This window comes from Duganella caerulea, from assembly GCF_040362985.1.
Taxonomy (GTDB): Bacteria; Pseudomonadota; Gammaproteobacteria; order Burkholderiales; family Burkholderiaceae_D; genus Rugamonas; species Rugamonas vulcania.
On the sequence record NZ_BPWJ01000001.1, the window covers coordinates 629,965 to 743,442 of the forward strand.

Below are 113,478 nucleotides of genomic sequence, written 5' to 3' on the forward strand. Positions count from 1 at the left end.
CCCGAGACGCCCGCCGCCCCGCCGCGCGGCCCGTCGCTGTCGCTGGTGGCCGCCGCCGTGCGCGCGCCGCACGGGGCCTCGCCCGCTGAACTGAGCGCCACGCTGGCCGAAAACAAAGCCCGTCCAGCGCTGGACCCGGAGCTCAACGACGCCTACGGCTATCCCATCATGAGCGCCCGCATCGCCGGCATCGATGCCGACGCCACCAGCGCCGAGATGTCGGACTGGCTGGCGGCGAACCACCTGGCGCCCCACTTCAGCGACGAACAATGGCGCGCGCTCAGCGCCGGCGGCGAAGTGGTGGCCGAATTGAGCGCCTATCTTGGCGCCCATCCGCTGCTGGAGCTCCACGCCGGACAAGTCGCCCGCCGCGAGCCCCTGTCGCTGCCGATGCTGCAACTGCAGCCGGTATGGCAGGCGGACTGGAAGCCGGAGCACCGCCAGGCCGCCGCGCTCTGGTTCCGCCACCTGGTGATTCAATCCGGCTGGCCGGAAGACCGCATCACCGTCGCCCCCGACCGCGGCGCCCTGGACACCGAAGCCGGCGCCGCGCTGGCACGGCTGCTGTCGAACGAACCGCCGGCGCTGGCCATGCTTGTCACCTGCGGTTCGCACCTCGGCAGCGGCAGCGTCGAACAGTTGGAGAACGTCAGCGCGCTATTCAACGCCAACCAGCCGCAAGGCCAGATCCCGGGCGAAGGCGCGGCCGGGCTGCTGCTGACCGACGCCCTCCAGGCAACGCTGCTGGGGAACGGCGGCGAGCAGCCGCAATTGCTGGCCGTGAGCAGCGCACGCCTGCCGCATTCCGCCGACGCATCCAGGCGCGCCAGCGCCGAACTTTTGCAGCAGCTGAGCGCCAAGGCGCTGCAAGGCGCCGGCCGCGACGCATCGGCCATCGCCCTGATCAGCGCCGACACCGACCACCGCACCAGCCGCGTCATGGAGCTGATGGGCGTCGCGTCGGAAGCGGTCCCGCAACTCGATCCCGGCGTCGACATCTTCAGCGTTGGCGCCAGCTGCGGCAATTGCGGCGCCGTCACCTGGCTGACCGCGCTGGCCGTGGCGCGGCAGGAAGCGGAAAGCCGCAAAGCCGCCGTCCTGTGCATCAGTAACCTGGACCCGTTCCGGCGCGATGTCGCCGTCATCGGTCCTGCCGTAGCCGTACCTGTTTGATTTTCCCGATTTTTTCTAGTGCCCCAATCATGATGCAAAAAACCTGGCAATTCCTGACGACCCGCAACAGCCTGATCGTGATCGGCTGGGTGGCCTTCGCCGCCTGCTTGCTGATCGCGTCCGCCATCTTCGAATGGCCGGCCAGCGTCGCCTGGACCGTGCTGGCGATCGCGCTGCTGTTCGGCGCCATCGTCTGGCTATGGCGCCGCCGGCGCAAGCAGCGCGCCGCCGCCCAACTGGGCGACATGCTGGAACAGCAGGTCAACAAAGCCCCCGCCAAGACCGACCCGGCCCAGCGCCAGGAAACGGACGTGATCCGCAAACGCCTGCTGGACGCCATCGCCACCATCAAGGGCTCGAAAATCGGCCAGTTCTCCGGCAACGCCGCTCTGTACGAACTGCCGTGGTACATGGTCATCGGCAATCCGGCCGCCGGCAAGAGCACGGCGATCGCCAGCTCCGGCCTGCAGTTCCCGTTCGCCGACACCAAGATCGTGCAAGGCGTAGGCGGCACCCGCAACTGCGACTGGTTCTTCACCACCGACGGCATCCTGCTCGATACGGCGGGCCGCTACTCGGTCGTCGACGAGGACCGTGGCGAGTGGTTCGGCTTCCTCGACCTGCTCAAGAAGTACCGCAAGAAGGCGCCGATCAATGGCGTCATCATCGCCGTCAGCGTCGCCGAACTGACGCGCAACCGGCCCGAATTCGCCATCAACCTGGCCAAGAACCTGCGCCAGCGCGTGCAGGAACTGACCGAGCGCCTCGAGGTCCACGCGCCGGTGTACGTGGTCTTCACCAAGGCCGACCTGATCACCGGCTTCAACGAATTCTTCCAGGACGCCGAACGCGGTGAGCGCGACAAGATCTGGGGCGCCACCCTGCCCTACAGCCAGTCCACCACCAGCGAGCAGATACTCGACCAGTTCGACGCCCGCTTCGATGAACTGTACGATGGCCTGAAAGACCTGAGCCAGGCCAACATGGCCCTGCAATGGCGCGAGCGCATGCCGTCCGGCGTGTTCACCTTCCCGCTGGAATTCAGCTCGATCAAACCGTCGCTGCGCGCCTTCATCGCCACGCTGTTCGAGGAGAACCCGTTCCAGTTCAAGCCCGTCTTCCGCGGTTTCTACTTCACCAGCGCCTTGCAGGAAGGCGAATCCGTCTCCGCCTCGTCGCACCGCGTGGCGCAGCGCTTCGACCTGAAACTGCAACCGCGGGAACACGAGGAATCCCATCAGCAGCAAGGCTACTTCCTGCTTAACCTGTTCCGCAAAGTGATCTTCGCCGACAAGGATCTGGTCGCGCAGTACGCCAGCCCCGCCAAGACGCGCATGCGCTACGCCGCCTTCTTCGCCGCCACCGCCTTCGTCGGCCTGGCGCTGGCCGGCTGGAGCTGGTCCTACATGAACAACCGCCAGCTGGTCGCCAACGTGCAGGCGGACCTGGACCAGGCCATCAAGGTGCAGCAGAACCGCATGGACCTGCAATCGCGCTTCCAGGCGCTGGAGATCCTGCAGGACCGTATCGAACAGCTGGACAGCTATCGCGAACACCGCCCGCTGTCGCTGGGCCTTGGCCTGTACCAGGGCGACCTGCTCGACCGCAAGCTGCGCGAGGAATACTTCGCCGGCGTGCGCGAGGTGATGCTCAAGCCGGTGGGCCAGTCGCTGGAAGCCTTCCTCGGGGAAGTCAACAGCGGCGCGGCGCAGCTGCAGCCGATGTCCAAGCCGGTGACGGCCGCCGCAACCGGCGCGCCAGCCACCGACGCCACGGCCGCCGCGCCGGTCAACAACGGCGCCACGCAGTTCAAGGACTCGTCGCCCGCCAACGCGGAAGACGCCTACAACGCGCTGAAGACTTACCTGATGTTGAGCGACAAATCGCGCGCCGAAGCCGGCCACCTGAACGACCAGCTGACCCGCTTCTGGCGCGTCTGGCTGGACGGGAACCGTGGCGCCATGCCGCGCGAGCAGATGATACGCAGCGCCGAGCGCATGATCTCCTTCTACCTTTCGCAGATCAACGACACCTCCTGGCCGCAGATCGACGGCAAACTGGCGCTGGTCGACCAGACCCGCGACAACCTGCGCCGCGTGGTGCGCGGCATGCCGGCGCGTGAACGCGTCTACGCAGACGTCAAGGCCCGCGCCGCAACCCGCTTCCCGTCGATGACGGTCGCCCGCATCGTCGGCGAGCAGGACAAGGAACTGGTACTGGGCAGCTACGCCATCCCTGGCAGCTTCACGCGCCAGGCATGGGAAGGCTTTGTGCAGGAAGCCTTCCGCGACGCGGCCAACCGCGAAATGCAAAGCGCCGACTGGGTGCTGAAGACCTCCTCCAAGGACGACCTGACGCTGGAAGGCAGCCCGGAACAGATCCAGAAGTCGCTGGTTGAGCTCTACAAGAACGACTACGCCAAGGAATGGGAGAAATTCGTGCAGGGCGTGACCATCCGCGACCTGCAGACCTTCGAGAACGCCGCCGCCGCCATGAACCGCCTGGGCGATCCGCAAACCTCGCCGCTGAACAAGCTGGTGACGACCGTCTACGAGCAAACCTCGTGGGACAACCCATCGCTGCTGGACGCCGGCCTGCAACGCGCGCAACGCGGCGTCACCGGCTGGTTCCGCGAAACCATCCTGCGCCAGAAGCCGTCGCAGATCAACATCAACGTCGCCAGCACCAGCAGCACGCCGAACGCGCCGCTGCCGCTGGGCCCCGTCGGACGCGAGTTCTCCGGCGTGGCACGCCTGGTCGTCGCCAAGGACCGGGACACGTCGCTGATGCGTGGCTACGTCGAACAGATGTCCAAGCTGCGCACCCGCTTCAACCAGATCAAGAACCAGGGCGACCCGGGCCCCGGCGCCAAGCAGCTGATGCAGCAGACGCTCGACGGCACCGGCTCCGAACTGGCCGACGCCCTCAAATACGTCGATGAACAAATGCTGATCGGGATGACCGACGCGCAGAAAATGGCGATCCGCCCTATCCTCGTGCGTCCGCTGATGCAGACCTTCGCCGTCATCGTCAAGCCGACTGAAGCCGAAATCGACAAGGTCTGGGTCGCGCAGGTGCTGCAACCGTTCAGCAAGAACCTGGCGCTGAAGTATCCGTTCGCGACCGAATCGCGCGCGGAAGCCAGCAATGCCGAAATCGGCGAGATCTTCGGCCCGGATGGCGCCATCGCCAAATTCTTCAACACCACCATCGGCCCGCTGGTCGTGCGCCGCGGCGACTCGCTGAGCGCCAAGACCTGGGCCGACATGGGCATCAACCTTGCGCCGCCAGTGGTGGCGGCCTTCCCGAACTGGATCGCGCCGCTGTCGGCGGCCGGCGTCGCCAATACCGCCGCATCCAGCGGCGGCGAGGCACAAACCAAGTTCGACCTGCAAGCGCTGAGCGCCACCGGCGCCACCGAGTTCACCATCGAAATCGACGGCCAGTCGCTGCGCTGGCGCGGCCAGCCGCAGCCGTGGGTGCACATGGCCTGGCCGAATCCGCAGGGCGTGCCCGGCTCGAAGATCACCGCCATCACGCCGGAAGGCCGCAATGTTGTGCTGCTCAACGAGCCTGGCCATTTCGGCCTGAAGAAAATGATCGACGCCGCCAACCGCAAACGCAAGGACAACGGCGCGTTTGAACTGAGCTGGGACAACGCCGGCGTGGTCGTCACCGCCAACCTGAAAATCGTGGCCACCGAACAGGCGCCCGCACCGCAACCGGTGCAGGCCGCGCAAGGCTTCAAGCGCCTGCGCCTGCCGGAGTCGATCATCGCCACGGCGCCTGCTCCAGCACCGGCCGCGCCAAGCGCACCATCGACGCCGGCACCGGCGCCTGCCCCTGCGGGCACGGTCGCGCCCAAACCCGCGGCGCCGCCGACACGCACCGCGGCAGCGGCCACCGTGGGAGCCGCTCAATGAGCCGGGGCGTTACTCCGATCAGCGTCGGCTACTTCGGCAAGATTCCAACCCGGGGCGATTTCGTCAAGGGCAGCGACAGCCCGGCCCTGATCAAGGTGCTGGACGACTGGCTGTCGCACGCGATGGACCTGCTGAGCACAGACGCCCGCTGGAAGCTGAACTACGACGCCGCCGCACCGCTGCATTTCGCCTTCGTCGGCCCGCGCCGGCGGCACGCCATCGCCGGCCACATCGTCGCCAGCAGCGACCAGTCCAGCCGCCGCTATCCCTTCCTGATGATGGGATCGATGGAGGTCAGCGAACCCACCGCGTTCGTGGAAAACGCACCGCTGGTGCTGACGCGCATGTGGAACCGGCTCGAAGCGCTGACCGCCGGCGTGCGCGAAGCCAGCGACCCGACGCTGCCGCTGCAAAGCGCCGCCAACCACATGATCGAACTCGATCTGCGCGCGGCCGCCTACGATGCGGCCTTCGAGGACTTCCTCGAACTGCAAACCGTGGGTGCGCTCGATGCGATGCTGGGACAAACCGGCTTCAAAGGCACGGCGCGGCAGATCCTGCTGGCACTGGGCATGCTGCTGCAGCCGGTCATGGCCAGCAGCTCCAGCCGCCTGGAAAAGAGCCTGCTGCTGCCGCTGCCGACCGACCCGATGTACCGCAACCTGGTCGCCGCGTTCTGGATGCACCTGATTACGCCGTTCCTGGCGCGCGCCGATTTCGAACTGGCGCTGTTCGTCACGCGTATCGATCAGCGGCCGGCAATGATCGTGGGCTTCAGCGGCGCATCGGCTCAAACCCTGCGCGCCATCGTCGATCCGCAAGCCGGCTTCGATCATCACATCGACTTCGAACAATTGGATTGGGTGGAGGAGCAGATCGATTCCGACTACGGCATCAAGAAGCTGTCCACCTACCTGGCGCAAGCCAACCTGTCACTCAAGTCCGCGCTGGATTCCGTCGGCGCGGCGTTTATCGGAACCTGATCATGCGCTCTAACAAATTGATAGCCAACGCCCTGCTGACCGCCCTGTGCGCGCTCGGTGCCGCCAGCGCCGGTGCCCAGAACCCGGGCCTGGCGCCCGCCGCGCCGGAACCTGGCCAGGTGCTGGCCAGCGGCACCGTGCCGGACGAAGGCAGCAAGGCCGCCGTGCTGGCCAAGCTGCGCGAAGTCTACGGCGCCGACAAGGTGGTCGACCAGATCGCCATCGGCCCCGTCGCCATGCCGGCCAACTGGAACGGCTACGTGCAAAAGCTGATCACGCCGGACCTGAAGCAGATCAGCCGCGGCCAGCTCAAGATCGACGGCAGCAACGTCAGCCTGCGCGGCGAGGTCGCCAACGAAGCGCAGCGCCAGCGCATCGCCAGCAATGTCGCCACCAGCCTCAATCCGACCTACACCGTCAACAACGGCCTGCGCGTATCGGCCGCCGACCAGAGCATCCTCGATAGCACGCTGGCCAACCGCACGGTGGAATTCGAAAGCGGCAAGGCCACGCTGACGCCGGCCGGCAAGGCCATCCTGGACGAGATGCTGGCGGCGCTGCTCAAGCTCAAAGGCCGCAAGGTCGAGATCATCGGCCACACCGACAGCGCCGGCCTGCGTGCCACCAACCTTGGCCTGAGCCAGGCGCGCGCCGAGACCGTCAAAACCTATTTCGAAAGCCACGGCCTGAATGGCGACCTGCTGACCGCGAGCGGCCAGGGCCCCGACCGGCCGATCGCCAGCAATGACAGTGCGGACGGACGCGCGCGCAATCGCCGCATCGAGTTCCGCATGGCCCAATAATCAATCAGAGGACATCATGTTTTCAGCAGAGCAGTTATTAATCCCCATCAGCGACAGCCGCCCATCCGGCGAGGACCTGTCCTTCTCGTCCGACCTGGACGCCATCGCTCAAGCGCGCAAGTTCGACGACCCGTCGCTGGACCAGGGCGAATGGGTGACGGAATTGAAGGAAGCGGATTGGGAATTCGTCGTCAAGCGCTGCGCCGCGCTGTTGACGGAGAAAAGCAAGGACCTGCGGCTGGCGGTCTGGCTGACCGAGGCCGCCGCCAAGCAGCATCACCTGCGCGGCCTGGGCGAAGGCTACCGCCTGCTGGCCGGCCTGTGCGAACAGTATTGGGACATGGGCCTGTATCCCGAGGCGGACGGCGGCGACAACGAACAGCGCATCGGAAATCTGAGCTGGATCCTGGCACGCACCAAAACGCTGATCCGCGAGATGCCGCTGACGGAAGGCCGCAACACGGCCTACTCCACCATCGACTTCGAGTCCGCCCGCAAGCGCGCCAATGGCGGCGACGACCAATCCGGCTCACCGAAGCTGGCGGACATGGAGACGGCCAAACGCTCCAACTCCGCGCAGTTCTGCGCCGGCTTCACCGCCGACGCGCAGTACTGCATGGACGCCCTGCTGCAATTGGAAAAAGTATCGGACGCGAAGCTGGGCCAGGACAGCCCGGGCTTCTCCGCCGCGCGCGACGCCGTGCAATCGATGCTGCATGCGATGCCGGCCGCCGGCAAGCCCGCCGGCGCCGAGGCGCAGGCCGACGCCGGCTTCGACGAACAGGCATCGCAGGCATCGAACGGCTCGGCCGCTCCGCAACAGCGCGACGCCGTCTCCGGCCCGATCCGCAATCGCACGCAGGCCATCGCCCAGCTGCGGGCCGTGGCGCGGTTCTTCCGCGATACCGAGCCACACAGTCCGGTATCCTATTTCGCCGAGAAGGCCGCCAATGCCGGCGAACAGGACCTGCACACCTGGCTGCGCTCCGTCATCAAGGACGAAGGCTCGCTCTCCCACATCGAAGAGATGTTGGGAGTGCGGCCTCCCAACTAAGCCTTATACCGCCTTATTCGCCGACCAGCTGCACGGCTTCTACTTCCTTGTAGCCGTGTTGGACGTTGTTGGCGATAGTGATCTTGGCGCCTTTGACTTTATAAGCTGTCTTGTCGAAGGTGCGCACGAACCAGGTGCGGTTTCCGCGTTGGTCCTTCTTTACGTCGCTGATGCCGGACCAGATGGTGTTCCACTTGCCATCCGCGTCCTGCAGCTCCACCTTGCTCACCGCCTCCACGCCCTGGCCGCCGGGGAAGATCACCCGCAGCTCGGTCGCGTTGACCGGCTTGGCGTAGCCCACCTCCAGCCAATCGAAGCCCTTGTCCTGGTTGTTATTGGTCCAGCTGCGGTCATCCGATGGGCCGACGACGTTCTTGGCCACATTGACCTCCGACGGCTCCTTGCCGTTGTCGTCGCCGAAGGTCGTACTGGCCTTGGCGGTCGCCGCCCACTGTGCCTTCGGATCGTTCAGGTACTTGTCCTCCATCGTGCCGTAATCGAGCAAGGCCTGCTTCCTGGCCATCTCCTCTTGCGCCTCGGTCTGCGCGGCGGCCGGTGCCGGAGCCGCCGGCGCGGGCGCCGTCGCGGCCACCGGGGCCTCAACGGTCGGCGCGTCCGCCGGCTTGTCCTTCTTGTGGCACGCGGCCAGGGCCAGCGTGGACATCAAGATCGCTATGGTGGTTTGTCGCTTCATGGTCATTCTCCTTATTTGACGGTGTATTTGAACTGGCCCTGCTTGTTGGCGCTGACCTTGATCTTGCTGATCGCGAGGCCTTCGGCCATCTTGGTCAGCACGGATTCGGCCACTTCCGGCAGCAGCGTGCCATTGAGGATGTTGTCGACATTGCGCGCGCCGGAATCGACTTCCGTGCAGCGGGCCAGCACCGCTTCGACCAGCGCCTCGTCGTAGCTGAACTCCGCCTTGTGGTTGGCGCTGATGCGCTTCTGGATCCTGCCCAGTTTGAGCTTGATGATCTCCACCAGCACATCGTCGGGGATCGGATAGTACGGAATCACCTTCAAGCGGCCCAGGAAGGCCGGCTTGAACTGCTTCATCAGGTGCGGACGAATCAGCTCTTCCAGCGCCGCCGGATCGGGCAGCTCCTCGCTGCTCTTGTTCAGGCAAGCCTGCATCATCGCGGCCGACGCCACGTTCGACGTCAGGATGATGATGGTGTTCTTGAAGTCGATCTCGCGGCCTTCCGCGTCGTCCATCACGCCCTTGTCGAACACCTGGAAGAACAGCTCCATCACGTCCGGGTGCGCCTTCTCCACTTCATCCAGCAGCACCACGCTGTACGGATTGCGGCGCACGGCCTCGGTCAGCACCCCGCCCTCGCCATAGCCCACATAACCCGGCGGCGAACCTTTCAGGCCGGAGACGCTGTGCGCCTCCTGGTATTCGCTCATGTTGATGGTGATGAGTTTGCGCTCGCCGCCGTACAGCACATCGGCCAGCGCCAGCGCGGTCTCGGTCTTGCCGATGCCGGACGGGCCGACGAACAGGAACACGCCCTTCGGTTTGTTCGGATCGTCCAGGTTCGCGCGCGAGGTGCGCACGCGCTGCGCCACCGCCTCGATCGCGTGCGGCTGGCCCAGCACGCGCTGTTCCAGATTGGCCTTCAGGTTCAGCACCGTCTTGATCTCGTCCTTGACCATTTTGCCCAGCGGGATACCGGTCCAGCCGGCGACGATCTCCGCCACCACATGGCCGTCCACCTGCACCGGCACCATCGGCGCCTCGCCCTGCAGCGACTTCAACTCCGCCTGCAGCGCCTGCAAATCCTTGCCCTGGCTGGCGTCGCCGCCGGCTTCCAGCGTCGCGCGGCCGGCCTTGATCTGCTCCGTCAGCGCCTTCTCCTTCTCCCAGCGCTCGGACAACTCGGCATGCTGCGCGGCGGCCGCCACGCGGGCAGCCTCCAGCTCCGCCAGGCGCGCGACGTGGGCGTTGCCGCCGGTGCTCTGCTCGCGCTGCAGCGAGGTCGATTCCGCAGCGATGCGTTCCAGCTTGCGCGCCAGGTTCTCGATCAACGCCGGCGTGGCGTTCTGGCCCAGCGCGACTTTCGCGCAGGCGGTATCGAGCACGCTGATCGCCTTGTCCGGCAGCTGGCGGCCCATGATGTAGCGATGCGACAGGCGCACCGCCTCGATGATCGCCTCGTCGTACACGCGCACGCCGAAATGCTTCTCCATCAGCGGCGCCATGCCGCGCAACATGGCGCAAGCCAGTTCCTCGCTCGGCTCCTCGACCTTGACGACCTGGAAGCGGCGCGCCAGCGCGGCGTCCTTTTCAAAATACTTCTTGTACTCGCCCCAGGTGGTGGCGGCGATGGTGCGCAGCTCGCCGCGCGCCAGCGCTGGCTTGAGCAGGTTGGCCGCGTCGTTCTGGCCGGCCTGGCCGCCGGCGCCGATCATCGTATGCGCCTCGTCGATGAACAGGATGATGGCGTGCGGGCTTTTCTTCACCTCGTCGATGACGTTCTTCAGGCGGTTCTCGAATTCACCCTTGACGCTGGCGCCGGCTTGCAGCAGGCCCATGTCCAGCGTGTGGATCTCGACGCCCTTCAGCACATCCGGCACGTCGTTGAGCGCGATGCGCAGCGCCAGTCCCTCCACCACGGCGGTCTTGCCGACGCCGGCCTCGCCGGTCAGGATGGGATTGTTCTGGCGGCGGCGCATCAGGATATCGATGGCCTGGAGGATTTCCATGTCGCGGCCGATCACCGGATCGACCTTGCCGTCGCGGGCGCGCTGCGTCAGGTTGGTGGTGAACTGGTCCAGCGCGGGCGTCTTGGACGCGGCCTTGGTCGACAGGTCGCCAACCGGATCGCCGGCCAGCTCCTCATGTTCTCCGGCCGGCGCAGCCGTCACCGCCTCGTCCGAACCGGCGGTCAGCTTGTCCAGGTTATGCTTGATCTGGTCGATCTCGAACTTGGCGAACAGCTTCGAGCCGCGATAGGCCAGCTGCGCCAGCTCCGGCTCCGTCAGCAGCGCCTGCAGCAGATGACCGCTGCGTATCTGCGCCTGCTGGCCCGCCTGCAGGTCCAGCGACGCGATCAGCCACGCGTGTTCGAACAGCTTGGGCAAGCGCTCAGAGAACACCGGCGTGCGCGAATTGCCCGTCTTCAGGCGCGCGATCTCGGCCTGCAGGTCCGCCTCCAGCATGCTCACGCTGATGCCGCTCTGGCGCGCGATGACGACGAAATCGCTCTTGGGCTGCTCCAGCAGCGCCAGGAACAGGTGCTCGATATCCACCTCGTACTGTCCCAGCGAGACGCACAGGCTGGCCGCGCGGGTGGCAGCCGTGCGGCTGGTGTCGTTCAGTTTTCCGATCAGTGTTTTCAGGTTGATGCTCATGATGGTCCTTATTATTTATACTGTTTTTATACGGTATGAATCTCATAGCGCACATCGGCGCGGTCCTGCGTCTGGGCGTCGGTGACCAGGAAACTGTCCCAACCCAGGCGCCCGCCCACGCGATCGTCCTCCAGCCGCGCCCCTTGCACGTCGGCCGCCCGCAGCACCAGCTGCACCTCGTATTCCAGCGACAGGCCGGTAAACATGGTCAACATGCTTTTCAGCGCCTTTGCCGCCTTACCGCCGGGCAGGAAGGATTCGTAGCCTTCCAGGTCCAGCGGGCCCACCACCAGCCGCAATCGCAGGTCGCGCTGCCATACGCGCGAGCCGGCCATCGCACCGCCGCCCAGCATGGCGTTACCCAGGCCGAGCACCGTCTGCTGCTCCTGTGGCACGTCGTACCAGCAGCCGATGAACTGCTCGGCCTTGACCGGCTGGCCGAAATACTCCGACAGCACCTTCGCGATCTGCACCGCCGACGCCGGACGCTGGCGCATGGCGGTGGCGAAGTAGCCGATCGACTCATCGAGCACGCCGTCGCCGTTGTCGGCCAGGCGCCGCCGCAGCGACTCGTTGCCCATGCCGGCCAGCGACAGCAGCAGCGGCAGGAAGGTGTCCTTGCCGTCGACCTGATACTTCAGCTCCAGCCGGTACTTGCGCCAGGCCTCGTAGAACAGGGCCAGCGCGCGGTTGGAGAAGGTATCGAGGAAGGCGCGCGGACCGTCATCCTTTTCGTACAGCGCGTGCGCCGCGATGCGTTCCGTGTAGTGCGCAGGCAGCGTGCCGCTGCTGCCCAGGAAGCCCATGAAGGCCGGCGTGATGCGGATGTACTTCAGCTGCGCCGATTGCAGCGCATGCGCCAGCGCGCGCGGATCGGTCGGCACCTCGCGCGGCTCCGGCTGCATCGCTTCCAGCTGGCTGGCCGGGAAGTTCAGCGACGTCGAATTCTGGAAGCGCAGGTAGTTGGCCACCGCACCCTCGCCCGGCGCGCCGTGCCGCTTCAACCACAGCTCCAGCATGCGAACCGCCTGGAAGTACTCGAACCGGTACGGCTGCGCGAACAGCCGCTCGATTACAGCAGGCTCAAATCGCCGCTTCGTGGCGTGCATCGCAACAGCTCCTCTCCGGTTTTATTCGATACAATCACCAGCTGGGTGAAGCTGTTGGCGTGCACGTACAGGCCGAGGAAGCGCTCGACGATGTGGGCGAAGGCATGGATGCCGCTACCCACGAAGGCTTCCTCGTCGATGGTCAGCCGCACCTCGATGCCGCGCACCAGGCAGGCGAACGGATTCCCCGGCAGCCAGGTATTGGCCGCCTTGTGCGACACCGCCAGGATGCCGCCGATCTGCCGCTGCGACGCCGGTGAACGCGGCAGGTCGTACAGCGTCAGCATCTCGCGGAAGGCATCGAGGCCGCCGTCGGCCAGCGACAGGTGGTTCAGCGACAGGTGGGAAATCAGCCGCCAGTGCGCGCCGCGCCCCCGCTCGAAGCGGTGTGAGGACGTCGGCTTGCGCAGGAAGCTGATCGCGCGCACGCTGGAGCCGCCCTCCAGGAACAGGTCGCCGCCACGCTGGCCGTAGCTCAGCGAGGCAGGCAGGTCGCGGTTGGTGCAGCTCAGTTCCAGGCTCAGGGTGTCGGTCTCCACCTCGGCCGGATCGAAATCGATATCGACGATGGAAATCTGCGTTTCGTAGCCGGGGCTTTTGTCGGCGATGATGTCGTCGCGCCGCATCACCCAGTAATGGCCGTTCTTCTCCGGCGTCTGGCCGTGGCGCAGCGAATAGAACGGGCGGAACTCCAGCACCGATTCGCCCTGCGGCGTTTGCCGCACCAGCTTCACCGAATCGATCGACTGCACCTCATACGCGAACGCGCGGCGCGCGTCGGCCAGCACCGGGTAACTGGCGCTGGTGTGCGTCAGCCGGATCGGCTCTCCGCGCTGGTGGAACAGGTTGACCACCGGCGTGCAGCCCAGCAGCACGTTGTTGATGTTCAGCGTGCCGAGCATGCGGGCGGTGTTGGAATCGGTGCGCATGCCCGACAGGGCCAGGTGCAGCGTGACCGACTTGCAGCCGGCCGGCAGCACGCCGGACAGCGCATGCAGGTCGATGTCGAAGAAGTTGAACTTCTCCGGGAAGCAGAAATACTCCGTCAGCAGCCGGTAGGCGGCGTGCGAACGGGCCGAGAAATCGATCAGCGATTCCTCTTCCTCGAAGCCGGCCGGGCTGACCGGGATCTTGTGCAGCGGAATCCAGCGGCCGTTGCCGTCCGCTTCCGCATAGGCGCACACGCCGCGCATGAACAGCGCATCGCGCAGCGCGGCGCAGAAGGATGGCTCGCCGTCGATGAACACGCGCAGCTTGGACAGCCCAAGCTGCGGCACCGCCACCTGAGCCGAGGTGCTGGAGATGGTCAGGCTGATGCTGGAGGTGGCGTTGGGCGGCGTGCGCGTCGCTTCCGGCGCGTCGATGATGGCGGCGAAGGCCGCATGCGTCAGCGCCAGCGGCGCGATCGTCACCGGATACGCGGTGCGGAAGGTGCACACGGCGCCGCGCACCGGGCGCGTGGTCAGCTGGGTCCCGCGCGCGATCTCGCTGGCGGTGGTCAGCTGCGCGGCGGCGCCGCTGAAGTCCATGCGCGCGATCGAGCACGATGGGAACGGCCGCAGGTAGTGCGGATACAGCACCTCGAACAGTGCTTCGGTAAATTCTGGATAGTCGTCGTCGAGCCGCTTGGCGATGCGCGAATTGAGCAGCGCGAACGATTCGATCATGCGTTCGATGTGCGGGTCTTCGCACACCTCGCCGCCGATCAGCAGCCGGCCGGCGATCTTGGGGTAGCGTTCGGAGAATTCGCGCGAATAGCGGCGCAGGAATCCCAGCTCCCTCTCGTAATACGGTAATAATTGGTCCAACTCAGGCTCCCGATTGCGCCAGACGGCGCGCCTTGCTTATGGTGTAGTGCAGGCTGGACGGCTGCAATACAGCGTCAAAATTGACCGGTTCATGGGCCGAACTCACCACCAGCAACGCCGTGATGGCGAAGTTCAGGCGGTTGATCGAATCCGCGCGCAGTTCGAGCGAAGCCTGCACATTGCGCAGGCGCGGCTCATGGCGCGCGATGGCTTTTTCAAGACATCGGCAGATGAAAGCACGATCATCGGTGCTCGATAGCGACAAACCGGCAAAGTCATTCAAGCCGTATGTCACGATCGAGCGCCCGCATTCGGGATACCGCTTCAGCAGCTCCTCCGGGATCACGGTGCGCGTGTTAAGGAGCGCTTCCAGGTCGCGCGCGACCGAGTCCTTCAAGTCCTCGATCGACAAGCGCGATACCGTGCCGTTGGAGGCGCCGTTGACTGGCATATCCATCAGCCGGTCAAACAGTCCCGGCGTAAAACCCTTCATCGGTATCCCATTAAACAGTCAGTCGATTACGCGGTCTTGTTGGCCGACAGATCCCAGCCACCCGAGGTGTTACCGCCCGAACCGCCGCCGACTTTCTGTTGGGTATACTTCCATTTCACTTTCGAATACTTGATCGCCACGTCTTCCGTCAGGATGTTGCCTTGCTTGACGGTTGGAGCGACGCTGCTGATCAGGACATTTTCCAGTTCGATTTCGAAGTACTTGATACGCTCGCCATTACCGTCGGCGCGCAGGAATTCCAGCTTTGCCTTAGGGATGGTTTTACCCGACGAGCAGGTTTGCAGCAGCAGAGGAGTAGCCAGGTCGGCCAGCTTCGAGACAACGATGTCTTTGTGCTCGGTGCGCTCGGCGGTGTGGCCGCCGCCGGTCGATGCGGTAGCCGATTTTGGCTGCAGCACTTCCCATTGCACGGTCGAGACCTCGATCCAGTCCTTGTGGGTAGAATCGGCGGATTCGCCTTTAATACCATCGATTTGCAGATATACGTCGATTGCCATGTTGCTTCCTTTCGGTTGTTAAAGTAAAGGTACTACGGTTGCTTAGTTTTTGGTCGATGCAGGCAGCTCCGCGACCAAACGGAGTGAAACGGACAGCTCGTCGAGCTGGAAGTGCGGACGCAGGAACGACACCGCGCGGTACACGCCCGGACGGCCCGGCACTTCGGATACCTGGACGGACGCTTCGCGCAGCGGGAACTGGGCTTTCTGTTCCTGGCTGGCGTTATCGTCCAGCAGCACATACTGGGTCAGCCAGCGGTTCAGGAAGTCTTCCACGTTCGAGGCGGCGGCGAAGCTGCCGATTTTGTCGCGCATCATCGCCTTCATGTAGTGGGCGATGCGCGAGACGGCGAAGATGTACTGCAGCTGCGCCGACAGCACGGCGTTGGCGTTGGCGGCGTCGCTGTTGTACTTGCGGGCCTTCTGCGCCGATTGCGCGCCGAAGAAGGCGGCATAGTCGGTGTTCTTGCAGTGGACCAGCGAGATGAAACCGAGGTCGCTCAATTCCTTCTCGCGGCGGTCGGTGATGGCGATCTCGGTCGGGCACTTGAGCGCGACTTCGCCTTCGTCGGTCTTGAAGGTGTGGGTCGGCAGGTCTTCCACTAGGCCGCCGCCCTCCACGCCGCGGATCGCCGCGCACCAGCCGTAGTCCTCGAAGGCCGCCGTCAGCTTGGTGCCGAAGGCGTAGGCCGCGTTACACCACAGGTATTTCTGGTGATCGGTGCCGTCGACATCCTCGACGAAGTTGAAGCCCTCGGTGACGGCGCCATCGGCCGGGTTGAACGGCAGGCGGCCCAGGAAGCGCGGCAGCGTCAGGCCGACGTAGCGCGAGTCTTCCGATTCGCGGAACGACTTCCACTTCGCGTATTCGATGGTGTCGAACACCTTCGACAGGTCGCGCGGCTTACCCAGGTCGCTGTAGCTCTCCAGGCCGAACAGCTCCGGCGACGCGGCCGAGATGAACGGCGCGTGCGCGGCGGCCGCCACGTGCGACATCTGCTCGATGAAGTACATGTCTTCCGGTTGGCGGGTGATCTCATAGTCGCCCAGCAGCGCGCCGAACGGCGCACCGCCGAAGGTGCCGAATTCCTCTTCGTAGACCTTCTTGAACATCGTGCTCTGGTCGAATTCCAGCGCGGACTGGAAGTCCTTGACCAATTCCTTCTTGGTCGCGTTGAGCATCTTGATCTTCAGGTTCTGGCCCGTGGCGGAATTGCGCACCAGGTAGTGCAGGCCGGTCCAGCTGCTTTCCAGCTTCTGGAATTCCGGCGCGTGCATCACGGCCGACAGCTGCGCCGAAATCATGCGGTCCAGTTCAGCCACGCGGGCGTCGATGGTGGCGGCCAGGTTGTTGGACACGACCACGGTGCCGTCCATGACCTGGTTCACCAGTTCGGAAATCAGGTCCTTGGCGCGCGCATGCTCGGCGCTGGATTTGGCGACCTTGCTCTCTTCGACGATCTGGTCGAGCAAAGCGAATTCGGTGGTGGCGGCGGCCGCGCCGCCTGGAGTCAGTTGAGCGGACATGATCAAGCCTTCGTGGTTTGCTGGCCCAATTCGGCCAATTTCTCGGTGCTGTTCAAGACGTCGTTCAGGATGTCTTCCAGCTTGTCGTTGCCGGCCAGTTTGTTACGCAGGTCGGCCAGCTTGGTGCGGGCTTCGAGCAGCTTGCGCAGCGGTTCGACCTGCTGCACCACGGCTTCCGGGCGGAAGTCCTCCATCGACTTGAATTTCAGGTCGACGGCGAACTGGCCGCCTTCGTCGCTCAGCTCATTCGACACGCGGTAGGCCGCGCGCGGCTCGACACCCTTGAGCACTTCATCGAAGTTGTCGCGGTCGATGCCGACGAAGCTGCGGTCCTTCAAGCGCTTTTGCTCGACTTCCGAATTGCCGCCGAAATCGCCCACCACGCCCATCACAAAGGGCAGTTCCTTGTTTTCGATGGCGTCGCCGATTTCCACGTCATAGGTCATCTGGACCCGTGGCGGACGGATTTTCTGCAGTTTTTTCTGGACACTGGTATTTTTAGACATGGGATTCCCCTATCGTTTAGGTTAATTACTTCAACGCGTTGAACGGATCGGCGCTTGAATCTTCAGCGGCCTTGTGCTTGCCCTTTTTGCCCTTGGCTGTGTAGTTGTTCCGTGCAGGAGCGGCCGGCGGCGCAGGTGGCGGTGGCACCAGCACGGTCTCGCCCAGGCTTTCGCGCAGCAGCTTGGCCAGGTCCTGCGACTCGGTGCGCAGCGATCCGGACAAATTATTCTGGCGGCTCAGGTCCGACAGCGCGCGCGTCGACAGGCGCAGGCCGCTGATGGCGATGATGCTGTTGGCAAGGCGGTCGTTCGGATCGCGCACCAGCACTTCCTGCGCGCTGACGATGGCGTCGCCATACTGGCCGGCCTCATAACGGGTCTGCGCGATATTGGTCCACGGCGTCTTGTCGGCCGGGTAGGCCTCCGCGGCTTCCTTCCATAACGTGACCGCCTGCTCCTTCTGGCCGGCGCCGCTGGCCTGGCTGGCTTTGGCCAGCATGTCTTCCATGCTTGGGGTTGCGGGCTTCTGGACCACGGGAGGGGTCATGCAAGCGGTGAGCGATGCGGCGCAGACAGCGGCGCCAATGAAACGGCCGATGCGGCCAAGGGAGATTACGGTCTTCATGCTGTCCTCAAACTAAATATCAAAAAAGAATGCCTAACCACTAATTATTTCCAACAGGCCGCACGTTATCAGAAATTTATTATTGACGGCGTTCAATTGAATTTTTGCTTGTAGCGGGGAACTTTTTAGTGCCGCAGAGGTCCGATTGCCTATTTTTTAAGCTGCGCACGATAGAAATCAAAAGAACGCGGCTGTTTGTCAAGAAATGTTATTGTTCTGCTACTTAACAAATGGCATCAATGCGCCACACACTCAAGGACGCACGCATGAGCAGCAAAATTTTATGGGGCGAAGGCTTATTCCTGCGCCCGCAGCACTTCCAGCAGCAGGACCAGTACCACGAGCAGCGCCTGCATCAGAGCCTGCAGGCGCTACACCCGTATGCGTGGGGCGTGAACCAGATCCAGATCGACCGTGACGCATTGACCAACAACACCCTGCGCGTGCTGGAGCTGTCGCTGCGCTTCCAGGACGGTGAGCTGTACAGCGCCCCCGGCGAGGACGAGCTGCCGGACACCGTGGACCTGAGCCAGCTGGCGCAGTCGCAGCAGAGCGTGACCTTCTACGCCGCCCTGCCCGCGTTCAAACCGTTCGGCGGCAATTTCGCCGACGCCGCCAACGGCGGCAACGCCGTGCGCTTCCTGCAATCGAACCGCGAAACGCCGGACCTGTACACGCAGGCCGCGTCGGCGCAGCTGAGCTACCTGAAGAAGACCGTGCGGCTGGTGTCGGAATTCGAGCCGCGCGATTCCTACACCCACTTCCCGCTGCTGCGCCTGCGCCGTGCGACCACCGGCGGCTTCGAACTGGATGCGTCGTTCGTCGCGCCCAGCCTGTCGATCCGCAGCTCGCCGCAGCTGTTCCTGCAGCTGCGCCGCCTGATCGACGCGCTGCAGGCCAAGGTCAGCGCGCTGTATGGCCACCACCGCGAGCCGAGCAAACACGTGATCGAATTCCGCTCCGGCGACATGTCGTCCTTCTGGCTGCTGCACACGGCCAGTTCGGCGTTCGCCTCGCTGTCGCACTACTTCCATCATCCGGCGCTGCACCCGGAACGCCTGTACGAACAGCTGCTGCAACTGGCCGGCGCCCTGATGACCTTCTCGAAAAGCTGGACCCTGGCCGACCTGCCGCCCTACCAGCACGCCGATCCCGGCCCCGGCTTCGCCACGCTGCACCAGATCATCCGCGAGCTGCTCGACACGGTGATCTCGTCGAAGTACTTCGCCATCGCGCTCAAGGAAGTCAAGCCCTCCTACCACCACGGCATGCTGGACTCGCAGAAGATCGACGACAAGACCACCTTCTACATCGCCGTCTCGGCCGACCTGCCGGCCAGCGAGATGGTGGACATCGTGCCGCTGCGCTTCAAGATCGGCGCGCCGGACGACGTCGAGAAATTCGTGCTGTCGGCGATGCCGGGCGTGCGCCTGTCGCATGCGCCGCAGGTGCCGGCCGCCGTGCCGGTGCGCCCGGACGCCTGCTACTTCGCGCTCGAGGCCAAGGGCCAGATGTACGAGCGCATGCTGCAAGCCCAATCCATTTCCATATACGTCCCCGGCGGCATGCATGACCTGAAGCTGGACCTGGTGGCCGTCACTTCCTGAACCGAGGATCAAACATGAATACCGTTACCGCACCTTCCCTGATCGGCGCGGGCGCTCCGCCCAGCGCGGCCAGCGCGCCGCAAACCCTGCTCGACCTGATGTACGACGGCTTCTACGCGCTGTTCATGCTCAAGAACGGCAACGGCCCGCAGGACGACGGCGAGTTCGCCCGCAAGATGTCGGCCTTCCTGGACGACTTCGGCCGCGGCGCCAAGAAGCAGAACGCCTCGCCCGACGACGTGGACAACGCCAAGTACGCCTTCTGCGCGGCGGTCGACGAGATCATCCTGCGCTCCAACTTCAGCATCCGCGACGCGTGGGAGCGCCGCCCGCTGCAGCTGGTGCTGTTCGGCGAGCAGCTGGCCGGCGAGAACTTCTACAACCGCCTGGAGAACCTGCGCGCGCGCGGCAGCGCGCACCTGCAGGCGCTGGAAGTGTTCCATATGTGTTTGCTGCTGGGCTTCCAGGGCAAGTACATCCTCGAGGGTTCGGAAAAACTGAACTACCTCACCTCGCGCCTGGGCGATGAAATCGCCCACATGAAGGGCAAGCGCGGAGGCTTCGCGCCGCACGCCGAACGCCCCGACCAGATCAAGCACAAGCTGCGCAGCGACCTGCCGTTGTGGGTGCTGTGCTCCGTGTTCGGCCTGATCTGCGTGCTGGGCTACATCGGCCTGCGCACCTCGCTCAACCACAACGCCGAGAACCGCATGAACGCGTATAACGACGTCGTCAAAATGGCACCACGTGCCGCCAACCTGACAATCACACTACCCTGATGGATCTGACGTCGCAAATCACCTCGGCCCTCGGCCTGTTCGGCACAGGCCTGAGCCAGCACGCGCGCCTGATCACACTGGCCAGCGCGCAGGAATCGGACCTGCCCGAATCGCTGATGGCGGAACGCTTCAGCGGCCGCGAAGGCGTCAACGAACTGTATGCGTTCGAAGTCGACGCATTGAGCCCATCGACCGACCTGGATCTGACGATCTTCATCGGCGAGGAACTGACCGTCACGCTGCTGCAGCCGGACGGCGGCCGCCGCGCATGGCACGGCATCTGCACCGAAGCCGCGTGGCTGGGCGCCGACGGCGGCGTGGCGCGCTACCGCCTGATCCTGGAACCGGCGTTGTCGATGCTGCGGCTGCGGCGCGACAGCTACATCTTCCAGGACAAGAACGCGCAGGACATCGTCACCGAGCTGCTGGGCGACTATCCGCAGCTGCGCTTCGAATTCGACGTCACACAGACGCTGGAACCGCGCGCCATCTGCACGCAGTACCGCGAAAGCGACCTGGAATTCTTCACCCGCCTGCTGGCCTCCGAAGGCCTGAGCTGGCGTTTTGAACACGACCAGGCCGACGACGACAGCAAGGATGGCCAGGCCAAGCACAAGCTGGTGATCTTCGACAGCAAGGCACGCGCGCCGGACACGCCGGGCGACGCCGAGATCCGCTTCCACGGCGTGCGCGCCACCGACAGCGACGACGCCATCGACCGCTTCGCCGCGCGCCGCCGGGTGCAGGCCAACGCCGTCGGCATCAGCAGCTGGGACCCGGCGCAGTTGCTGGCGCCATCGGCCGAGCAGGCGTCCAGCCTTGATGCCGGCGAGCTGCCGGTGCTGGCCGTGTACGACGGCAGCGGCGAGCGCATCGCCAGCGGTGCCGACAACGGCGCGGCCGCCGACCCGCACAGCCAGCTGATGCTGCAGGCGCTTGAACTGGAAAACAAAATGTTCGAAGGCGCGGGCGCGGTGCGCCGGCTGGCTGCGGGCCACGGCTTCCAGCTCACGCAGCACGAGCGCTACGCTGATGGCGACAACCGCTTCCTGGTGATGTGGGTGCGGCACGAAGCGCGTAACAACTTCCAGGCGCAGATCAAGACGGCGGCTGCGCTGATCGGCGGCGGCATCGAGAACGGCACCTATCGCAACAGCTTTGGCTGCGTGCGCGACAGCGTGGCCGTGGTGCCGCGCGCCATCGCCGCGCCGAACGCCAGCACCGCGCTGGGCCCGCAGACGGCGCTCATCGTCGGCCTGGCCAACGCGGTCGCCACCACCGACCGCGATCACCAGGTCAAAATCCAGTTCGCCTGGCAGCGTGGGCAAGGCGCCAACGCCGGCGGCATGGGCCACAACACCGACAACAAGGGCAACGCGCCCGGCGACGAAACCTCCGGCACCTGGGTGCGGGTGGCGGAAGCGCTGGCCGGCCCGAACTGGGGATCGCAATTCACGCCGCGCATCGGCACCGAAGTGCTGGTCGACTTCATTGAAGGCGACATGGACCGGCCGCTGGTGGTGGCGCAGCTGTACACGGGCGCCGACATGCCGCCGTTTTCGGCCGGCGTGGATTCGGGCGCCAATCATGCGGGCACGCTGTCCGGCATCCACAGCCACAACTTCGACGGCGGCGGCTACAACCAGTGGCAGCTGGACGACACGCCGGGCCAGGTGCGCACGCGCCTCGCCACCAGCAGCGCCGCCACGCAACTGAACCTGGGTTATCTGATCCAGCAGGATCCCTCCTCCTCGCAGCGCGGCAGCTATCGCGGCAGCGGCTTCGAACTGCGCACCGACGCCTGGGCCGCCGTGCGCGGCGCCGCTGGCGTGCTGCTGACCACCAGCGCGCGCGCCGCAAAAGGCAGCGGCGTCACGTCCACGCAGATGGATGCGGACGAGGCGCTCCGCTCCTTGAAATCGTCGAAGGAACTGGCGCAGCAGCTCAGTGACGCGGCCACGCAGCAGCAGGCCTTGTTCAGCAAGGCAGCCGCCGACGCGCACCAGGATTTCATCTCGCAGCTCGATCCCAAGGAAAAGGGCAAGCACGCCGGCGCGGTCAACGGCCAGCAGGCCGTCCAGGCCAAGCAGGGCGCGCGCGATCTGGACGCGGCCAAGCCGGTGGAAAAATTCGGCGCCCCGCTGGTGCTGATGGACGCGCCGTCCAGCATCAACTGGGCCACGCCGGCATCGACCGTGCTGTTCGCCGGCCAGCAACTGCATTGGGTCACGCAGGGCGACGTCCACATGACGGCCGCTTACACGGTGTCGTCGGTGGCGGCCAACGCGGCGAGCTACTTCACGCACGCCGGCGGCATCCAGGCGATCGCCGGCAACGGCCCGGTATCGCTGCAGGCGCACACCGACCAGCTGGAGGTCCTGGCCGACAAGTCGATCACCGTCATCTCGGTCAACGACAGCATCGAGATCAAGGCTAACCAGAAGATCGTGCTGCAGGCCGGCCAGTCGTCGATCACGCTGGAAGGCGGCGACATCACCTTCGCCTGCCCCGGCAACTTCACCGTCAAGGGCGGGAAGCATGTGTTTGAAGGCGGCGCCAGCGCCGCAGCCGCCATGCCGGCATTGCCGGACTCGCGGCTGAAATTATTTGACCAAGGATTTATCGTGAAAGACGAGACCACGGGCCAGCCGCTTCCCAACCAGCGCTATCGCATCAAGCTCGCCGACGGCACCTACGAGGAAGGCGTGACCGATGAAACAGGCCACACCCACATCGTCGCGACGACTTCGCAACAGCCGCTGTCCTTAGAAATTGCACAGGGCTGAACGATGACGACGTGGAAGACAATCGCATCCAGCACCACCACCCCGAAAGAGGTCAAGACACGGGCGCCGGCCACTGTGGCGGCGTCCCCCTGCACCGCCGCCAAGATCACGGTTGAGACCGTTGCGATGCTACCGACCGACCGCACGCGCACCACCGTGGGTGTCGGTGAAAAGGTCAAGCTGACCTACAGCCTCGGCAGCGCCACCTGGACCGCCTCAAAAGGAACGTTGACTTCCGCCACCGGTCAGACGGTCACTTTCGAGGCGCCTGACCAGGCGGCGACCGTCACCATCAAGGCCACCGGCGGCGGCTGCACCTGCACCCTGACGTTCACCGTCATCGAACCGACCGGCGTGATCATGGAACGCCAGCCCGGAAAAGGCATACAGCACACCAATGGCATTCCCTCGGTGGGCATCAAGACTGTTATCTACCTCACACCGGACACGGTGTCGTTCCAGTTCATCCAGATTTCGGAGGACGATTGCCCTGGCGTGGTGACAGGTTACTTCGTCGGCACGCCCCTGGATGGCATTCGGCATGGCTCGCACGGTGCGGGCACGTGGGTGCCGGTCGGGCCTACGATTGCCGGCAAGGGTTCGAGGGTAGTCGCCAACGACACCGCGCAATCCGGCCATTGCAATTTCGGCACACCGTATTCGAACGGCACATTCGACTGGGCGATCCCCTGGAAGTTCCGGGTCGGCGGCGGAGCTGATAAAGTCTTTGCAACCGTCCATCAACGCTTTACCATAGATGCCGCCGGGGATATGACCGTCAGCAAAGCCGGCGCTTCAGGCGCGGCCAAGCTCACGGACCCGACGTCAACCTACTAAGAAAGCAAGCATCATGCGCTATGCTGTACTGATCACAGTGCTCCTGGGCTTGGCCGGACACCCGGCCGCCCATGGGAGCGCGGCGCTTAAGGCACCACATAAACACACACCGGCGGAGAAAAAAATGTCGCAGCAGTTTGACCAGGCCATGCAGCAATTGGCAGTATTTAAAAAGACCCACGATGTCACGCCGCTATCGACAGCCATCTCGCTGGCCGACGCCATGCCAGGCTTCGTGTTGCCGGCTCCGCCTGCCGGGCAGCCACCAGCCAAGGACAAACTGGCGCTGTGGTTCGCCGTCTTTGACGCAATGGATGCCGAGATCGCCCCTGACTTCAATCCAGACGACCTGCCGGAACTCACCGTGGCGCCGCCGCTGGAAGCCGGACTGCCCGCGGGCGTCGCCCCATCGGGCATCAAGGATCCTGCTGTGCGCAAGAAGTACGAAGACGCATTGGCAGCGAATGACCTGAAGAACCAACGATTCAGTTACCAGTACGCGCTGCTGCAAGAAAACCTGCGCGCCGAATCCGACGTCGAAAAGTTCATCACCGTTGACGTGGCGCGCGATCCGGCACAACTGGCATTTTTACGAAGCAGGCTGGCGCTTGCGAAGCTGCAGCCGCAACGAGTCGCCAAACTGCAAGCGCTGCTAGAGCATGCGGAAAAATAGGCTCGTTATCCCGTTTACACCTGCCTTGATGATCGGCCTTACGGCTGGCACGCTGCTGTTGCAAGGCTGCTCCATGGAAGACCACGCACCCAGCGTATCGGACAACCTGTCAGCACTGCGTGAAGTGATCAATGTTCAAATACCGGCAGCCTCTGCCCGCTGGGAGGTTTTCGGCACCCCGGAATACACCGGAGGCGTGCCCGGCCCTACCGATTTCACCACCCTGATCGCCGAGCTGCAGCCTGCCGACGGTGCCTGGTTCGCATCACAGAAGGAAACCGTCGGCACCTCCTTCATCGCTCCGGAAGCCGCGCGCCCGTGGCTGAGCGGGCCGTTTCGCCACTTGCTGGCGGAGCATAAGAATACGACGGCGGATCTGTCCACCCTGGGTGACTGCCACCCCTACACCACGACATTGAAAAAGTCCGGCAGCCCGGTGCAGGGATTCGTTTGTGGCGAAGACCGCCGCTTGCTGCTGTATCTCGCCTTGTCGGAATTGACAAACGGTCTGAAATGAAAACACTCCTCGCATCTTGCACACTCGCCCTCACGCTGGCATTGGCGCCGGCCGCCCATGCCGATGTCGCCTCCAGCCAACAAGGCCTGCACCAATGGCCCGCACTCAAAGGCAAGCTGGTGATGGTGGCCGGCACCGTCAGCGATGTGCTGCGCTACAAACGCAGCATGACCTTCTACTTTGAAAGCAAGCCAGGCGCGGACTGGATCCACGTCCCCATCGTCAAATCGCAGGACGATCAGGAGGAGACCTGGTACAACGTCTCCCACGGCGAAACCACCATGGTCGACGCCTTCGTGGCCGCGCGCGGCGGCGACGTGTATCTGATCGAGGCGGCGGTCAGCGAATCGCCCGCCGGCATCAATGCCAGCTGGTACAAGCTGACCGCCGACGATCCCGCCTACCCCGACGGCCCGTTCTACCTGCTCAAGCCGGTGGGCCAGAAGTTCTACGCCAAGAGCAAGGACCTCACCGTCGAATCGGTCCTGAAAAAAGAAGCCACCGTTAAACCAGAAAGCCGGATCAAACAATGAAACCACCCCTTTTGGCCGTTGCCTTCTTCGCCATATTTTCCATGAACGCGGTCCAGGCGGACCCCGACCGCACGCCGCCGGCCAACGCCTGTTCAATGAAAAACAAGTCCGCCATGCGCGCACAACTGCTCAAAGTTCCCGCAGCCGACGACGCCTGGCACCTGGCCGAGCTGCTGATGTGCGGCGCCAAGACGCCGGTCAACGTCGCCTATCTGCGCCGCCACATGCCGCCCAAAATCAAGGACAGCACCTTCGACACGGACGGCAAGGAGCAGGTTTCCATCCTCAAGGTGGACGCCACGCTGATTGACTCGCTGCTCACCAACGAGGCAAGCGTCGACGCCGAACTGGACATCTCAGACGCCGAGATCAACCTGCAATATCAACCCAACGAAGCCTGCATCAACCGCCGCACGCTGCGCTATGGCAAGGGAACCTGGCGCCTGGCCGCCATCGGCGACGCCTGCGATTGATGCATCTCAAAGCTGCTGCGCGCCTGTGGCTTTTTCGCCGCAGCTTGCATTAATGCAGGCTATGGTGCGCAGCAAAATAAATTGACTTTGGGCAAGCAATCGTCAATCATACTTGTCAGGCAGCAGGCCGACGCATCACAGACGCTCAACAGCGATGGAGGCGCGGCAAGCTGCCGGGAACACGATTGCATGACCGAGCCAGGCTCCGGCAAACCACCGCCGGCATCGAGCCCTTGGTCCGCGCCGGCCCAACCCTCCGCCAGCGCCAGATACCGATTGAGTCCCACCTCCGGCCGCCCTCCCTCCGCGGCCACCCTGTCCATCCCAGCCTGAGGCGACCCGTCGTTGCCGGGTGAAGTGCGGCCATCGTGCCGAATTGGACGAACAAAAGCAGCATCCCAGTTTAAACAAGGAACACCATGCATCCGACCGACGTCACCTCCCGGCGCGCTGATAAATCCGGCGTGCCATCGCACCCACCACGATCGGCCGGCGTGGCACCGGTGCGCCATGTGGCCCGGCCAGCGCCAACGGTGGCTGTGGCGCCGCAGCGTCAACCGGCACGCATCCTGGTGGTCGACGACGACGACGTCACACGCATGGCCATTGCCGGCGGACTACAGCGCCTGGGCTACCAGACCACGCAGGCCGATTGCGCGCCGGCGGCACTGGAGCGGGTGGCCGACTGGCGGCCCGACTTCGCGATCATCGACATTACGATGCCCGGCATGTCCGGCATCGAACTGGCGGCGCGCCTGCGCGAACTGGGCGAGCTGCCATTCATGTTCCTGTCCTCGCACGACGGCCCGGACGTGGTGCGCGCCGCCAGCGCCCATGCGGCCGTCGCGTACCTGGTCAAGCCGCTAGGCGTCGCACAGATCATCCCCGCCATCGAAGTGGGCCTGGCCCGGTCGGCGGAACTTGCCGCGCTGCGGGAAAAACAAGCGGTGTTGTCGCAAGCGCTGTCCGACGCGCGCGACACCAACCTGGCCATCGGCGTGCTGATGGAACGCCATGGCCTGGAGCGCGAGCAGGCGTTCGACATCCTGCGTGGCCAGGCGCGTGCGCAGCGGCGCAAGGTCAACGCCATCGCGGCCGAAGTGCTGGCCGTCGGCGGAGCCGGCGTCATTCAGGGAAGATAGCAAGCAGCAAAGAAGCAGTAAAAATAAGTAGTAAGTAAACCGGCCCTACCCCCCGCCGATCGAAGTCAGTCATCGCAATGCGCCCAGCGGCGCAGGCCTTGGTTGGCCGTCACGGTATGCAATCTATTCGGGGGGCAAGTCACATGACCACATCCATTCGGCCGGCCGCGATCGCGGCGCGCGCCGCCGCGCACAGGCTGGTGCCGCGATGAGCGCGCATCGTCTGCAGATCGAAGGCGAGTTCAGCATCTATCGGGCCGCCGAGCTCAAGGAGATGGTGCTGACGGCCGTGGCGCAAGCGCCCTGCCTTGAGCTGGACCTGTCCGCCGTGAGCGAGCTGGACACCGCCGGCGTGCAGATCCTGCTGCTGGCGCGGCAGGCGGCGCTGGCGCGCGGCCACTCGCTGCTGCTGGTGGACAGCAGCTCGGCGGTGCAGACGACGCTGGCGCTGCTGCGGGTGTCCCCGGAAGTCCACGGCGCGGAGGCTGGCCATGTTTCTTGACCAGGCACTGCCCACCTTCATCGCCGAAAGCCGCGAGCTGCTCGACGCCATGGAAAGCGCGCTGCTGCAGTTCGCGCTGGCCGCGCCGCAGGAAGACACGGTCAACGCGGTGTTCCGCGCCGCCCACACCATCAAGGGCTCCGCCGGCCTGTTCGGCCTGGACCATATTGTCGGCTTCACCCACGTCGTCGAAAGCGTGCTCGACCGCGTGCGCGAAGGCACCGTGCCCGTCGCCGAGCCGCTGGTAACGCTGCTGCTGTCGTGCGCCGACCATATACGCGCCTTGATCGACACGACGGCCGCCGGCCAGTACGAACCCAACGCCGCCAGCACCGCCACCGGCAGCGCCCTGCTCGAGCGTCTGCAGCGCCACCTGCCGGGGGCGCTGGCCGCCGCCGAGCCGGCCCAGGGCGCCGAGACCGCCGTCGCGGCCATCGCGGCCGACGCGGGCGCCAACAACTACTGGCACCTGTCGCTGCGCTTCGGCAGCGAGGTGTTCAAGAACGGCATGGACCCGCTGTCCTTCCTGCGCTACCTCGGCCAACTCGGCACCATCGTCGGGCTGGAAACGCTGGCCGACGCCTTGCCGCCGGCCGACGCCATGGACCCGCACCTGTGCTACCTCGGCTTCGAAGTCTCCTTCGACAGCACCGCCGACAAGGCCGCGATCGAGGACGTGTTCGACTTCGTGCGCGAGGACGCGCAGATTCGCATCCTGCCGCCGCACAGCCGCGTGGCCGACTATCTGCGTCTGATCGCCGAGCTGCCCGAGCAGGCCCCGCGCCTGGGCGAAATCCTGGTGCGCTGCGGCAGCGTGACGGCGCAGGAGCTGGCCGAGGCGCTGGCCGCGCAGGCTGCAGCCGCCACGCCGCAGCCGCTCGGCAGCATCATGGTGGCGCAGGGCGTGGTGCCGCCGGTCGTGGTCGAGGCCGCGCTGGCGCAGCAACAGCAGCTGCGCGGCAAGGGCCAGGAAACCCAGACGGTCCGGGTCGACGCCGAGAAACTGGATCAACTGATCAACCTGGTCGGCGAGCTGATCATCGCATCCGCCGGCGCCAGCCTGACGGCCCGCCGCGCCGGCGACGCCGCGCTGCAGGAAAGCGCCTCCGCCGTCTCGGAACTGGTCGAGCAGGTGCGCGACCGCGCGCTGCAGCTGCGCATGGTGCGCATCGGCGCCACCTTCGGCCGCTTCCAGCGCGTGGTGCACGACGTCGCGCGCGAGATCGGCAAGGACATCCGGCTCCAGCTCAGCGGCGAGGATACCGAGCTCGACAAAACCGTGGTGGAGAAACTGGGCGACCCGCTGACCCACCTGGTGCGCAACGCCATCGACCACGGCATCGAGGCGGCCGCGCTGCGGTTGGAGCGCGGCAAGCCCGCGCAGGGCACGGTCCGGCTGCACGCCTACCATGACGCCGGCAACATCGTGATTGAAGTCAGCGACGACGGCGGCGGCCTGCGGCGCGAGAAGATCCTCGCCAAGGCCGAGGCGCGCGGCCTGATCGAGCCGGGCCAGAACCTGAGCGACGCCGAGATCTACAACCTGGTGTTCGAGCCCGGCTTCTCCACCGCCGAGCAGGTCACCAACCTGTCCGGGCGCGGCGTCGGCATGGACGTGGTCAAGCGCAACATCGTCGCGCTGCGCGGCAGCGTCGCGCTCACCAGCACCGAGGGCGTCGGCACCGCCGTCAGCGTGCGCCTGCCGCTGACGCTGGCGATGATCGACGGCTTCCTGGTCAGCGTTGGCAAGGCGCCCTTCGTGGTGCCGCTTGAGATGATCGAGGAATGCATCGAATACAGCGCAGCGCCCGGCCACCATTACACCGACCTGCGCGGCGAGGTGCTGCCTTTCGTCCGCCTGCGCGACGTGTTCGCGCTGGACGGCGCGGTCGCGCGGCGCCAGAGCATCGTCGTGGTGCGCCAGGGCGGCGTCAAGGCCGGCCTGGTGGTCGACGCCCTGCACGGCGAGTTCCAGACCGTGATCAAGCCGCTGGACAAGATGTTCCAGCGGGCCGACCGCCTCAGCGGTTCGACCATCCTGGGCACCGGCGAAGTCGCGCTGATCCTGGACGTGCCCGCCCTGATCCGCCAAGCCACGGCCTCCGCGCCGACGGCCCCCACCCAATTTTCATGCACTAACTGACGTTCACCCTGGAGGAAAGCACCATGTTCTCAAACGTAAAAATCGGCGTCCGGCTCATTGCCGGCTTCATCCTCGTTGCCGCCATCAGCGCCGTGGTCGGCGTGATCGGCATCTCCAACGCCGGCAAGATCAACGACCTGGCAGACAGGATGTACACCAGCGAACTGCTGGGGATTTCCTACATCAAGGAAGCCAACATCGACCTGATCTACGTCGGCCGTGCCCGCTCCAACGCGCTGCTGGCCGCCACTGCGGAGGAGCGCCAGAAGTACGTGACGCTGACCACCAAGAGCCTGGCCATGGTCAAGGAGAACATGGAGAAGGCCCGTCCGCTGTTCTATCGGCCGCGCGCCAAGGAAATCCTGGCCAAGTACAACAAGGTCTGGGAGGAATATGAAAAGGAGACCGCGCACATACTGACGCTGGTGGCCAACGAGCCGCTGGGCCAACGCAGCGACCAGCTCAACCTGACCATGCGCAGCGCCGGCGAGAAAGCCGAGTTGCTGGACGACTGGATGACCGACCTCACCAAGATCAAGGAAGAGAACGCCAAGGAGGCGTCGGATGCCACCACGGCCATGTATGAAAACAGCCGCACCATCATGCTGGGCGCCATCGGCTTCGGCGTTGTGCTGGGCATCTTCCTCGGCTTCGTTATCAGCCGCAGCGTCACCAAGCCGCTGTCGAAGGCGGTCGACGCGGCCGAGCGCCTGGCCCAGGGCGACCTGACCATCAAGCTGGAAAGCACCGCCAAGGATGAAACCGGCCGCCTGCTGCAATCGATGCAGAAGATGATCGAGAAGCTGTCGCAGGTGGTGGCCGAGGTCAACAACGGCGCCCAGTCGCTGGCCAGCGCGTCCGAGGAAGTCAGCGCCACCGCGCAGTCGCTGTCGCAGGCGTCCAGCGAACAGGCAGCCGGCGTCGAGCAGACCAGCGCCTCGATCGAGCAGATGACCGCCTCGATCTCGCAAAACACCGAGAACGCCCGCGTCACTGACGGCATGGCCAGCAAGGCGGCGCGCGAAGCGACCGAGGGCGGCCAGGCGGTCAAGTCCACCGTGCTGGCCATGCGCCAGATCGCCAGCAAGATCGGCATCATCGACGACATCGCCTACCAGACCAATCTGCTGGCGCTGAACGCGGCCATCGAGGCGGCCCGCGCCGGCGAGCACGGCAAGGGCTTCGCGGTGGTGGCGGCCGAGGTGCGCAAGCTGGCCGAGCGCAGCCAGGTGGCCGCGCAGGAAATCGGCGAGGTGGCCACCAGCAGCGTCAAGCTGGCCGAACAAGCCGGCAGCCTGCTCGACGAGATGGTGCCCAATATCCGCAAAACGTCCGACCTGGTGCAGGAAATCACGGCCGCCTCGTCGGAGCAATCGAGCGGCGTCAGCCAGATCAATTCGGCGGTGGGCCAGCTGAGCCAGACCACCCAGCAAAACGCCTCCAGCTCGGAGGAACTGGCGGCCACGGCCGAGGAAATGAGCAGCCAGGCCGAGCAACTGCAACAGACCATGTCGTTCTTCCGCCTGGACGCCGTCACGCGCGCGCCGGCGGTGCCGATCCGCAAGGCTGCGGCGGCACGCGCGGCACGCCAGGCCGGTGGCCGTCTCGGCACGGGCAACCTGGCGCTGGCGGCGGCCGGCGAGGTCGATGAAGCCATGTTCGGCAAGTTCTGAGGAGGCGGCCATGAACGCGCGCATCGAGGCGAACGCCCTCCAGGCGGCCAATGACCGCACCCAATACCTGACCTTCATGCTCGGCGGCGAGGTGTTCGCCATCGGCATCCTGGCGATCAAGGAAATCATCGAGTACCAGGGCGTGACCGTGGTGCCGATGATGCCGGCCGCGATACGCGGCGTCATCAACCTGCGTGGCGCGGTGGTGCCGGTGATGGACCTGTCGGCGCGCTTCGGCCAGCCGTCGAGCGAAGTCGGCAAGCGTACCTGCATCGTCATCGTCGAGATGGAGCTGGACGGCGAGCGGCGCGATGTCGGCGTGGTGGTCGACGCCGTCAACGCGGTGCTGGAGATCGCCCGCGCCGAGATCGAACCGGCGCCTTCCTTCGGCGCCCGCATCCGCACCGACTTCATCGCCGGCATGGGCAAGGTCAACGGCCGCTTCGTGATCCTGCTCGACGTCGAGCGCGTGCTGTCGAACGCCGACCTGGACGCGCTCGGCGAAGGCTGGCCGGCGCCGGCCGCGCTGGCCGCGTGAGGGATACCGATGAGCGGCATCGACATCACCGACCAGGAGTTCGGCCAGTTCCAGCGCTTCATCTTTGCGGCGGCCGGCATCAGCATGTCCGACGGCAAGAAGGCGCTGGTCAGCGGGCGGCTGGCCAAGCGCCTGCAGCAGCATGGTCTCGGCAGCTATGGCGCCTACTTCCGCCTGCTCACCAGCGGCAGCGCGCCGCAGGAGGTGCAGACCGCGGTCGATTTGCTGACCACCAACGAGACCTATTTCTTCCGCGAGACGGTGCACTTCGACGCGCTACGCGCGCACGCGCTCAAGACGAGCGAGCCGGGCCGGCCGTACCGGGTGTGGAGCGCCGCCTGCTCGTCCGGCGAGGAGGCGTACAGCATGGCGATGGTGCTGGACGACGCCCTCGGCCGGCGGCCCTGGGAAATCGTCGCCACGGACATCAGCACCCAAGTGCTGCGACGGGCGCAGGCCGCGCACTATCCCGACGAGCGCGCGCGCCACACGCCGCCGGAGTACCTGCGCCGCTACTGCCTCAAGGGCCATGGCGAGCAACAGGGCACGCTGCTGGTCGCGGCCGCGTTGCGCGAGCGGGTGCGCTTCGCCCAGGTCAATTTGAACCAGGCCCTGCCGTCATTGGGGACGTTCGACGCCGTCTTCCTGCGCAACGTGATGATTTACTTCAGCCCGGAAACCAAGCGGCAGGTGGTGGCGCGCGTGCTGTCGCTGCTGCGCCCGGGTGGACTGTTTTGCATTGGCCGCTCGGAAAGCCTGAACGACATCAGCGACGCCGTGCAACCGGTGGCGCCGTCGGTGTTCCGCAAGCCCTGAGCGCGCACGATTGATGCAGCACATGGCCGGTGCGGATCGATCATCTAGTCTTGAACGGCTGGACCGATCCACCCACCGGAGCATACGCCATGTCACGCTTGATCCCCCTTCTGCTTCTGACGCTGCTGACGCTGGCCGTTGCCAGCGCCCAGGCAGCGCCGCGCTACAACGTTGTCGACCTCGGCGGCAGCGACAGCAGCGCCTACGCCATCAACAGCCACGGCCTGGTGGCCGGCGCTGAATACAATCCGTCCGGCGTGCCGCAGGCGGCGCTGTTCCAAGACGGCATCATCACACGCCTGGGCACACTGGGCGGCGCCAGCAGCACGGCGAACGGCGTCAATGCCTATGGGCAGTTGGTCGGCGGCAGCACCAACGCGGACGAGCTGCGGCGCGCCTTCCTCTACACCAACGGCGCCATGCGCGACCTCGGCACGCTGGGCGGCACCGAAGCCGAGGCCAGGCGCATCAACAACGCCGGCCAGATCGTCGGCTCGGCCGCCAACGCAGATAGCCTCTGGCATGCCTTCCTGTATTCCGGCGGCAGCATGCGCGACCTCGGCACGCTCGGCGGCGAAATCAGCAACGCGTTCGACATCAACGTCCACGGCCAGGTGGCCGGCAACGCGGCCATCAGCGACGCCATCGCTTTCCACGCAGTCCACGCCTTCCTGTACGAGGGCGCGGCGCTGCGGGACCTGGGCACCTTCGGCGGCACGAACAGCTCCGCCTGGGGCCTGAACGACGCCGGCCACGCCGTCGGCTACGCGGCCGTCACCGACGACGCGGCCGACCACGCCTTCCTGTACGCCAACGGCGCCATGCACGACCTCGGCACGCTGGGCGGCACCTACAGCTTCGCCTCCGGCATCAACAATGCGGACCAGGTGGTGGGCGTCTCCAACATCGCGGGCGACGGCGGCAGCAGCGGTTTTCTCTACAGCGGCGGCGTGATGCTGGATCTGAACACGCTGATCGATCCGGCCACCGGCTGGCGTATCAACGATGCCCACGACATCAACGACCATCAGCAGATCGCCGCCAACGGCTGCAGGGCCGGCGTCTGCCGCGCGCTGCGGCTGGACCTGGCGGCTGCGGTGCCCGAGCCCGCCACGTGGCTGATGCTGTCGGCGGGGCTGGGCTTGCTGGGCTTGGCCGCCCGCCGCCGCGGCGCGTGCAAGACCACAAGCGCAGGCGATATCGCCGCCAGCGTATAGCGGCTATCGGCGCGGCATGGCCACAGCCGCGCCGTCCTCACGTAGGATGCGCTCTCAACCTGGAGACTCCTATGGACAACGCGCGCTTCAACGCCGAACAACTGGCGGTGCTGGAACCGATACAAAACTACTTCCAGGGCCACGCCCGGGACGATGCCGACCTCATGCGCAAGGCCTTCCTGCCGACCGCCCACATCGAATCGATGCGCGAAGGCGTGTTCACGTCATGGCCGCTGGATGTGTATTGCGAACGCTTCAAGCGCACGCCGGCCGCCGACGAGGCGCAGCGCCGCCGCACAACCGACTGGATCGAGGTCCACGGCAATGCCGCCTGCGCCCGCATCACGCTGGAGCACGGCGCGATGACCTTCGTCGACTACTTCGTGCTGCTCAAGACCGCGGAAGGCTGGAAGATCGCCAACAAGGCCTTCCACGGCCAGGCCGCCTGACGTCCTTCAACTGACGGCCGGGCCGGGAATCGGCATCGGCCACGCGATCTCGAACATCGCCCCGCCGGCGTCGCCGCGCCGGTACGAGGCCACGCCACCGTGCGCCTCGGCGATGGCGCGCACCACCGCCAGCCCCAGCCCGCTGCCGCCCACGGCGCCAGCGCGCGCATGCTCGCCCCGGTGGAAAGCCAGGAACAGCTTGCCTTCCAGATCCTCATCGATGCCGGGGCCAGCATCCTCCACCTGCAGCAGGTACTGCGCGCCCAGCACCCGCGTGCGGATGTGAATGACGCCGGGATCGGCGTAGCGTCCCGCGTTGTCGAGCAAGGCCAGCAGGATTTGTCGCATGCGCGCGCCGTCGCAGCAGATGCGCCCTTCCGCCAGGTCCAGCGCCAGCTGATAGCCGGCCGCCTCCATCTGCGGCGCGAGCAGGTGCGCCACGTCGCGGATGGCGCCGGCCAGGTCGCAGTCGGCCAGCTCCAGCTTCAGGTGGCCGCTGTCGAACATGCTCAGCATGCGCAAATCGTCGATCAGGCGCGACAGGCCTTCCACCTGATGCAGCAGGCCGCGAAACTGTTTTTCATCCGGCTCGAACACGCCCTCGGCCAGGCCCTGCAGGCGACCGCGCAGGATCGTCACCGGCGTGCGCAGCTCGTGGGCGATGGCCGCGTTCCACGTCACCATCTCGCGTTCCATGCGCTGCAGGCGTTCCGCCATGGCGTTGAAGTCGTCCACCAGCAAGGCGGTCTCGCCCAGCGAACGGTCGCCGGCCACGGCGCGCGCGGCCAGGTCGCCATGCGCCACACGGCGCACGCTGTCGGCCACCGAGTTCAGCGGCGCCAGGATGCGCCGCGCCAGCCGCGCCGAGGCCCAGATCGCGAACACCAGCGCGAGCATCGTCACGGACGCCATCCAGATCCATTCGGTGCTGGTGGGGATCATGTCGGTCGGGCCGGATAGCAGGTCCGGCCGGTACGCGATCACCAGCGCGTAGAACACGTAGGAGCCCAGCAGCACGACCAGGGTCATGCCCAGCGACACGGCCAGCATAGCCAGCGTGATCTGCCGGTTCAGGCCGGGACCGCGTATCATTCCGCGTCCTCCAGCCGGTAACCGACGCCGCGCAGGCTGGTCAGCACGCCGGTCAGGCCGCTGTCCTCCAGCTTTTTGCGCAGCTTGCTGACGTGGCTGTCCACCGTGCGCTCCAGCGCGTTGCCCTCGGGCAGGCAGGCTACCAGCAACTCGCCGCGCGTGAACACCCGCTTGGGCGCGCGCGCCATGTGGGTCAGCAGGCGGAACTCGGTCAGCGTCAGGTTCAGCGGCGCGCGCTGGCCGTTCACCTCGGCGCTGGCCTGGTAGGTTTCCAGGTCGATCTCAAGCTGGCCGCAACGCAGCACACCGGCGGCCGGGCCGATGCTGCGCGCGGCGGCGCGGCGCAGCACGGCGCCCACGCGCGCGGCCACCTCGGCCGGGTTGAAGGGCTTGACCACGTAGTCGTCGGCGCCGATGCGCAGGCCCATCAGCTTGTCGATGTCCTGGTCGTGCGCGGTCAGCATGATCACCGGCGTATCGCCGCGCAGGCGCAGTTCGGCCAGCACCTTCCAGCCGTCCACGCGCGGCATCTGCACATCCAGCAGCACCAGGTCCGGCTTTAGCGACAGGTGCAGGTCAAGCGCGATGCGGCCGTCCGCCGCGTGCACGGTGCGCAGGCCGTCGCGGGCCAGGTAGGCTTGCAGGATTTGAGCGATTTCGGATTCGTCTTCGGCGATGAGCACCAGCGGGGTTCCGGCTGAACTGGACATGAATGGCTTGAAAAAAAGTAACGATCTCCATCATATCTCCATATTTCCTCAATAGATAGGCCACGTTGGGTGGTTAAAGTCTTAAGTCCTGCATTCCCTCACGGAGGGAAAACACTTTGGACGACTAGTTATGCACATCAAGCACTTCAACCTCAAGGCCCTGCCGGCGCTGCTGTCCGGGCTCACCCTTCTGACCCTGGCCGGCTGCTACCAGACGCCCCCCGAAGAGACGCCGCCGCCGGCGAAAGTGTCGGCCCTGACGGTCAGCGCCGGGCCGGTCGAACTGGCCGAGGACCTGCCCGGCCGCGTCACCGCCTTCCGCACGGCGGAGATCCGGCCGCAGGTGGGCGGCATCATCCAGCGTCGCCTGTTCGAGCAAGGCGCCGAGGTCAAGGCCGGCGCCCCGCTGTTCCAGATCCACACCGCGCCCTTCCAGGCCGAGGCCGACACCGCCGCCGCCGCGCTGCAACGCGCCGAGGCCGCGCTGGTGCGCGCCAGGATCCAGGCCGAGCGCATCCGCCCGCTGGTGCTGGCCGACGCCGTCAGCCAGCAGACCTATGACGACGCCGTCTCCCAGCGCGACCAGGCCCAGGCCGAGGTGGCGCAGGCCAAGGCCACGCTGGCGCGCCGCCGGCTCGACCTTGGCTACGCGACCGTGACGGCGCCGATCTCCGGCCGCATCGGCGAGGAGCTGGTGACCGAGGGCGCGCTGGTGGCCCAGACCGACGCCACGCCGATGGCGCGCATCCAGCAGATCGACCAGGTGTACGTGGACGTGCGCCAGCCCGCCTCGATGCTGCGCACGCTGCGCGGCGACGCCGCCCATCCACCCAAGGCCCACATCCTCGACGGCAGCGGCAACGATTACGGCCTGGAGGCGCGCATCCTGTTCTCCGGCATCAACGTCGACGCCGGCACCGGCGACATGGTGCTGCGCATACTGGTCCCCAACCCGGACCGCCAGCTGCTGCCTGGCATGTTCGTGCGCGCGCGCATCGCCCGCATGGCCGACGCCGACGGCATCCTGGTGCCGCAGCAAGCCGTGCTGCACGCCGGCGTAACCCGCGTCTGGGTGCTGGACGCCGGCAACAAGGCCACGCTGCGCGAGGTCAAGCTGGGCGGCCTGGTCGGCCACAACTACCTCGTCACCAAAGGCCTGAAGCCCGGCGAACGCATCGCCGTCGAAGGACTGGACCGCATCCAGCCCGACGCCAAGCTGGACATCACGCCATGGAAGCGCGACACCGCCACCGCCATGGCCGGCGCGCCGGCGCACCGCTAATACTGCAAGGACTACGTCATGCCACAATTTTTCATCGACCGCCCGGTGTTCGGCTGGGTGATCGCCATCTTCATCGTGTTGTTCGGACTGATCGCCATCCCGCAATTGCCGGTGGAGCGCTATCCGTCCGTCGCGCCGCCCAGCGTCAACATCTCCGCCAGCTATCCCGGCGCCACGCCGCAGACCATGAACGACGCCGTGGTCAGCCAGATCGAACGCGAGCTGTCCAGCGTGAAGAACCTGCTGTACTTCGAATCCTCGGCCGACACCTCCGGCTCGGCGCAGATCACCGCCACCTTCAAGCCCGGCACCAATCCCGAGCTGGCGCAGGTGGACGTGCAGAACCGCCTCAAGTCGGTCGAGCCGCGCCTGCCGCAGGCGGTGCGCCAGAACGGCCTGTCGGTCGAGTCGGCCGGTTCCGGCTTCCTGATGATCGTCGGCCTGAGCGCCAGCAACGGCAAGTACGACGAGATCGAACTGGCCGACTACATGGCCCGCAACGTGGTCGAGGAACTGCGCCGCATTCCGGGCGTGGGCCGCGTGCAGCTGTTCGGCGCCGAGAAGGCCATGCGGATCTGGGTCGATCCCAACAAGCTGGTCTCGTACAAACTGACCATGAGCGATTTGAGCACGGCGGTGGCGCAGCAGAACGCGCAGATCGCCCCCGGCCGCGTCGGCGACACGCCGGCCCTGGCGGGCCAGCGCGTATCGATCCCGCTGACCGTGCAGGGACAATTGCAGACGCCGGAGGAATTCGCCGCCATCGTCCTGCGCGCCAACCTGGACGGCTCCAAGGTCGTCATGGGCGACGTCGCCCGCGTCGAGCTGGGCGCGCAGAACTACGCCAGCGCCACCCGCGAGAACGGCCGCGCCGCCACCGGCGCCGCCGTGCAGCTGTCGCCGGGCGCCAACGCGGTCAAGACGGCGCAGGCCGTGCGCGAGCGCATGCATGAACTGAGCAAGACGCTGCCGGCCGGGATCACCTACTCGGTGCCGTTCGACACGGCGCCCTTCGTCAAGATCTCCATCGAAAAAGTGGTGCACACGCTGCTGGAGGCGATGGTGCTGGTGTTCCTGGTCATGTACCTGTTCCTGCAAAAGATACGCTACACGCTGATCCCGGCCATCGTCGCGCCGATCGCGCTGCTGGGCACCTTCGCCATCATGCTGTTGCTGGGCTTCTCGGTCAACGTGCTGACCATGTTCGGCATGGTGCTGGCGATCGGCATCATCGTTGACGACGCCATCGTGGTGGTCGAGAACGTCGAGCGGCTGATGGCCACCGAGGGCTTGTCGCCCAAGGCCGCCACCTCGAAGGCGATGCGCGAGATCACCGGCGCCGTCATCGGCATCACGCTGGTGCTGACGGCGGTGTTCATCCCGATGGCGCTGGCCACCGGCTCGGTGGGCGCGATCTATCGCCAGTTCACGCTGTCGATGGCGGTCTCCATCCTGTTCTCCGCCTTCCTGGCGCTGACGCTCACGCCGGCCCTGTGCGCCACGCTGCTCAAGCCGGTCGATCCCGGCCATCACGAAAAGACCGGCTTCTTCGGGTGGTTCAACCGCCAGTTCGAGCGCATGAACCAGCGCTATGAAAGCGGCGTGGCTCGTGTGATCAAGCGCTCGGGCCGCGTGATGCTGGTGTTCGCCGTGCTGGTCGGCCTGCTGGCGTTCGCCTTCCGCGTGCTGCCGGCCTCCTTCCTGCCGGAGGAAGACCAGGGTTACTTCATCACCTCGATCCAGCTGCCGTCCGACGCCAGCACCGAACGCACGCTCGACATCGTCAAGAAGTTCGAGGACCATCTGGTGACACGCAACGGCATCGCCAACAACCAGTCGATACTTGGCTGGAGCTTTACCGGCAGCGGCCCGAACGCAGCCATCGCTTTCACCATGCTGAAGGACTGGGACAAGCGCGACGGCGCCACCGTGCAGCAGGAGGTGGCGCTGGCCCAGGCGGTCATGTCGCAGACCGCCGAGGGCATGGTGATGAGCGTGATGCCACCCGCCATCGACGATCTCGGCAACTCGTCGGGCTTCTCGTTGCGGCTGCAGGACCGCGCCAACCAGGGCGACGCCGCGCTCAAGGCCGCGCAGGGCAAGCTGCTGGAGCTGGCCGCCAAAAGCCCGCTGATCATGGGCGCCTATCCGGAGGGCTTGCCCGACGGCACCAGCATCCAGCTCGATATCGACCGCCAGAAGGCGGAGGCGCTGGGCGTGGCCTTCACCAGCATCAGCGATACGCTGTCGGCCGCGATGGGTTCGCAGTACGTGAACGACTTCCCCAACCGGGGCCGCATGCAACAGGTGATCATCCAGGCCGATGCCGGCGCCCGCATGCAGCTGGACGACGTGCTGCGCCTGCATGTGCGTAACGCGGCTGGCGGCATGGTGCGCCTGAGCGAGGTGGTCACGCCGGTGTGGCGCGACATGCCGCTGCAGATGGTGCGCTACCAGGGCTATCCGGCCGCGCGCATCAGCGGCAGCGCGGCGCCCGGCACGTCCAGCGGCGAGGCCATGGCGGAGATGGAACGGCTGGCGCGCCAGCTGCCGCCCGGCTTCGCGGTCGAGTGGAGCGGCATCTCGCTGCAGGAGAAGCAGTCGTCGGCGCAGGCGCCGATGTTGATGGCGCTGTCGATGCTGGTGGTGTTCCTGGTGCTGGCCGCGCTGTATGAGAGCTGGGCGATTCCGCTGTCGGTGATGCTGGTGGTTCCGCTGGGCCTGATCGGCTGCGTGGCCGCCGTGATGATACGCGGCATGCCGAACGATGTGTTCTTCAAAGTCGGCATGATCACTGTGATTGGCCTGTCGTCCAAGAACGCGATCCTGATCATCGAGTTCGCCAAGCAGATGCACCAGGATGGCAAGGGCTTGGTGGAATCGGCGATCGAGGCGGCGCGCCTGCGGCTGCGGCCGATCCTGATGACCTCGCTGGCCTTCGCACTGGGCGTGCTGCCGCTGATGCTGGCCGGCGGCGCCAGCTCGGAGACCCAGCACGCCATCGGCACCGGCGTGTTCGGCGGCATGGTCAGCGCCACCTTGCTGGCGATCTTCTTCGTGCCGGTGTTTTATGTAGTTGTTTTGGGTCTCGTTGAACGGTTCGGCGCCAAGCGCAGGCCGGCGGCGGACCTGATCGTGGAGAAAGCATGATGAGCAATATTCGTATTCCCGCCTCGCTCACGCTGGCGCTGCTGCTGGGCGCCTGCTCGCTGACGCCGGTGCTGGAGAAGCCATCGGCGCCGCTGCCGGCCAGCTATGGCGAGGCCGCCGCCCCGGCCTCTCCCGCCGCCAACGCGGCGGACCTGGGCTGGCAAACCATGTTCGGCGATCCGCGCCTGCGCGCGCTGATCGACCTGGCGCTGAAGAACAACCGCGACCTGCGGCTGGCGCTGCTCAACGTGCAATCGGTGCGCGCGCAGTTCGACATCCAGGACAGCAACCGCCTGCCCACGCTGACCGCCAACGCCGGACTGGTGAAGCAACGCGCCGCCGGCGTGGTGGACAGCCAGAAGTCCGCCGGTTTGAGCATCAGCGCCTTCGAACTCGACGTGTTTGGCCGCGTGGCCGCGCTGTCCGAGTCGGCGTTCGCGCGCTACATGGCCAGCGACGAAAACCGCCGCGCCGTGCAGATCTCGCTGGTCGGCGCGGTGGCCGACGCCTACTTTGCCCAGCGCCTGGCCGAGGAACAGCTGCAGCTCACCGAACGCACACTGGCCGACTGGCAGCGTTCGCTGGAACTGGCGCGCCAGCTGAAATCCGCGCGCCAGCGCAGCGGCCTCGACGTCGCCGAAGCCGAAGGCCAGGTCGCCACCGCCCAAGCCGACCGCGAAGCGCGCCTGCGCGCCGTGGCCCTGGCCGGCAACGCGCTGGACCTGCTGACCGGCGTGCGCACATCCGGGGGCCTGCTGACCGGCGCCCACGCACCGGACGGCGATCTGACCGTGGCACGTGCACCGATTGGCTTGCCGGTCGGCGTCCGCACATCGGACGGCCTGCCGCCTGGTACACGCGCGCCGAATGGCCAGCTGGCTGGCGGCCCCGCGCCGGATGGCCTGCCGCCCGGCATGGCGCTGGACAAGCAGCCGGTGCTGGTGCAACTGCCGGCCGGCCTGCCATCCGATCTGCTGACCCGCCGTCCCGACATCCGCCAGGCCGAGCAGGCGCTGCTGGCGGCCAACGCCGACATCGGCGCGGCGCGGGCGGCGTTCTTCCCGCAGATCTCGCTGACGGCCAGCCTCGGCTACGCAAGCCCTTCGCTGTCCGGCATGTTCGACAGCGGCAACCGCGTCTGGTCGTTCGCGCCGCAGATCACACAGCCGCTGTTTAACCACGGCAGGTTGCGCTCCGAACTGCGGCTGGCCGAAGTACGCAAATCCGCCGCCGTGATCGAATACGAAAAAGCCGTGCAGACCGCCTTCCGCGAGGTCGCCGACGGCCTGGCCGGCAGCGCCACCTACGGCCGCCAGCTCGAAGCCCAGTCGCGGGTGGTCCACAGCGCCGAACGCCGCTTGGAACTATCCCGCCTGCGCTACGAAGCCGGCCAGGACAGCCGCCTGGAGCTGCTGGACGCGCAGCGCCTGCTGTACGCCGCCCAGCAAACCCAGCTGGAACTGCGCCGCAACGAATTCGGCAACGCCGTGGCGCTGTACAAGGCGCTAGGCGGCGGCCTGCGCACCGAGTAGCGCCGTTTGTGGGGCGTTTGATCCAGATCATATATTTTACGGAAGGCGTTTGTTAGCCTGAGTTTTTCAATTGACCTGGAGAACGCCATGTCCTACAAAACCATACTCGTCCACGTTGACAACTCGGAGCATGCCCCGGAGCGTATCGACGTGGCGGCGCGCCTGGCCCGCGATCAGGACGCACACCTGATCGGCGCGGCCACCACCGGTATCTCGGGTGAGTTCTACCGCAACAGCGCCATGATGTATGGTGGCGTGGTGCCGCAGGACCAGCTCGACGACCTGGTCCGGAACGCCGAGCGCTCGCTGGAACGCTTCGAAGACCAGGCCCGCAAGGCCGACGTGCGCTACGAGCGCCGCATCAGCGACGACGAAGCCCAGAACGGCCTGGTGTTCCAGGCCCGCTACGCCGACCTGGTGGTGCTCAGTCAGTGCGAACCGGGCGAGGAAGGCCTGCTGATGGGCCCCGGCCTGGCGGCCTACCAGGCGTTGAACGGCGGCCGTCCGGTGCTGGTGGTGCCGTACGCCGGCACCTACCCGCACATCGACCGCCACGCGTTGGTCGCCTGGGACGGCAGCCGCGCCGCCACCCGTGCCGTGACCGACGCGCTGCCGCTGCTGCGCCGCAGCGCCCGCGTGACGCTGGTGGTGTTCGATCCAACCCGTCAGTACGGTGTGCACGGCGCCGAGCCGGGCGCCGATATCGCGCTGTTCCTGGCGCGCCACGGCGTCAAGGTCGAAGTCCTGCAGCAGCCTAAACCGGAAGGCATGAACGTCGGCGAAGCCCTGCTGTCGCTGTCGGCCGACCTCGGCAACGACCTGCTGGTGATGGGCGCCTACGGCCACCAACGCTGGCGCGAAACCGTGCTGGGCGGCGTCACGCGCACCATCCTGGCATCGATGACGTTGCCGGTGCTGATGTCGCACTAAGGAACGGCGATGAGCTACAAGACCATCGTCGTGCACTGCGACCAGTCGCAGCACGCCGCGGCCCGTTACGCGCTGGCCGCCAGGGTCGCCCTGGCCGCCGGCGCGCACCTGACGGGTGTCGCGCTCACCGGCATTTCGCGTTACGCGGAATGGAACGACAGCCTGGGCGCCTGGCCGCTGCCGCCGCATGTGCTCGACCATCTGCGCCACCAGGCCGGCGCCGCGCTCGCCACGTTCGAACGCGACGTGACGGCGGCCGGCGTGAACCAGTGGTCCAGCAGCTTGTACGAGGACGACGCCGAAAGCGGCCTGCTGCAGCACGCGCGCTACGCCGACCTGCTGGTGCTGGGCCAGACCGATCCCGACGACATCCAGTTCGGCATCAGCCGTCCCCTGCCGCCGGAACTGCTGCTGCAAGGCGGCCGGCCGTTGCTGTTGGCGCCGAACGTTGGCAACACGCCGGCTTCGGGCGCCTTCCGCCATCCGCTGCTGGCCTGGGACGGCAGCAACCAGGCGGCGCGCGCCTTCACCGACGCGCTACCCTTGCTGAAGCTGGCCGAACGCATCACGCTGCTGGTGCTGAACGCCGACCACGACAAGGCCCGCCACGGCAGCGAGCCGGGCGCCGACATGGCGCTGTTTCTGGCCCGCCACGGCGTGCGCGTGGATGTGATGCGTGAGTTCACCACGCTGGAGACCGGCGCCGCCCTGCTGGGCGCGGCGGCCGAACGCGGTTGCGACTTGCTGGTGATGGGCGGCTATGGCCACCGCCGCCTGCATGAAACGCTGCTCGGCGGCGCCACCCGCAGCGTGCTGCGCGGGATGACGCTGCCGGTGCTGATCTCGCACTGAGACCAGCCCCCTCATTTAGTGCTGCAACACGAACCGTCCTGGCGCCGGACCCAACACCCGGCCCAGGCCCATGGCGGGCGGCGTCACACGATGCCGGTCGCCATGGCGCACCAGCCATTGCTGCCAGTGCGGCCACCATGAACCCTCCTTGCGGTCCGCGCTGTCCAGCCATTCCTGCGGGCTGTTGTAGCTGGCTCCGGCCACGTTGTCGGGATGGCAGCGGTAACTGCGGTTGGCATGGCCCGGCTCGGAGACGATGCCCGCGTTGTGCCCGCCGGACGCCAGCACAAAGTCGATCACCGCACCGCTCAGCAAATGGATCTTGTACACCGAGCGCCACGGCGACACGTGGTCGCGCTCGGTGCCGACCACGAACATCGGCGTGCGGATGTCGGACAGCGCGATCGGCTTGCCCTGCGCCAGATAGCGCCCCTCGGCCAGGTCGTTGCGCAGGAACAGCCCGTGCAGATACTCGCTGTGCATGCGGAACGGCAGGCGCGTGCTGTCGGCGTTCCACGTCATCAAATCGTTGGGCGCGGTGCGCTCGCCCATCAGGTACTCGCGCATCATGCGCGACCACACCAGGTCGCGCGCGTGCAGCAGCTGGAACGAGGCGGCCATCTGGTCGCCGTCCAGGTAGCCCTGGTCCCACATCAGCGCGTCGAGGAAGGCCAGCTCGCTGTCGTCGATGAACAGGCCCAGTTCGCCCGGCTCGCTGAAATCGGTCTGCGCCGCCAGCAAGGTCACCGAGGCCAGCTTGGCATGCTTGCCGTGCTCGCCCGAATCGATGGCCGCCGAGGCGATCGCCAGCAACGTGCCGCCCAGGCAGTAGCCGACCGCGTGCACCGGCACGCCGCCGCCCAGCCGGTCGGCCTGCTCCAGCGCGGCAAACACGCCCAGCCGCAGATAGTCGTCCATGCCCATGTCGCGGTCGTGCTGGTCGGGATTGCGCCAGGACAGCATCAACACGGTGTGGCCCTGCTGCACCAGGTAGCGCACCAGCGAATTGTGCGGCGACAGGTCGAGGATGTAGTACTTCATGATCCAAGACGGCACGATCAGCACCGGCTCGCGGTAGACGTGCTCGGTCTGCGGCGAATACTGGATCAGCTCGATCAGCTCGTTGCTGAAGATGACCTCGCCCGGCGTCACCGCCACGTCCTGGCCCGGCACGTAGCTCGGACCGGTGGGCTCCGGCACCGCCATGTCCGGCGGCGCCAGGCGGCGGCACAGGTCGCGCCGCCAGTTGAGCGCGCCGTCCATCAGGCTGCGCCCGCCGCTGGCGACTGCCGCCCGCAGCACTTCGGGATTGGTCCACAGGAAGTTCGACGGCGAGTACATGTCCAGCAACTGGCGGGCGGTGAAGGCCACCACTTCCGCATGGTGCGGCGCCACGCCGCGCACGCCGGTAGTGGCCTGGTTCCAGAACTGCTCCGCCTGTTTGAAATTCTGTGCATACTGCGCGTACGGCCATTGCCGCCAGGCGTCGCTATCGAAACGGCTGTCGCCGCCGACGTCCGGCTTGCCGGCCCCGGCCAGCCCGCCCAGGTAGCTGGCGGCCAGCTCGGTGCACTTGCCGGGCGCGACGGCCAGGTGCTGCAACCAGTCCTGGAACGCCAGCGACATGGCGATCGGCGACACGCCGCCCGTCAGGCGCGCCATCTGGCTTTGCAGATACAGGTCCAGCGCGTTGCTTTGCTCCTCGGCGGCCGGCTTGCGCGGCGGCGCCGTGGCCGGTACTACTTTCAGCTGTGCGGTTTTCACTTGTCCTCCTGGATGTAAGATGCACAGATTATGGTTGGGGCGTGTCCCCAAAGTATTTGATCTGGATCAAATACTTCCAGGAGGGCGCTCTCTAGACTGCCCTGCATTGTTAACCCACTCCCACAATCATGAACGCTTCCGACGACATCATCGAGAATATCACCTACGACGAACTGCATGTCGGCCAGACCGCGCGCCTGTGCCGCACGCTGACCAAGGAGGACATCGCCGCCTTCGCGGCCGTCTCCGGCGATGTGAACCCCGCCCACGTCGATCCCGAATACGCCGGCCACACGCTGTTCCACGGCGTGATCGCGCACGGCATGTGGGGCGCGGCGCTGATCTCGCGCCTGCTGGGCACGGTGCTGCCCGGCCCCGGCACGATCTACCTCGGACAGACGCTGCAGTTCCTCAAGCCGGTGCGCATCGGTGACGAGCTGCGCATCACCGCCACGGTGACGTCGATGGAACCGGCCAAGAAACATGTGTTGCTTGACTGCGAGATCAAGAACCAGACCGGCGCCGTGGTGCTGAACGGCGTCGCCACGGTGATCGCGCCAAGCGAGAAGGTACGCCGTCCGCGCGTGCACCTGCCGCCGCTGAGCCTGTCCCAGGTGCACGCCAATTATGCCAGCCTGATGGACGCTGCGGCGCCGCTGACGCCGGTTCGCTGCGGCGTGGTCCATCCCTGCGACGAGGAATCGCTGCGCGGCGCCCTCGACGCCGCCACCCACAAGTTGATCGTACCGGTGCTGATCGCCCCGGAGGCGCGGCTGCGGGCCCTGGCCGAGAGCGCCGGCCTGTCGCTGGAAGGCGTGGAGCTGGTGGACGTGCCGCACAGCCACGCGGCGGCAGCGCGCGCCGCCGCGATGGCCGCCGCCGGCGAAGTGGAAATGCTGATGAAAGGCAGCCTGCACACCGACGAGATGATCTCCGCCGTGCTGGCCGCGCCGGGGCTGCGCACCGCGCGCCGCCTGTCGCACGTGTTCCGCATCGAAGTGCCGCTGTACGACAAGGTGCTGCTGATTTCGGACGGCGCGCTCAACATCCAGCCCACGCTGGACGACAAGGTCGACATCGTGCAGAACGCCATCGAGCTGGCGCACGCGCTGGGCACGGCGCAGCCCAGGGTCGCCATTTTGTCGGCGGTCGAGACCGTCACGCCCAAGATCCCGTCCACGCTGGACGCGGCGGCCCTGTGCAAGATGGCCGAGCGCGGCCAGATCAGCGGCGCGCTGCTGGACGGCCCGCTGGCGTTCGACAACGCCATCTCGCCGATGGCCGCGCGCGTGAAAGGCATCGTCTCCGAGGTGGCCGGCCACGCCGACATCCTGATCGCGCCCGACCTGGAGGCCGGCAACCTGCTGGCCAAGCAGCTCGAATACCTGGCCGGCGCCGCCGTGTGCGGCGTGGTGCTGGGCGCGGCCGTGCCGATCGCCCTGACCAGCCGCGCCGATGACGCCGCCGCCCGCACCGCCTCGGCCGCGCTGGCGCTGATGCTGGCCCACCGCTACCGCCAGCAACACCCGTAAGCTCCCCGTAAGTTCCCCTCGGACGGACGGCGCCCGCAGTCCGTTTATTGATTTTTGATCTACATCAATTACACGGGCTTGACCGCCGCCGTACACTGCCCCCGCTGCTTGATTTTCGGCATCACCCTACAATCACCAGGAGTTTGACTATGTTCCAGCCTGCGCCGTTCGCCAGGCCACGCACCGCCGTGAGCGCGGTCGCGCTGGCCGCCGTGCTGTCCGCCGCGACGCTGCTGCCAGGCTGCGGCTCGATGGCGCCGCAGTACGCCCGGCCGCCGCTGCCGGTCGCCGACCGCTACGACGCCCCCGCCGCCACCGGCGCCACCGCCGCGCTGCCCGAATGGCGCGGCTACTTCGCATCGCCAGCGCTGCAGGCGATGATCGTTGAGGCGCTGGCGCAGAACCGCGACCTGCGCATCGCCGTCCTGCGCGTCGAGCAGGCCCGCGCCGCCTACGGCATCGAGCGCGCCAACCGCCTGCCGGTGCTGGCCGCCCAAGCAAGCGGACAGCGCCAGCAGGTGCCGGCCGACCTCAGCCTGACCCGCCACGAAATGATCACCAGCCAGTACCAGGCCGGCCTGGGCGTGAGCGCCTGGGAAATCGACCTGTGGGGCCGCCTGGCCAGCCTGCGCGGTGCAGCCTTGGAAGAGTACCTGGCCAGCGACGCCGCGCGCCGCGCCATCACCATGTCGCTGATCACCCACGTGGCCGAGGGCTACTTCGACGTGCGCGAGATCGACCAGCGCATCGCGCTGGCGCGCCGCACGCTGGCGACGCGGCAGGAAAGCTACCGCATCTTCTCGCGCCGGGTCGCGGTCGGCGCCACCTCGCGCCTGAACCTGACCCAGGTCGAAACCCTGCTGCTGCAAGCACAGGCGCTCGCCAGCCAGCTGGAGCAGGAACGCGACCGCAAGCGCCACGCGCTGCAACTGCTGGTCGGCAGCCCGAACGCGCTGGCGCCGCTGGACGCCGAAGCCGTCAACGCGGCAGGCAACCTGGCCGGCGAACCGGGCGGCGCCTCGCGCGCGAACGTGGCCGGAAAAGCGGCCGCCAACGCGGCGGGCGACTTGCGCGGCAACGCAGGCGGCGGCCTGGCCGACAATCTGGCCGGCGCCCTGCCCGCGCTCGCCCCCGGCCTGCCATCCGCATTGCTGGAGCGCCGCGCCGACATCGTCGCCGCCGAGCACCAGCTGCGCGCGGCCAACGCCAACATCGGCGCCGCCCGCGCCACCTTCTTCCCGCAAGTGACCCTGACCGCCGCGCTGGGCACCGCCAGCGCGGAGCTGGACGGCCTGTTCGCCGGCGGCAGCCGCTCGTGGACCTTCGCCCCCAGCATCACGCTGCCGCTGTTCGACGGCGACCGCCGCCGGCAAAACCTGACGCTGGCCGAAGCGCGCCGCGACAGCGCCATCGCCAACTACGAGAAGACCATCCAGGGCGCCTTCCGCGACGTGGCCGACGCGCTCTCCGCGCAAACCTGGCTGACCGCGCAGGTGGGCATCGCCGAACGGACCCTGCAAGTACAACGCGAACGCGCCCGCCTGTCCCAGCTGCGCTACGACAGCGGCGCCGCGCCCTTCCTCGACGTGCTCGACGCCCAGCGCGACCTGCTCAGCGCCGAACAGCAGCTGATCCAGCTGCGCCGCGCCCTGCTGGGCGCCGGCATCGCCCTGTACAGCGCGCTCGGCGGCGACCCCGTGCTGGCCGCCCCGCCGCTCGCTTCCATTGACCTTCCCCTGACCCGCATATGACCCCAGACCTGACACGCAAACTCGCCGCGGCCGCCGTCGGCGCCGCCCTGCTGGCCGGCGCCGGCTACGCCTGGTACCGCATGCACCCGACCGGCCCCGGCCCCGAATTCACCAGCGGTAACGGCCGCATCGAGGCGACCGAGATCGACGTCGCCGCCAAGCTGCCCGGCCGCCTGCAGGACATCGCCGTCAACGAAGGCGACTTCGTCACCGCCGGCCAGGTGCTGGCCCACATGCAGGCCACCTCGCTGCAAGCCCAGCGCGACGAAGCCGCCGCCCGCCAGGCGCAGGCGCAAACCGCCGTCGCCAGCGCCGACGCCATGGTCGCCATGCGCCAGAGCGACTACCAGGCCGCGCAGGCGCTGGTGGTGCAGCGCGAAAGCGAACTCGATGCCGCCCAGCGCCGTCTCAAGCGCTCCGAAAAACTGGTGCTCGAAGGCGCCTCGTCCGAACAGGAACTGGACGACGACCGCGCCCGAGTGCGCGCCACCAGCGCCGTGATCCGCGCCGCCCGCGCGCAAGTGGAAGCGGCCAGCAGCGCCGTCGAAGCCGCGCGCACCCAGGTGGCAGGCGCCCGCGCCTCGGTCACCGCCGCCAAGGCCACCGTCGACCGCATCGACGTCGACCTGGCCGACAGCGCCCTGACCGCACCACGCGCCGGCCGCGTGCAATACCGCATCGCGCAGGCGGGCGAAGTGCTGGGCAGCGGCGGCAAGGTGCTCAACCTGGTCGACCTGGCCGACGTCTACATGACCTTCTTCGTGCCCGAGCAGGCCGCAGGCAAGCTGGCGCTGGGCGCGCCGGTGCGCGTGATCCTCGACGCCGCGCCGCAGTACGTGCTGCCGGCGCGCGTCTCCTTCGTCGCCAGCACCGCGCAGTTCACGCCGAAGACCGTGGAGACCACCAGCGAGCGCCAGAAGCTGATGTTCCGCGTCAAGGCGCAGATCGATCCGGCGCTGCTGCAAAAGCATATGAAACTGGTCAAGACCGGCCTTCCCGGCGTGGCCTGGGTGCAGCTTGACGCCCGCACGCCATGGCCGGCCAACCTGGAAATCAAGGTGCCGCAATGAGCGACGCAAGCGCAGCCGGCGTGGCCGCGCTGCGTGGAGTGACACTGCAATACGGCGACACCCGCGCCCTGCAGGCGATCGACCTCGATCTGCCGGCCGGCCGCATGATCGGCATGATCGGGCCGGATGGCGTCGGCAAATCCAGCCTGCTGTCGCTGGTGGCCGGCGCGCGCGCCGTGCAGCAAGGCAGCGTGACGGTGCTCGGCGGCGACATGCGCAGCAAGCGCCATCGCGACGACGTCTGCCCGCGCATCGCCTACATGCCGCAGGGCCTGGGCCGCAACCTGTATCCGACGCTGTCGGTGGAAGAGAACCTGCAATTCTTCGGCCGCCTGTTCGGCCACGACGCGGCCAGCCGCCGGCGCCGCATCGACGAGCTGACCGCCAGCACCGGCCTGGCGCCGTTCCTGCAACGGCCGGCCGGCAAACTGTCCGGCGGCATGAAGCAGAAGCTGGGCCTGTGCTGCGCGCTGATCCACGATCCCGACCTGCTAATCCTCGACGAACCGACCACCGGCGTCGACCCGCTGTCGCGCGCGCAGTTCTGGGACTTGATCGCCCACATCCGCCGCCAGCGTCCCGGCATGAGCGTGGTGGTGGCCACCGCCTACATGGAGGAAGCCGACCGCTTCGACTGGCTGGTGGCGATGGACGGCGGCCAGGTGCTGGCCACCGGCACGCCGCAGGAGCTGCGCGCCCGCACCGGCACCACCACGCTGGAGCAAGCCTTCATCGCGCTGCTGCCGGCCGAGAAGCGTGGCGACCATCACGCGGTGACCGTGCCGCCGTTCCAGCCGTCCGAGGGCAACGACAGCATCGCCATCGAAGCCCAGGGCCTGACGATGAGGTTCGGCGATTTCACCGCGGTCGACCATGTGGACTTCCGCATCCGCCGTGGCGAGATCTTCGGTTTCCTCGGCTCGAACGGCTGCGGCAAATCGACCACCATGAAAATGCTCACCGGCCTGTTGCCGGCCACCGAGGGCAGCGCGCTGCTGTTCGGCAGTGAGGTCGATGCCGGCGACATGGCCACCCGTCGCCGCGTGGGCTACATGTCGCAGGCGTTCTCGCTGTACGGCGAGCTGACGGTGGCGCAGAACCTGGTGCTGCACGCCCGCATGTTCAGCGTGCCGGAGGCCGAGATCGAAGGCCGCGTGGCCGATATGGCGCGCCGCTTCGGCCTCGACACCGCGCTGGACTCCCTGCCCGAGCAGCTGCCGCTGGGCGTGCGCCAGCGCCTGTCGCTGGCGGTGGCCATGGTGCACAAGCCGGAGCTGCTGATCCTCGACGAGCCGACCTCCGGCGTCGATCCGGTGGCGCGCGACATGTTCTGGCGCCTGATGATCGACCTGGCCCGCAACGACCAGGTCACCATCTTCATCTCCACCCACTTCATGAACGAGGCCGAGCGCTGCGACCGCATCTCGCTGATGCACGCCGGCCGCGTGCTGGTGAGCGCCGCGCCGGCCGCGCTGCCGGCCATGCGCGGCGTCGACACGCTGGAACAAGCCTTCATCGCCTACCTGGAGGAAGCCGCCGGCGAAACCGCGCCGCCCGCCGCAACCGCCCCGGCCGCCGCCGACGCGGCGCCAGCACCATCATCCCCCCCATCCGCCGGTCCGCCGCGCACGCGCTGGCGCGGCGCCCTGCAACGGGGCTTCAGCTACACCCTGCGCGAAACGCTGGAACTGCGCCGCGACCCGGTGCGCGCCACGCTCGCGCTGCTGGGCACCGCCATCCTGATGTTCATCATCGGCTACGGCATCAACATGGACGTGGAAAACCTGTCCTACGCCGTGCTGGACCGCGACCAGAGCGGATTAAGCCAGAACTACGCGCTCAACCTGTCCGGCTCGCGCTACTTCATCGAACGCGCCCCGATCGCCGACTACAACGACCTGGACCGCCGCATGCGCAGCGGCGAACTGGCGCTGGCGATCGAGATCCCGCCCGGCTTCGGCCGCGACCTGCAACGCGGCGCGCCGGTCACGGTGGGCGCCTGGGTCGACGGCGCCATGCCGATGCGCGCCGAGACCACGCGCGGCTACGTCCAGGCCATGCACATGGGCTGGCTGGCCGACATGGCGCAGCACCGGCTGGGCATGAAGCTGGCCGGCGCCGGCACGCTGGAAACGCGCTACCGCTACAACCCCGACGTCAAGAGCCTGCCGGCCATGATCCCGGCCGTGATCCCGATGCTGCTGATGATGATCCCCGCCATGCTCAGCGCCCTGTCGGTGGTGCGCGAGAAGGAACTCGGCTCCATCCTCAACCTGTACGTGACGCCCGTGACGCGACTCGAATTCTTGCTCGGCAAGCAGATCCCCTACATCGCGCTGGGCATGCTGAACTTCGTGCTGCTGACCATCCTGGCCGCCACCGTGTTCGGCGTGCCGGTCAAAGGCAGCCTGCTGGCGCTGACGCTGGCCGCGCTGATCTACGTGATCTGCTCGACGGGCCTGGGCCTGCTGGTGTCCACCTTCACGCGCAGCCAGATCGCCGCGCTGTTCGTGACCATGATCGGCACCATCATCCCCTGCGTGCAGTTCGCAGGCCTGTTAAACCCGGTGTCCGGCCTGTCCGGCGCCGGCGCGCTGATCGGGCGCATCTACCCCGCCACCCATTTCCTCACCATCAGCCGGGGCGTGTTCAGCAAGGCGCTCGGATTGAATGAACTGGGCGGCTCAATGTGGCCTCTGCTGCTGGCGGTGCCGGTGATCCTGACCGCATCGGCACTGCTGCTGGACAAACAGGAGCGATGACCATGCGCGTACCATTGAACACCCGCCTGGCCCACATCTACCGGCTTGGCATCAAGGAGCTGTGGAGCCTACTGCGCGATCCCGCCATGCTGGTGCTGATCGTCTACACCTTCACGCTGTCGATCTACGTGGCCGCCACGGCGATGCCGGAAAGCCTGCACAACGCCGCCATCGCGATCGTCGACCTGGACGGCTCGCCGCTGTCGGCGCGGATCACGGCCGGCTTCTATCCGCCGCACTTCCACACGCCGTCGGTGGTGAACGCCACCCAGGCCGACGCGGGGCTCGACAACGGCGACTACACCTTCGTGCTGTCCATCCCGCCCGGCTACCAGCGCGACACGCTGGCCGGCCGCTCGCCGTCCATCCAGCTCAACATCGACGCCACGCGCATGAGCCAGGCCTTCACCGGCAACGGCTACATCCAGCAGATCGTCAGCGCCGAGGTGGGCGACTTCCTGCGCCGCCAGCAGCAGGCCGCCGCGCCGCCGGTCGACCTGGACCTGCGGATGCGCTTCAATCCCAACCTGGAGCAATCGTGGTTTGGCTCGCTGATGGAGATCATCAACAATGTCACCATGCTGTCCATCATCCTGACCGGCGCCGCGCTGATACGCGAGCGCGAACATGGCACCATCGAGCATCTGCTGGTGATGCCGGTGACGCCGATGGAGATCATGCTGGCCAAGGTGTGGTCGATGGGGTCGGTGGTGGTGCTGGCGGCGCTGTCGTCGCTGCTGTTCATCGTGCAGGGCGCGCTGCACGTGCCGATCACCGGCTCGATCTCGCTGTTCGTGCTGGTGACGGCGCTGCACCTGTTCGCCACCACCTCGATGGGGATCTTCCTCGCCACGCTGGCGCGCAGCATGCCGCAGTTCGGCATGCTGCTGGTGCTGGTGCTGCTGCCGCTGCAACTGCTGTCGGGCGGCTCGACGCCGCGCGAAAGCATGCCCGTACTGGTGCAGGACATCATGCTGGCCGCGCCGACCACGCACTTCGTCGCCGCCGCCCAGGCCATTTTGTACCGGGGCGCGGGGCTGTCCGTGATCTGGCCGCAGATGCTGGCGCTGGTGGCGATCGGCGCGGTGCTGTTCGCCACCTCGCTGCGGCGCTTCCGCAAGACCATCGGGCAGATGGCCTGACGCGGATCAGTCGTGGAAGGCGTCGACCACCTTGCGCTGGCCGAGCATGAAGGCGTCGGCCACGTGACGCAGCGGGGCCACGTCCACATCCGAGCGGCCGGCGCGGACCAACTCGGCGAAGCGGCGGTACAGCGACGGGTACTCGGCCTCTTTTTCCAGCGGCTGCTCGACGCCATGCACCCACAGGCGCGCGCCGCCGTCGCTCAGTTTCAGCTCGCCGTCGGCGGTCTGCACGACGATATCCCAGCTTTGCTTGCCGGTCTGGCGCCAGTCGAAACTGGCCTGCACCGGCATGCCGGCGCCGTCCTGGAACTGCAGCTCGGCGCCGATCGGCGCATCACGGTTCTCCGGGAACTCCAGCGCGGCGCGGTTCAGGAAGATCGGCGCCGGCAGGATTTCGGTGACGATGGACAGCGCGTTAATGCCCGGATCGAACACACCCAAACCGCCCGCCTGCCAGATCCATTCCTGGTTCGGGTGCCACTGGCGCACGTCTTCCTTCCAGATCACCTGCATCGCGGTCGGCGCGTGGGCGGCCAGATAGGCCTTGGCCGGCTGCACGCCTGGCGCGTAGCGCGAATGCCAGCTGGTGAACAGCGTCAGGCCACGGGCGGCGGCCAGCGCCTCCAGATCGGCCACTTCGGACAGCGTGGCGCCGGGCGGCTTCTCCAGGAACACGTGCTTGCCGGCCAACAGCGCGGCGCGCGCGGCCTGGTAGCGGTACTGGGGCGGCATGCACAGCGACACGGCGTCGATCTCCGGCACGGCCGCCAGCATCGCCTCGATGGAGGTGAAACCGGGCAGTCCCTCGACGGTGTTATGCCGGCTGGCCGAGGCCACCAGCTGGAAATCCGGGTTCGCCGCGACGGCGGGCAAGTGCTGGTCGTGGACGATCTTGCCGACACCTACGATCGCAAGTTTAATTGCTGACATCATCTGACTTTCAAAGAGTGGGAATTGTGCGCCCCCATGCTACGACGAACGATGCCGGCAAATCCAATCAATTTTGTCGCTCAAGACATACCGAAATGGCATGTCGAAGCCAAATAAGTGCGAAAATGCCGGGCTTTGCTACTTCTAAAAGATACAGCATGACCGATCCCCTGCTCGCGCGCGATGCGCGCCGTATCGAACGCTACGCGGCCATGGCCGATGCAGCCCGTTTCCTGCACCCGGTCCAGCAAGCCTTGCTGCACCGGCGCGGCTGGCTCAGGATGCTGGCGCCGCGCGCCAGCGGCGGGGCCGAGCTGCCGTTGCCGCAGGCGGTGCGGCTGGAGGAAGCAGTGGCCGCCATCGACGGCAGCATGGGCTGGGTGCTCACGCTGTGCGCCGGCGCCGGATGGTTCGCCGGCTTCCTGCCGCCGGCACTGGCGCGCGACATCATCGGCGGCAAGCGCGTGTGCCTCGGCGGCAGCGGAGCGCCGACCGGCTACGCCGACCAGGACGGCGATGGGGAAGCCGCGGGGTTCCGCATCACCGGCCGCTGGGACTACGCCAGCGGCGCGCCGGTGGCCACCCATTTCACCCTGAACGCGGTGCTGCGCGCCGACGGTCAGCCGCTGCTGGACGAACATGGCGCGCCGCGCATCCGCGCCTTCCTCGTGCCGGCGGAGCTGGTGCAGATCGTGCCGTCGTGGGCCAGCATCGGCCTGCGCGCCAGCGCCTCGCACAGCTACCGCATCGACGGCGCCTGGATCGGCAAGGATCATGGCTTCACCATCAGCCCCGCCGCCGCCACGGCGGACGGGCCGCTGTATCGCTTTCCGTTTTATTCGCTGGCCTTCGTCACGCTGGCGGCCAACGTGGCGGGGATGGCAAGCCACTTCCTGCAACTGGCGCGGCCCTGCATGAGCCGCCGCCGGCATGCCATCAAAGGCCTGCCGCTGCTGGAAGTGCCCGAGGTGGCGGCGCTGGTGCGCGCCAAGGAGCAGGTTCACGCCGCGGCGCGCGCGCACTTCTACCACGTGCTCGATCGCAGCTGGGCGATGGTGGAAGACGGCAAAACGCTGGCCGACGGCGACCTGCACGCGCTGCAGGCCAGTTCACTGGCGCTGGTCGCCGCCTCGCGCGCGGCGGTCGATGAGCTGTACCCATACTGCGGCCTGTACGCCGCCCACGAGGACAGCGCCATCAACCGGGTCTGGCGCGACTTCCACACCGCCAGCCAGCACTCGCTGCTGCTGCCTTAGGAACGGCCATGCGATCGTCGGGATTCCTGCTGTTGGCGCTGTGCGCCGGAGCGTCAGCCTCCACGCCGGGCGCACACTGGAGCGCCATGCCCGCGCAAAGCCAGGCCTGTCGCGCGGGACTGGCGCAGGCGCAGGACTATCTGAAAACGCTGGCCAGCACGTCGATGCTGGCGGTGCGCGACGGCCAGGTGCTGGCCAGCTATGGGCCGGTCGAACAATCCAATCAAGTCTACTCGGTCCGCAAGAGCATACTGGCCATGATGTACGGCCCTTACGTCGCCGACGGCACGATCGCGCTGGACCGCAGCCTGGCGTCGCTGGACATCGACGACGTCGGCGGCCTGCTGCCGCTGGAGCGCACGGCCACCGTCGGCGACCTGCTGGCGGCGCGCTCCGGCGTCTATCATGTCGCCGCCAATCCCGGCGACGACGCCGACGCCGCGCCACCTCGCGGCTCGCAAAAGCCGGGGGCCTACTTCTTGTACAACAACTGGGACTTCAATGCGGCCGGCACCGTGTACGAGCAGCTGACAAGGCGCGACATCTATCGCAGCTTCGCCAGCGATCTGGCCCAGCCTTTGCAGATGGAGGACTTCCGGCTCTCGCAGCAGCACCGCGCCGGCGATCCCGCGCGCTCGCGCCACCTGGCCTATCACTTCCATTTGTCGACACGCGACATGGCCCGCCTCGGCCAACTGATGCTGCAGCGAGGCAGCTGGAACGGCCGCCAATTGCTGCCGGCCGACTGGCTCGCCCGCATCACGACGCCGTTCACGCGCGCGGCAGACATGCATCCGCCCTCCACCGCGCGCCGCCAGCTTGACTACGGCCTGCTGTGGTGGATACCGTCGCTGCCGGCTGGCTCGCCGCTGACCGGCTCCTACATGGCGTGGGGCTACTACGGTCAATACATTCTGGTCGTCCCGTCGCAAAACATGGTGATCAGCCACCAGCGCGTGGTCGACGCGGCGACGGCGAAGACCGCACGCAAAGTCACCCCCGCCGAGTTCCCGCACCTGGCCGAGCTGCTGGTGCGTGCGCCCTGCGTATCAGCCGACCCGATGCCGGCGACGCCGTCAGGCCAGCAGCACGAGTAGCGCCGGCAGCGCCATGCCGCCCGCCAGCGCAAAGCCGGCCGACCGGCGGCTGCGCGGATTGGTGAACGCGATATACAATCCCGCCAGCGACGACAGGCACAAGCCGACCGCCAGCGCGACCACGAACAGTTTCAATGGCATGTTGACGTGTTCCTCCGGCGCGGCGGCGCGCGCTGGCGCGGCCGGAGCAGCTGCGGCCGGCGCAGGCGCAGCGGCGGGCGCCTTCGGCTTGGGTGGCTCATACACCTCCTGATCCTTGTGCAGCGTGGCCATGGCCGCGATCCACGGATAGGTCGGCGGATCGCCGCGATGCGCGCCCTTGTGCAGGTCGAAGGCTTGCAGCGCCCCGGAGAGGGCAAAGAACACAATGGCCGGCGTGAAGAAGACGCCGAGGTAGCGGTGCAGCTGTCGTAATGTAAGCATATCCTTATCCTTGTTAAATCAAGCCGTTGGCAAATACACTGTGACCACCAAGCCAACGCCGTCGTTACTGGTCAATTCAATTTCGGCGCCATGGCCTTCCACCACGTTCTTGACGATGGAGAGGCCAAGGCCGCAACCCCAGACCGCGTTGCCGTCCGGCCGGTAGAAGCGGTCGAACAACCTCGCGCGTTCCGCCTCCGGCACGCCGGGCCCGTTGTCGGCCACCCGCAAATACGCCATGCCGCGCTCCATGCCGGCCGATACATCAACTTGCCCGCCGGCCTGCGTGTAGCGCACCGCGTTGTCGACCAGGTTACTGAGCATGACGGACAGGCCTTCCGGATGCACGGGCACCCACAGCGGTTCGCCGCCGCCCGTCACACCCAGATCGATGCCCCGGCTCTCGGCCAGGATGCTGTGATCCGCGACCACCTGCCGCGCCAGCGCCAGCAGGTCGGTCCGCACCAGCGCCGGCCGCGTGTGATGCTGCTCGTGGCGGGCCAGCGTCAGTAGCTGATGCACCAGATGCGTGGAGCGGTCCAGCCGTTCATGCAGCCGCTGGAACGAAACCTCGCGCTGCTCGTCGCTGCCGGCCCGCTCGGCCAGTTGCAACTGGAGCTTGAGCGCCGTCAGCGGCGAGCGCAGTTCGTGCGCGGCGTCGGCGACGAAGCTGCGCTGCGCCGCCATCGCGCTGTCGATCTTGCCCAGCAGGCCGTTGAGCGCGACGACAATCGGCATCAACTCCGGCGGCATGCCGGCGGTCTCCAAAGGCTGCAGCGATCCAGGCGAGCGGCCATGCACAGCCTGCGCGACCTGTTCCAATGGCCGCAGCGCCAAGCCGACCACGATCCAGATCAGCGCCCCCAACGCCGGCAACAGCGCCAACAACGGCGGCACGATGCGCAGCGCCATGTGCGCCGCGATACGCTCCCGCATCGCGAACGGCTGGGCGATCTGCATGTAATAGTCCGCCCGCTGTTCGCCATACACGCGCCAACGCTCGCCCCGATGAGTGATGGCGCCATACCCCGCCAGCGACTGCCTCGGCAAGGCCTGCGACAGCTCCGACACATACGCCACGCGGCCGGCGGCGTCCCACACCTGCACCAGCACCGCGTCGTCCAGGTCGGCGTCCTTGGGCACCTGGACGCCGTCGCCCAAATGCGGCGGCAAGGCCCACGCCACTTCGCGCAGGCGCAGGTCCGATTGTTCATCGGCTTCGTGATTGGCCCGCTGGAACAGCAGCAGCCCGGCGACCAGCGTGCAGCAGAGGGTACCGAACAGCAGCCCGGCCAACAAACGCGCGCGGATCGACTTCATGTCAGGCTGGCCAGTTTGTAGCCGACGCCGCGCACATTCTTGATAAACTCGCTGCCCAGCTTCTTGCGCAGGTGATGGATGTAGACGTCGATGGTATTGCTCTCGATTTCCTCTCCCCAGCCGTAGATCTTCTCCTCCAGCTGGGCCTTGGACACCACGCTGCCCGGCACATCGAGCAGCGCGCGCAACAAGGCGAATTCGCGCGACGACAGGTGCAGGGCCACGCCGTTGAGCGTGGCCTCGTGCGCCGCCAGGTTCACGCTCAAGGCGCCATGCGTCACCAGCGAATGATGATGGCCGCCGCGCCGGCGCAACACGGCGCGGATGCGGGCCAGCAGTTCATCGAGATCGAAGGGCTTGACCAGGTAATCATCGGCGCCCGCATCGAGGCCCTCGACGCGGGAGGCGGTGGCGTCGCGTGCCGTGACGATCAGCACCGGCGTCTGGCCGCCCTGCGCGCGCAGGCGCCGCAGCACGTCCATGCCCTGCCGCCCGGGCAGCCCCAGGTCCAGTATCAGCAGGTCGTAGATATCCTGGCGCATCGACAGTTCGGCCGCCACGCCATCCCGCACCCAGTCGACCGCATACCGTTCGCCGCGCAGGGCCTCCAGCATGCTCTCGCCGATCATCGGGTCATCTTCTATCAACAACAGTCGCATGGTCGCTCAGGGTGTGGCCACGATGACCGTGAAGTGTTTATCGACCACGGTCGGCAGATACACCGCGCCGCCGTCGTGATCCATGGCCATGGTGCGCGCGCCCTTCTCGGTGCGCAGCGTTACCGCCTTCGCATAGTGGTCGGCGTCGTCCTGATGGATCATGCTCAGCGTGCCGTCGCCGTTGGAGGAAAACACGGTGGCGCTGGCGGCGTCGAACACCACCGCGTCGGAACCCTTGCCGATGGCGGCGCGCGCCACCGACTTGCCGCTGCCGGCGTCGGTCACCGCCAGCACGCCGTTCTGGCAGGCCGAGAACAGGCGACGGTGCGCGGCGTCCAGCGCGAGGCCGGTGGGTTCCTCGCAGCCGGCCAGCGGCCAGCGCCCCACCTGACGGTCGGTGGCGATGTCGATCACCGCGATTTCGCCCTTGTCCTCGATGTTGACGTAAATGCGCTTGCCGTCGGTGACCGCGAACTCCGGCTTGCCGCCCACCTCGATCGTGGCCTTGGGTGCCATGCTGGCGGCGTCGAACACCGAGACATTGTTGGTCTTGCCGTTGAAGGTGTAAAGCTTCCCGCTGCCTTCCTCGAACAGGATGGCGTCCGGATTCTGGCCCGAGACCTTCACCTCCTGGCGCGTCTGCAGCGTCGCCAGGTCGAACACGACGACGCTGTTGTTACCGCCGCTGCTGGCGAAACCCAGGTTCAGCTTCTGCGCGAGCGCCACGCCGTGCGCGCGCTGCAGCCCGCCGATCTGGCCGACCACTTTGCCCGAGGGCAGATCAAGCACCTGCACACGGTCGCCGCGCGTCACGAACAATCGATGGCGCACCGGATCGACCTCCAGGTAATCCCAGCGGCCCGCCTGGTCCAGCGTCCAGGTCTGGCGCACCGCGTAGTCGGCCGCTTGCGCGGCAGGCAGCGGCGCCGCCAGCATCAGGCCCAAAGACAGCAACGTGCTCGATATCGTCGTTTTCATCGCTTTTAGCAGAAGTGAGTGAGAACCGCAGTGTATGCGGTTCTTCATTAAACGACTATTAACGTCGCTCGCTCAGAACCAGATCCGGCGAAAGACCCCGTCCTTGTCGACCAACAGGTGCTTGAGGCCCGCCAGCACATGCAGGACGATCAACGCTGTCATGACGACCGCCAGCCCGGAATGGACATCGAAGAACTGCTCGGCCACGTCATGGTCCGGCGCGAACCAGACCGGGAAAGCGGCGCCGAACAACGCCACACCACGCTTGGTATGGGCCGCGCCGAGAAAGCCGATCACCGGCATGGCGAACATGCAGGCATACAGCAGCCATTGGGTCAGGCTGGAGACAGTTCTCTGCCAACCAGGCACGCTGGCCGGCAGCGGCGCCGGCTTGTGCGTGAGCCGCCAGCACAGGCGAATCAGCAGCAAGGCAAACAGCACCAGGCCGAACGACTTGTGCTGGTCGAAGTACCAGCCGCTTCCCGGCTGGTCTTCGATGGCCATCATGTACCAGCCGACGCCCAACAGGCCGACGATCAAGGCCGCGGACAGCCAATGCAGCCAGACCGCCAGCCGCCCGTACCGCCACTCATTCAATTGATCGTTCATTTGATTTTCCTTTCCATTTAACGAACTCGAACCATGCCACGCTCAGCGCGGCGACCAAAACCGACAACGCCAGCGGCACCGCGCCAGGTAGCGCGAAGGCAAACAGCGCGCGAACCGGCGCCACGGCCAGCACCAGCGCCAGCAACAACAACGTCGACACGGCGATCCAGGCGAAGGAGCGGTTCGGCGCCGCGCGCCGTCCCCGCGCGGCAGGCATCCAGCTGCGGTTGGCGTGGATCAGCCCAAGGTTGGCCAGGATCAGCGCGAGGAAGGTCGTGGTGCGGACGCTCGCCTCGGACTGGCCCGACCACGCGGCCAGCAGGTGGTGGCCGATCAGGATCATCAGCAGGCCGCTCCCTTGCAGCAGGCCGCGCACCAGGATCTCGCGGTCGAACAGATGCTGGCCAGGGCTGCGTGGTTTGGCGAACATCGCGCCGGCCTCGATCGGCTCGGCCTCGAACACGATGGAACACGCGGGATCGATCACCAGCTGCAGGAACAGGATGTGCACCGGCATCAGCAGGATCGGCCATCCCAGCAGCACCGGCAGGATCGACAGGCCCACGATCGGCACGTGCACCGCGACGATGAACACGATCGCCTTGCGCAGGTTGGCGAACAGGCGCCGGCCGTGGCGCACCGCCAGCAACAGCGACGAAAAATCATCCTTGAGCAGCACCAGCGCCGCCGCCTCGCGCGCGACGTCGCTGCCGCGCGCGCCCATCGCCACGCCGATGCTGGCCGCCTTCAGCGCCGGCGCGTCGTTGACGCCGTCGCCGGTCATGGCGACGATGTCACCCCGGCCGCGGAAGGCCTGCACCAGCCGCAGCTTCTGCTCCGGCGAGATCCGGCAGAACACCCCGGTGGCGGGCAGCCGCGCCAGCAGCGCCGCGTCGTCCAGCGCGCCCAGCTCCTCGCCGGACAGCAGCCCGACACCGGGACCGGCGATGCCCGCCTGCCGCGCGATCGCCAGCGCCGTGGCGGGATGGTCGCCGGTGATCATCACCACACGCATGCCCGCCGCCTGGCATTCCGCCACCGCCTGCGGCACTTCGGGCCGCACCGGATCCTCCAGCGCCACCAGGCCGAGGAACACGAAATCGAAATCATGCTGGCTGTCCGGCAGGCGCACCGCCGGGAAGCTGGCGCTGGCGACGGCGATCACGCGCAGGCCGCTGTCGGCCATCGCCGCCACCTGCGCCGCGATGGCGGCGGCGCGTTCCGGCGCCATGTGGCACAGGTCGACGATGGCCTCCGGCGCGCCCTTGGCGGCGACCAGGTAGGCCGAATGGTCCGGCGAGCGCCACACCCGCGACATCGCCAGCATCTGGCGCGACAGGGGGTAGTCGTCGATCAGCGTCCAGTCGGCGTGCAGGTGTTCGGTGTTGGCCAGCAGGCGCGCGCCGGCCTCGCCGATGGCGGACTCCATCGGATCGAAGGCGCGCCGATGGCTGGCCAGCACCGCGTATTCGAGCAGGCCGTGCAGCTCTTCCTGCAAGGGCTCCGGGTTCGCCGGCTGGCAGGCGTAGCCGCCCTGCTCCGACCACAGTTGCGCGACCCGCATGCGGTTGACGGTCAGCGTGCCGGTCTTGTCGACGCACAGCACGCTGGTCGCGCCCAGCAGCTCGATGGCCGGGATGCTGCGCGCCAGCACCTGTTCGCGCCCCAGCCGCCGCGCGCCCAGGCCCAGGAACAGCGTCAGGATGACCGGCAATTCCTCCGGCAGAATCGCCATGGCCAGCGTCAGCCCGGCCAGCAAGCCTTGCAGCCAGTCGCCGCGCAGCCACCAGTGGGCGAACGCCAGGCCGGCGGCCAGGCACAGGCCGGCCACGGCGACCGTCTTGACCACGCGCCCGGTCTCCACCTGGATCGGCGTCAGCTCGCCGCCCAGCGTCGCCAGCGACACGCCGATGCGTCCCAGCGCGCTGCGCGGTCCGGTCGCCACCACCACCCCGCTGGCCGTCCCCTGCGTCACCAGCGTGCCGGAGTAGACCCGGCTGTCGACCTCGCCCGCGCCTTCCGCCGCCGCATGCTTGGTGACCGGCACCGACTCGCCGGTGAGCATCGATTCGTCTACCGTCAGGTTGGAGGCGGCCGTCAGTTCCATGTCGGCCGGCACGCGGTCGCCCTCGGCCAGCAGCACCAGGTCGCCCGCCACCAGCTCGCTGCCGGCGACGCGCTCCTGCCGGCCGTCCCGCACCACCAGCGCGCGCGGGCAGGACAGGTCGCGCAAGGCCTCGAGCGAGCGTTCGGTGCGCCGCTGTTGCAAAAATGTCATGACAATGACGACCAGCACGAACCCCAGCAACATGAAGGCCTCGGCCCGGTCGCCGATGGCCAGGTAGACCGCGCCGCAAGCCACCAGCAGCAGGAACATTGGCTCGGAAACCACGTCCACCAGCAGGCGCCACGCGCCGAGCGGGCGCGACGCCGGCAGCTGGTTCGGGCCGTCGGCCAGCAGCCTGGCCGCCACCTCCGCAGCGGTGAGTCCTTGATCGTTCATGCAAGCATCCCTGTTCAGCGACCGCACCAGCGTAGCACACGTTCGCGCCGCGCTGGGGTGGTCCGTCCGGGCGGCACAACGGCGCCCTTTCCGCTGGCCCGGCCGCGGGCGCCGCTACCACATCTATCCGGCAAAGGCTTGATCCATATCATAAAAACGCCCACCAGCACCGATCATAATGCCAATTCAAGGGCATCTTGCCGCCCGCTGCGACCGCCCAGGAACGTCATGCACCGTCTTCACACCGTACGTAATATCTTGCTGTTCATTGTGGCCGCCCTGGTCCTGCCCGCCTTTCTGATCGGCCTGGTCTGGTCGTTGCAAGCGTTCGACGCCAGCCGCGCGCGCAGCGAGGCCCAGGCCCTGCAAACGGCGCGCAACCTGATGCTCGATATCGACAGCGAGTTCAAGTCGCTTGGCGCCGTGGCCGGCGCGCTGAGCACCTCGCCCGCCTTGCAGCACGCCGACCTGGCCGCGTTCCAGCGCCAGGCCGAGGCGGCCAGGCCCTACACCAATGCCACCAACTTCGTGCTGACCGACGTCCACGGCCAGCAGCTGGTCAACACCCTCAGGCCGTTCGGCACGCCGCTGCCCCGGCACGGCAACCCGGCCCTGATCGCCAAGGCCGCCGCGAGCGGGCGCATGCAGGTATCCGACCTCTATGTCGGCGCCGTCACCGGCGCCGGCGTCATGAGCATCTGCCTCCCGGTGCGGGTCAGCGGCAAGCTCGCCTATTTCCTCGACGCCGGCCAGAACGCCGCCGAGTTCGCGAGCCTGCTGGCCAGCCGCAAGCTGCCGGCCAACTGGGTGGTGGCCATCATCGATGGCGGCGGCACCATCGTTGCGCGCAGCCGGGCGCCGGCACAGTATGTGGGCAAGCGCGCCCAGCCCGACCTGCTGCGGCTGATCGCCGCCGCGCCGCAGGGGCATGCCCGCTTGATCACGCTTGAAGGCATCGCGGTGTACACGAGCTTTGCCCGCTCCTCGGACAGCGGCTGGGCGGTCGCCATCGGCATCCCGGCGGCCAGCGTGGACGGCGAACTGTGGCGCTCGCTGGCCTTCAACCTGGGCGCCAGCGCCCTGCTGCTGGCGGTCGGCATCGCGCTGGCCCTGTTCGCGGGCGCCCACATCCGCCGCGCCATGGCCCAGCTGGTCGAGATCTCGGCCGCGCTGGGCAGCGGCACCGACCTGCCGCCGCACCACATCAAGCTGCGCGAGGCGCGCCAGGTTGCCGCCACGCTGACCGAGGCCGCGGCCCGGCTGCGGCGCAGCGAGGCGGCCCAGCTGGAGGCCCAGGCCAGGATCACGCTCAGCAACATCGAGCTGGAGCAGCGCGTGCAGGAGCGCACCGACGCCTTGCAGCAATCGCGCCACCTGATGGCGTCCATCCTGGAGCACATGCCGGCCGCCGTGGTGGTCAAGCGCGCGGCCGACCTGCGCTACGAGCTGGTCAACGCGGCCGGCGAACTGCTGCTGGGCAAACCGCGCGACGCCATCATCGGCCGCACCGACCAGGACCTGCACGCCGACGCCGAGGCGCGGGCCCGCATCGCCTCCGACCGCCAGGTGATCGCCACGCGCCAGGTGCTGGACCTGCCGGCCGAGGCCGTAACGGAGGCGAACGGCCGGACCCGCTACCTGCACACCCGGAAAATGGTGCTGCTCGACAGCGCGGGCCAGCCCTCGCACCTGCTGGGCATCTCGCTCGACGTCACCGACAGCCTGCACGCGGCCGAACAGCTGCACATCGCGGCGGTCGCCTTCGATTCGCAGGAGGCGATGATGATCACCGATGCCCAAAGCACCATCCTGCGCATCAATTCCGCCTTCACCGCCAGCACCGGCTACACGCAGGAGGAAATCCTGGGCCGCACGCCGCGCGTGCTCAAGTCGGGCCGGCACGACCAGGCCTTCTACGCCGCCATGTGGGACAGCATCATCCACCGCGGCTCCTGGCAGGGCGAGTGCTGGGACCGCCGCAAGAACGGCGAGATCTATCCGACCTGGACCATCATCAGCGCCATCCGCGACGACCAGGGCGTGATCCGCCACTATGTCTGTACCCAGACCGACATCAGCGCCCGCAAGCAGGCCGAGGAGGAAATCCGCCAGCTGGCCTTCTACGATCCGCTGACCAGGCTGCCCAACCGCCGGCTGCTGGTGGACCGCCTGCGCCACGCCATCGACAGCTGCGCCCGCACCAAGCTGATCGGCGCCCTGATGTTCATCGACCTGGACAACTTCAAGATGCTCAACGACACGCTGGGCCACGACCAGGGCGACGTGCTGCTGCGCCAGGTGGCGCAGCGGCTGCCGGCCTGCGTGCGCACGGTCGACACCGTGGCCCGGCTCGGCGGCGACGAGTTCGTCGTCATGATCGAAGGCTTGAGCGAGGACGCGCAACAGGCGGCCTTCAAGGCGCAGGAAATCGGCGACGCCGTGCTGGCCAGCCTGAACCGCCCGTACCAGCTGGCCGACCGCCCCTACCACTGCACGCCCAGCATCGGCGTGACGCTGATCTCGGACCACGAGCTGACGCTGGACGAGGTGCTGCGGCACGCCGACCTGGCGATGTACCAGGCCAAGAGCGCCGGCCGCAACACGCTGCGCTTCTTCGAGCCGCAGATGCAGCAGGCCGCCAACGCCCGCGCCGAGATCGAGCACGATCTTCAGCAGGCGCTGCAGCGCGGCGAGTTCGAGCTGTACTACCAGGCCCAGGTGGACGCGGCCGGCCGCCTGATCGGCGCCGAGGCGCTGCTGCGCTGGCACCATCCGCGCCGCGGGCTGGTGCTGCCGGACCAGTTCATCACGCTGGCCGAGAGCACCGGCGTCATCGTGCCGCTGGGGCAATGGGTGCTGCAAAGCGCCTGCGCCGAGCTGGCCTTGTGGGCCGACGATCCGGCCATGAGCGCGCTGAAGCTGGCCGTCAACGTCAGTCCCTACCAGTTCCGCCAGCCGGCTTTCGCCGCCCAGGTGCAGAAGGCGCTCAGCGACGCCGGCGCCGACCCGCACCGGCTGGAACTGGAGCTGACCGAAAACCTGATGCTGGACGATTTTTCCAGCGTGGCCGACAAGATGCGCATCCTCAAGCGCATCGGCATCGCCTTCGCGCTGGACGATTTCGGCATCGGCTATTCCTCGCTGTCGTACCTGAAGCGCCTGCCGCTGGACCAGCTGAAGATCGACCGCAGCTTCGCGCGCGACGTGCTGAGCGATCCCAACGACGCCGCCATCGCCCGCATCATCGTCGTGCTGGGGCACACGCTGGGGCTGACCATCGTGGCCGAGGGCGTCGAGACGGACGACCAGCACGCCTTCCTGGCCGCCACCAACTGCAATTCCTTCCAGGGTTTCCTGTTCAGCCAGCCGCTGCCGGCGGCGGAATTCAGGGCACTGGCCGCGCGGGCGCTGGCCGCCGCCGCGCCCGCACCGTAGCGGCCAGCGTGCCGATGCGCGCCGGCAAGTCGGCGGCCGCGCCATCAAGCGGCAGCACGTGGCGGCGCTCGGCCGCCGTCAGCGGTTCATGGGTCGCGTACTGGTAGTCCAACACCTCGGTGCCGGCGTCCGATGCGTCGGGCGGGCCGAGCGCGCGCTGGCGCAGCCGTTCGCGCAGCAAAGCGTCGTCCGCCGGCAGATCGACAATGACGAAGGCCAGGCCCAGCTCCCGCGCCAGCGCCTGGAACGGTTGCCGCTGCCAGCGGTGCAGATGGGCGGCGTCGACCACCACATCCAGCCCGGCGGCAGCGATGGCGCGCGCCAGTTGCAGCAGGCGCGCGTAGGTCGCGCGGTCGGCGGCGGCGTCGTAGATGCCTTGCCCGCCCGGCGCGGGCCTGTGCTCGGCCGGCGCCAGTCCGTGCAGGCGCTTGCGCTCGACGTCGGAGCGGATATGGATGGCGCCCAGCGCGGCCGCCAGCCGCGCCGCGCAGTACGACTTGCCGCTGCCGGAGTAGCCGTGCATCAGCACCAGCGCGCCGCGACGGGGCTGGGGCCGCGCAGCCAGCGCCAGGTAGCGCCCGGCCGCCGCGCGCGCGGCCGCGCCCTCGCCGGGCCCTGCCTCGGCGGCCGCCAGCAGCAATACCTTGCAGCGAACCAGCGCCCGCCTGGCCTCGTAGAACGCCAGCAGCGGCAGCCCGGCGTAATCGTCGCTGGCGGCCAGGTAGCCTTGCAGCAGGCGCGCGGCCAGGTCGTCGCGGCCGTGGAAGCGCAGGTCCATGACGATGAAGGCGAGATCGGCGACCACGTCGGTCCAGCGCAGTTCGTCGTTGAACTCGATGCCATCGAACACGTCCACCCGCCCTTCCCAGCTGAGGATATTGCCGCTGTGGAGATCGCCGTGGCACTCGCGCACATGGCCGTCGGCGCGGCGCCGCTCGAAGCGCTGCGCATCCGCCATCTGCTCCGCGTGCCAGCGCGTCAGCCGTGCCAGCCGCGCGCGGTTGGTGCGGCCGGTGAGCAGGCTGTCCACCGTGGCCAGGTCGCCGCGCCCCAGTTCGCCGATGGCGTCGGCCCCGCCCCACGGCGCGTCCGGCGCGGCGCGCGCGGCCTCGGCGTGGAAGCGCGCCAGCAGCAGCGCCAGCGCGTCGATCTCGTCCGGCTCCAGCAGCCCGGCGTCCAGCCGCGCGCTCCATAGCGCCTGCTGCGGAAAGGTGCGCATCCGTACCGCGTATTCAAGCGCCGGGCCGTCGCCGTCCAGCGTCGGCTCGCCGCCGCCGGTGACGGCGCTCACACCCAGGTACAGGCTGGGCGCCAGGCGCTGGTTGAGGCGCACTTCCTCCTCGCAGCAGTGCCGGCGCGCCGCCAGCGTGCCGTAATCGAGCACGTCGAAACGCAGCGCCTTCTTGAACTTGTAGGCCAGCCGGTCCAGCACGTAAATCCAGGAGATATGGGTCTCGTAGTGCTGGAAGCGGCAGCCCTGGCGATGCCAGGCCGCTTCCAGCTCCCGCAGCAGCACAAGCTGTTGTGCCACCTCGGACCCGGCTTGCGGCGACGACGGGGATGGTTGCACGGCGCGCCCGGGATCAGCCCGGTTTGCCGTCGACGCGCACGCGGCTGAGGTAAGGCGCGTAGACGTAGACGTACAGACCGAACGCCGCCGTCCAGCACACCGCGCTGACCACCAGCATGCCCGGTCCGCCGTCCCAGCCCAGCGCCGACAGCACGCGCGACAACGCGCTGAACTGGATCAGGCCGAACATCGCGGTCTCGAACTTGCCGGCGCGCAGGGGCCGGCCCGTGTGGCCCAGTGTGGTGCGGGTCATCATGCCCAGGATCAGGCCGGCCATCGAGCCCACCGTCAGCGCGTGGAAGCCGGCGCTGGCGCTGACGATCTGCCAGCGCGACAGCGACAGCAACACCAACCCGGCCGCGATCCACGCGTACGACAGGTGCATGATCCACAGCAGCGGCACGGCGCCGGTGCGCAGCGCCTGCCAGCGCCACAGGCGCAGCAAGACCAGCACGGCGGCGGCCACGCCGATCGGCGCGACCAGCCAAGCCGGCGCCATGGCGACCCAGCTGACCGAGAACGCCACCACCAGGCCCAGCGACCACTTGTCCAGCCTGGGTTGCACTTGTGGGTTGGTGCCGGGCGCGCCGTTGCGGGTGAACATGGGAATGATGCGGGTGCCGATGGCGGCCTCCATCAGCACGATCACCAGCACGGCGGCCTGCACCGGCGGAATCGGGCTGGCAGTGATCCAGCCCAGCGTGATCGCATGGAACACGCCGTTGGCCAGCGCCATCAGGCCGAGCAAGCCGACCAGGAAATAGTTGCGGCGGTTGCCGGCCTTTTGCATCACGCGCCACAGCGGCCAGGCGGCGGCCGGCAGGAACAGCCAGTCCACCAGCGCGCCGGCCAGCGGCGGCGCCAGCAGCATCGCCAGGCGGCCCAGCAGCCACAAGCCCACCAGCGCCGCCAGCTTGCCGCGCACCGGCGTCCAGAAGCCGGTCCAGTTGAACGCGGCGGTGTACAGGAAGCCGACCACCACCGCCGCCGCCATGCCGAACACCATCTCGTGCATGTGCCAGGCGAAGCCGACGTGCAGCCAGCCGCCGGCGTCGGCCGGCCACCAGCCCAGGTAGCGCAGCATCCACATGGGGATGGCCAGCGCGGCGAACGCCGCCGCCACCAGGTAGAACGGGCGGAAGCCCAGCCGCCATATGGGATGGCTGTCCCAGGCCTCGGCCTGGCCGACGGGTTCTTCGATATGCAGCAAGCTCATGATCTATGTCCTAAAAGAGTACGCCACCATTGTCTGCCCGGCGTGGCGGCCGGTGAAGGCTGGCGCCGGATTCGCATAACCTGGATCAAGAAATTCCAAATTGCCCGGCCGTTTTGCGCCCCGGCGCTCGACCGCCGCCGCCGTTTCGCTTAGGCTGTTCGCATGGTTCCAATTCAACCTCAACTTCAAAGGAATGCTATGCAAACTGAAATTCTCATCGAAGGCATGGACGACGAAGGCTCGGCCGACAACGTCGCCAAACTGCTGAGCGACATCGCCGGCGTCAGCGACGTGCGCGTCTCCCTGCTCGACCGCCGCGCCCGCGTCCAGATCGACGAATCGCTGACCTCGCCCCACCTGCTGACGCGCAAGCTGACGCAAGCGGGCTATCCGGCCGGCGCCCAGGCCATTGCCGCGCCGGCCGCGGCCGGTGGTTGCTGCGGCGGTTGCTGCGGCGGCTGAAAGCTGCTTACGCGCTGCCCTGCATCCGATGTTCGACCGCATACACGGCGGCCTGGACTCGGCTGCTCAGCTTAAGTTTCTTCAGCACGTTCTGCACATGGATCTTGACCGTGCTTTCGGCCAGGTCCAGTGCGCGCGCGATGCCCTTGTTGCTTTCGCCGCGCGCCAGGCAATCGAGGATCTCCCGTTCGCGCGGGGTCAGCTTGTCCAGCTCGGACGCCACCGGCGCCACCGCGCCCGCCGTCAACTGCGCCACCAGCTTGGCCGTCATCGACTCGGCCAGCACGGTCTCGCCGGCCGCCGCGCGGCGGATCGCCCGGCTCAGGAAATCGGTGTCGATATTCTTCAGCAGATAACCGCTGGCGCCGGCCTTCAGCGCCACGCTCAGGTCTTCCGCGTCCTCCGACACGGTCAGCATCACGACCGCGCTGTCCGGGCAATCCTGGCGCAGCTGTTCCAGCGTTTCCAGGCCCGACATGCCGGGCATGTTCAGGTCCAGCAGGATCACCTGCGGCTTGAGCTGCTGCGCCCGCTTGACGCCTTCGAAGCCATCGGCCGCCTCGCCCACCACGGTGACCTCCGGGTTGCGTTGCAGCAGGGAGCGTATGCCGCTGCGAAACAGTGTGTGATCGTCTATCAGCAGCACGCTGATCGTGCTTGTATCCTTGTCCATCAGCTCCAGCCTTTCTTGTTAATGTTAAGCCGCGCGGCGCTGGGCGCGCGGCAGCCGCAGCAGCACTTCGGTGCCGGCGCCCGGCGCCGACTTCAAATGCAGCTGCGCGTCGATGCGTTGTGCGCGTTCGCGCATGATGTTCAGGCCGACGTGGGCCTCGCCCAGCGTTTCCAGCGCGGCCGGGTCGAAGCCGTGGCCATTGTCGCGGATGCTGAGGGTGAAATCCTGGTCGTCCTTCAGGCTCAGCCAGACCTGCGTGGCCGAGGCGTGCTTGCGCACGTTCGACAGCGCCTCCTGCACGATGAACAGCAACTGCAGCTGATGCTCGCGCGGGAACGGCGCACCGTCCGAGTCGGCCTCGAAATCCACCGCGATGCCGCTCTGGCGCTGGAACTTGTCGACCACCGTCTCCAGCGACGACACCAGGTTGCCCTCCTGCAGCCGGGTGCGGAAGTTGTGCAGCAGCTCGCGTACGTCCTGGTAGCTCTCCTCGACGCCGGCGCGCAGGGCCGGCACGATGCTCTCCACCTCGTCCAGCCGCTGCCGCTGCAGCGACTGCTCCAGCATCTGCACCTGCAGGTTCAGGAAGTTCAAGCCCTGGGCGATGCTGTCGTGCAGGCCCTGGGCGACCAGGTTGCGCTCCTCGGAGACGGCCAGCTCGCGGTCGCGCCCCTGCAGGCGCAGGTTCTCGATGGCCGTGCCCAGCAGCTGGCCCAGCGTCTCCAGCAGCGCCGTCTGCGCCGCGCTGAACACGGTCGGCGTGCGGAAGTGCAGGTTGAAGAAGCCCAGGTACTGGCGCTGCGCGAAAATATGAAAGATCGAAATCGTCGCGAAGCCTTCGCGGTGGCATTTCAGCGTGTGGCGGTCGTCCTTGCGGCGCAGGTCGTGGATCACGGCCAGCTTGCTGACCACCGCCTCGCCGCACAGGCACTCGCCCACCTTCAGGCAGCGTTCGCTCTCGACCAGCTCCTCGGAAATGCCCTGATGAACCAGCATGTGCAGGTTGCCGCGGTTCGGGTCGAGGATGCGCACCGAGCCGCCGTCGGCGCTGAAGTAATCGCTGATGCGCTGCAGGAAGCCCTTGCACATCGCCTCGGCTGACTGCGTCTGCTGCAGGAACGAGGCGCTGTCGTACAGCAGCGCCAGTTCGCGGTTCTGGTGCTCCAGCTCGGCCGTCTTGAGCTGCACCCGGCGCTCCAGGTTGCTGTAGGAATCCTGCAGCTTGTCGGCCATCTGGTTGAAACCGTGGGCCAGCATGCCGAACTCGTCGTTGCTGTCGACCGGTAGCCGCACGCTGAAATCCTGCTCGCGCATGCGCTCGATGCCGCCCTGCAGCCGCGTCACGGGCGCGACGATCATGTCGAACAACAGGTAGATGATGCTGATCGTGCCGAGCAAGGCCAGCGCCAGCAGCAGCAATTGCGACGCGCGCAGCCAGAAGGTGCGGCTTTCGCTGTCGCGCTCGATGCGCTGCACCAGCAAATCGACGTGCTCGACAAAGCGCTCGGTGCGCTGCTGGACCATGCTCTTGTCCGCCGGGTCGAGCCCGCCGGCCGCCAGCGCGTTGCGCACCTGCGACGACAATTCCAGCCGCCACTGCTGCTGCACCTCGGCAAACTCTGTGCGGATGGCCGCGGTCGGCGGCAGGAACAGCGGACGCTGCGGATCGCCGCGGCGCAGCAGGTCCAGCGTGCGTTCCATGCGGCCCAGCTGTTCGCTGACCGCCTGGCGGCCGGGTGGCGCGTCCATCTGCGTGGTCAGCAGGGCCAGCCGGTAGCTATCCATGCGCAAGCTGCCGGCCACGTTGATCGCGGCCGCGCTGCCCTCCAGCTGCCAGGACAGCAGCAGCGTCGAGCCGATCACGGTCAGCGCGATCGCCAGAAAGCTCAGCAGCAGGCCGACGATGCGGGTCGACAGTTTTTGCCAGCCGGCGAACAGCGCCGGCTTCAGCATGGCGCTCGGCGCCGGCGGGCGGTGGCTACACTAGACATGGCTTTCTCCGTTGATCTCTACAGCAATGACGCGAGTATACACGCCCCTAGCCGCCGGTTTGCGACATGAAGCGCACGATCTTCTCCGGCTGGCGGCCGAAGTCGTGCTGCTCGGGCTTGAGTTCGATGGCTTCGCGGATCGCCTGTTCCAGCTCGGCGTCGCTGGCGCCGCCGCGCAGCAGGGGCGCCAGCGGATATTGCTGTTCCTGGCCCAGGCACAGGTATAAGGTGCCGTCCACCGCCAGCCGCACGCGGTTGCAGGTGGCGCAGAAGTGCTGCGACAGCGGCGTGATGAAGCCAATGCTGGCGCTGCCGTCAGTCGTGGCCCAGTAGCGCGCCGGCCCGCCGCCCAGTTCCAGCGCCTGCGGCACCAGTCCGAATTTCTCGGCCAGGCGCTGCTGCACCGGCGCCAGGTTCAGGTAGGCGGTGTTGCGGCCGGTCTCGCCCATCGGCATGACCTCGATCAGCCGCAGCACGAACTGCTCCTTGATGCAGAATGCCGCCATGGCGTCGATCTCGGCATCGTTGACGCCGCGCATGGCGACCATGTTGATCTTGATCGGCGCCAGGCCGGCGGCCTTGGCGGCCTGCAGCCCGTCCAGCACCGACGGCAGGCAGTCGCGGCCGGTGATGCCGGCCATGCATTCGCGGTCCAGCGTGTCGAGGCTGACGTTGACGCGGGTGATGCCGGAGGCGGCCAGCGCCTCGGCGTGGCGCGCCAGGCGGGTGCCGTTGGTGGACAATGACAGGTCGCGCACGCCGTCCAGGCTGGACAGGCGGCTGGCCAGTTGCGGCAGGTTGCGGCGGGTCAGCGGCTCGCCGCCGGTGAGGCGCACGCGCGAGGTGCCCAGCCGGGCGAAGGCCGCCACGACCCGCTCGATCTCGTCGAAGGTGAGCCAGTCGGGAGGGTCTTCATAGCCCTTGAAATCCTTGGGCATGCAGTAGGTGCAGCGCAGATCGCAACGATCGGTGACCGAGACCCTCAAATAGTCGATCGATCGACCAAACCTGTCGCTTAACATCGCCGCTCTCCTGTGATAGATGGTGTGATGTCATTGTAGCGGCAGGGCCGCGCCCTGCCACTGCGCATGACGGCTTAGCGGGCCTAGTCCTAAGTGACTAGGCCCGTTAGGAATAACCCTACTGCACCAGCGGCGACTGCGCGCCTTCCAGTTCGACGCCGGCGATGTCGGCCCGGCCGACCAGGATGTGCAGATACTGGTGCAAGGCGCGCTGCCACGACTGGCGGCGCAGCTCGTCGGCGATCTGGGCGTGGACGGCCGAGAACGGCACCACCTCGCCCTCGACCCGGCGCCGGGCCTGCACGATATGCAGGCCGAAGCGGGTCTCCAGCAGGCGTCCGGCCAGCTCACCCGGTTGCAACCTGAACAACAGTTCATCGAACTCCGGCACGCACTGGCCGCGGGCCAGCTGGCCCAGGCTGCCGCCGACCGCGCCCGACGGGCAGTTCGAGTACTGGCGCGCCAGCTCCTCGAACCGCTCGGGACGGGCCTGCAGCTCGGCCAGGATCAGCTCGGCCGTCTGGCGCAACAGCTCCAGCGGCGCGGCCGGGGTCACCTGGAACAGGATGTGGCGCGCCTCGACCAGGTCGCCGCTGCGGAAGCGCTGCGGCTGGCCCAGGTAATAGCGCAGGCAGCTGTCCTCGTCCGTTTCCGGCACCGTGACTTCCTGCGCGAACAGGGCTTCGATGCGCTGGTCGTCATCCTCGCCGGCGATGCCCAGCCGGTCCGCTTCCTGCAACAGCACGGTGCGCAGCACCACTTCGTGCACCGCCTGGCGCAGCGGGTTGTCCGCCTGCGCCTGGTGCGGCAGTTCCGCCTCGATGGCGCTGTCGTCGATGTCGACGCCGTTGACTGCGATACCCATGATAGTCTCCTTAGCGTGGACGCACCAGTTGATAGGCGCGGCTCAGGTAGGTGATGGCGCCGAAGCCGCTCCACACGTGCACCAGGCGGGTGAACGGGAAGATCGCGAACAGCGACATGCCCATGAACAGGTGCAGCTTGAACACCAGCGGCGCTTCCTCGATGAAGCCGGCGGCGTCGCCGCGCAGCGTGACCACGTGCTGCGCCCAGGTCATCAGCTGCACCATCATGTGGCCGTCCAGGTGCGAGGCCGAGGCGAAGATCGAGGACAGGCCCAGCAGCAAGGTCGCCAGCAGCCAGCACAGCACCAGCTTGTCCTTGAAGGTGCTGCGGGCACGGACGCGCTCGTTGCTCAGGCGGCGTGCGATCAGCATCAGCAAGCCGACCAGGCACAGCGAACCCATCACGCCGCCGGCCACCATCGCCACCAGCTGCTTGGCGCCGTGGGTGACGCCCAGCGTGTCCCACACCCACACCGGGGTCAGCAGGCCGGCCATGTGGCCGAAGAACAGGCCCAGCACGCCGATGTGGAACAGCGGGCTGCCCAATCGCAGCATGCCGTTGTTGAGCGTCTGGCTGGACTCGGACTTCCAGGTGTATTGCTCGCGGTCGAAGCGGATCAGGCTGCCGACCAGGAAAATCGCCAGCGCGATGTAGGGATAGATGCCGAATAAAAATTGATGTACGTAGTTCATGGTGTGCTCCTCAATGACGCTGTGGCGCCGCCGCCTTCGGATAAAAATGGACCGGATGACCGCCGCCGGCCAGCGTGGGCGCCAGCAACGGTTCGATGCCGTCGGCGCCGGGGCCGAAGGTTTCCAGCGCCTCGTCCATGTCGCGCACCGGCGGCTCGCTCAGTTCCTCGGCCGCCACCGGCGACAGGGCCTGCAGCAGGTCGAACAGGCCGGCGTACGGGCTGCCATTGGCGCGCAGCTTGCGGCCGATGTAGGCCAGCACGTGGATGGCGTCGCCCAGCATGCGCTCCGCCTGCTCGCTCTCCAGCTGCGACAGGAACTCCAGGAACAGCGGCACGTAGTCCGGCAGGTCGTTGCCGACCATCTGCAGGCCGTGCTTGCTGTACTCGGCCATCAGGTCGACCATGGCCTGGCCGCGGTCGCGCGATTCGCCGTGGATGTGCTCGAACAGGTGCAGCGAGTGCGACGGGTTGCGGTCGAACGTCGTCACATACTGCAGTTGCAGGTCGATCAGCGGGGTGCGGCGCAGGTGCGCCAGCAGCTCCGCCACCGCCGCGTGCCACTGCGGCAGCTTGTCCCGCAGGCGCTGCTCCAGCTCGGGCAGCTCGGCCAGCAGCTCCGGCTCCGGGTACAGCAGCAGGGCCGACAGCACGCTGTAGCCGAAGGCGCCGCTTGGGTCGTGGTCAGACATCGAGGTTCTCCTTTTTCTTGCGCGATTTCGGCATGGAGATGAAGATCTCCGAACCGTGCTTGCGTTTGCCGAACAGGCTGGCGTCGCTGACGCCGTCCGAGCAACCGTTGCCGAAGCTGAAGCCGCAGCTGCCCTTCTCGTTGAAGCTGTCCTCGGCCATCTCCTTGTGGCTGCTCGGGATCACGAAGCGGTCCTCGTAGTTGGCGATGGCCATGATGTGGTACATGTCCTCGACCATCTCCGGTTCCAGCCCGACCTGCTTGAGCACGTCCAGGTCCGGCGTCGTCGCCACATGCTTGCTGCGCATGTAGGCACGCATCGCCAGCATGCGGTCCAGCGCGCGGATCACCGGCTGCTGGTCGCCCGCGGTCAGCAGGTTGGCCAGGTATTGCACCGGAATGCGCAGGCTGGCGGTGTCCGGCAGGATGCCGTTCTTGCCCATGCGGCCGGATTCGGCGGCGGCCTGGATCGGCGACAGCGGCGGGATGTACCACACCATCGGCAGCGTGCGGTATTCCGGATGCAGCGGGAACGCCACCTTCCACTCCACCGCCATCTTGTACACCGGCGAACGCTTGGCCGATTCCAGCCACGAGTCCGGGATGCCCTGACGGCGCGCCTCTTCGATCACGGCAGGATCGTGCGGATCGAGGAACAGGCCCAGTTGCGATGGATACAGGTCGCGCGGATCGGCCACCGACGCCGCCTGTTCGATCTTGTCGGCGTCATACAGCAGCACGCCGAGGTAGCGGATGCGGCCGACGCAGGTTTCCGAGCAAACGGTAGGCTGGCCCGCTTCGATGCGCGGGTAGCAGAAGGTGCACTTCTCGGCCTTGCCGGACGACCAGTTGTAGTAGATCTTCTTGTACGGGCAACCGGAGATGCACATGCGCCAGCCGCGGCACTTATCCTGGTCGATCAGCACGATGCCGTCGTCCTCGCGCTTGTACACCGAGCCCGACGGGCAGGATGCGACGCAGGTCGGATTGAGGCAGTGCTCGCACAGGCGCGGCAGGTACATCATGAAGGTGTTCTCGAAGGTGCCGTACATTTCCTTCTGCATATTGTCGAACAGCTTGTCCTGGCTGCGCTGGGCGAATTCGCCGCCCAGGTCGTCCTCCCAGTTCGGGCCCCACTCGATCTTGTCCATCTTCTTGCCGGTCAACACGGAGATCGGACGGGCGGTCGGCGGCGTTTCCGACAGCGGCGCGTTCTGCAGGCGCTCGTAGTCGTAGGTGAACGGCTCGTAGTACTCGTCGATCTGCGGCAGGTTCGGGTTGGCGAAAATCTGCGCCAGGATCTTCAAGCGGCTGCCTTGGCGCGGCTCGATCTTGCCGGCGTCGGTGCGGTGCCAGCCGCCGTTCCACTTGTCCTGGTTTTCCCAATCCTTCGGATAACCGATGCCGGGCTTGGTCTCGACGTTGTTGAACCACGCGTACTCGACGCCGTCACGGCTGGTCCACACGTTCTTGCATGTGACCGAGCAGGTATGGCAGCCGATGCACTTGTCCAGGTTCAGCACCATGCCGATTTGTGCGCGAATTTTCATGCTTTGCTCCCTGTCTGTTCTTTCAACGGACCTTCCAGCCAGTCGACCTTGTTCATCTTGCGCACCAACACGAATTCATCGCGGTTGGAGCCGACCGTGCCGTAGTAGTTGAAGCCCCACGACAGCTGCGCGTAACCACCGATCATGTGGGTCGGCTTGGTGACGGCGCGCGTGACCGAATTGTGGATACCGCCCCGCTTGCCCGACATCTCCGCGCCAGGCACGTTGATGATCTTCTCCTGTGCGTGGTACATCAGCGTCATCCCTTCCGGCACCCGCTGGCTGACGATGGCGCGGGCGGTCAGCGTACCGTTGACGTTGAACACCTCGATCCAGTCGTTGTCGACGATGCCGGCCGCCTTGGCGTCGGTCTCCGACAGCCACACGTGCGGACCGCCGCGCGACAGCGTGAGCATGCGCAGGTTGTCCGAGTAGGTGGAGTGGATCCCCCACTTCTGGTGCGGCGTGATGAAGTTCAGCGCGATCTCCTTGTTGCCGTTCGGCTGGGCGCCCAGCATGGCCGCCGTGGTCTTGGTGTTGATCGCCGGCTTGTACACGCACAGCCCCTCGCCAAAATCACGCATCCAGCGGTGATCCTGGTAGAACTGCTGGCGGCCGGTCAGCGTGCGCCATGGGATCAGTTCATGCACGTTGGTATAGCAGGCGTTGTAGCTGACTTCTTCCGACTCCAGGCCCGACCAGGTCGGCGAGGAGATGATCTTGCGCGGCTGGGCCTGCACGTCGCGGAAGCGGATGCTGTCGTGCTCGCGCGGCAGCGCCAGGTGGGTGTGGTCGCGTCCGGTAATCTTGGACAGCGCGTCCCAGGCCTTGACCGCCACGTGGCCGTTGGTTTCCGGCGCCAGCGACAGGATCATTTCGGCCGCGTCGATGGCGGTGTCCAGGCGCGGCTGGCCGTGGGCGATGCCGGGCGCCGTCACCGTGCGGTTGATGCCGCGCAGGATGTCGACCTCATGGCCGGTCTTCCAGCTGATGCCCTTGCCGCCGTTGCCGATTTTCTCCAGCAGCGGGCCGATCGAGGTGAACTTCTGGTGGATCTTGGTGTAGTCGCGCTCGATCACGGTGAAGTTGGGCATGGTCTTGCCCGGCACCGGTTCGCATTCTCCTGCGCGCCAGTCCTTCGGATCGAACGGTTGGCCCAGTTCGCCCGGCGTGTCGTGCATCAGCGGGGTCAGCACCAGATCCTGCTGGGTGCCGAGGTAGGCGCCGCCGATTTCCTCGAACTTCTTGGCGATGCCCTTGTAGATTTCCCAGTCCGACTTCGACTGCCACAGCGGCTGCACCGCTTCCGACAACGGGTGGATGAACGGGTGCATGTCGGACGTGTTCAGGTCATCCTTCTCGTACCAGGTCGCGGTCGGCAGCACGATGTCGCCGTACAGGCAGGTGGTGGACATGCGGAAGTCCAGCACCACCAGCAGGTCCAGCTTGCCTTCAGCGGCCGGACGCACCTTGACGTCGCGCGGCTTGATGCAGTGGTCCTCGTCGCTCATCAGCGCGTTCTGCGTGCCCAGCAAATACTTCAGGAAGTACTCGTGGCCCTTGCCCGAGCTGCCCAGGATGTTGGAGCGCCACACAAACATATTGCGCGGGAAGTTGGCTGGATTGTCCGGATCGTCGCAGGAGAATTCCAGTTTCTTGTCCTTGATCTGGCTGACCGCGTAGTCGACCGGGCTCATGCCGGCGGCTGCCGCGGCGCGGGTCACTTCCAGCGGATTGGTCTGCAGCTGCGGTGCCGATGGCAGCCAGCCCAGGCGCTCGGCCTTGGCGTTGTAGTCCAGCAGCGTCATTGGTGCGACGTCGTCGCCGGCCGTTGGCGAGGCGATTTCCTCGGTGTGCAGCTTCTCGTGGCGCCACTGGCTGGTGTGGTTGTAGAAGAACGAGGTGCCGTTCATCTGGCGCATCGGACGGTTCCAGTCCTGGGCGAACGCCAGCGGCGTCCAGCCGGTTTGCGGACGCAGCTTTTCCTGGCCCACGTAGTGCGCCCAGCCGCCGCCCGATTGGCCGACGCAGCCGCACATCATCAGCATGTTGATGATGCCGCGATAGGTCATGTCCATGTGGTACCAGTGGTTCAGCGCGGCGCCGACGATGACCATGCTCTTGCCACGGGTCTGGTCGGCGTTCTCGGCGAACTGGCGCGCCACGGTGATCACATCGGCGGCCTTGACGCCGGTGTGCTTGACTTGCCAGGCCGGGGTGTACGGCACGTCGTCCTCGTAGCTGGTGGCGACGTTGCCGCCGCCCAGGCCACGGTCGATGCCGTAGTTGGCCATCGTCAGGTCGAACACGGTGGCGACCAGCGCGGTGCTGCCGTCGGCCAGCGTCAGGCGCTTGACCGGTACGTTGCGCATCAGCAGATCGCTGGCGTCCTTGCCGCCGAAGTAGGCGAAGCCGACCGGCAGCACCTCGTCGCTGCAGCCGATCAGCGACAGCAGCGGATCGACCGGCGCGCCGTTGCCGCCCTCTTTCATTTCCAGGTTCCACTTGCCGGACTCGCCCCAGCGGAAGCCGATCGAACCGGCCGGCGCCACGATGCGGCCGCTGGCTTCGTCGATGACCAGGGTTTTCCAGTCAGGGTTGTTGGTTTCGTCCAGGTTGTTGGCCAGGTGCGAGGCGCGCAGGAAGTATTCCGGCGCCAGCGTGCCGTTCTGTTCTTTCAGCAGCACCAGCATCGGGAAGTCGGTGTACTGCTTGGCGTATTCCTTGAAGTAGGCAGACTGGTGCGAGGTGTGGTATTCCTTCAGGATCACATGGCCCATGGCCATCGCCAGCGCGGCATCGGTGCCCTGCTTCGGCGCCAGCCAGATGTCGCCGAACTTGGCCATCTCGCCGAAGTCGGACGACACCGCCACGGTCTTGGTGCCCTTGTAGCGCACCTCGGTGTAGAAGTGGGCGTCGGGGGTGCGGGTCATCGGCACGTTCGAGCCCCACACCATCAGGTAGGTCGAGTTGTACCAGTCGGCCGATTCCGGCACGTCGGTCTGCTCGCCCCACACCTGCGGGCTGGCTGGCGGCAAGTCGCAGTACCAGTCGTAGAAGCTCAGCGCCACACCGCCGATCAGCGACAGGTAGCGCGTGCCGGCAGCGTAGCTGACCATCGACATGGCGGGAATCGGCGAGAAGCCGACGATGCGGTCCGGGCCGTATTTCTTGATCGTCAGCGCGTTGGCGGCGGCGATCATCTCGTTACTTTCTTCCCAGGTGGCGCGCACAAAGCCGCCCAGGCCGCGCACCGACTTGTACAGCGCGGCGCGTTCTGGATTCTGGCTGATGTAGTCCCAGGCGGTGACCGGGTCCATGGTCTTGCGCGCTTCGCGCCACATTTCCATCAGGCGGCCGCGCACCATCGGGTACTTGACCCGCTGGGCCGAATACACGTACCACGAATAGCTGGCGCCGCGTGGGCAGCCGCGCGGCTCGTGGTTCGGCAGGTCGGGACGGGTACGTGGATAATCGGTTTGTTGCGTTTCCCAGGTGATCAGCCCGTTCTTCACATAGACTTTCCAGCTGCACGAGCCGGTACAGTTGACGCCGTGCGTGGAGCGCACGATTTTGTCGTGCTGCCAACGTTGGCGATAGGCGTTTTCCCAGGTGCGATCCTCGTGCACGACGGCGCCGTGGCCGTCGGAAAAGGTCGATACCGTTTTATTGAAGAACTTCAGGCGATCCAGAAAGTGACTCATGCTGCCTCCTAACTTGCACCCGGCGGCAACCGGGCATGCGGTCGCATGCAACATGCATGGACTCGACGATGACTGCAGTCTAGGGAAGGCAACGCTTCGTGTGAATCGGCAAGAAGGTGGCTGGCGGGCGTGAGAAGGACTAGGGGGACTACGCCGAAGTGACTAGTTCATCTAACCCGGGCGCAATCGCCGCCGGCGCAGGAGGCCAGCAGCTCGTGGTAGCTGAGCAGGCGGCTGTGCTCGCTCTCGGCGGCGTTGTCGGCATAGGCCAGCAAGGATGGGGACGCACCCCGCTCACGACGGCCGTAGCGCGCGCCCGCCGCAGCGAGCCAGCGTCCATCGGCCGCGCGCACGTAGACGCCGCGCACCATGCCCGGCTGCTCCATCGCGCCCAGCTGTGCAAACATCGCATCCAGACTACAGAAACGCAGCACCAGTCCGCTGTCATAGCGGATCTGCCCTTCGATGGCGCGCCCCGCCGGAACGGCCTGGGCCGCCGTTGCATCGCATTGCGCGGCCTGTGCCTGCATGAGTGGCCCGGTGTGCGGGCCGTAATTCTTCAGCATGACGCCGGCCGCGCCGGCGGTCAGCGCCAGCGCCAGCAGATACGCCGGGCGGTCAATCAAGCTCATCATCATTGTCCTTTCAACGTGGCCGCAGTGGGGGCCACGCTGTCATTATTCGCCGCCGCCGGTGCGCGAGTCCTTAACCTGGGTCATGGAATTTTGGTGCGGAACTAAGGCAAACTGACTACCTCGACTAGTCATTCATGGCAATGGGCACCTGGACCGGCGCGGGTTATACATACAACCTGGATCACCGACCATTGAGGAATAGTATGAATATCGCCACATTTGAAGAATTGCTCGTCGCCGCCGCCATGCAGCCGGAGCCACAGCGCCTGCTGCTGGCATTCGCGGTCGCCGAGCCGGAACCGGACCTGCCGCCAGGCGCGCCGGCCCGCACGACGCTGGTGCCGGTCATGTGCGTGGACAAGCAAGTAGGCGAGCTCGACACGTTCGCCAACCTGGCCGAGGAAGCCAAGGGCATGGGCCAGCCATGGGATGTACTGCTGATCACCACGTTGTCCGGCAAGCAGGGGCGCCTGCCCGACCCGCAGCAAACCGACGCCGCGTTGAACAAGATGCTGGGAGCCATCCAGCAAGGCCAGATGGACCGCTTCCTGGCCTTCGACCGCAGCGGCGACTTGATGAGTTACGCCTGACATGGCCAAGATCTTCCCGATACATCCGGCCAAGCCCGAGCTGATCTGCTGGGGCTGCGACCGCTACTGCCCCGCAAACAACATGATCTGCGGGAACGGCTCGGACCGCACCCAGCACCCGGTTGAATTGTTCGGCGAGGATTGGAACACCTTCGGCTTGAATGCGCAGGATGCGCAGCCCGCCGATGAAGTCAAGCCTCCGGCTGCTGACGAATCATAGCCGCGCAAGGGACCGTCGCGATCCGTCGGTGGACGATCTGGAACTTGCTCTTATCCTGGCGTATAAACACTCAAACACCCCACGCTGGAAGAATCATGAGCCAAGTACGCTGGAATATCGCAGTATCACAGGACACCGATCAATCGCTTCGCATGTACCTCGCAAGCCAAGGCGGTGGTCGTAAAGGTGATCTATCCCGCTTCATCGAAGACGCAGTACGCGCTCGCATCCTGGAACTGACCGCGGCACAGGTGAAGGTGGCCAATGCCAGCGTGGGTGAGGCTGAATTGAATGCCATCGTTGATGAAGCAGTGCAATGGGCAAGTAACCATTGATGCTGGTGACTGGCGACCGTCGTGCCGGTCTGCTAAAGCGCGGGAACTTTGGCCGCACCCGCATTGTCACCCCTGGCGTATTTTGCGCCCAAGTCCTCTAACGAAACTGCTGTTGCGGCGCTGAAGCGCCTACCACCAGAGTGCCGGATAGCGCTCAGGCCGCCTTCGCGTCGCCCGCTAACAGGGCCTCGCGGCCGGAGCGAACTTATTTTTACCACAATGATGCAAAGTCAATAACCCGTTCATCGTATGTTCTCAAATTGCCGTCGAAGAGAAGATGCTCCTGCCCGCACACATCCGTGGCGGGGTAACTAGGGAGAATTAACATGGCAATTGCTTGGATACGCGAGATTCGTAATCACCACACCAACGGCAAAATCCGCATCAAGATGATCGATGACGGACGCCACCCGTCGTACAACGGCGTGACGTACGGTAAGGATGATTGGATGGTCATCCCACCTTGCCGCTCGGCCGATTCGCCGGTCGTGGCCAATCCCGAGAACATGGCGGTCCCCTGGGGCTACGGCGGCAAACAACGCCTGATCATCCAGGTGGAAGTGGACGGCGTCAAGAACACGGTGTCGGCGGAGATCCGCGGCAACAACGCCTGGGACTACGTAGTGCTCCGCGATCACGAACTAACGGAAATCGGCGAGACCGAAGTTGGTTCCCTCGGCGACGCTCCGGGTGTCAATCACTCGTGGTGGGCTCTGGTCCTGCACGCCAACGGACGGCTCGAATGGCACTTGTTCGAACGTCAGGGTCTGGCGCGCGATGACCTGCTCACGATCGTCAATGGAGCGGGCAGCTTCTTCATCGACATGTTGCCTCACGTCGCCGGCGCGGTCGACGTGGCTGCCAAACTCGTGCCGTTGCTGCTGTAACGGGGAACGCCATGAAAAATAAAGGAAGCAACGCGGGCGACATCGTAGTTGAGGCTGGTAAGGCTTACCTCGAAGAAGAAAAGCTGAAAAAACTCCGTGAAGAGAACTATAAGAAGTGCATCAGCCAGGGAGGGTCGCATGACTATTGCAAGCCTATGCTCACCCAAAATATCATACTCCCCGCGCCCCCGAAAAAAAATAAATAGCTGACGCCATCAGCAGACCGCTCGCCCCTTTCTGTCTTTTCCCGGCTAGGAGGGGGCGAGTTGGATTAACTCCCTGACTGACTTAAGCCCCAGCTTGGAAAGCAGATTCTCCCGATGCTTCGCGACAGTCGCTGGAGAGAGTCCAAGTTCCTTCGCGATGTGCTTGGCTGTATGCCCTTCTCGCAATAGCAATGCAATCTCCTTTTCGCGGGACGTGAGAACTTGAAGCAAGCGCGGAGCGCTGCACGAAGATTGTGCGCGGTGCGCGGAACTCCATCTCAACGCAAGCGCCATCGAACTGCTGACATTTGATTGCTGGCGTAACGCGGCGCTATGCTTGCGCACTGTTTCCGGACTGATGCCAAGACGTCGCGCAATGGCTTTGCTGCACAGTCCCTCGGCCAACAGCTCTAGTACTTGCTGCTGTCGCGGGCTAGGTAGATACGTTATAGGCAGCTGGCAGCATGAATGGAAATTTCATCCTCTGCATGGCGGCATCGTAGGACGCCGGCTCCTGAAAAACAGAAGCCATGCCGCCAGCAAACCAGCTTATTGTACGGCGCAAGAACAGAAAAAAGAGCGCCGCGTGACCAGTCCAAGAGGACTATTCAAGCGGCGCGAATTAGCTCGTAAAATGGCAAGCCGACGAGCCACGGCCCAGGCGTCTGCGGCGGGTATGTCAAAATCAGCGATGGTCTAAATCAGTCTACTTCGGGCCATAACAGCGGTCTACCAGAGACTCCCGCGCTCACGCAGCCATCGCGTCGCGTGCGTTCAGCGGGCAGACCAGCGGCAGGAATTGCTGGCGACGGGGCGAGTAGGCCATCAATGCGCCGCTTTGCAGGTCGAAGTACCAGCCGTGCAGCTTGAGCTTGCCCTCGTCGACGCGGCGTTGCAGCCACGGATAGGTCAGCAGATTATCCAGCGATAGCAGGATGCTGGCTTGCTCGCAAGCGTGGTGCTGCTCGGCGCTGCTGTGATGCGCCAGGTCGCGCCGCACGCGCTCGGCCACCGGCTGGGCGATGCGCATCCACTGGCCGACAAAATCGGTCTCGCGCTGCGCCGGACGTGGCGCCAGCAAAGCACGTATGCCACCGCAGCCGGCGTGGCCCAGCACGATCACCCGCTCCACCTCCAACTCGCACACGGCGAACTCGATCGCCGAACTCACACCAGCCGATGCGGTCGGCGTGCAAGGCGGCACCAGGTTGGCGATATTGCGCACCACGAAAATGTCGCCCGGATCGCTGCCGGTCAGCAGCACCGGGTCGACCCGCGAATCGCAGCAGCCGATCAGCAGCGTGCGCGGGCGCTGGCCGGCGCGCAAGGTGCCATACGGACTGTCGCTGTTGTTGAAATACTGCTGTTGAAAGCGGCCGAAACCGCTGATGAATTTTTCGATGTCTTCCATGATAGTCCCTCAGGCCGCGCAGCGGCGCAGCGCCGGCACGTCAAGCACCTGGACCTTGCGGCCCTTGAAGGTGATCATGTGTTGCGTGCTCAGGTCCGCCAGGATGCGCGAGAAATGCTCGGGCGTCAGGTTCAGGCGCGAGGCCAGCACCGCCTTGGTGGCCGGCAGCGTCAGTTGTCCGCCCTCTTCCTCCGGCAGCTCCTTGAGCAGGTAGCCCGCCACGCGCTGGGTGCCGGAACGCAGCGAGAACGACTCCATGTCGCACATCAGGCTGTGCATGCGCTGGCTCAGGCCGGCCAACATCTTGCAGGCGAATTCGGGATCGTTGTGGATCTCGCGGTAGATGGCCGGCTTGGCCACGTGCAGCAGCAGCGTGTCCTCGGTGGCCGTGGCCGAGACGATGTAGGGACTGCCCATGAACATCAACGCCTCGCCGAAGCTCTGGCCGGGGCCGATCAGCTCGATCACCTTCTCGCAGCCCGCCAGCGAAGTAAACGCCAGCTTGACCTGGCCATACACCACCTGGTGAAAGCCGATGCACGGATCGCCGCGCTGGAAGATGGTGCCGCCCCGCTCCACCCGCACCTCCGTGGTGCCAAGCGCGATGCGCGACAGCTCTTCCGGCCCCATCGAGTTAAACAGCGGCACCCGCGCCAGGAAGGTTTGCACCTTGATTTTGTTCTTTTCCATGGCAGTAGCCCTCAAATGGTTCGCGAATACTGCAGCGGCTGCGGCCCTTCGACTGGCGGCGCGTGCAGGTAGCGGTCGAACGCCATGCAGATATTGCGTATCAACAGGCGCCCGCGCATCTTCACGCGCAAGCCCTTGCTGCCGATGCACAGCAAGCCTTCGTCTTCCAGCGGCTTCAGACGCTCCAGCTCGGGCGCGAAATACTCGGCCGCGCTGACGCCTTCCGGCAGCGCCAGGCTGGCGTAGTCCAGCTCGAAATCGCACATCAGCTGGCCGATCACGGCGCGGCGCAGTATGTCATCCTCGGTCAGCACGATGCCGCGCGCGATCGGCAGCTCGCCCTTGTCCAGCCGCTCGTAGTAGGCCGACAGCACCTTCTCGTTCTGGCTGTAGCTGGCGCCGACCGCGCTGATGGCCGACACGCCCAGCGCCACCATCGGCGCGTCCGCGTGCGTGGAATAGCCCTGGAAGTTGCGCTGCAACTTGCCTTCGCGCTGGCTGCGCGCCAGGTCGTCGTCCGGCAGCGCGAAGTGGTCCATGCCGATGTAGACATAGCCCGCTTCCGTCAGCCGCTCGATGCACAGGCCCAGCATGGCCAGCTTGGTTTCGGCGTCCGGCAGGTCGTCGCTGGAAATGAGCCGCTGCGACTTGAACAGCTGCGGCATGTGCGCGTAGTTGTAGACCGCGATGCGGTCCGGCCTTGCGGCCACGATCTTGTCCAGCGTCGGCCCGAAGCTGGCCACGCTTTGCAGCGGCAGGCCGTAAATCAGGTCCACGCTGATCGAGCGGAAGCCGCAGTCGCGCGCGGCCTGCAGCACTTCCATCGTTTCCTCGTACGACTGGATGCGGTTGACCGCCTTCTGCACCGCCGGATCGAAGTCCTGGATACCCAGGCTGACCCGGTTGAAACCCTGGTGCCGCAAGGTGGCGATGCGCGCCGGCGTGACCGTGCGCGGATCGACCTCGATGGAGAACTCGCCCTCCTCGTCCGGCGCGAAATCGAAATGCCCGCGCAGATTGGCCAGCAATTCGCTCATCTGCTCATCGCTCAAATACGTCGGCGTGCCGCCGCCAAAGTGCAGCTGGTCCACGCGCCGGTGGCCGGACAACAGGCCCGCCTGCAACGCGATCTCGCGGTACAGGTAGTCCAGGTACTCGACCGCCTTCTCCTTGTCCTGCGTGATGATCTTGTTGCAGCCGCAGTAGTAGCACAGCGACGCACAGAACGGGATGTGCACGTACAGCGACATCGGCACGGCCGGATCGACGCTGGCGACGGCGGCGCGGTACTGCTCCGCGCCGAAGCCGCCGCCGAAGCGGTCGGCCGTCGGGTAGGAGGTGTAGCGCGGCCCCATCTGGTTCAACTTGCGCACCAGCGCGGCGTCGAATTCAACGGAAGGGGTCAAAGCAATCACTCTGGCGGATGGCATGGTTCTACTCCGATTAGCAAGGCATGGCCGCGTTCTTGCGGGCGTAGCACCACCAGGTGATGGCGATGCAGCTGACGTAGAAGGCGATGAAGCACCACAGTGCGGCGTCGGGACCGCCGGTCAGGGCGATCGAGGTGCCGTAGCTCTTCGGAATGAAGAAGGCGCCGTAGGCGGCCACGGCCGAAGTGAAGCCCAGCACGGCTGCGCCTTCCTTGTTGGCGTCGATGATGGCTTGCTGCTGCACGGCGGCAGGCTGGCCGGCTGCGGCGCGTTGACGTTCGGTCAGGAAGATCACAGGGATCATGCGGAAGGTCGAGGCATTGCCAACGCCGGTGCCGGCGAACAGCAGCATGAACATCCAGAAGAAGCCGGTGAAGTTGCCGCCGGTGCCGCCATGCGGCAGGAAGGTGATGACGCCATACACGGCGCCGATCATGGCCGCGAAGGTCCAGACGGTCACGCGGGCGCCGCCCAGCTTGTCGGAGATGATGCCGCCAACCACACGGGCCAGCGCGCCGACCAAGGGGCCGAGGAAGGCGTATTGCAGCGGATTGACATCAGGGAACTGGGTCTTGATCAGCAGCGGGAAGCCGGCCGAGTAGCCGATGAACGAACCGAAGGTGCCGGTGTAGAGCCAGCACATCAGCCAATTGTGCTTGCGCTTGAAGATCACGGCCTGGTCGGCGAACGAAGCCTTGGCCGAGGCCAGGTCGTTCATGCCGAACCATGCCAGCAGGCTGCTGACGGCGATGAACGGTACCCAGATGAAGCCGGCGTTCTGCAGCCACATGGTGGTGGTGTGGCCAGCCTTGGTGGCGGTCTGTGCGTCACCGCCGATGGCGCCGAACACGCTGGCGGTGATCACCAGCGGTACGACGAACTGCACCACCGACACGCCCAGGTTGCCCAGGCCGGCGTTCATACCCAGCGCGTAGCCCTTCTGCGCTTTGGGGAAGAAGAAGCTGATATTGGCCATCGACGAGGCGAAGTTGCCGCCGCCGAAGCCGCACAGCAGCGCCAGCACCAGCATGGTCGGATAGCCGGTGGTGACGTCCTGCACCGCGAAGCCGATGCCGATGGCCGGGATCAGCAGCGAGGCGGTGGAGATGGTGGTCCACTTGCGGCCGCCGAAGATCGGCACCATGAAGGAGTAGAAAATCCGCAGCGTGGCGCCGGACAGGCCGGGCAAGGCGGTCAGCCAGAACAGCTGGTTGGTGCTGTACTGGAAGCCGATGGCCGGCAGGTTGACCACCACCACGCTCCACACCATCCACACCGCGAAGGCCAGCGCCAGCGCGGGAATCGAAATCCACAGGTTGCGGTTGGCGGTGCTGCTGCCGCCGCTGCCCCAGAACGTGGGGCTCTCAGGCTCCCACGTGTTGATCATATATTTGCTCATCATTTTCTCCTTGAATAATTGGGGCTCAGGCGGTGGCCGCGCCGGCCAGCGGCTGCGGCGCCGCCGTGGGGCGGAACGAGTAATGCATCCAGACCAGCGAGACGCAGACGGTGCCGTACAGCAGCATGAAGGCGCTTGAACGCACACCGGTCAGGTCCAGCAGCGCGCCGAACATGATCGGCAGCACGAAGCCACCCAGGCCGCCGGCCAGGCCGACCACGCCGGACACGGCGCCGATGTTGTCGCTGAAATCGTCACCGATGAATTTGAAGACCGAGGCCTTGCCGATCGCCATGGCGGTGCCGACGATGAACAGCAGGCCGGTGAACATCCATGGCGACAGGGCCAGGCTCAGCTGCAGGTCGCCGTGGGTGGTCTTGACGATCATCGCGGTTGGCGGATACGACAGCAGGAAGAAGCAGATCCAGCACACCCACATCACCCACCAGGTGACCTTGTAGGCGCCGTAGCGGTCGGCGATCCAGCCACCGAGCGCGCGAAGCACGCCGCCAGGCAGCGAGAAGCAGGCGGCCAGCAGCGCGGCCAGGCGCAGGTCGAAGCCGTATTCGCCGACGTAGTATTTGGTCATCCACAGCGCCAGGCCGACGTAGCCGCCGAACACCACCGAGTAATATTGGCAATAGCGCCATACGCGGCGGTCCTTCAGCACCTTGAGCTGCTCCGAGAACGGCACAGTGGCGCCGCTCTGGTGCGACGGGTCGGTGGCCGAGAACACCCAGAACAGCAGCGCCGTGACCAGCATGGCGATGGCGTACACGGTGGGCAGCGCTTGCCAGCCCCAGGCCGCGATGATGGCCGGGGCGACGAACTTGGTCAGCGCCGAGCCGGAATTGCCGGCGCCGAAGATGCCCATCGCCAGGCCGCGCCGTTCACGCGAGAACCAGCGCGCCACGTACGGCGTGCCGACCGAGAACGAGCCGCCGGCCAGGCCGATGAACAGGCCCAGCACCAGGAACTGCCAGTAGGCGGTGGCCAGGCCGATCAGGTAGATGGCCGGCACGGTCGCCAGCATCAGCAGGAAGAACACGATGCGGCCACCGTATTTGTCGCACCAGATGCCCAGCGGGACACGCACCAGCGAGCCGCTCAGCACGGGCATGGCGGCCAGCAGGCCGAATTCGGTTTCATTCAGGCCGAGCATCTTCTTGATGGGGATGCCCAGCACGGCGAACATCATCCAGATCGCGAAGCAGATCGTGAACGATACGGTGCTGCTCACCAGCACCTGGACTGCTTTGTTATTGTTAGACACTTTCAATCTCCTGACGGACATGGGGATGGCATCAGCGTAAGCGTTGCGGCGGCGCCCGGCTATCGGCAGGACGGCCAGAACGGCAAGGCAATCAGGCTAGCGCCCTAGTCCGAAAGAACTAGGCCGGGATCAGGCCGGCCGTCGCGCCGGGCGCGGCGCCGGCTGCGGCGTCAGTGTCGGCGTCCGGCGGACAGGTCAGGTCGGCCAGCGTGACCGCGTCCAGCGCCGTCAGGTAGGCGCCCACGGCGCGGCCCAGCATGCCCTGCACGCAGCAGCGGCCCGCGTACACGCAGGTGGCGCGGCGGGCGTCGAAGCAATCGGCCATGTGGAAGTCCGGCTCGCTGGCCCGCACCACCTCGCCGATGCGGATCGCCTCCGGCGCCCGCGCCAGCGTGATGCCGCCGTGCCGCCCGCGCACGGTGCGGATCACGCCGGTCAGGCCCAGCTCATACACCACCTTGGTCAGATGATGCTTGGACATGCCGTGGCGCTCGGCGATTTCGGCGATGGTCACCAGCCGGTCGTGCTGGCCGGCCAGGTAAATCAAGGTGCGCAGGGTGTAGTCGGTGAAGGCGGTCAGGCGCATGGTCAGCTCCAGTGAAGACGGCAGCGCCATTATTCATGTATCCAAAATATTTGTTCATAACTTGGATCAAGAAAAACTGGAATCAAATATACATGTTTAAACGGCGCGCCTAGAATCGGCCCTGTCGATCCGGTCCCTGCCGGTTCGCGCACCACTCCCATCAAGCCAACAATAAGGAACCATGCCATGCACGCCACACGCAAGCTCTGGACCTGGCTCGCCGTCATCTGCGCCCTCTCCTTCGCCGTCCTCGGCTGGGTGGGTGCGGAAATCTACCTGACCGCGCCGCCCATCCCCAAACACATCATCAGCGCGGACGGCAGCATGCTGTTCGACGAAGGCCAGGTCGACCGCGGCCAGCAGGCCTGGCTCTCGGCCGGTGGCCAGCAGCTGGGCACCGTCTGGGGCCACGGCAGCTATGTCGCCCCCGACTGGTCGGCCGACTGGCTGCACCGCGAAGCCCTGGCCCTGCGCCAGATCTGGGCCAGGCGCGACTTCGGCGCCAACTTCGACGACCTGAGCAAATCCAACCAGGCGGCGCTGAACGCGCGGCTGAAGGAAGAAATGCGCCGCAACACCTATGATTCGGGCCGCGACACCATCGTGCTGTCGGCCGACCGCGCCGCCGCCGTGCGCGAAGTGGCGCGCCACTACACCGACCTGTTCGGCGACGCCCGCGCGCTGGACCATCTGCGCGAGCAATATGCGATGAACGCCAACTCGCTGCCCGATCCGGACGACCTGAAAGCCTTGCCGGCCTTCGTGTTCTGGTCGGCCTGGGCCGCCGGCACCGACCGTCCGGGCGCCACCGACCTGAGCTACACCAGCAACTGGCCGCATGAGCCGCTGATCGACAACCGCCCAAGCGCCAGCGCCGGCATCTGGTCGATCGCCAGTATCATCCTGATGATCGGCGCCATCGCCGCCATGGTCATGTTCCACTCGGCCGCCAAGGAAGAAGCCGATCCTGTCCCACCGAAGAGCGATCCGCTGTTCAACCTGAAGCCCACGCCATCGATGTTGGCGACCAAAAAATACTTCTTCGTCGTCATCGGCCTGATCCTGGCCCAGGTCGGCATGGGCGTCATCACCGCCCACTACGCGGTCGAGGGCCACAGCTTCTTCGGCTACCCGCTGGCGCAGATCCTGCCGTTCGTGGTCAGCCGCACCATCCACACCCAGTTCGCCGTGCTGTGGATCGCCACCGCCTGGCTGGCCACCGGCCTGTACATCGCACCGGCCATCTCTGGCCACGAGCCCAAGTTCCAGAAACTGGGCGTGAACGTGCTGTTCTACGCGCTGCTGTTCATCGTGGTCGGCTCGACCGCCATGGGCTGGCTCGGTTCGCTGCAACACAAGGGCAGCGCCTTCGCCTTCTGGATCGGCAACCAGGGCCTGGAATTCACCAGCATGGGCCGCATCTGGCAGATCCTGCTGTTCATCGGCCTGCTGTTCTGGGTCACGCTGCTGGGCCGCGCGCTGTGGCCTGCGCTGGTCAAGAAATCGGAAAGCCGCGGCCTGATCGTCATGGTGTTCCTGGCCGCGCTGTGCATCGGCGGCTTCTACGCCACCTCGCTGACCTGGGGCCAGCACACCCACTACTCGATGATCGAATACTGGCGCTGGTGGCTGGTGCACCTGTGGGTCGAAGGCTTCTTTGAAGTGTTCGCCACCGCCGTCATCGCACTGCTGTTCACCCGCCTGGGCCTGATCCGCGCCGCGACCGCCAACAGCGCCATCGTGCTGGAAACCATCGTGTTCCTGTTCGGCGGCATCCTGGGCACCCTGCACCACCTGTACTTCACCGGCACGCCGACCTTCGTGATCGCCATCGGCGCCATGTTCTCGGCACTGGAAGTGGTACCGCTGTCGATGATCGGCGTCGAAGCCTGGCGCAACTACCAGCGCTCGAAGGCCGCGCCATGGGTCAGCACCTACAAGTGGTCGATCCTGTGCTTCATCGCGGTCGGCTTCTGGAACACCATCGGCGCCGGCCTGCTGGGCTTCTCGATCAACACCCCGATCGCGCTGTACTACATGCAAGGCCTGAACATGACCGCGGCCCACGGCCACGCCGCGCTGTTCGGTGTGTACGGCATGCTGGGCATTGGCCTGCTGCTGTTCTGCCTGCGCGGCCTGTGCGAGCGCATGGCCTGGTCCGACTCGCTGCTCAAAGCCATGTTCTGGTGCCTGAACATCGGCCTGGCGATGATGGTGTTCATCTCGCTGGTGCCTGCCGGCCTGTACCAAGCCTGGGCCAGCGTCAGCACCGGCATGTGGTTCGCCCGTTCGCCTGAGGTGATCCACTCCAAGCTGATGGAGACCCTGGTCTGGATGCGCGTACCGGGCGACGTGGTGTTCGCCATCGGCACGCTGTTCCTGGCGCTGTTCGCCTGGCGCCTGCTGACCGCTCGCCGTGCCCGCCTGGAAGCCGTCGCCGCCGACCGCGCCTGATCGACTTTACCGCAGGGCGCCCAGGGCGCCCTGCTTTCTTATACAAGGAGTTTCACCATGTCCCACGATTGTTCCCAACCGACCATTCCCGACGGCATCTATCCCTTCGACGCCCGTGGCGTGGCCCGCCGCCTGCGCCACGCCGCGATCTTCGGCGCGCTCGATTCGCTCAACCCCGGCGAGATCATGCGCTTCTGTAACGACCACGACCCGCTGCCGCTGCTGGCCCAGATCCAGCACCGCTACGGCCCGCGCGTGCAGGCCGCCTACCTGGCGCGCGAAGCCGGCCACGTGGTGATCGATTTCCTAGTCACTACGCACTAGTCATCCCGTAGGCCCTATGTCGTATTTCCGGAATTCCATAATCTAAGTCAAAGAAATTTCCGTTTTGTTCCCATAGCATGGATTCGCACTCAGACATGGGTGCGACCCACCAACTACAAGGCGACATAAAAATGAAAACGCAATTGAAACTGGTAGCGGCCGGCCTCGCCAGCGCCGTACTCGCCATGAGCCACGTTACAGCGGCCACCCCGTCCGAAACCGCTCTGCCGACCATCACCCAAGAACTGCTCGCCCCGCCACTGCTGCCGGCGCCGATCACCCGCAAGACCCCGGCCAAGGTCGTGGTCAACCTGACCGTCGAGGAAGTCGAGCGCGAAATCGCCCCCGGCAGCCGCTACACCTTCTGGACCTTTGGCGGCACCGTGCCGGGCAAGATGATCCGTGTGCGCGAAGGCGACACCGTCGAACTCCACCTGCTCAACCTGCCCGACAACAAGCTGCCCCACAATATCGACCTGCACGCCGTGACCGGCCCGGGCGGCGGCGCAGCGCAAACCCTGATCGCCCCCGGCAACGAAGCCACCTTCACCTTCAAGGCCCTGAACCCCGGCCTGTACGTGTACCACTGCGCCACCGCGCCGGTCGGCATGCACGTGGCCAACGGCATGTACGGCATGATCCTGGTCGAACCCAAGGAAGGCATGGCCCCGGTCGACCGCGAATACTATGTGATGCAGGGCGACTTCTACACCAGCGGCACCTACCGCGCTCCCGGCCTGCAAGGCTTCGACATGCAAAAGGCCATTGACGAGAAACCAACCTACGTGGTCTTCAACGGCGCCGACGGCGCGCTGACCGGCGCCAACGCGCTGACCGCCAAGGCCAACGAAAAAGTGCGGATGTACTTCGGCGTGGGCGGCCCCAACATCACCTCCAGCTTCCACGTGATCGGCGCCATCTTCGACCGCGTCTACACCGAGGGCGGCAACCACTACCAGGAAAACGTGCAGACCACCATGGTGCCTGCCGGCGGCTCGACCATCGTCGAGTTCACGCCGCGCGTGCCGGGCAACCTGACCCTGGTCGACCACTCGCTGACGCGCGCCTTCAACAAGGGCGCCATCGGCCTGATGGCGGTGAGCGGCCCGGACCGGCCTGAGATCTACAGCAAGGGCATCAAGAAGCCGCTGGCCGGCGCGGTCGCCGCAGCCCCTGCGGCCGCCAAGCCAGCCGCCAAGCCCGCCCCAGTGGTGGCCGACCGCGCCCAGCAACTGCGCGGCAAGGCCGTCTACGACAGCAACTGCTCGGCCTGCCACCAGCCCGACGGCAAGGGCGTGGCAGGCGTGTTCCCGCCGCTGGCCAATTCCGACTTCTTCCAGCAACGTCCGTATGAAATGGCGCACATCGTGCTCAACGGACGCAATGGCGAGATCGTCGTCAATGGCGAGCACTACAACGGCGTGATGCCGCCGCAGGACCTCAGCGACGACGACATCGCCGCCGTGATCAACTACGTCGGTGTCGAGCTGAACAAGGGTACGCCCGCGGTCACGCCGGCCCAGGTGCGCGACATGCGCAAATCGCGCCAGCCATGAACGGGCGCGCCGCGATCCGCAGTGCCCTGCTGACGCTGGCCATGCTGGCCGGCGACGGCATGGCCGGGGATGCCGACTACCGCGCCATCGCCGGCGGCACGCTGCGCAGCGTGCTGCCGGCCGACGGCGTGGCGTCGCCCGCGATCGTGGCGCCCTATCTGCTGCGCACCCGGCTGGTGACGAACGCGGAATTCTCCGCCTTCGTGCAACACACGCCGGAATGGCAGCGCGGGCAGGTGCCTGCGCTGCTGGCCGCGCCCAGCTATTTATCAGGCTGGAGCGGCGCCACCGATTTCAAGCCGCTGGCCGCCGACGCGCCGGTGGTGCACGTGGGCTGGTTCGCCGCGCAGGCCTATTGCGCCTCCGAAGGCGGCCGCCTGCCGCGCTGGTACGAATGGGAGTTCGCGGCCGCCGCCGACGACCATCGCGCCGACGCCCGCGACGACCCGGCCTGGCTGGCCCACATCCTCGGCTGGTACGCCGACGCCGGCAAGCAGCCGCCGCACAGCGTGGCGACCGGCCAAGCCAACTACTACGGCATCCACGACCTGCATGGGCTGGTGTGGGAATGGGTCGAGGACTACAGCGGCCTGTTCGTCAATGCCGACAGCCGCGCCAGCGGCGACCAGAAACTGCTCGACTACTGCGGCGGCGCCGCCCTGTCGCTGGCCGACCGCCGCAATTACGCCGTCCTGATGCGTCTGGCCCTGCTGTCCGCGATGGACGCGCGGCAGGACGGCGCCAACCTGGGCTTCCGCTGCGTGCGCGAGCCCGCCCCTCACGAACAAGGATCACGACCATGAACTACCTCGCTTCCCTGCGCCGCGCCGCCTTGGCCGCCGCGCTGCTGCTTCCCATGTACGCCTGGTCGGCCGCCGCGCTGCCCGGCAATTCCGTCTACCGCCTCGACGCCACGCTGACCGACGCCGCCGGCCAGCACTTCGCCCTGCACGACATGGCCGGCACGCCGGTGCTGATCACCATGTTCTACGGCGACTGCCACGCGGCCTGCCCGGTCATTATCGAAACGCTCAAGCGCACCGTGGCCGCGCTGGGGCCGGACGGCAAGCGCGTGCGCGTGCTGATGATCAGCCTGGACCCGAAACACGACACCCCGGCCGCGCTCAGCAGCCTGCTGATGATGCACCAGCTCGACCCGGCGCAGTTCCGCCTGGTGGCGGCCGGCAGCGACAGCCAGACCCGCGCGCTGGCGGCCACGCTCAACATCAAGTACCGCGTGCTGGAAAGCGGCGAGATCAACCACACCACCCGCATCGCGCTGCTCGACGCCAACGGCGCCGTGCAGGCCGACACGACCCGGCTCGACGCCGATCCCGATCCCGCCTTCGTCAAGCAGGTGGCCGCGCTGATCAAGTAAAGTTGGTTACTAACGGGGGCTGATCGGCGGGTATAATCCCGCCCACCGACCAACCCACGTCAAAGGAACCTTCGTGAAACGTACGCTAGTCAGCGCCGCCTGCTGCGCCCTGTTCGCCTTTTCCACCCCGTTGCTGCATGCCCAACAGGCGTCCGGCATCGACCTGAAATCCCTGGACACGACTATCCGTCCCCAGGATGACTTCTACGGCTACGTCAACGGAGTCTGGACCCGCAACACCGACATCCCGGCCGACAAATCGACCTGGGGCACCTACATCGAACTGCGCGAAACCGCGCAAGGCCAGCTGCGCACGCTGATGGACGCGGCCGTCAAGCACCCCGGCAAGGCGGGCAGCGACACGCACAAGATCGCCGACCTGTACACCAGTTTCATGAACGACAAGGCGCGCGACGCCGCCGGCTTCAAGCCCCTGCGGTCCGACCTGGCCCACGTGGCCGCGCTCAAGGACAAGAAAGACCTGCCGGCGCTGTTCGCCTACCTGCAGCGCAACGGCATCCCGACGCCGTTCTCGACCCACGTCGCGCCGGACGCGCAGGATCCCGAGCACTACACGATTAACATCAGCCAGTCCGGCCTGGGCCTGCCCGACCGCGACTACTACCTCAAGGACGACGACGCCAAGCTCAAGGGCGTGCGCGCCAAGTACCAGGCGCACATCGAAACCATGCTGGCCATGAGCGGCGACAAGGAAGCCGCCGCCCACGCGGTCCAGATCCTCGACGTCGAGACCCGCCTGGCCGCCGCGCAATGGACCCGCGTGCAGATGCGCGATCCGGTCAAATCCTACAACCGCGTGGCGTTCGACCAGTTCGCCGCGCTGGCGCCGGCCTTCGACTGGCAAGCCTACTTCACCGCCGCCGGCCTGGCGCCGAAGGAATCGTCGGCCGTGGTGCGCCAGCCGAGCTTCCTGACCGGCTTCGCCGACGCCGTCGCCAGCGTGCCGCTGGAATCGTGGAAGAGCTACTTCAACTGGCGCATCATCGAGAGCTACGCCTCCTACCTGGACAGCGCCACCGTCAAGGAACGCTTTGCCTTCGAAGGCACGGTGCTGCGCGGCGTGCCGCAAAGCGAACCGCAATGGCAACTGGCGCTGCGCTTCACCGACGGCGCGCTGGGCGACGCGGTCGGCAAGCTGTACGTGCAGAGGTACCTGCCGCCCGAGACCAAGCCGCGCGTGATGGCCATGTTCAACAACTTCGTGGCCTCGTTCAAGGATGGCATCGACAAGCTGGACTGGATGGGCCCTGAAACCAAGAAGGAAGCCCAGCTCAAGCTGGCAGCCCTGAAGCCGAACATCGCCTATCCGGAAAAATGGCGCGACTACAGCGCCATGAAGACCCAGCCGAACGACCTGATCGCCAACGTCCGCTCGGCGCGCGCGTGGAGCCGTGCGCGCAACCTGGAAAAACTGGGCAAGACGGTGGACCGTGAAGAATGGTCGATGACGCCCCAAACCGTCAACGCCAGCTACAACCCGTCGCTGAACGCGATCACGATCCCGGCCGCGATTTTGCAGCCGCCGTTCTTCAACGTGAAGGCCGAGGACGCGGTCAACTACGGCCTGCTGGGCATCACCTTCGGCCACGAGATCAGCCACGCCTTCGACGACTCTGGCAGCCAGTACGACGCCAAGGGCCGCCTGCGCAACTGGTGGACCGTGGAAGACCGCACCGCCTTCAAGGCGCGCGCGGCCGGCCTGGTCAAGCAATACGGCGCCTACAGCCCGGTGCCTGGCTACTTCATCAACGGCGAACTGACCCTGGGCGAGAACATCGGCGATAACTCGGGGCTGTCGATCACGTACAAGGCGTACCAGCGTTCGCTGGGCGGCAAGCCATCGCCGGTGCTGGACGGCCTGACCGGCGAGCAGCGCCTGTACATCGGCTTCGCCATGAAATGGCGCGCCAAGCTGCGTCCCGAGGCGGCGATCGCGCAGATCAAGAGCGATCCGCATTCGCCTGGCGAGTTCCGCGCCAAGGGCACGGTGATGAACCAGCCCGGCTTCTACGAAGCGTTCGGCATCAAGCCGGGCGATCCGATGTACCTGCCGCCGGAACAGCGCGTCATCATGTGGTGATCGATGGCGCGTTGCGCCTGCCGCTAGCGCAGGCGCAGGCGCGTCACGACCGGAAAGTGGTCGGATGGGTAGCGCGCGTCGACCGAGTCGGTCAGGACGGCGTAGCGCAGCACCTGCCATTGCGGGCTGAGGAAGATGTAGTCGATGCGCTCGCGGGCCGGCTTGGTGACGTCGAAGTCATTGAACGTCGCCACAGGTCCATAGGGCGGCGTCTGGCTGATGGCCCTGGCATCGCGCAGCGCGGCGCCGATGGTGGCGTAGGCTTCGCTGTCCGGGGTGCTGTTGAAGTCGCCCATCACGATCAGCGGCAAGGCGCCCGCCAACGCACGGCCGCGCTGCAGCAGCAACTGCGCCGACTCGCGGCGCGCCACCACACCTTCATGGTCGAAATGCGCGTTCAGCACGACGAACACCTGGCCGGTCGGCTTGTCGCGCAGGCGCGCCCAGGTCGCAATGCGCTTGCAGCAGCGCGCGTCCCAGCCCATCGACGGCTGCTCGGGCGTGGCGCTGAGCCAGAAGTCGCCATGGTCTTCCAGCGCGAAGCGCGCGCTCCGGTAGAAGATGGCCGAGTGTTCGCCGGCGTCCCGGCCATCATCGCGGCCGGCGCCGACGCGCGCAAAGTCGCCCAACGCATCCAGATCCTTCAATTGATTGCCCAGGCCCTCCTGCGTGCCCCAGAGGTCGAACTCGTGATAGCGCACCAGCGCGCGCACCGCATCCCGTCGGGCGGGCCAGACGTTCTTGCCATCGTTGGGATTGTCGAAGCGGAGATTATAGGTGGCCACATTCAGGTCGAGCTGAGCAAAGGCCATCGGAGCAATCAAGAGCAGCAGCAAGGCAAAGCGACGCATGGGACTCCCTTCGAAAGTGAAGCTGCATTCTAGCACTAGGGACAAAGCGCAAATAATCTAGTTTACTTGGAGTAGTTTTTATGGAATAGTACCGTTCAACTAAACAGAACGGAGAGCTTTGTGGCGCGTCGAAGAACAGGAAACCTGATGTGGCTGGCCATCCTGGCCTTGCTCGATGAGCGGCCCATGCATCCTTACGAAATGTCCGTTCTGATGAAGCAGCGCCGGATCACAGCGAGCGTCAAGCTGAACGCCGGAAGCCTCTATGCCAATGTCAACGCCTTGCTTGCCGAGGGGTTCATTGCCGTCAAGGCGACCGAACAGGACGGCAAGATGCCGGAGCGTACGATTTACCAGATTACCCCGGAGGGCTCGGAATACTGCTTCGTGCTCTTGCGTGAGATTTTGCAGGACGTGGAAAAGGAATTTCCGCGTTTCGGCGCCGGCCTGTCTTTTATTGCGCACATTGCACCCGATGAAGCCGCCAGTCTTTTGAAGGCACGCATGGACCAACTGCAGCGCCGCGTGGAGGAAGAGCGTGCCGTGATCTCGTCCGCGCGCGCCGCCGGGGTCAGCGAACTCTTTGTCCTGGAAACCGGCTTCAGCGCGCATATGGCGGAGGCCGAGCTCGCCTGGGTTACGTCGATTCACGCACGGATCGTGGGCGGCGAGTTCTCTGTTCGCCGGAAGGGACAAGGACATTGGGCCGCGCTGGCCAGCGTGTCCAAGCCGAAAGGAACGGGCAATGCACGATAAACGGGTCATTGTGACCGGCGCCACGGGGCTTGTCGGCAAAGCGCTCTGCGAGGCATTGAACGCGCGGGGCTACAGCGTCGTTATCTTTAGCCGGAATTCGCAGATGGCCCGGAAGAAGGTGCCCGGCGCGTCCGAATATTACGACTGGACGCCCGGTGTTTCAGGTCCATGGGAGCATGCGCTGGACGGCGCGGCCGCTGTCATCACCCTGCATGGCGAGCCTCTTTTTAATGGGCGTCTCAGCCAGGCCCGCTATGAGAGAGCCATGCAAACGCGAATCGTGGGCGTCCGCGAGTTGGTCTCGGCGATGCTGAAAGCGAAGACGCCTCCCAAGAGCTTCCTGGTAGGCTCGTCGGTCGGCATCTACGGCTTTGAAGGCCCCGATGACGAAATCGTTTCGGAACGCACGCCGGAAGGCGCCGATTATCATGCTACCAGTAACGCTGTGTGGGAACATGCCGCTGACCGCGCCGCATGGACTGGTATCCGCACCGTCTATCTGCGCACGGGCATCGTCTGGGGGAAAGATGGTGGCATGGCAGCCAACCAATTCATCCAGTTCAAGCGAGGCTGGGGGAATGTTATTGGCGAGGGATTAAATTGGCTGCCGTGGATCCACAGCGACGACGAAGTGGGTGCCATCCTTTATTTGCTTGAGAACGAGCACCTGACTGGCGCGTTCAATCTCTCGGCACCCAATCCCGTCCAGTATCGCGACTACGCAGGCATCTTGGGTGAAATAGCCGGAAAGCCGGTCAAACGGAAAATGCCGGAATGGATTGTCAGGCTGAGCATGGGACGGGCGGCTGACATGCTTCTACGTAATCGCAAAATGGTACCGGCAAGACTTATCGAGGCCGGCTATGAGTTCAAGCATCCTGACGCGGGGCCGGCACTACGTGATCTGTTTCCGGCGAATCCGGCTCAGTTAGCATCCCATAGTCCGGCGTCATGCATCAACCGCATCGAGTAATTGAGCTGAAGGGTTTGATTGCTGCCGCATTGTATTTCGGTCTGCTTTCCAGACGGTGCGGGCGCCGCCACGTGTATCGACGAACCTCCTCGAAGCGCATCGAACAGCGTGTAGCCGTAGCCATTGTTTGTGAACTCGACCGACGCGTCGCCGCTTCCGTAGGAGTTGTAGACAAATATGCCCAGCGGCGGCTTTTTCTCAGCCGGGTATGTCAGCACGACTTTGCCACGGTCGGAAGCCCGGTACTGCATGTAGCCGGTCGTGCGAGTCACCTCATGCGACGAACATAGCGAATAGACTCGCTTGCCTGTCTCGCAGGTCCACAACGTGATCTCGTCCTTGCCACAGCGCGGGCTTTGCTGATATTCGTCCTTGTACTGCGCCCAAGTGGCGGTTGTGATCGATGATACCGGCGCGTGATCTTGTGCAAGCGCCGGCACCGATATAACAGCAAGCAAAGCAAAAATTTTCTTCATCGTTTTGAATCTAAACAGTCGAAATCCGCCGCAGGGCTAAACGCGCTTTGGCTCTCACCTACTTTACGTCGCTACCAAAAAGGGCATCAAGCAACCGATTCGATTCGACCATACCTTGATCGGTCAATCTAACCGACTTCGCATTCCCGACCGGATTTGAAATCAGGCCCTTTGCATGAAGGCGATTCATCGCCTCCCAATCAAACGTCTTCCAGACGCGGTCTTCGTCGTGAAGGCCCAGTTGCAGGAGCGCCAGTACTGCATCGTCAATTTTATTCGGGTCGATTGTCATAGTGATCTCCACAAATTAGTTGATTAGCCTTTGGCGGACGTACCGTTTGCAAGCACTTCGCTGGCCCGTCCCAGTGCGCTGTTCGGTCCAGCCACCATTCGCCAAGGCGGTTCAGTGGTACAGCCGAGGCCCAAATGTCCGAAAGCCCGGATGGCGCGTTCGCTGGAAGCGAGCACGCCTGCATGGATATATACGGCGCTGCCTGGCGCCGCCAACGCTTCAAGCAATGCCTCCGGCCTTTTGACGTGCGGAGCCGCGCACCAAGGCCCTAGCTCATGTTTCTCCAATAGTTCCGATGACAACATTTGCTATGGCACGGTGGCCGCGATGCGCTCTATCTTGGGCCTCTTGAGCTTGCCTGCCTGATGCAAATCATATTGCAGCTGCATGCCCGCCCACAGCTCAGGGCTTGTGCCGAAGGCCGCGCCGAGCCGATAAGCCATGTCAGGAGAAATACCCGCAGCCCCGTTCACGATACGCTGCAATGTGACGCGCCCCACTCCTAAGCGCGCTGCGACGTCCGTAATCGTCAGATCGCCCAGATACTCCCTGAGCACCTCCCCTGGGTGGGGAGGGTTATGCATTTTGATCATGTGAACCTCCCATATTTTCAATGGTAATCGCGGTAGTCAACCAAGATCGCATTGGTTCCACTAAACGAAAAAATCATACGCCAATTTCCATTAACGGTAATCGACCAATGCCCTTCCAGATCGCCTTTCAACGGATGGAGCCGCCACGAAGGCGCCGACAAATCTTCCGGCCGCGTGGCACGATCAAGCGCAGCCAACTGCAACCGTAGCTTCGCGGCATGTGCAGCTTGAATTCCCGCTTTGCTGCCCGTTTCGAAGAAACGTTGCAGTCCTTTATGGCGAAAACTCTTTATCATGATACACCTGTATCGTGTAGCGACTCAAGATACTTTACCTCAAAACACGGAAGCAAAGACAATCCATATCAAGGAATTTAAAAATCCCGCTGACTTTGATTGACGACACCATATCTAGTGCCTAACCTATCGAAACCAACTAGATATGGGATCGAGGAGAAAGCATGCAAGGATTGTTTCATACGCAGATCACCAAACGCGACGGCAGCGAGCAGGCTTTCGCGCTGGAGAAGATCGAAGCCGCGCTGCTCAAGGCCGGCCGCGCCAGCGGCGAGTTCGACGCCCGCGAGGCCGCCCAGCTGACCGAGTGCACGCTGCTGCACCTGTCGTCGCTGCGTCCCGAGGAGGCGCTGACCGTCGAGCTGACTCAGGACACCGTCGAGCGCGTGCTGTACGACGCCGGCTACCGCAAAACCCTGCGCAGCTATGTGGTCTACCGCGAGCAGCACGCCAAGCTGCGCCAGGACCGCCACTCGCTGGTCGATGTCGCCGCCTCCATCAACGAATACCTGGACCGCCAGGACTGGCGCGTCAACGCCAACGCCAACCAGGGTTACTCGCTCGGCGGCCTGATCCTCAACGTGTCGGGCAAGGTGATCGCCAACTACTGGCTCAACCACGTCTACCCGCCCGAAATCGGCCGCGCCCACCGCGAGGCGGACATCCACATCCACGACCTCGACATGCTGGCTGGCTACTGCGCCGGCTGGTCGCTGCGCACCCTGCTCAACGAGGGCCTGAACGGCGTACCCGGCAAGGTCGAATCGAGCCCGCCGCGCCACATGTCCAGCGCCATCGGCCAGATCGTCAATTTCCTCGGCACGCTGCAGAACGAATGGGCCGGCGCGCAGGCGTTCAGTTCCTTCGATACCTATATGGCGCCCTTCATCCGCAAGGATAATCTGAGCTATCCCGAGGTCAAGCAGTACATGCAGGAGTTGATCTACAACCTCAATGTGCCGTCCCGCTGGGGCACCCAGACGCCGTTCACCAACCTGACCTTCGACTGGGTCTGCCCGGAAGACCTGCGCGAGCAGATCCCCCACATCGCCGGCGTGGAAATGCCGTTCGCCTACGGCGACCTGCAGGCCGAGATGGACATGATCAACCAGGCCTACATCGAGATCATGATGGCGGGCGACGCCAAGGGCCGCGCCTTCACCTTCCCGATCCCGACCTACAACATCACCGAAGACTTCGTGTGGGACAGCCCGAACGCCGAGCGCCTGTTCGAGATGACGGCCCGCTACGGCCTGCCCTACTTCCAGAACTTCATCAACTCCGAGCTCAAGCCGAACATGATCCGGTCGATGTGCTGCCGCCTGCAGCTGGACCTGCGCGAACTGCTCAAGCGCGGCAACGGCCTGTTCGGCTCGGCCGAGCAGACCGGATCGCTGGGCGTGGTGACGATCAACTGCGCACGCCTGGGCTATCTGCACCGCGGCGACGAGGCCGGCCTGCTGGCCGCGCTGAACCGCCTGTTGGAACTGGGCCGCGACAGCCTGGAAATCAAGCGCAAGGTGATCCAGCGCCACATGGACAACGGCCTGTTCCCGTACACCAAGCGCTACCTGGGCACGCTGCGCAACCACTTCTCGACGCTGGGCGTGAACGGCATCAACGAGATGGTGCGCAACTTCGACCCAAGCGGCGAGCACGACATCACCACCGAATGGGGCCGCGCGCTGGCGCTGCGCCTGCTGGACCACGTGCGCGCGCGCATGGTCGAGTTCCAGGCCGAGACCGGCCACATGTACAACCTGGAGGCCACGCCGGCCGAGGGCACGACCTACCGCTTCGCCAAGGAAGACCGCAAGCGCTACCCGGCCATCCGCCAGGCGGGCACGGCGGACATGCCCTACTACACCAACTCGTCGCAGCTGCCGGTCGGCTACACCGACGATCCGTTCGAGGCGCTGGAGCAGCAGGACGCGCTGCAGCGCAAGTACACCGGCGGCACCGTGCTGCACCTGTACATGACCGAGGCGCTGTCGAGCGCGGACGCCTGCCGCCAGCTGGTGCGCCGTTCGCTGAGCCGCTTCGGCCTGCCGTACATCACCATCACGCCGACGTTCTCGATTTGTCCCAAGCATGGCTACCTGAACGGCAGCCATCAGTATTGCCCCAAGTGCGACGCCGATCTGCTGGCGCGCAAACAGGCCGCCACGGCCTGATTTTTCAACCCACCTCAATCAAGGAAACGACATGAACAATCTGCCACAAGCCACCATCGCCGAACTCGACAACGCCGAACGCCAGCCTTGCGAAATCTGGACCCGCGTGATGGGCTACCACCGTCCGCTGGCCTCGTTCAACATCGGCAAGCAGGGGGAATTCCACGAGCGTAAATTCTTCAGCGAAGCCGCCGTCAACGCCGGCCGCTAAGATGGGACGCGCCACGCTCAAGGTGGGCGGCTACACGCCGTTCAGCGCCACCGAATATCCCGGCCTGCTGTCGGCCGTGGTGTTCGTGCAGGGTTGTCCGTGGCGCTGCGGCTACTGCCACAATCCGCACCTGCAGCCGCGCACCGGTGACAGTCCGCTGCCGTGGGATGGCATCCTGGCCGCGCTGGAGCGGCGCGTGGGCTTGCTGGACGCGGTGGTGTTCTGCGGCGGCGAGGCCACGATGGACCCGGCCCTGGGCGACGCCATCGCCCAGGTGCGGGCGCTGGGCTTCCGCATCGGCCTGGAGACGGCCGGCATCTATCCGGACCGGCTGGCCAGCGTGCTGCCGTTGGTGGATTGGGTGGGGCTGGACGTCAAGGCGCCGTTCTCGCTGTATCCCGTCGTGACGGGCGTGGCGGGCAGCGGCGATCCGGTGCGGACCAGCATCGCCGCCGTGCAGGCCAGCGGTGTCGAGTATGAGTGCCGCACCACCGTGCATCCGGCGCAACTGCCGCCGACGCAACTGGTGGCGCTGGCGCGGGCCTTGTCCGCGCTGGGTGTCGGGCATTATGTGCTGCAGGAGTTCCGTCCCACCGGCTGCCAGGACGATGCACTGGTGACCAGCGCGGTGGCCGGCTATCCGGGAGAGGATGTGCTGGAACGCATCAAGCCGCTATTCCCCCGTTTCAGCGTACGCCGCAACCACTAGGCTGCGGCGCAGCTGTCAGGCGCGCGTGCGCCGGCCTGGCAGGCTGTCGAACAGGCGGGTCAGGGCTTGCTTGCCCAGTTCCGACATCGGCAGCGCGATCGCGTCCATCGTGTTCTTGACCAGCAGACCCAGTTCCGTGTCGCCCTGCATCGACAGGCGGCGCGAGAAGAACAGCGTGTCCGGGTCCTGCTCGCGGCGGGCCAAGGCGATGAAGTCGCGGGTGCAGGCGCCGATGTCCAGGTCCGGCACGCCTTCCGCACGCATCGGCGCGAAGCCCTGGTCGCGCCAGGTAAAGTCGAACGCCACACCGGCATCGCTGACGCTCACCCGCATGTGCTTGCCGCGCAGGCTGGCGCGCACGTCCTCGGGCAGGTGCGGACGCAGCACCAGGTTCAGCGCCGCCACGCACAGCAACGCGCCTGGATAGGCCGGCAGCAACCGGCCGAACGCCGCCAGCGGCGCCGGCAATGGCCGCGCGCCGCCTTGCTGGGAATTGGTTACGGTAGTCATCATGCTGCGTCCTCCATGCGATATTCAAGTCCGGGTTTGCCGTACCAGTAGCCGTTGCAGGCGGCCGCCGGCAGCAGCGCCTCCATCGCCTGCGCGGTCGGCGTGGCCTGCGAGGCGCCACCGCGCGCCGCGTCGAACGCCGCGATGATCTGCGGCATATGCTGCGATTGCGGGCTCAGCCGCGCGACATCAACACCCATCGCGCTCATCTCGGCCATCTCGCCCACCAGGTTGTACACCAGCGCGGACTGGCTCTGGATGCCGTTCAGCACCAGGAACTCCTGCTTCTCGCGCGTGCGCATCATCAGGCCGTCCGGATGGTCGATGCAGCTGAAGCGGCAATCATCCTTCGGCAGGTTGCGGTTGCGCGCGGTGAAGCAGCGCGCCGAGAACGCCAGCGGCATGCGGCCGAAGGCGAACACCTCGGTCTCCATACCGGCCGGGCGTCCGTTCTGCATGTGGCCCAGGCCCGTGCGGCTCATCTCCAGCGGCATCACCCAGCGCCGCGCGCCCAGCTCGTGCATCAGCTGCAACGTTGGCGGGTTATAAATGTTCAGGTGCGGACCGGCGATGAAGCCGCCCTGCCCGGACACCAGCTGCACCGCGCCCATGTCGTTGGCCTCGATCTGGTAGTGGCCGTTGGCCGCCAGCCGGCGCTGGGCGCCGAAGTCGGCGCTGGACTCGATCAGCGCCAGCGAGGACAGCACCACTTCCTTGCCGCGGTCGGCCAGCATGGCGGCCACGGCCAGCCAGTCGGCGGCGCGCAGCTCGTGGCGGCGCGAGCACACGGTTTCGCCGAGGTAGACGATATCGACCGGCGTCTCGGCGATCTGTTCGTAGAATTCCATCACTTGGGCGCGCGGCCAGTAGTAGAGCAGCGGCCCCAAGGCTAATTTCATCATTGTGACTCCAGTTTCATTTCCACGAGCGGTGGTAGGCGCCCAGCGTGTGCTGCTGCCCTTCCGCCAAGGTATTCAGTTCCGACATCCAGCCCGGCTTGACCGAGTAGCGCGCGGCGTTGCCCAGGCACTGGTCGAGCGCCTCGCGCCACACGCGCGTGACCTGCGCCACGTAGGCCGGACTGCGCTGGCGGCCTTCGATCTTGACCGCGCGCACGCCCATCTCCAGCAGCTGCGGCAGCAGTTCCAGCGTGTTCAGGCTGGTCGGCTCCTCGACCGCGTAGTAGGTCTCGTCCTCGACCTCGAAGCGGCCCTTGCACAGCGTGGGGTAGCTGGCGTTCTCGGTGGGCGTGTAGCGGTCGATCATCACGCCGTTCAGGCGCGACTCCAGGCCGTTGGCGTTCTGCTGCCAGCGCACCGCCTTGGCCGGCGAGCACACGCCGTGGGTGTTGGGCGATTCGCCCGTCACGTAGGACGACAGCGCGCAGCGCCCCTCGACCATCACGCACAGGCTGCCGAAGCCGAACACTTCGATCTCGACCTCGGTGTTCTTGACCACATGCTCCACCTGGGCCAGCGACAGCACGCGCGGCAGCACCGCGCGGGCGATGCCGAAGTGCTTGTGATAGAAGTTGATGGCCTCGGCGTTGGTGGCCGAGCCCTGCACCGACAAGTGCAGGCGCAGAGCCGGATGATGGTCGCAGGCGTAGCGCATCAGGCCGGGGTCGGCCAGGATCACGGCGTCCACGCCGGCCGCGGCGGCGCGGTCGATGGCGGTGCGCCACAAGTCGGTGGCGTCCGGCTGCGGGTACGTGTTCAGCGCCAGCAGCACCTTGCAGCCGCGCTCGTGCGCGTAGGCGATGCCGGTGGCGATGGCGGCGTCGTCGAAATTGAGGCCGGCGAAGTTGCGCGCGTTGGTGGCGTCGCGGAAGCCGAGGTAGACGCAGTCGGCGCCCAGGTCGACCGCCGACTTGAGCGCCGGCAGGCTGCCGGCCGGGCACACCAGCTCGATTGGCCGCGCGGCGGGGGAAACGGGAGAGTCGGTTCGATTCATAAAAGCGTGGGTAATTGATCATGGCCAAACGGCGAACGAACTGTATCCCGCCGTCAACCTGAAAATCCTTGATGTGAATCAAAGAAATTCAGCTTGCTCGAATGGGACAATGCTCCACAGCACATAACCAAGGAATCGAGATGAACAAGATCGCCACCTACATGGATCGCGAACACCGCCGCTGCGACGAGCAATACGCCGCGGCCGAAGCGGCCATCGCCCGCAAGGACTGGGACACGGCCGAGGACGATTTCGCCGCCTTCCTGCGGATGTTCGAGCTCCACCTGGACAAGGAAGAGCGCGTCCTGTTCCCGCGCCTGGACCGCGCGATGGGCAACGCCTACGGCCCCACCGCCGTCATGCGCGCCGAGCACGGCCACATGCGCGACACGCTGTGCGAGATGAGCGCCGCCCTCACCCGCCGCGACGCCGAGGACTTCTTCGACAACGCCGACACGCTGCGCGTGCTGATGCACCAGCATAACCTGAAGGAAGAAGGCATCCTCTACCCGCACGCCGACCGCGCGCTGGTCGACCAGGCCGACGCCATCATCGCCAGCATGGAAAGCCTGGCGCTGGCCGAAACCGGGAGCCCGGCATGAGCGCCGCGCTGGAACACGAAGGCAGCGCGCGCCTGCTGGACGTGGGCGGCATGGAGCCGCCGGAGCCGATGGTGCGCATCCTCGACGCGCTCGACACGCTGGGACCGGACGAACGCCTGCGCGTGCTGATCGACCGCAATCCCATTCCGCTGTACCGCGTGCTGCAGCGTTACGCCTTCGAATACCGCACCACCCAGCTGGAAGACCTGCGCTTCGAAGTGCTGATCTGGCTGGTGCCGGACGCGCCGTCCGCATGAAACCCCTCGACGCCCCCCGGCGCGCGCTGTCGTTCGACGACAATCCGCCGCTGTCGCTGCCGCTGCGCTTCTTCCTCAGCGCCCCGCTGTTCGCGGCGCTGGCGGCCGCGCTGCTGGCGTGGCAGGGACCGGACGCGCTGCTGAGCCGGTGGTCGCCGCACACGCTGGCGCTGACGCACCTGATGGTGCTCGGCTGCCTGAGCATGACGATGATCGGGGCGCTGATGCAGATCCTGCCGGTGGTGGCCGGCATCACCGTGCCGCGCGCCGGCGCGGTGGGCGCCGCCGTGCACGCCGGGCTGTGCGCCGGCACGCTGTTGCTGGCCTCCGCCTTCTGGCTGGAGCAAACCTGGTTGTTCCGCGGCGCGATGGCGCTGCTGCTGGCGACATTGCTGCTGTTCCTGGGCGCCTGCACGGTCGGCATGTGGCGGCAGCACGCACCCGGCGCCGGCGCGGTCATGGCCGGCATCCGCCTGGCGCTGGCCGCGCTGGCCGTGACGATGGTGCTGGGCGGCCTGCTGGCCGGCGCCTTCGCCTGGCCCGGCGCCACCGGCTGGCCGCTGGCGCGCCTGACCGACCTTCATGCCATGTGGGGCCTGCAGGGGTGGGTCGGCCTGCTGGTGATCGCCATCGCCTTCCAGGTGGTGCCGATGTTCATGGTCACACCGCCCTATCCCGCGCTGCTCACCGGAGGCTACACCACCATCATGTTCCTGCTGCTGACGGCAGCCTCGCTGTCGAGCGGCCTGCAGGGGCCGGCCCGCCTGTTCCATGAGGCCTGCACCGTGCTGCTGGGCGCCGGCTACGGCGTGTTCGGCGCCTGCACCTTGTACCTGCTGGCGCGCCGCACCCGCCCGACGGCCGATCCCACCACGCTGTACTGGCGCACCGCCATGGCCAGCCTGCTGGCCGCGCTGGTGGTGTGGCTATGGCCTGCGGAATCGAATGCGCGCCCGCTGCTGCTGGGCGTATTGCTGGTGGCAGGCGTCGCGCAATCGGCCATCCACGGCATGCTGTACAAGATCGTACCCTTCCTGACCTGGTATCACCTGCGCGAAGAGGCGCCAAGCCCAGGACACAAGCTCCCCGGCATCAACAAGATCATTCCCGAGTCCCGCGCGAAGTGGCAGTTCTGGATCCACGCGGCGGCCTTGCTGCTGCTGGTGGCGGCCTGCTTCCGCCCCGACGCGCTGGCCCGGCCGGCCGCCGCGCTGATGTGCGTGGCCTGCCTCTGGCTCTGGTACAACCTGGCCACGGCGGCGCGCCTGTACTGGCGGCTGCGCCCCGCGTCCGGCTCCACTTTATCCGTTACGGCACCAACATGAACACCGAAAGCTATCTCGAAGACTACCTGCGGCAAGCCAGGCCGCGCCTGAACACCATGCTGGTGCTGATGTTCAGCGAAGCCCAGTTATTCGGGCAAAAGAGCCAATGGCTGGCCAGCGCCATCACGCTGATGGAGCCGTTGGGCTTCCAGGAGCGGGCGACCCGCACGGCGCTGTTCCGCCTCACGGAACACCAGGCCATCCGGGTCGAACGGCACGGCCGCCGCAGCCTGTGCATGCTGACCCCGGCCACGGCGGCCGCCGTGCGCGCCGCGCGCCAGCGGCTCGACATCCCGCCGGCCCGCAGCTTCGCCGAAGACTGGACCATCCTGGTCAACAGCGGCGGCATCAGCGCCGCGCGCTACACCGCCGCGCGCAAGCGCCTGCTGGCGCTGGACTACTGCCCATTGGCGCACAACCTGCTGGCGCGGCCGGCGTCCTATTGCGCCGGCATCGAGGGCGCGTCCGCTGCGGAAGACCACGGCCTGGCATCGTTCGACGTCAGCGGCACGCAGTTGGCAGCGGCGATGCGCCAGCCGCTGTTCGGCCGCAGCGAATGGGACCTGGACGCCGCCGACGCGTTGTATCGCGAGTTCCAGCAGCGTTTCCAGCCGCTGCGCAAGCTGCTCGACCAGCACGGCGCCATCAGCGATGCACAGGCTTTCGCGATACGGCTGCTGGTCAGCCACGGCTACCAGCATTGCCGCCGCGCCGATCCGCTGCTGCCGCAGGAGCTGCTGCCGGTTTCGTGGCCAGCGATGGCGGCCTACCAGACTTACGTGGCCCTGTACTGCCGCTGCGCCGGCCAGGCGCGCCGCCATATCCAGACGGTGACTGCCGCCGCTGCGGCACCGAGCCCCGCCCCCGGCGTCGCACGGATACGCCGCCCGCTACTCACATCCGACCATGTGCTGACGGCATAAGGTCCATACATTCAGGAGAAACCTATGGAATCCATCATTGAGACCTTCTACAACGGTCCCACCTTGAGCGTCACCATCAGCCGCGAAGGCAGCCGCATACACCGCCTGATCGACGACATCTGCCAACCGCTGCGCGCCAACAAGACCATCGTTCGCCGCGACCCGATGGTCGAAGCGCTGTTCGGCGCGGCCAGTCCGCGCGCCCCCATGGCGGCCGTGGCGTCGCCGGGCCGGAAACGCTGACGCGGTCAGAACGCGCCGACGTAGTTTTCCGCCAGCGCGGTCGCCATCGCGCGCGAGCTGACCACGCACTCCAATTCGGCGCGCTGCATCTCGCGCTGGAACGGCGTGGCGTCGGCGAAGGTGTGCAGAAGGCTGGTCATCCACCACGAGAAGTACTCTGCGCGCCAGATGCGCTTCAACGCGGCATCCGTGTAACCTTGCAGGCGATCGTCCCGGCCCTGGCGGTAGAACTGCTCCAGCCCCTGCGCCAGCACGTTCACATCCGACACCGCCAGATTCATGCCCTTGGCGCCGGTCGGCGGCACGATGTGGGCCGAATCGCCAGCCAGGAACAGGCGTCCCGCCTGCATCGGCGTCGACACGAAACTGCGCATGCCGATGATCCCCTTCTGGAAGATGCGGCCCTCGTTGACGCGCCAGCCGTCGTTGTTCTCCAGCCGCGCGTGCAGCTCGGCCCAGATGCGGTCATCCGACCAGTTGTCGACGTGGTCGGCCGGATCGCACTGGAAGTACAGGCGCTGCACCGTCGGCGTGCGCGTGCTCACCAGCGCGAAGCCGCGATCATGACGCGCATAGATCAGTTCATCCGACGACGGCGCCGATTCCACCAGGATGCCGAACCACCCGAAGCCGTAGTTGCGGGTGAAGTCCTCGCGGCCCTGCGGCGGCATGGCCGGCCGCGTCACGCCGTGGTAGCCGTCGCAACCGATGACGAAATCGGCATCGATGCGCGCCGCCTCGCCAGCATGCACAAAGCTGACCGACGGCGTCGCGGTGTCCACGCCATGCAGCTGCACGCCGCTGACTTCAAACAGCAGCTGCCCCTGCGCGGCCAAGCGCGCCGCCACCAGGTCCTTGATCACCTCATGCTGCGGATAGACGGTGATGGCCTTGCCGGTCAACTCCGTCAGGTCGATGCGGTGGCGCCGGCCGCCAAAGGCCAGTTCCACGCCATGGTGCAGCGCGCCCTCGGCCTTCATGCGGGCGCCCACGCCGGCGTTGGTGAGGATGTCCATCGTGCCCTGTTCCAGCACGCCGGCGCGGATGGTCGCCTCGATGTCGGCGCGGCTGCGCGA

At 66.2% G+C, this 113,478-nt stretch carries 102 protein-coding genes and 1 pseudogene (2 of these 103 cut by a window edge); 57 read left to right on the forward strand and 46 right to left on the reverse strand.

What is annotated here, in order from left to right:
- The 5 genes in view from ACUJB0_RS02715 to tssA are tightly spaced (at most 32 nt apart) and all read left to right on the forward strand, a layout consistent with a single transcriptional unit that may run on beyond the window.
- Nucleotides 1-1,173, forward strand: the 3' portion of a protein-coding gene (locus ACUJB0_RS02715) for a hypothetical protein (RefSeq protein WP_444843873.1). It extends 204 nt beyond the left edge of the window; only the last 1,173 of its 1,377 coding nucleotides appear in the window; its start codon lies off the left edge, out of view; its stop codon occupies nt 1,171-1,173.
- A gap of 32 nt (nt 1,174-1,205) precedes the next feature.
- Nucleotides 1,206-5,096, forward strand: coding sequence for a type VI secretion system membrane subunit TssM (gene tssM, locus ACUJB0_RS02720; RefSeq protein WP_444844223.1), 3,891 nt, complete (start codon nt 1,206-1,208; stop codon nt 5,094-5,096).
- Complete coding sequence (gene tagF, locus ACUJB0_RS02725) at nt 5,093-6,079, forward strand: type VI secretion system-associated protein TagF (protein WP_161090938.1); 987 nt, start codon at nt 5,093-5,095, stop codon at nt 6,077-6,079. Before tssM ends, tagF begins: the two co-directional genes overlap by 4 nt.
- Before the next feature lie 2 nt (nt 6,080-6,081).
- Complete coding sequence (locus tag ACUJB0_RS02730) at nt 6,082-6,882, forward strand: OmpA family protein (protein ID WP_444843874.1); 801 nt, start codon at nt 6,082-6,084, stop codon at nt 6,880-6,882.
- A gap of 16 nt (nt 6,883-6,898) precedes the next feature.
- The gene (gene tssA / locus ACUJB0_RS02735; RefSeq protein ID WP_444843875.1) at nt 6,899-7,936 is read left to right on the forward strand and encodes a type VI secretion system protein TssA; all 1,038 of its coding nucleotides are present in this window, start codon (nt 6,899-6,901) and stop codon (nt 7,934-7,936) included.
- A 13-nt stretch (nt 7,937-7,949) separates the two neighbouring features.
- On the opposite strand, the gene ACUJB0_RS02740 is transcribed toward tssA, so the two are convergent.
- The 9 genes from ACUJB0_RS02740 to ACUJB0_RS02780 are packed head-to-tail and all read right to left on the reverse strand — an operon-like array spanning nt 7,950 to nt 17,879.
- Complete coding sequence (locus ACUJB0_RS02740) at nt 7,950-8,630, reverse strand: hypothetical protein (RefSeq protein WP_444843876.1); 681 nt, start codon at nt 8,628-8,630, stop codon at nt 7,950-7,952.
- Between the two features lie 11 nt (nt 8,631-8,641).
- Nucleotides 8,642-11,293, reverse strand: coding sequence for a type VI secretion system ATPase TssH (tssH, locus tag ACUJB0_RS02745; protein ID WP_444843877.1), 2,652 nt, complete (start codon nt 11,291-11,293; stop codon nt 8,642-8,644).
- A gap of 26 nt (nt 11,294-11,319) precedes the next feature.
- Nucleotides 11,320-12,402: a type VI secretion system baseplate subunit TssG gene (gene tssG / locus ACUJB0_RS02750; protein ID WP_444843878.1), complete on the reverse strand. Its 1,083-nt coding sequence runs from the start codon at nt 12,400-12,402 to the stop codon at nt 11,320-11,322.
- On the reverse strand, nt 12,366-14,210 hold the full coding sequence (gene tssF, locus ACUJB0_RS02755; RefSeq protein WP_444843879.1) for a type VI secretion system baseplate subunit TssF: 1,845 nt from the start codon (nt 14,208-14,210) through the stop codon (nt 12,366-12,368). Before tssF ends, tssG begins: the two co-directional genes overlap by 37 nt.
- Nucleotide 14,211: 1 nt before the next feature.
- On the reverse strand, nt 14,212-14,703 hold the full coding sequence (gene tssE, locus ACUJB0_RS02760) for a type VI secretion system baseplate subunit TssE (protein ID WP_444843880.1): 492 nt from the start codon (nt 14,701-14,703) through the stop codon (nt 14,212-14,214).
- A gap of 26 nt (nt 14,704-14,729) precedes the next feature.
- Entirely contained in the window at nt 14,730-15,221 is a 492-nt protein-coding gene (locus ACUJB0_RS02765) for an Hcp family type VI secretion system effector (protein ID WP_444843881.1), read from the reverse strand.
- Between the two features lie 42 nt (nt 15,222-15,263).
- Complete coding sequence (gene tssC / locus ACUJB0_RS02770) at nt 15,264-16,748, reverse strand: type VI secretion system contractile sheath large subunit (RefSeq protein WP_161085690.1); 1,485 nt, start codon at nt 16,746-16,748, stop codon at nt 15,264-15,266.
- A 2-nt stretch (nt 16,749-16,750) separates the two neighbouring features.
- Nucleotides 16,751-17,254, reverse strand: coding sequence for a type VI secretion system contractile sheath small subunit (gene tssB, locus ACUJB0_RS02775; protein WP_117010944.1), 504 nt, complete (start codon nt 17,252-17,254; stop codon nt 16,751-16,753).
- Nucleotides 17,255-17,279: 25 nt separating this feature from the next.
- Nucleotides 17,280-17,879 (reverse strand): tetratricopeptide repeat protein, encoded by a 600-nt coding sequence (locus ACUJB0_RS02780; protein ID WP_444843882.1) that lies wholly within the window; start codon nt 17,877-17,879, stop codon nt 17,280-17,282.
- A gap of 266 nt (nt 17,880-18,145) precedes the next feature.
- Between ACUJB0_RS02780 and tssK the strand changes: the two genes are divergently transcribed.
- The 16 genes from tssK (at nt 18,146) to ACUJB0_RS02860 (ending at nt 34,564) form a co-directional block, all read left to right on the forward strand.
- Nucleotides 18,146-19,486: a type VI secretion system baseplate subunit TssK gene (tssK, locus tag ACUJB0_RS02785; RefSeq protein WP_444843883.1), complete on the forward strand. Its 1,341-nt coding sequence runs from the start codon at nt 18,146-18,148 to the stop codon at nt 19,484-19,486.
- Nucleotides 19,487-19,500: 14 nt separating this feature from the next.
- Entirely contained in the window at nt 19,501-20,265 is a 765-nt protein-coding gene (icmH, locus tag ACUJB0_RS02790; RefSeq protein WP_444843884.1) for a type IVB secretion system protein IcmH/DotU, read from the forward strand.
- Nucleotides 20,265-23,051: a type VI secretion system Vgr family protein gene (locus tag ACUJB0_RS02795; RefSeq protein WP_444843885.1), complete on the forward strand. Its 2,787-nt coding sequence runs from the start codon at nt 20,265-20,267 to the stop codon at nt 23,049-23,051. The genes icmH and ACUJB0_RS02795 overlap by 1 nt, the downstream gene beginning before the upstream one ends.
- Nucleotides 23,052-23,054: 3 nt before the next feature.
- Nucleotides 23,055-23,888 carry a hypothetical protein gene (locus ACUJB0_RS02800; protein WP_444843886.1) on the forward strand — a complete coding sequence of 278 codons (834 nt, stop codon included), beginning with the start codon at nt 23,055-23,057 and terminating at the stop codon, nt 23,886-23,888.
- A gap of 13 nt (nt 23,889-23,901) precedes the next feature.
- On the forward strand, nt 23,902-24,561 hold the full coding sequence (locus ACUJB0_RS02805; protein ID WP_444843887.1) for a hypothetical protein: 660 nt from the start codon (nt 23,902-23,904) through the stop codon (nt 24,559-24,561).
- Nucleotides 24,562-24,589: 28 nt separating this feature from the next.
- Entirely contained in the window at nt 24,590-25,078 is a 489-nt protein-coding gene (locus ACUJB0_RS02810; RefSeq protein ID WP_444843888.1) for a hypothetical protein, read from the forward strand.
- On the forward strand, nt 25,075-25,611 hold the full coding sequence (locus ACUJB0_RS02815) for a hypothetical protein (protein ID WP_444843889.1): 537 nt from the start codon (nt 25,075-25,077) through the stop codon (nt 25,609-25,611). The genes ACUJB0_RS02810 and ACUJB0_RS02815 overlap by 4 nt, the downstream gene beginning before the upstream one ends.
- Nucleotides 25,608-26,084: a hypothetical protein gene (locus tag ACUJB0_RS02820; RefSeq protein ID WP_444843890.1), complete on the forward strand. Its 477-nt coding sequence runs from the start codon at nt 25,608-25,610 to the stop codon at nt 26,082-26,084. The genes ACUJB0_RS02815 and ACUJB0_RS02820 overlap by 4 nt, the downstream gene beginning before the upstream one ends.
- A 419-nt stretch (nt 26,085-26,503) precedes the next feature.
- Complete coding sequence (locus tag ACUJB0_RS02825; RefSeq protein WP_444843891.1) at nt 26,504-27,226, forward strand: ANTAR domain-containing response regulator; 723 nt, start codon at nt 26,504-26,506, stop codon at nt 27,224-27,226.
- Between the two features lie 208 nt (nt 27,227-27,434).
- Nucleotides 27,435-27,728: an STAS domain-containing protein gene (locus ACUJB0_RS02830; protein WP_444843892.1), complete on the forward strand. Its 294-nt coding sequence runs from the start codon at nt 27,435-27,437 to the stop codon at nt 27,726-27,728.
- Nucleotides 27,718-29,871, forward strand: coding sequence for a chemotaxis protein CheA (locus ACUJB0_RS02835; protein ID WP_444843893.1), 2,154 nt, complete (start codon nt 27,718-27,720; stop codon nt 29,869-29,871). The genes ACUJB0_RS02830 and ACUJB0_RS02835 overlap by 11 nt, the downstream gene beginning before the upstream one ends.
- 23 nt (nt 29,872-29,894) lie before the next feature.
- A complete protein-coding gene (locus tag ACUJB0_RS02840; RefSeq protein ID WP_444843894.1) occupies nt 29,895-31,544 on the forward strand; it encodes a methyl-accepting chemotaxis protein in 1,650 nt (549 codons plus the stop codon).
- 10 nt (nt 31,545-31,554) lie between these two features.
- Nucleotides 31,555-32,082, forward strand: a complete 528-nt coding sequence (locus ACUJB0_RS02845) for a chemotaxis protein CheW (RefSeq protein WP_444843895.1) — start codon at nt 31,555-31,557, stop codon at nt 32,080-32,082.
- 9 nt (nt 32,083-32,091) lie between these two features.
- A complete protein-coding gene (locus ACUJB0_RS02850; protein WP_444843896.1) occupies nt 32,092-32,898 on the forward strand; it encodes a CheR family methyltransferase in 807 nt (268 codons plus the stop codon).
- Nucleotides 32,899-32,987: 89 nt separating this feature from the next.
- A complete protein-coding gene (locus tag ACUJB0_RS02855) occupies nt 32,988-34,115 on the forward strand; it encodes a PEPxxWA-CTERM sorting domain-containing protein (RefSeq protein ID WP_444843897.1) in 1,128 nt (375 codons plus the stop codon).
- A 71-nt stretch (nt 34,116-34,186) separates the two neighbouring features.
- Complete coding sequence (locus ACUJB0_RS02860; RefSeq protein ID WP_444843898.1) at nt 34,187-34,564, forward strand: nuclear transport factor 2 family protein; 378 nt, start codon at nt 34,187-34,189, stop codon at nt 34,562-34,564.
- A 6-nt stretch (nt 34,565-34,570) separates the two neighbouring features.
- On the opposite strand, the gene ACUJB0_RS02865 is transcribed toward ACUJB0_RS02860, so the two are convergent.
- Together ACUJB0_RS02865 and ACUJB0_RS02870 are read right to left on the reverse strand one after the other, a co-directional pair.
- Nucleotides 34,571-35,653, reverse strand: coding sequence for an ATP-binding protein (locus ACUJB0_RS02865; RefSeq protein WP_444844224.1), 1,083 nt, complete (start codon nt 35,651-35,653; stop codon nt 34,571-34,573).
- Nucleotides 35,653-36,366 carry a response regulator gene (locus ACUJB0_RS02870; protein WP_444843899.1) on the reverse strand — a complete coding sequence of 238 codons (714 nt, stop codon included), beginning with the start codon at nt 36,364-36,366 and terminating at the stop codon, nt 35,653-35,655. Before ACUJB0_RS02870 ends, ACUJB0_RS02865 begins: the two co-directional genes overlap by 1 nt.
- Nucleotides 36,367-36,496: 130 nt before the next feature.
- On the opposite strand from ACUJB0_RS02870, the gene ACUJB0_RS02875 reads away from it, so the two are divergent.
- The 5 genes from ACUJB0_RS02875 to ACUJB0_RS02895 all read left to right on the forward strand — a co-directional run bounded on the left by ACUJB0_RS02875 (nt 36,497) and on the right by ACUJB0_RS02895 (nt 44,112).
- The gene (locus ACUJB0_RS02875) at nt 36,497-37,648 is read left to right on the forward strand and encodes an efflux RND transporter periplasmic adaptor subunit (RefSeq protein WP_444843900.1); all 1,152 of its coding nucleotides are present in this window, start codon (nt 36,497-36,499) and stop codon (nt 37,646-37,648) included.
- Between the two features lie 18 nt (nt 37,649-37,666).
- On the forward strand, nt 37,667-40,798 hold the full coding sequence (locus ACUJB0_RS02880; protein ID WP_444843901.1) for a multidrug efflux RND transporter permease subunit: 3,132 nt from the start codon (nt 37,667-37,669) through the stop codon (nt 40,796-40,798).
- Complete coding sequence (locus ACUJB0_RS02885) at nt 40,795-42,330, forward strand: efflux transporter outer membrane subunit (protein ID WP_444843902.1); 1,536 nt, start codon at nt 40,795-40,797, stop codon at nt 42,328-42,330. Before ACUJB0_RS02880 ends, ACUJB0_RS02885 begins: the two co-directional genes overlap by 4 nt.
- Nucleotides 42,331-42,417: 87 nt before the next feature.
- A complete protein-coding gene (locus tag ACUJB0_RS02890; protein ID WP_444843903.1) occupies nt 42,418-43,260 on the forward strand; it encodes a universal stress protein in 843 nt (280 codons plus the stop codon).
- A 9-nt stretch (nt 43,261-43,269) separates the two neighbouring features.
- Nucleotides 43,270-44,112: a universal stress protein gene (locus tag ACUJB0_RS02895; RefSeq protein ID WP_444843904.1), complete on the forward strand. Its 843-nt coding sequence runs from the start codon at nt 43,270-43,272 to the stop codon at nt 44,110-44,112.
- Between the two features lie 15 nt (nt 44,113-44,127).
- Here the strand turns inward: ACUJB0_RS02895 and ACUJB0_RS02900 are convergent, their stop codons facing one another.
- Nucleotides 44,128-45,876, reverse strand: coding sequence for a PHA/PHB synthase family protein (locus ACUJB0_RS02900; RefSeq protein ID WP_444843905.1), 1,749 nt, complete (start codon nt 45,874-45,876; stop codon nt 44,128-44,130).
- A 128-nt stretch (nt 45,877-46,004) separates the two neighbouring features.
- On the opposite strand from ACUJB0_RS02900, the gene ACUJB0_RS02905 reads away from it, so the two are divergent.
- The 5 genes from ACUJB0_RS02905 (at nt 46,005) to ACUJB0_RS02925 (ending at nt 54,133) form a co-directional block, all read left to right on the forward strand.
- Nucleotides 46,005-47,408, forward strand: a complete 1,404-nt coding sequence (locus ACUJB0_RS02905) for a bifunctional enoyl-CoA hydratase/phosphate acetyltransferase (RefSeq protein ID WP_444843906.1) — start codon at nt 46,005-46,007, stop codon at nt 47,406-47,408.
- 149 nt (nt 47,409-47,557) lie between these two features.
- Nucleotides 47,558-49,159, forward strand: coding sequence for a TolC family protein (locus tag ACUJB0_RS02910; RefSeq protein ID WP_444843907.1), 1,602 nt, complete (start codon nt 47,558-47,560; stop codon nt 49,157-49,159).
- Entirely contained in the window at nt 49,156-50,229 is a 1,074-nt protein-coding gene (locus ACUJB0_RS02915; protein WP_444843908.1) for an HlyD family secretion protein, read from the forward strand. Before ACUJB0_RS02910 ends, ACUJB0_RS02915 begins: the two co-directional genes overlap by 4 nt.
- Nucleotides 50,226-52,991, forward strand: coding sequence for a ribosome-associated ATPase/putative transporter RbbA (gene rbbA, locus ACUJB0_RS02920; RefSeq protein WP_444843909.1), 2,766 nt, complete (start codon nt 50,226-50,228; stop codon nt 52,989-52,991). The genes ACUJB0_RS02915 and rbbA overlap by 4 nt, the downstream gene beginning before the upstream one ends.
- A 2-nt stretch (nt 52,992-52,993) precedes the next feature.
- Nucleotides 52,994-54,133: an ABC transporter permease gene (locus tag ACUJB0_RS02925; RefSeq protein ID WP_444843910.1), complete on the forward strand. Its 1,140-nt coding sequence runs from the start codon at nt 52,994-52,996 to the stop codon at nt 54,131-54,133.
- A gap of 6 nt (nt 54,134-54,139) precedes the next feature.
- Here the strand turns inward: ACUJB0_RS02925 and ACUJB0_RS02930 are convergent, their stop codons facing one another.
- Nucleotides 54,140-55,069: a Gfo/Idh/MocA family protein gene (locus tag ACUJB0_RS02930; RefSeq protein WP_444843911.1), complete on the reverse strand. Its 930-nt coding sequence runs from the start codon at nt 55,067-55,069 to the stop codon at nt 54,140-54,142.
- Between the two features lie 155 nt (nt 55,070-55,224).
- On the opposite strand from ACUJB0_RS02930, the gene ACUJB0_RS02935 reads away from it, so the two are divergent.
- Nucleotides 55,225-56,322: an acyl-CoA dehydrogenase family protein gene (locus tag ACUJB0_RS02935; RefSeq protein WP_444843912.1), complete on the forward strand. Its 1,098-nt coding sequence runs from the start codon at nt 55,225-55,227 to the stop codon at nt 56,320-56,322.
- 8 nt (nt 56,323-56,330) lie between these two features.
- Nucleotides 56,331-57,419: a serine hydrolase domain-containing protein gene (locus tag ACUJB0_RS02940; RefSeq protein ID WP_444843913.1), complete on the forward strand. Its 1,089-nt coding sequence runs from the start codon at nt 56,331-56,333 to the stop codon at nt 57,417-57,419.
- Here ACUJB0_RS02940 and ACUJB0_RS02945 read toward each other — a convergent pair.
- From ACUJB0_RS02945 to ACUJB0_RS02970, 6 genes are all read right to left on the reverse strand, one after another.
- Entirely contained in the window at nt 57,399-57,842 is a 444-nt protein-coding gene (locus tag ACUJB0_RS02945) for a hypothetical protein (protein WP_444843914.1), read from the reverse strand. The genes ACUJB0_RS02940 and ACUJB0_RS02945 overlap by 21 nt on opposite strands.
- Nucleotides 57,843-57,860: 18 nt before the next feature.
- The gene (locus ACUJB0_RS02950; RefSeq protein ID WP_444843915.1) at nt 57,861-59,162 is read right to left on the reverse strand and encodes an ATP-binding protein; all 1,302 of its coding nucleotides are present in this window, start codon (nt 59,160-59,162) and stop codon (nt 57,861-57,863) included.
- Nucleotides 59,159-59,821, reverse strand: a complete 663-nt coding sequence (locus ACUJB0_RS02955) for a response regulator (protein WP_444843916.1) — start codon at nt 59,819-59,821, stop codon at nt 59,159-59,161. Before ACUJB0_RS02955 ends, ACUJB0_RS02950 begins: the two co-directional genes overlap by 4 nt.
- A gap of 6 nt (nt 59,822-59,827) precedes the next feature.
- A complete protein-coding gene (locus tag ACUJB0_RS02960) occupies nt 59,828-60,799 on the reverse strand; it encodes a YncE family protein (protein WP_444843917.1) in 972 nt (323 codons plus the stop codon).
- 72 nt (nt 60,800-60,871) lie between these two features.
- Nucleotides 60,872-61,408, reverse strand: a complete 537-nt coding sequence (locus tag ACUJB0_RS02965; RefSeq protein ID WP_444843918.1) for a cytochrome b — start codon at nt 61,406-61,408, stop codon at nt 60,872-60,874.
- Complete coding sequence (locus ACUJB0_RS02970; protein WP_444843919.1) at nt 61,389-63,938, reverse strand: cation-translocating P-type ATPase; 2,550 nt, start codon at nt 63,936-63,938, stop codon at nt 61,389-61,391. The genes ACUJB0_RS02965 and ACUJB0_RS02970 overlap by 20 nt, the downstream gene beginning before the upstream one ends.
- A gap of 201 nt (nt 63,939-64,139) precedes the next feature.
- On the opposite strand from ACUJB0_RS02970, the gene ACUJB0_RS02975 reads away from it, so the two are divergent.
- Complete coding sequence (locus ACUJB0_RS02975; RefSeq protein WP_444843920.1) at nt 64,140-67,346, forward strand: bifunctional diguanylate cyclase/phosphodiesterase; 3,207 nt, start codon at nt 64,140-64,142, stop codon at nt 67,344-67,346.
- Here the strand turns inward: ACUJB0_RS02975 and ACUJB0_RS02980 are convergent.
- Both ACUJB0_RS02980 and ACUJB0_RS02985 read right to left on the reverse strand, forming a co-directional pair.
- Nucleotides 67,297-68,916, reverse strand: a complete 1,620-nt coding sequence (locus ACUJB0_RS02980) for a bifunctional aminoglycoside phosphotransferase/ATP-binding protein (RefSeq protein WP_444843921.1) — start codon at nt 68,914-68,916, stop codon at nt 67,297-67,299. The genes ACUJB0_RS02975 and ACUJB0_RS02980 overlap by 50 nt on opposite strands.
- A 13-nt stretch (nt 68,917-68,929) precedes the next feature.
- A complete protein-coding gene (locus tag ACUJB0_RS02985; RefSeq protein WP_444843922.1) occupies nt 68,930-70,132 on the reverse strand; it encodes an NnrS family protein in 1,203 nt (400 codons plus the stop codon).
- 198 nt (nt 70,133-70,330) lie between these two features.
- Between ACUJB0_RS02985 and ACUJB0_RS02990 the strand changes: the two genes are divergently transcribed.
- Nucleotides 70,331-70,594, forward strand: coding sequence for a heavy-metal-associated domain-containing protein (locus ACUJB0_RS02990; RefSeq protein WP_444843923.1), 264 nt, complete (start codon nt 70,331-70,333; stop codon nt 70,592-70,594).
- Between the two features lie 7 nt (nt 70,595-70,601).
- On the opposite strand, the gene ACUJB0_RS02995 is transcribed toward ACUJB0_RS02990, so the two are convergent.
- The 9 genes from ACUJB0_RS02995 to ACUJB0_RS03035 all read right to left on the reverse strand — a co-directional run bounded on the left by ACUJB0_RS02995 (nt 70,602) and on the right by ACUJB0_RS03035 (nt 82,415).
- Nucleotides 70,602-71,267, reverse strand: a complete 666-nt coding sequence (locus ACUJB0_RS02995) for a response regulator (protein WP_444843924.1) — start codon at nt 71,265-71,267, stop codon at nt 70,602-70,604.
- Between the two features lie 24 nt (nt 71,268-71,291).
- Entirely contained in the window at nt 71,292-73,220 is a 1,929-nt protein-coding gene (locus ACUJB0_RS03000; protein ID WP_444843925.1) for a type IV pili methyl-accepting chemotaxis transducer N-terminal domain-containing protein, read from the reverse strand.
- 85 nt (nt 73,221-73,305) lie between these two features.
- Nucleotides 73,306-74,280, reverse strand: coding sequence for a GTP 3',8-cyclase MoaA (gene moaA, locus ACUJB0_RS03005; protein ID WP_444843926.1), 975 nt, complete (start codon nt 74,278-74,280; stop codon nt 73,306-73,308).
- 118 nt (nt 74,281-74,398) lie between these two features.
- Nucleotides 74,399-75,145 carry a peptidylprolyl isomerase gene (locus tag ACUJB0_RS03010; protein WP_444843927.1) on the reverse strand — a complete coding sequence of 249 codons (747 nt, stop codon included), beginning with the start codon at nt 75,143-75,145 and terminating at the stop codon, nt 74,399-74,401.
- Between the two features lie 10 nt (nt 75,146-75,155).
- Nucleotides 75,156-75,839 carry a respiratory nitrate reductase subunit gamma gene (narI, locus tag ACUJB0_RS03015; protein ID WP_444843928.1) on the reverse strand — a complete coding sequence of 228 codons (684 nt, stop codon included), beginning with the start codon at nt 75,837-75,839 and terminating at the stop codon, nt 75,156-75,158.
- A 10-nt stretch (nt 75,840-75,849) separates the two neighbouring features.
- The gene (narJ, locus tag ACUJB0_RS03020; RefSeq protein ID WP_444843929.1) at nt 75,850-76,530 is read right to left on the reverse strand and encodes a nitrate reductase molybdenum cofactor assembly chaperone; all 681 of its coding nucleotides are present in this window, start codon (nt 76,528-76,530) and stop codon (nt 75,850-75,852) included.
- Nucleotides 76,523-78,079: a nitrate reductase subunit beta gene (gene narH / locus ACUJB0_RS03025; protein ID WP_444843930.1), complete on the reverse strand. Its 1,557-nt coding sequence runs from the start codon at nt 78,077-78,079 to the stop codon at nt 76,523-76,525. Before narH ends, narJ begins: the two co-directional genes overlap by 8 nt.
- Nucleotides 78,076-81,783: a nitrate reductase subunit alpha gene (locus ACUJB0_RS03030; protein WP_444843931.1), complete on the reverse strand. Its 3,708-nt coding sequence runs from the start codon at nt 81,781-81,783 to the stop codon at nt 78,076-78,078. Before ACUJB0_RS03030 ends, narH begins: the two co-directional genes overlap by 4 nt.
- A gap of 167 nt (nt 81,784-81,950) precedes the next feature.
- Nucleotides 81,951-82,415, reverse strand: coding sequence for a hypothetical protein (locus tag ACUJB0_RS03035; RefSeq protein ID WP_444843932.1), 465 nt, complete (start codon nt 82,413-82,415; stop codon nt 81,951-81,953).
- A gap of 206 nt (nt 82,416-82,621) precedes the next feature.
- On the opposite strand from ACUJB0_RS03035, the gene ACUJB0_RS03040 reads away from it, so the two are divergent.
- From ACUJB0_RS03040 to ACUJB0_RS03065, 6 genes and pseudogenes are all read left to right on the forward strand, one after another.
- The gene (locus tag ACUJB0_RS03040; RefSeq protein ID WP_444843933.1) at nt 82,622-83,008 is read left to right on the forward strand and encodes a hypothetical protein; all 387 of its coding nucleotides are present in this window, start codon (nt 82,622-82,624) and stop codon (nt 83,006-83,008) included.
- Between the two features lies 1 nt (nt 83,009).
- Nucleotides 83,010-83,228 (forward strand): DUF3079 domain-containing protein, encoded by a 219-nt coding sequence (locus ACUJB0_RS03045; RefSeq protein WP_444843934.1) that lies wholly within the window; start codon nt 83,010-83,012, stop codon nt 83,226-83,228.
- A gap of 95 nt (nt 83,229-83,323) precedes the next feature.
- Nucleotides 83,324-83,563: a ribbon-helix-helix domain-containing protein gene (locus tag ACUJB0_RS03050; RefSeq protein ID WP_161086845.1), complete on the forward strand. Its 240-nt coding sequence runs from the start codon at nt 83,324-83,326 to the stop codon at nt 83,561-83,563.
- A gap of 2 nt (nt 83,564-83,565) precedes the next feature.
- Nucleotides 83,566-83,664 (forward strand): annotated as a pseudogene (locus ACUJB0_RS03055) (putative toxin-antitoxin system toxin component, PIN family); the annotation flags it as partial.
- 225 nt (nt 83,665-83,889) lie between these two features.
- Complete coding sequence (locus ACUJB0_RS03060) at nt 83,890-84,450, forward strand: hypothetical protein (protein WP_444843935.1); 561 nt, start codon at nt 83,890-83,892, stop codon at nt 84,448-84,450.
- Between the two features lie 11 nt (nt 84,451-84,461).
- Nucleotides 84,462-84,656 carry a hypothetical protein gene (locus tag ACUJB0_RS03065; protein ID WP_444843936.1) on the forward strand — a complete coding sequence of 65 codons (195 nt, stop codon included), beginning with the start codon at nt 84,462-84,464 and terminating at the stop codon, nt 84,654-84,656.
- 45 nt (nt 84,657-84,701) lie between these two features.
- On the opposite strand, the gene ACUJB0_RS03070 is transcribed toward ACUJB0_RS03065, so the two are convergent.
- The 7 genes from ACUJB0_RS03070 to ACUJB0_RS03100 all read right to left on the reverse strand — a co-directional run bounded on the left by ACUJB0_RS03070 (nt 84,702) and on the right by ACUJB0_RS03100 (nt 91,475).
- On the reverse strand, nt 84,702-85,112 hold the full coding sequence (locus ACUJB0_RS03070) for a response regulator transcription factor (RefSeq protein ID WP_444844225.1): 411 nt from the start codon (nt 85,110-85,112) through the stop codon (nt 84,702-84,704).
- Between the two features lie 292 nt (nt 85,113-85,404).
- Nucleotides 85,405-86,067: a carbonic anhydrase gene (locus tag ACUJB0_RS03075; protein ID WP_161089179.1), complete on the reverse strand. Its 663-nt coding sequence runs from the start codon at nt 86,065-86,067 to the stop codon at nt 85,405-85,407.
- 9 nt (nt 86,068-86,076) lie between these two features.
- Nucleotides 86,077-86,757, reverse strand: coding sequence for a Crp/Fnr family transcriptional regulator (locus ACUJB0_RS03080; protein WP_444843937.1), 681 nt, complete (start codon nt 86,755-86,757; stop codon nt 86,077-86,079).
- Between the two features lie 11 nt (nt 86,758-86,768).
- Complete coding sequence (gene hemN / locus ACUJB0_RS03085; protein ID WP_444843938.1) at nt 86,769-88,187, reverse strand: oxygen-independent coproporphyrinogen III oxidase; 1,419 nt, start codon at nt 88,185-88,187, stop codon at nt 86,769-86,771.
- Nucleotides 88,188-88,200: 13 nt separating this feature from the next.
- Complete coding sequence (locus ACUJB0_RS03090) at nt 88,201-89,586, reverse strand: NarK family nitrate/nitrite MFS transporter (RefSeq protein WP_444843939.1); 1,386 nt, start codon at nt 89,584-89,586, stop codon at nt 88,201-88,203.
- 25 nt (nt 89,587-89,611) lie between these two features.
- Nucleotides 89,612-90,880, reverse strand: a complete 1,269-nt coding sequence (locus ACUJB0_RS03095; protein WP_444843940.1) for an MFS transporter — start codon at nt 90,878-90,880, stop codon at nt 89,612-89,614.
- A gap of 97 nt (nt 90,881-90,977) precedes the next feature.
- Nucleotides 90,978-91,475: an RrF2 family transcriptional regulator gene (locus ACUJB0_RS03100; RefSeq protein ID WP_444843941.1), complete on the reverse strand. Its 498-nt coding sequence runs from the start codon at nt 91,473-91,475 to the stop codon at nt 90,978-90,980.
- Between the two features lie 156 nt (nt 91,476-91,631).
- On the opposite strand from ACUJB0_RS03100, the gene ACUJB0_RS03105 reads away from it, so the two are divergent.
- The 6 genes from ACUJB0_RS03105 (at nt 91,632) to ACUJB0_RS03130 (ending at nt 99,258) form a co-directional block, all read left to right on the forward strand.
- A complete protein-coding gene (locus ACUJB0_RS03105) occupies nt 91,632-93,899 on the forward strand; it encodes a nitric-oxide reductase large subunit (protein ID WP_444843942.1) in 2,268 nt (755 codons plus the stop codon).
- A 57-nt stretch (nt 93,900-93,956) separates the two neighbouring features.
- A complete protein-coding gene (locus ACUJB0_RS03110) occupies nt 93,957-94,223 on the forward strand; it encodes a DUF2249 domain-containing protein (protein WP_117011069.1) in 267 nt (88 codons plus the stop codon).
- A gap of 131 nt (nt 94,224-94,354) precedes the next feature.
- Nucleotides 94,355-95,779, forward strand: coding sequence for a copper-containing nitrite reductase (nirK, locus tag ACUJB0_RS03115; RefSeq protein WP_444843943.1), 1,425 nt, complete (start codon nt 94,355-94,357; stop codon nt 95,777-95,779).
- On the forward strand, nt 95,776-96,582 hold the full coding sequence (locus ACUJB0_RS03120; RefSeq protein ID WP_444843944.1) for a formylglycine-generating enzyme family protein: 807 nt from the start codon (nt 95,776-95,778) through the stop codon (nt 96,580-96,582). Before nirK ends, ACUJB0_RS03120 begins: the two co-directional genes overlap by 4 nt.
- Nucleotides 96,579-97,157, forward strand: coding sequence for an SCO family protein (locus ACUJB0_RS03125; RefSeq protein WP_444843945.1), 579 nt, complete (start codon nt 96,579-96,581; stop codon nt 97,155-97,157). Before ACUJB0_RS03120 ends, ACUJB0_RS03125 begins: the two co-directional genes overlap by 4 nt.
- 73 nt (nt 97,158-97,230) lie before the next feature.
- Nucleotides 97,231-99,258, forward strand: coding sequence for a M13 family metallopeptidase (locus ACUJB0_RS03130; protein WP_444843946.1), 2,028 nt, complete (start codon nt 97,231-97,233; stop codon nt 99,256-99,258).
- A 23-nt stretch (nt 99,259-99,281) separates the two neighbouring features.
- Here the strand turns inward: ACUJB0_RS03130 and ACUJB0_RS03135 are convergent, their stop codons facing one another.
- Nucleotides 99,282-100,109, reverse strand: a complete 828-nt coding sequence (locus ACUJB0_RS03135) for an endonuclease/exonuclease/phosphatase family protein (RefSeq protein ID WP_444843947.1) — start codon at nt 100,107-100,109, stop codon at nt 99,282-99,284.
- A 147-nt stretch (nt 100,110-100,256) separates the two neighbouring features.
- On the opposite strand from ACUJB0_RS03135, the gene ACUJB0_RS03140 reads away from it, so the two are divergent.
- Both ACUJB0_RS03140 and ACUJB0_RS03145 read left to right on the forward strand, forming a co-directional pair.
- Nucleotides 100,257-100,865, forward strand: coding sequence for a PadR family transcriptional regulator (locus ACUJB0_RS03140; RefSeq protein WP_444843948.1), 609 nt, complete (start codon nt 100,257-100,259; stop codon nt 100,863-100,865).
- Nucleotides 100,855-101,838, forward strand: a complete 984-nt coding sequence (locus ACUJB0_RS03145) for a TIGR01777 family oxidoreductase (protein ID WP_444843949.1) — start codon at nt 100,855-100,857, stop codon at nt 101,836-101,838. Before ACUJB0_RS03140 ends, ACUJB0_RS03145 begins: the two co-directional genes overlap by 11 nt.
- On the opposite strand, the gene ACUJB0_RS03150 is transcribed toward ACUJB0_RS03145, so the two are convergent.
- The 4 genes from ACUJB0_RS03150 to ACUJB0_RS03165 all read right to left on the reverse strand — a co-directional run bounded on the left by ACUJB0_RS03150 (nt 101,790) and on the right by ACUJB0_RS03165 (nt 103,495).
- On the reverse strand, nt 101,790-102,314 hold the full coding sequence (locus ACUJB0_RS03150) for a hypothetical protein (RefSeq protein WP_444843950.1): 525 nt from the start codon (nt 102,312-102,314) through the stop codon (nt 101,790-101,792). The two genes, ACUJB0_RS03145 and ACUJB0_RS03150, sit on opposite strands and share 49 nt — an antisense overlap.
- Nucleotides 102,315-102,372: 58 nt before the next feature.
- Nucleotides 102,373-102,606: a DUF6429 family protein gene (locus tag ACUJB0_RS03155; protein WP_444843951.1), complete on the reverse strand. Its 234-nt coding sequence runs from the start codon at nt 102,604-102,606 to the stop codon at nt 102,373-102,375.
- 308 nt (nt 102,607-102,914) lie between these two features.
- A complete protein-coding gene (locus ACUJB0_RS03160; RefSeq protein WP_444843952.1) occupies nt 102,915-103,199 on the reverse strand; it encodes a HigA family addiction module antitoxin in 285 nt (94 codons plus the stop codon).
- A 17-nt stretch (nt 103,200-103,216) separates the two neighbouring features.
- On the reverse strand, nt 103,217-103,495 hold the full coding sequence (locus ACUJB0_RS03165) for a type II toxin-antitoxin system RelE/ParE family toxin (RefSeq protein WP_444843953.1): 279 nt from the start codon (nt 103,493-103,495) through the stop codon (nt 103,217-103,219).
- 164 nt (nt 103,496-103,659) lie between these two features.
- Here ACUJB0_RS03165 and ACUJB0_RS03170 point away from each other — a divergent pair, with 164 nt between their 5' ends.
- The 3 genes from ACUJB0_RS03170 to ACUJB0_RS03180 are packed head-to-tail and all read left to right on the forward strand — an operon-like array spanning nt 103,660 to nt 106,589.
- A complete protein-coding gene (locus ACUJB0_RS03170) occupies nt 103,660-105,669 on the forward strand; it encodes a ribonucleoside triphosphate reductase (protein WP_444843954.1) in 2,010 nt (669 codons plus the stop codon).
- A 31-nt stretch (nt 105,670-105,700) separates the two neighbouring features.
- Nucleotides 105,701-105,880 carry an anaerobic ribonucleoside-triphosphate reductase gene (gene nrdD / locus ACUJB0_RS03175; RefSeq protein WP_161089165.1) on the forward strand — a complete coding sequence of 60 codons (180 nt, stop codon included), beginning with the start codon at nt 105,701-105,703 and terminating at the stop codon, nt 105,878-105,880.
- 1 nt (nt 105,881) lies between these two features.
- Nucleotides 105,882-106,589 (forward strand): anaerobic ribonucleoside-triphosphate reductase activating protein, encoded by a 708-nt coding sequence (locus ACUJB0_RS03180; RefSeq protein ID WP_444843955.1) that lies wholly within the window; start codon nt 105,882-105,884, stop codon nt 106,587-106,589.
- Between the two features lie 15 nt (nt 106,590-106,604).
- Here the strand turns inward: ACUJB0_RS03180 and ubiT are convergent, their stop codons facing one another.
- The 3 genes from ubiT to ubiU are packed head-to-tail and all read right to left on the reverse strand — an operon-like array spanning nt 106,605 to nt 109,052.
- Nucleotides 106,605-107,102 (reverse strand): ubiquinone anaerobic biosynthesis accessory factor UbiT, encoded by a 498-nt coding sequence (ubiT, locus tag ACUJB0_RS03185; RefSeq protein WP_444843956.1) that lies wholly within the window; start codon nt 107,100-107,102, stop codon nt 106,605-106,607.
- Entirely contained in the window at nt 107,099-108,001 is a 903-nt protein-coding gene (locus ACUJB0_RS03190; protein ID WP_444843957.1) for a U32 family peptidase, read from the reverse strand. Before ACUJB0_RS03190 ends, ubiT begins: the two co-directional genes overlap by 4 nt.
- Nucleotides 108,002-108,014: 13 nt before the next feature.
- Nucleotides 108,015-109,052 carry a ubiquinone anaerobic biosynthesis protein UbiU gene (gene ubiU, locus ACUJB0_RS03195; RefSeq protein WP_444843958.1) on the reverse strand — a complete coding sequence of 346 codons (1,038 nt, stop codon included), beginning with the start codon at nt 109,050-109,052 and terminating at the stop codon, nt 108,015-108,017.
- A 140-nt stretch (nt 109,053-109,192) separates the two neighbouring features.
- Between ubiU and ACUJB0_RS03200 the strand changes: the two genes are divergently transcribed.
- Genes ACUJB0_RS03200 through ACUJB0_RS03220 form a run of 5 tightly spaced genes read left to right on the forward strand, consistent with a single transcriptional unit; the run spans nt 109,193 to nt 112,402 of the window.
- Entirely contained in the window at nt 109,193-109,654 is a 462-nt protein-coding gene (locus tag ACUJB0_RS03200; RefSeq protein ID WP_444843959.1) for a hemerythrin domain-containing protein, read from the forward strand.
- Nucleotides 109,651-109,911, forward strand: a complete 261-nt coding sequence (locus ACUJB0_RS03205) for a DUF2249 domain-containing protein (protein ID WP_444843960.1) — start codon at nt 109,651-109,653, stop codon at nt 109,909-109,911. Before ACUJB0_RS03200 ends, ACUJB0_RS03205 begins: the two co-directional genes overlap by 4 nt.
- Complete coding sequence (locus tag ACUJB0_RS03210; protein WP_444843961.1) at nt 109,908-111,236, forward strand: permease; 1,329 nt, start codon at nt 109,908-109,910, stop codon at nt 111,234-111,236. Before ACUJB0_RS03205 ends, ACUJB0_RS03210 begins: the two co-directional genes overlap by 4 nt.
- The gene (locus tag ACUJB0_RS03215) at nt 111,233-112,159 is read left to right on the forward strand and encodes a PaaX family transcriptional regulator C-terminal domain-containing protein (RefSeq protein WP_444843962.1); all 927 of its coding nucleotides are present in this window, start codon (nt 111,233-111,235) and stop codon (nt 112,157-112,159) included. Before ACUJB0_RS03210 ends, ACUJB0_RS03215 begins: the two co-directional genes overlap by 4 nt.
- Nucleotides 112,160-112,183: 24 nt before the next feature.
- A complete protein-coding gene (locus ACUJB0_RS03220; protein ID WP_444843963.1) occupies nt 112,184-112,402 on the forward strand; it encodes a hypothetical protein in 219 nt (72 codons plus the stop codon).
- 5 nt (nt 112,403-112,407) lie between these two features.
- Here ACUJB0_RS03220 and ACUJB0_RS03225 read toward each other — a convergent pair whose 3' ends face one another.
- A protein-coding gene (locus ACUJB0_RS03225; protein WP_444843964.1) for a 4-hydroxybenzoate 3-monooxygenase crosses the window boundary here: on the reverse strand, nt 112,408-113,478 show its 3' portion. The gene runs 96 nt beyond the window's last position; 1,071 of the gene's 1,167 nt are visible here — the last part of the coding sequence; the start codon falls outside the window, past its right edge; it ends in the stop codon at nt 112,408-112,410.

Coding starts and splice junctions, on each gene's coding strand:
- ACUJB0_RS02800 (WP_444843886.1), top strand. CDS start 23,055: ATGACGACGTGGAAGACAATCGCATCCAGCACCACCACCCCGAAAGAG.
- ACUJB0_RS03110 (WP_117011069.1), top strand. CDS start 93,957: ATGTCCCACGATTGTTCCCAACCGACCATTCCCGACGGCATCTATCCC.
- ACUJB0_RS03010 (WP_444843927.1), bottom strand. CDS start 75,145: ATGGGTATCGCAGTCAACGGCGTCGACATCGACGACAGCGCCATCGAG.
- ubiT (WP_444843956.1), bottom strand. CDS start 107,102: ATGATGACTACCGTAACCAATTCCCAGCAAGGCGGCGCGCGGCCATTG.
- ACUJB0_RS02875 (WP_444843900.1), top strand. CDS start 36,497: ATGCACATCAAGCACTTCAACCTCAAGGCCCTGCCGGCGCTGCTGTCC.
- ACUJB0_RS03000 (WP_444843925.1), bottom strand. CDS start 73,220: ATGCTGAAGCCGGCGCTGTTCGCCGGCTGGCAAAAACTGTCGACCCGC.
- rbbA (WP_444843909.1), top strand. CDS start 50,226: ATGAGCGACGCAAGCGCAGCCGGCGTGGCCGCGCTGCGTGGAGTGACA.
- ACUJB0_RS02880 (WP_444843901.1), top strand. CDS start 37,667: ATGCCACAATTTTTCATCGACCGCCCGGTGTTCGGCTGGGTGATCGCC.
- ACUJB0_RS03220 (WP_444843963.1), top strand. CDS start 112,184: ATGGAATCCATCATTGAGACCTTCTACAACGGTCCCACCTTGAGCGTC.
- ACUJB0_RS02885 (WP_444843902.1), top strand. CDS start 40,795: ATGATGAGCAATATTCGTATTCCCGCCTCGCTCACGCTGGCGCTGCTG.
- ACUJB0_RS02765 (WP_444843881.1), bottom strand. CDS start 15,221: ATGGCAATCGACGTATATCTGCAAATCGATGGTATTAAAGGCGAATCC.
- ACUJB0_RS03040 (WP_444843933.1), top strand. CDS start 82,622: ATGAATATCGCCACATTTGAAGAATTGCTCGTCGCCGCCGCCATGCAG.
- ACUJB0_RS02845 (WP_444843895.1), top strand. CDS start 31,555: ATGAACGCGCGCATCGAGGCGAACGCCCTCCAGGCGGCCAATGACCGC.
- narJ (WP_444843929.1), bottom strand. CDS start 76,530: ATGTCTGACCACGACCCAAGCGGCGCCTTCGGCTACAGCGTGCTGTCG.
- ACUJB0_RS03200 (WP_444843959.1), top strand. CDS start 109,193: ATGAACAAGATCGCCACCTACATGGATCGCGAACACCGCCGCTGCGAC.
- ACUJB0_RS03165 (WP_444843953.1), bottom strand. CDS start 103,495: ATGATAAAGAGTTTTCGCCATAAAGGACTGCAACGTTTCTTCGAAACG.
- ACUJB0_RS02905 (WP_444843906.1), top strand. CDS start 46,005: ATGAACGCTTCCGACGACATCATCGAGAATATCACCTACGACGAACTG.
- ACUJB0_RS02795 (WP_444843885.1), top strand. CDS start 20,265: ATGGATCTGACGTCGCAAATCACCTCGGCCCTCGGCCTGTTCGGCACA.
- ACUJB0_RS02995 (WP_444843924.1), bottom strand. CDS start 71,267: ATGGACAAGGATACAAGCACGATCAGCGTGCTGCTGATAGACGATCAC.
- tssE (WP_444843880.1), bottom strand. CDS start 14,703: ATGAAGGGTTTTACGCCGGGACTGTTTGACCGGCTGATGGATATGCCA.
- ACUJB0_RS03180 (WP_444843955.1), top strand. CDS start 105,882: ATGGGACGCGCCACGCTCAAGGTGGGCGGCTACACGCCGTTCAGCGCC.
- ACUJB0_RS03135 (WP_444843947.1), bottom strand. CDS start 100,109: ATGCGTCGCTTTGCCTTGCTGCTGCTCTTGATTGCTCCGATGGCCTTT.
- ACUJB0_RS02870 (WP_444843899.1), bottom strand. CDS start 36,366: ATGTCCAGTTCAGCCGGAACCCCGCTGGTGCTCATCGCCGAAGACGAA.
- ACUJB0_RS02910 (WP_444843907.1), top strand. CDS start 47,558: ATGTTCCAGCCTGCGCCGTTCGCCAGGCCACGCACCGCCGTGAGCGCG.
- ACUJB0_RS02915 (WP_444843908.1), top strand. CDS start 49,156: ATGACCCCAGACCTGACACGCAAACTCGCCGCGGCCGCCGTCGGCGCC.
- ACUJB0_RS03065 (WP_444843936.1), top strand. CDS start 84,462: ATGAAAAATAAAGGAAGCAACGCGGGCGACATCGTAGTTGAGGCTGGT.
- ACUJB0_RS02990 (WP_444843923.1), top strand. CDS start 70,331: ATGCAAACTGAAATTCTCATCGAAGGCATGGACGACGAAGGCTCGGCC.
- ACUJB0_RS03045 (WP_444843934.1), top strand. CDS start 83,010: ATGGCCAAGATCTTCCCGATACATCCGGCCAAGCCCGAGCTGATCTGC.
- ACUJB0_RS02835 (WP_444843893.1), top strand. CDS start 27,718: ATGTTTCTTGACCAGGCACTGCCCACCTTCATCGCCGAAAGCCGCGAG.
- ACUJB0_RS02810 (WP_444843888.1), top strand. CDS start 24,590: ATGATCGGCCTTACGGCTGGCACGCTGCTGTTGCAAGGCTGCTCCATG.
- ACUJB0_RS02935 (WP_444843912.1), top strand. CDS start 55,225: ATGACCGATCCCCTGCTCGCGCGCGATGCGCGCCGTATCGAACGCTAC.
- ACUJB0_RS02950 (WP_444843915.1), bottom strand. CDS start 59,162: ATGAAGTCGATCCGCGCGCGTTTGTTGGCCGGGCTGCTGTTCGGTACC.
- ACUJB0_RS02925 (WP_444843910.1), top strand. CDS start 52,994: ATGCGCGTACCATTGAACACCCGCCTGGCCCACATCTACCGGCTTGGC.
- tssM (WP_444844223.1), top strand. CDS start 1,206: ATGCAAAAAACCTGGCAATTCCTGACGACCCGCAACAGCCTGATCGTG.
- tssC (WP_161085690.1), bottom strand. CDS start 16,748: ATGTCCGCTCAACTGACTCCAGGCGGCGCGGCCGCCGCCACCACCGAA.
- ACUJB0_RS02975 (WP_444843920.1), top strand. CDS start 64,140: ATGCACCGTCTTCACACCGTACGTAATATCTTGCTGTTCATTGTGGCC.
- tssH (WP_444843877.1), bottom strand. CDS start 11,293: ATGAGCATCAACCTGAAAACACTGATCGGAAAACTGAACGACACCAGC.
- ACUJB0_RS02815 (WP_444843889.1), top strand. CDS start 25,075: ATGAAAACACTCCTCGCATCTTGCACACTCGCCCTCACGCTGGCATTG.
- icmH (WP_444843884.1), top strand. CDS start 19,501: ATGAATACCGTTACCGCACCTTCCCTGATCGGCGCGGGCGCTCCGCCC.
- ACUJB0_RS03090 (WP_444843939.1), bottom strand. CDS start 89,586: ATGAGCAAATATATGATCAACACGTGGGAGCCTGAGAGCCCCACGTTC.
- ACUJB0_RS03170 (WP_444843954.1), top strand. CDS start 103,660: ATGCAAGGATTGTTTCATACGCAGATCACCAAACGCGACGGCAGCGAG.
- ACUJB0_RS03140 (WP_444843948.1), top strand. CDS start 100,257: ATGTGGCTGGCCATCCTGGCCTTGCTCGATGAGCGGCCCATGCATCCT.
- narH (WP_444843930.1), bottom strand. CDS start 78,079: ATGAAAATTCGCGCACAAATCGGCATGGTGCTGAACCTGGACAAGTGC.
- tssK (WP_444843883.1), top strand. CDS start 18,146: ATGAGCAGCAAAATTTTATGGGGCGAAGGCTTATTCCTGCGCCCGCAG.
- ACUJB0_RS03155 (WP_444843951.1), bottom strand. CDS start 102,606: ATGACAATCGACCCGAATAAAATTGACGATGCAGTACTGGCGCTCCTG.
- ACUJB0_RS03035 (WP_444843932.1), bottom strand. CDS start 82,415: ATGAGCTTGATTGACCGCCCGGCGTATCTGCTGGCGCTGGCGCTGACC.
- tssG (WP_444843878.1), bottom strand. CDS start 12,402: ATGCACGCCACGAAGCGGCGATTTGAGCCTGCTGTAATCGAGCGGCTG.
- ACUJB0_RS03210 (WP_444843961.1), top strand. CDS start 109,908: ATGAAACCCCTCGACGCCCCCCGGCGCGCGCTGTCGTTCGACGACAAT.
- ACUJB0_RS02965 (WP_444843918.1), bottom strand. CDS start 61,408: ATGAACGATCAATTGAATGAGTGGCGGTACGGGCGGCTGGCGGTCTGG.
- ACUJB0_RS03150 (WP_444843950.1), bottom strand. CDS start 102,314: ATGAAGAAAATTTTTGCTTTGCTTGCTGTTATATCGGTGCCGGCGCTT.
- hemN (WP_444843938.1), bottom strand. CDS start 88,187: ATGCCATCCGCCAGAGTGATTGCTTTGACCCCTTCCGTTGAATTCGAC.
- ACUJB0_RS03030 (WP_444843931.1), bottom strand. CDS start 81,783: ATGAGTCACTTTCTGGATCGCCTGAAGTTCTTCAATAAAACGGTATCG.
- ACUJB0_RS02850 (WP_444843896.1), top strand. CDS start 32,092: ATGAGCGGCATCGACATCACCGACCAGGAGTTCGGCCAGTTCCAGCGC.
- ACUJB0_RS02780 (WP_444843882.1), bottom strand. CDS start 17,879: ATGAAGACCGTAATCTCCCTTGGCCGCATCGGCCGTTTCATTGGCGCC.
- ACUJB0_RS03075 (WP_161089179.1), bottom strand. CDS start 86,067: ATGGAAGACATCGAAAAATTCATCAGCGGTTTCGGCCGCTTTCAACAG.
- ACUJB0_RS03060 (WP_444843935.1), top strand. CDS start 83,890: ATGGCAATTGCTTGGATACGCGAGATTCGTAATCACCACACCAACGGC.
- ACUJB0_RS02855 (WP_444843897.1), top strand. CDS start 32,988: ATGTCACGCTTGATCCCCCTTCTGCTTCTGACGCTGCTGACGCTGGCC.
- ubiU (WP_444843958.1), bottom strand. CDS start 109,052: ATGAATCGAACCGACTCTCCCGTTTCCCCCGCCGCGCGGCCAATCGAG.
- ACUJB0_RS03080 (WP_444843937.1), bottom strand. CDS start 86,757: ATGGAAAAGAACAAAATCAAGGTGCAAACCTTCCTGGCGCGGGTGCCG.
- ACUJB0_RS02805 (WP_444843887.1), top strand. CDS start 23,902: ATGCGCTATGCTGTACTGATCACAGTGCTCCTGGGCTTGGCCGGACAC.
- ACUJB0_RS02840 (WP_444843894.1), top strand. CDS start 29,895: ATGTTCTCAAACGTAAAAATCGGCGTCCGGCTCATTGCCGGCTTCATC.
- ACUJB0_RS02820 (WP_444843890.1), top strand. CDS start 25,608: ATGAAACCACCCCTTTTGGCCGTTGCCTTCTTCGCCATATTTTCCATG.
- ACUJB0_RS02830 (WP_444843892.1), top strand. CDS start 27,435: ATGAGCGCGCATCGTCTGCAGATCGAAGGCGAGTTCAGCATCTATCGG.
- ACUJB0_RS03125 (WP_444843945.1), top strand. CDS start 96,579: ATGAACTACCTCGCTTCCCTGCGCCGCGCCGCCTTGGCCGCCGCGCTG.
- nrdD (WP_161089165.1), top strand. CDS start 105,701: ATGAACAATCTGCCACAAGCCACCATCGCCGAACTCGACAACGCCGAA.
- ACUJB0_RS02940 (WP_444843913.1), top strand. CDS start 56,331: ATGCGATCGTCGGGATTCCTGCTGTTGGCGCTGTGCGCCGGAGCGTCA.
- ACUJB0_RS03050 (WP_161086845.1), top strand. CDS start 83,324: ATGAGCCAAGTACGCTGGAATATCGCAGTATCACAGGACACCGATCAA.
- narI (WP_444843928.1), bottom strand. CDS start 75,839: ATGAACTACGTACATCAATTTTTATTCGGCATCTATCCCTACATCGCG.
- ACUJB0_RS03190 (WP_444843957.1), bottom strand. CDS start 108,001: ATGATGAAATTAGCCTTGGGGCCGCTGCTCTACTACTGGCCGCGCGCC.
- moaA (WP_444843926.1), bottom strand. CDS start 74,280: ATGTTAAGCGACAGGTTTGGTCGATCGATCGACTATTTGAGGGTCTCG.
- ACUJB0_RS02930 (WP_444843911.1), bottom strand. CDS start 55,069: ATGATGTCAGCAATTAAACTTGCGATCGTAGGTGTCGGCAAGATCGTC.
- ACUJB0_RS02895 (WP_444843904.1), top strand. CDS start 43,270: ATGAGCTACAAGACCATCGTCGTGCACTGCGACCAGTCGCAGCACGCC.
- tssB (WP_117010944.1), bottom strand. CDS start 17,254: ATGTCTAAAAATACCAGTGTCCAGAAAAAACTGCAGAAAATCCGTCCG.
- ACUJB0_RS02825 (WP_444843891.1), top strand. CDS start 26,504: ATGCATCCGACCGACGTCACCTCCCGGCGCGCTGATAAATCCGGCGTG.
- ACUJB0_RS03145 (WP_444843949.1), top strand. CDS start 100,855: ATGCACGATAAACGGGTCATTGTGACCGGCGCCACGGGGCTTGTCGGC.
- ACUJB0_RS03105 (WP_444843942.1), top strand. CDS start 91,632: ATGCACGCCACACGCAAGCTCTGGACCTGGCTCGCCGTCATCTGCGCC.
- nirK (WP_444843943.1), top strand. CDS start 94,355: ATGAAAACGCAATTGAAACTGGTAGCGGCCGGCCTCGCCAGCGCCGTA.
- ACUJB0_RS02890 (WP_444843903.1), top strand. CDS start 42,418: ATGTCCTACAAAACCATACTCGTCCACGTTGACAACTCGGAGCATGCC.
- ACUJB0_RS03215 (WP_444843962.1), top strand. CDS start 111,233: ATGAACACCGAAAGCTATCTCGAAGACTACCTGCGGCAAGCCAGGCCG.
- ACUJB0_RS02960 (WP_444843917.1), bottom strand. CDS start 60,799: ATGAAAACGACGATATCGAGCACGTTGCTGTCTTTGGGCCTGATGCTG.
- ACUJB0_RS02730 (WP_444843874.1), top strand. CDS start 6,082: ATGCGCTCTAACAAATTGATAGCCAACGCCCTGCTGACCGCCCTGTGC.
- tagF (WP_161090938.1), top strand. CDS start 5,093: ATGAGCCGGGGCGTTACTCCGATCAGCGTCGGCTACTTCGGCAAGATT.
- ACUJB0_RS02955 (WP_444843916.1), bottom strand. CDS start 59,821: ATGCGACTGTTGTTGATAGAAGATGACCCGATGATCGGCGAGAGCATG.
- ACUJB0_RS03160 (WP_444843952.1), bottom strand. CDS start 103,199: ATGATCAAAATGCATAACCCTCCCCACCCAGGGGAGGTGCTCAGGGAG.
- ACUJB0_RS03095 (WP_444843940.1), bottom strand. CDS start 90,880: ATGTCCGTCAGGAGATTGAAAGTGTCTAACAATAACAAAGCAGTCCAG.
- ACUJB0_RS02860 (WP_444843898.1), top strand. CDS start 34,187: ATGGACAACGCGCGCTTCAACGCCGAACAACTGGCGGTGCTGGAACCG.
- ACUJB0_RS03100 (WP_444843941.1), bottom strand. CDS start 91,475: ATGGCGCTGCCGTCTTCACTGGAGCTGACCATGCGCCTGACCGCCTTC.
- ACUJB0_RS03120 (WP_444843944.1), top strand. CDS start 95,776: ATGAACGGGCGCGCCGCGATCCGCAGTGCCCTGCTGACGCTGGCCATG.
- ACUJB0_RS02945 (WP_444843914.1), bottom strand. CDS start 57,842: ATGCTTACATTACGACAGCTGCACCGCTACCTCGGCGTCTTCTTCACG.
- ACUJB0_RS03205 (WP_444843960.1), top strand. CDS start 109,651: ATGAGCGCCGCGCTGGAACACGAAGGCAGCGCGCGCCTGCTGGACGTG.
- tssA (WP_444843875.1), top strand. CDS start 6,899: ATGTTTTCAGCAGAGCAGTTATTAATCCCCATCAGCGACAGCCGCCCA.
- ACUJB0_RS02740 (WP_444843876.1), bottom strand. CDS start 8,630: ATGAAGCGACAAACCACCATAGCGATCTTGATGTCCACGCTGGCCCTG.
- ACUJB0_RS02985 (WP_444843922.1), bottom strand. CDS start 70,132: ATGAGCTTGCTGCATATCGAAGAACCCGTCGGCCAGGCCGAGGCCTGG.